This window comes from Thioclava sp. GXIMD4215, from assembly GCF_045291555.1.
GTDB lineage: Bacteria > Pseudomonadota > Alphaproteobacteria > Rhodobacterales > Rhodobacteraceae > Thioclava > Thioclava litoralis.
Genome location: NZ_CP149515.1, coordinates 1,022,847 through 1,136,385 on the forward strand (window position 1 = coordinate 1,022,847; position 113,539 = coordinate 1,136,385).

Consider the following 113,539-nt stretch of genomic DNA (forward strand, 5'->3'; position numbering starts at 1 on the left):
CTGCGCTTTGGTAAAGCCCAGATGACGCAGCATGTCGAAGCTCGGATCGTTCAGCTTTTCTGCCGGAATACCAAGGGTATCGCGGCAGAATTCCTCGCCCAGCGTCCACTGGTTGAAGACAAAGCGGATGTCGAAAGCCGTAGGCAAAGCCGTGTTGATCTTCTTGATCTCGGCCTCGCCAAAACCATGACCGATCAGCGAGGTCGTATTGATGCTCGGGCAATTGCCAAGGCTGGCATGGCCCACCGCATAGGACACGATCTCTTCGGCCTGCGCGGAACTATAGCCAAGCTTGGCCAAGGCCGCAGGCACCGAGCGGTTGATGATCTTGAAATAGCCGCCGCCTGCGAGCTTCTTGAATTTCACCAGCGCGAAATCGGGCTCGATGCCGGTGGTGTCGCAATCCATGACCAGACCGATGGTGCCCGTGGGCGCAATCACCGACACTTGGGCATTGCGGAACCCATGCGCCTCGCCCAAGGCGAGCGCCTGATCCCATGCGGCGGTCGCCAGTTCGACCAGCTTCGGGTCGGGGCAATTCGCGTGATCCAGCGCCACGGGCTGGACCTCAAGCGCCTCATAGGTGCCCGTGCCATGCGCGGCCGCACGATGGTTGCGGATGACCCGCAGCATATGGGCGGCGTTCTTGGCATAGCCCGGGAAGGCACCCAGTTCAGACGCCATCTGCGCCGAGGTGGCATAGGACACGCCCGTCATGATCGCGGTCAGCGCACCGGTCAGCGCGCGGCCCTCATCCGAGTCGTAGCCCAGACCCATATTCATCAACAGCCCGCCGATATTGGCATAGCCAAGACCCAGCGTTCGGAAATCATAGGACCTTTGCGCGATCTGCGGGCTTGGGAATTGCGCCATCATCACCGAGATTTCCAGCGTGATGGTCCAGATGCGGCAGGCATGAATATATGCATCCGCGTCAAAGCGACCGTCCTTATAGAAGGTCAGCAGGTTCATCGACGCAAGGTTACAGGCGGTGTCGTCAAGGAACATATATTCCGAGCACGGGTTCGAGCCGCGGATCGGCCCGTCCTCGGGGCAGGTATGCCATTCGTTGACGGTATCATGGAACTGGATGCCCGGATCGGCACAGGCCCATGCGGCATGGCCCACCTGCTCCCAGAGGTCACGTGCCTTGATGGTCTTGGCGACCTTGCCATCGGTGCGGCGCAGAAGCTCCCAATCGGCATCCTGCTTCACGGCCTTCAGGAAGGCGTTGGTCACCCGCACCGAATTGTTGGAATTCTGGCCCGAAACAGAGGCATAGGCGTCGCTGTCCCAATCCGTGTCATAGGTCGGGAATTCGATACTGCTATAACCCTGACGTGCATATTGCAGCACGCGGTTGATATAGGTCTCGGGGATCATCACGCCCTTGGCGGATTTGATCGCCGCCTTCAGCGCGGGGTTCTTGGCCGGATCAACCGCCCCCTCATCCGATCCGTCAAAGGCGCGGATCGCGGCGAAGATCTTGTTCAGCTCGCGCTCATGCAGCTTGGAACCGGCGACCAGAGAGGCAACCTTCTGCTCCTCGATGACCTTCCAGTTGATGAAATCCTCGATATCGGGGTGGTCCATATCGATGATAACCATCTTGGCCGCACGCCGCGTGGTGCCGCCCGATTTGATCGCCCCTGCCGCGCGGTCCCCGATCTTGAGAAACCCCATCAGCCCCGAAGACTTGCCGCCCCCCGAAAGGGCCTCCCCCGCGCCGCGCAGGCTGGAGAAATTGGTGCCCGTCCCCGAGCCGTATTTGAACAGGCGCGCCTCGCGCACCCAGAGGTCCATGATGCCGCCGTCATTGACCAGATCATCCGAAACCGACTGGATGAAGCAGGCATGGGGCTGCGGGTGCTCATAGGCCGAGGCCGATTTCACCAGCTTGCCGGTTTTCGGGTCGACATAATGGTGGCCCTGGCTCGGGCCGTCGATACCATAGGCCCAATGCAGACCGGTGTTGAACCATTGCGGGCTGTTCGGCGCGCCCATCTGGCGGGCCAGCGTATAGCGCATCTCGTCGTAATAGGCGCGGGCGTCGTCTTCGCTGGTGAAATAGCCACCCTTCCAGCCCCAATAGGCCCAAGCGCCTGCAAGGCGGTCAAACACCTGCTTGGCCGAGGTCTCGCCGCCGAACCGCTTGTCTTCAGGAAGATCGTTCAGCGCGGCCTCATCGGGAACCGAGCGCCACAGGAACTCCGGCACATCCTTTTCGCGCACGCGCTTCAGCGCCGCAGGAACCCCCGCCTTACGGAAATATTTCTGCGCCAGAACGTCAGAGGCGACCTGGCTCCAGCCCTCGGGAATCTCAACGCTATCGTTGCGAAAGACGATTTTCCCGTCCGGATTGCGAATTTCTGAGTCCGTCGTCGTGAAGGCAATCGCGCCATAAGCGCCGCTTTCCGAGGTTGTGAATTTCCGCTCGATCTTCATCTGCTCAATTCCCTGAACAATGGCAACATTCACCCACCAACATTGTCGGCGCACGCAGTCAAAGCCCTGCACCCCCATGCAAGACCGATTCCACACTGAATCTGCATATTTTGCCTGCGTAGCCCCAACACCACTACATCTGGTGGCTTCATCTGGGACTTTGCACAAATTGGCCTAGGGTTAGTGGCGCGTCAACTGATCTTTAATCACCGGAAGGGCGTTTTTGATGTTGACGGCAGAGTCCGGCAAAGGGCGGGCCGATTCCTCCACAGAGGCCCCATCCGTCCGGATGGCGAGCTGTCCGGAAGTTTTCCTTGAGTCACGGAGGCTTGGCTTCGCCCGAAGACGATTGGCGGGAATTATCCACAATCGCGCGCCCAAAAAGGACGCAAAATCACATTTTCACAAAAATAACACTTAACGGCGCCACCAAGGGGAAGGATGCCGAAAGCTCTTCCCTCCGCAGGAGAAAACGCCCGCCACCAACGGCTCAGCGATTCTCCCAAGCCTCTATTTATTAACGACTATCCGGAGGATACAGGCAGCTTGCTTACAAAAAGCCCCCCGCCCCCGTGGACGCCCGACAAGAACCCCGTGGCATGACGCGGACGATATGGCAGGCCCAATGTTGTATCATGCAACGCGCTTTCCAAAGATGAAGCCGAGACCATCGACCGTGCGATGTATGTGGCGCTGATACTTTGGCTAGCAAAGAACCGCCAGTCCAACAGACTGAGCCCCAAGACGGTCCTTCAAAAACAGACAGCGCCCCACCCCTTACAGCCGCCTATGTCGCGGTCTCGCCCTCTCCAGTATGGCGGTTCAACGCACATCCTTCACTGCCGCTTTAAGCGCCTGCGGCCCATCTGCGCCAAATGCAATCCGCGCAAGGTCATCAGTGGTCATCACACGAGGCGGCTCGAGTTCAGTGACCATTTGCAGATAGTCTGGGGCTGAAGTCACTTGCAGGCTCTCCAGCTCGAAATTCCCGCCAAGTGGAATGGCCAGCTTGGGCGCATAGATCTGGTCGATCGACAGCTCGCCAAGCACTGCTTTAGCAGCTTCAAAATCCTTTACTTTTTTACTATCTCCGTCGGGCATCCAAGAAAACAGCTCCACCTCGATCTCGAAGCACTGGCTCTTCATTGGGCGCGGCTCTGACGCGAAACGCTCGTCCAGCAACAATGCGTGAAAGATCGGCAGATACTTGAAAGCGCTCCCGACACCCCGCCGCCAGACCCAAACCTCGCCAAGACCCGAGAGACAATACGGGATCAATCCATGCCGGAACTCTTCGGGAAGCGACTGCGCCCAAAGATCCACCACATATTGATAGCGCTTCGGGTCAATGATCTGAAAACGACCTTTTTGCCAAGACGCCGCTCCGAAATTTTCATAAAGCCGCTGCAACGATGTCGGCAGTGTTTGATCTATCTTGGCGATCGGTTCCGACACACTATCAGGCGCTCCGAACTCATCTAGGAACTCATCCAAAAACTCTGCCATTTTATTTCCTACACGGTTCAAGTTTCACATTCATTCTAGCATTGGGGGAACTCTGCATTTTAGCGGCCGCTGAGTCGATCTGAGAGATTCTACTCGTTGGGCTCTGGTAGTCCCCCCAAGATCCGCCAATGGAAGAGTTTATGCCAGCATCCGCCACCCTGCTTATCTGGTCATAACCACCAGCGATCATATCTGGGTTATGCAACGCGGCAAGGTGGGACATAACAGCCTCCGAACGCACCCCTGCCTCTTTGATCACCTGTCTTGCTGATAACCCGCTCCCTTCCATAGAACGTGCAATACTTGTCCTTATTGATGACCGGAGATCCGCCCGCGCCGCCTCCTGTGCGGCACCGTCACTGATCCCCTTGCGCCCAAGAGCAATATAGTCATTGCGCGCTTGCTGGTATTGCGCGACCGTCAGAGCATTCAGCCCATCTTGCTGGTCCTGCAACTGCCGCGCATATTCCTTCATAAGCCGCTGCTGCGCCACCTCGTCACCGGGCGCGCGGCGTTTGGCATAACCGGCAACGTCGAAACATTTGACATCGACCTGCGCCATGCGTTTGCGCGTGATCCGGATATTGCCCCCATTCATACCCAGCGTGCTCGGGTCGATTTCGAGCTTATATTGCTTGAGCTCGTGGGAGATGCGGGCCACCTGATCGCTGGCATATTCCCCGCCCGCCCTGATCGCCTTGTGCAGCCCCTTGCCGATATTGCCCACGAATTGCACGACCTTCTGGAAGCCCTGCACGAACGAGGTCACAACACCCAGTGCGCGCACGGATCTGGACAGTTTGACAAGCTTTGCCATCAATGTCGCCATCCGGCCCGCCAGAAGGGCCGCAGCCGTTCCGCCCGACAGGGCCGCGATCAGTGCAAGGACCAGCTCGATCAGCACCTCAGGCAGCACGAAGCCCGCCCCCGTCCCCGCCATCTCGGCCAGAAAGTTCGGTGTCATATTCGTGGCAACCGCCATCAGGATATGGAACAGATACTCGAAGGCATTGGTCTCGCTGGCCACGAGGATCATCCGCTCGATCCAGTCCTGCCCCTTGGCCTTGAGCTCGGCGAACAATAGCCCGATCTCGCCCGGCAGTCGGGTCAGGCTATCAATCGCGCGCTCGATCACATCCACGGTGCCCGAGGCGAAGGCCCGCAGCGCATCGAAAATAATACTGAGATGGTCGGACAGATCATCGGCGCCCTCGAAGATCTTCTCGTAAAGATAGGCCGCGCCCCATGTTCCGGGGATATATCTGACAAAGGCGGGCTGACGGCTCCACCAAGATTTTGCCGCCTGAAACTGGCTGATCGCGATCGTGCTGGCACTGCCCCAGAAATCGGCCTCGCTCTCCCACCAGCTTTCCAGACCGGACATGACGCCATCGCGCAAACCTTCCGCGATGGACATCACCCCATCGGCATTCCACTTCACGACCCAAGGCTGGAGCGCGCCCAGCATGGTATCACGCCACGCGGTCAGCGCAGCCCCGAGCCCCTCCATAGCCTGATCGGCCTCGGCATCTCCGCCACTATCGCCGGGCAGATCGACGCTGACCCGCCCGCGCTCGACCTCGGGATATTCGAAAGTGCCAAGCCTGGTGATGGGCGCGGTCTCGGCATCGCCATCGGTCAGCCCGTGATGTGGCAGGGCATCCGTCTTGACTGTCTGGTCCACCAACACACCGCTGGCATCCGCAAGCCTGAGCGGCGCATTGGTCAGGGGCGTGGCCCAGGCATCGGTATATCGGGCAGACACCCCGATCCAGCCCTTGCATGGCATCGTGGTCTTATCGAGCGATCCGACAAAGCGATAGGCGCTGGATTGCGAACGTGCTGAAATATCTTCGGGCGAAATCGACATGAAACCGTCGCATGTAAAATGGATCTATAAGCCTGTCTTTTATGGCCGGTTCATAGGGTCATGAGAAGCCCATCCGGATCACGGGAAGCATGGATGCCGCATTATAAGCAGAATTTCGCCAGACCCGATTGGACAATCAGCCACAAAGCCATGAGATTACCTTTGGATGGTGGCGGAGCGATGTGATGGATGATGATTTCTGGCTGACCCTTGCCAATGGCCCCGAAGACACCAGCACGGCCATCGCAGTCCAGCACGAGGCGCAACAAGGGATTACCCCGCTCGACCGTCAGTTCGGGCATCATCCGCGCCGGATCGTGCCGGAGGGGCTGGAGATGCAGTTCGACCTCGTCACCGATCAGGGCCAGCTCTTCGCCATTCTCGATGGCGCAAAAATTCCCGATCTCCCCGAACTTCTGGAGGCCAGCGGCCTGAACCATCTATGCCTTTTCAAAGGCGATGCGCTTGACGACTATGGCGCGATCGCACCTTGGATCGTGCAGATGGATCGCGACAGTGACCTCCTCCGGCATCTCTTCACGAAAGACCAAGGGCCTCATCATCTTTGGGATCATGAGGCCGCCATCTACCTGCGGGCGCCCTGCAATCTGGACGCGCTGCAGCGCCATTTCCGCCGGCTCGTAAAACTGCGGCGTGAGGATCAAAGCTGGATCTTCTTCCGGTTCTGGGACCCCAAGATCCTGCGCCGCTTCCTGCTGCTGGCCGATAGCCGCTCTCCCCTGCTGCGTGCGCTTCTGTATCTCACCGAAGAACAGGGGCTCCGCGAGGTTATCACGGTTCTGAAAACCGGCGATCTGGACCGCTTCGCCTTCACCCTCCCCGCGCTGGAGGCCCGCGCCTCTGTGCCACGGCTCGAAGGGCAGGATTTCGCGATTCTGACTCAAGCGGTGTCCTTGGAGCGCCTTGACGAGATGGTGCGCGCGTTACAGGGCGACTTTCCCGAAGAACTGCAGGGACAGGATTACACGACCCTTCACCGCAAGGTCAGCGAGGCACTGATCCGGATGCAGAGCTACGGGTTCCGTTCGGGCCCGCTGCTTTACACCTTAACCGCATGGGAGCTGATCTATGACGCAGGGTTCGAACACCGCGATCCGACCGGCCGCCTGCTGCAGACCTTCCGCTCCCATCTCAGCGAACAACGAAAATTCCGCCGAATCGAGCAGAGGCTGACCAGCCTGTTCGAAGAGGGCGTTCTGTGACCGCTGCTGCATCAGACCTTCCACGTCCCAAGACAACGCACCACTCTCCACCCGACACGCAGTGCTGCAGCCGATAATTTCAGCCTATCGACAACAAGATGAGAGCTGAAACTATGGCCCCTTTCAAAGACAGCCCCGACACACTCTTCCTTCGCGAACACATCGAGGCGATGGCACACAGGAAGACGCAGAGCGAGATCGCCTCCGAGGCGGGCTTCACCAACGCCAATATGATCTCGGTCCTGAAGGCGGGAAAATCGAAGATCCCCCTCGACCGAATACCATCTCTGGCCAAGGCGCTAGAGACGGACCCCGCGTGGTTCCTCCGGCTCGCTTTGGAGCAAGCTGTGGGCAAGACCTCCGCTCAAGCCATCGAAGAAATCTACGGCAGCCCCGTCACCGAGAACGAACGTCGCTGGCTCTTGGAATTGCGTGAGGCCTCGGAGGATAAGTATCTTGCAGATAACAATATGTATATCAAAGAACTCCGACAGGATAATGCAACCTGGGTCACATATACTGCTCTGCAACACACGGGGAAGGCCTGCAATCGCATTGCCTTGAAGGGAACAATTTTCAGAAATGGTCGGGGCGGCGAGATTCGAACTCACGGCCTTCTGTACCCAAAACAGACGCGCTACCAGGCTGCGCTACGCCCCGACTGAAGGTCTGATAACGTCTCGCGACAGAAAGGGAAAGAGGCAAGTTGCCACTCCCGCCCGAACCTATCGGAGAAATACGCGTTTCGCGCGCCAAACCGGCCCCGCGCAGCCTATGGGGCGCAGGGAATGCGGGCCTTGCCGCTTTCGATCAGGGGATGGGACAGAATGCTGCCTGCCGCGATCTGGTGTGCGCGGGCCTGTCCCCCGTTCAATTCCAGCACAAAACGGGCCTTCCCTCCGGAAGCGATCGGCGTGTCGTCGCCCGGAATGGCATTTTCATGCACCGAGACGATCTGCCCCGCCGCATCGATAAACAGCATATCAAGCGGAATCAGCGTGTTGCGCATCCAGAAAGCGCGCGGGGCCTCATCGGGATAGACAAAAAGCATGCCCGCATCCTGCGGCAGGGTCTCGCGATACATCAGGCCACGGGCGCGTTGCTGCGCGGTTGTGGCCAATTCGATCCGGAACCGCGTGACCGCGGCCTTCGTGGCCCCCGTCAGGACGGCGGCATCCATCGCACAGGACACCGGTGCCGCCAGCACCGGAGCACCAACGGCAAGAAGGAGCGCGCAAAGCGCCGCCCCCAAAAAACCCGAAACACCCGGCCTGCGCCCCATATTCAGGACCGCAGCCCGCTTTCCCAAGACAGAACCTGCGCGGCCATGCGGCCCCGACGTCCCTCGATCACCTTCAGGCATACAGCCTCCCCCGGCGCCAGATCGGCAAAACCGGAACGGCGCAGCACTTCGATATGGATAAAGACATCCTCGGAGCGGCCGAACACATTGGCAAATCCGAAGCCCTTCACCTTATCGAACCACTTCACACGCACAGGCTCGAGCGGCAGATTTTCAAGATCGCTCGCTTCCGTCCCGTCGAGATCCTCGATCGGCGGAATATCATCGCTGTTCTCGGGCGGGTCGATCTGCAGGACCTCAACGGCCTGCCGCCCACGCGGGGTCTTCTGTACCCGAACAGAAATCAGGGCGTTATCCGCCACAGATCCCTGACCAAAGTTCCGCAGAACATTGGCATGGAGAAGGATATCGGGACCGCCCTCCCCATCAAGGATAAAACCGAACCCCTTGGCAGGGTCAAACCATTTGACCTTCCCTCGGAGTTCGCTCAATTCGTTCACACCGTCAATCATGTATAATAGATCCGTCGAATAACTAGACACGTTGTGCCACATGGCCCAATGCAGCACGTCTCCTCATATCAAAGAGGTAACGTAACTGATTTGGAAAAAAAACGATTATTTTACCTCGATTGCAGTTCACGAAGCGTGAAATTCAAGGGTTTAAGCGCGAAACCGACCAATTTGACGTTGCGTCAGCCCGCTCCCAACGGAACCGGTCATGCAAACGGAATGCGCCATCAGCCCAAAATTCAATCTCTACAGGAACGATACGGAACCCGCCCCAGAACGGGGGGCGCTTCGGGTTCGGCCCCTTGAGCGCCGTGATTTTTGCCACTTCGGCCATAAGATGGGCCCGGCTTTCGAGCGGCTGGCTCTGGTGGCTGGCCCATGCCCCGAGCCGCGACTTGAGCGAGCGGGAGGCGTAATAGTCATCGGCTTGCGGCCCGTCCTCACGGCTGACAAGCCCGCGCACGCGGATCTGACGACGCAGGGACTTCCAGTGCAGCACGAAGGCGGCCTTGCCCGCGCCATCAAGCTCTTGTGCCTTGCGCGATTCGTAATTGGTGTAAAAGACGAACGCCCCGCCCGAGGCGGCCTCGACCCCCTCGATCTCTTTCAGCAGCACCATGCGGACATTCGGCAGGCCCTGCGCATCCACCGTCGACAGCGCAATCGCGTTCGGGTCATTGAGTTCGGTCTTTTCGGCCTCTTCCAGCCACGTCTGCGCAATGGCAAACGGGTCGCGCCCCGCAAAAATCCCCTCGCGATCACTCATCGGCTCTGTCTCCGTCCTACATATTCAATTTTCCGCACGATCCGCGTTGCAAATCAGATGCGCCTCGCGCCACACCTTGCGCTTGCAGCAGCAGAATGCAAGCGCTGCACCTTGTTCTTTCGCTGCGTTTCTCTTAAGGCAATCCATCATAGCAGAGGGAAGCGGGGGAAACCTGACATGACCAATAATCTTATGGCAGGCAAACGCGGCCTGATCATGGGCCTGGCGAACGACAAATCCATCGCCTATGGCATTGCGAGACAACTTCGGGATGCGGGGGCGGAACTGGCCCTGTCCTATCATGGCGAGGCGCTGAAAAAACGCGTTGACCCGCTGGCGGTCGAGCTGGGATGCGACACCGTCATCGAATGCGATGCCTCGAATGGCGAGTCCATCGACGCGCTCTTCGCAGCGTTGAAAGAGAAATGGGGCAAGATCGACTTTCTCGTTCACGCCATCGGCTTCTCCGACAAGAACGAGCTGCGTGGCCGTTATGTCGACACCTCGCCGGAAAACTTCCGCCTGACGATGGATGTGTCGGTGTATTCCTTCACCGCCGTGTGTCGTCGCGCCGTCGAGATCATGCCCGAAGGCGGGTCGCTGCTGACGCTGACCTATTACGGTGCCGAGCAGGTGATGCCGCATTACAACGTGATGGGCGTCGCCAAAGCGGCGCTTGAGGCTTCGGTCAAATATATCGCGGAAGATGTGGGCAAGGACGGCATCCGCTGCAACGCGATTTCGGCCGGTCCGATCAAGACGCTGGCAGCCTCGGGGATCGGCGATTTCCGCTATATCCTGAAGTGGAACGAACTGAACTCGCCGCTGCGCCGCAATGTGACGCAGGACGAGGTCGGCAAGGCCGCACTGTTCCTGCTGTCGGATCTGGGCACCGCCACCACCGGCGAGACCCTGCATGTGGATGCAGGCTACCATGTCGTCGGCATGAAGGCCGTGGACGCGCCGGATATCGACGTCACCACCAAACGCAAGGACTGATCCTGTGCTGGGCGTTCTGGGCGCGATCTATCTGGTCCATCTGGCTGCAACGATCTCGCCCGGTCCGGCGGTCCTGTTATGCGCCCGGACCAGCCTGCGTGAAGGATTTGCCCGCGGCAGCTGGCTTGCCGTGGGCATCGGTCTTGGGGCCTGCATCTGGGCGATGGCGGCACTTTTCGGGCTGGCGCTGCTGTTCCAGATTGCCCCTGCCCTGCTGACCACCCTCAAATTCGCCGGTGCGGCCTATCTTCTGTATCTGGCGATCAAGATGTGGCGTCACGCGCCCGACCCGCTGGACGAGGCCCTGCCCGAAACCAAAGCTCCCCGCAGCCCGCTCGGGCTTATCTGGCTTGGTATCGCGACACAGCTGGCCAATCCGAAACCTGCGGTGTTTTTCGGCACGATTTTCCTGACATTCGTGCCGCCACATGCCCCCGCATGGCTCTATGCCGCGATTCTCGGCATTGTCTTTTTCAACGATGCCGGCTGGAATGTTATCGTTTCGCGCATTTTCTCGTTGGAACGGACCCGCCGCGCCTATCTGAACCTCAAATCCACGATAGACCGTGTCTTTGGCGGTCTGTTGGGCCTTCTGGGCCTGAAACTCGCGATCAGTTGATCTAAGGAACACGCCATGACCACCCGTCTGCCCCATGAAAAAGGCTTTCATATCAGCTGGGACCAGATTCACCGGGATGCCCGCGCGCTGGCGTGGCGTCTGGACGGGAAAGGCCCGATCGAGGGCAACTGGTCGGCGGTGGTCGGCATCACGCGCGGTGGCCTTGTGCCAGCGATGATCATGGCACGCGAACTCGATATCCGCACCGTCGATACGATTTCGGTGAAAAGCTACAACCACCAGTCGCGCACCGAACCGCATGTCATCAAGCCGCCGCAGGCCGATATCATGGGGGCGGATGGCGAAGGGGTGCTGATCGTGGATGATCTGGTCGATACGGGCCGGACGCTGGAGCTTGTGCGCTCGCTCTACCCCAAGGCGCATTTCGCCACCATCTACGCAAAACCGATGGGGGTGCCGATGGTTGACAGCTATGTGACCGAGGTTTCCCAGGACACATGGATCTTCTTCCCTTGGGATATGGCGCTGCAATATGTGCAGCCCTATCGCGGCACGGATGCCTGACCAAAGTCAGTCATTTCTCCGGTCTATGCCGATTGCCCGTCAAAGCTGGCAATAAGCTGGTCTGCGCCAAGCGGGCTGGTCTGGTTCAACCGGATCGCCCCGTTCCGCCCCATCACGATGATGCGGAACCCGCCCGTGCGGTCCAGCCCCCCGTTTGCCCCCCCGTCCCCGCTGTCTGACGCGGCGGTATCGGACAGCACCACGATATCACGCGCCGAAAGATCCTTGCTGGCAGAGCGAAGATTGGCCATCTGGACCTGATAGGCCGGATCGTCGGGTGTATCGGCCAGCACGATCACGGGCCGGAATGTCGTCGGACCAGCCTCCAGCGCCGCCCGTGCATCGCCTAGCGGCAAAAACACCCCCGTCGGCTGTGCTTCGGCATGCCCCACCACATCGATGATCGCCCATGTCGACACGGCAACAGCTCCCGCATAGGCGACGCAGCGCAAGCCCCCCGACAGATACGGCATGGGCAACTCCTTTCCGTTATGACCTTCCTCCACACAGGCCGGCACCGAAATCGCCGCAGAGCCGTCACCGTATGGACCATGCTCTTTCAACGTCGCGACCCCGTATTTTGTTCAGTACAAATCCGTGATCCGCGGCTGCGGGCGAGAATATCGCGGGGCTTGCGTAGAAATCGGGCGAATGGCCTTGCCCTTATGCGGCCAAGCTGATCCATTGGCGCCAAGTTTATGAGGATAAAATGACGCTCACGCCCCTTGCCCCGCCTATGGCTGCCACCTTTGCTCCGCCGGTGATGGAGGCGCGGCGCTGGCTTGAAGGGGTGGACTTCCCGCCGGAACGCCCGCTGATCAATGTCAGCCAGGCCGCCCCCGTGGCCGCTCCGCCCGAAGGGCTGCGCCGCGCGATTGCCGAGGCGGCGCTGACACAGGTCGAGGCGCATCTTTACGGCCCTGTTCTGGGGCTGCCCGAGCTGCGTGCCGAACTGGCCAGCCAGTGGTCGGCTGCCTATGGCGGTGCGTTACGCGCGGAGCATGTCGCCATTACCCAAGGCTGCAATCAGGCGTTTGCCGCCGCAATGGCAACCCTTGCCGCCCCCGGAGACGAGGTGATCCTGCCGACGCCGTGGTATTTCAACCACAAGATGTGGTGCGACATGGCCTCGGTCAAAGCCGTGCCGCTGGCCACGGGGCCCGATCTGCTGCCCGACCCCGAAAAGGCGCGCGCGCTAATCACCCCGCGCACCCGTGCCATCATCCTGATCACCCCCAATAATCCGGGGGGCGTGGAATATCCGCCAGCCCTTGTGCAAGCCTTCATGGATCTGGCGCGCGCGCATAAAATCGCGCTGATCCTCGATGAAACCTATCGCGATTTCGACAGCCGCGATACGCGCCCGCACGAGCTGTTCACCGATCCCGACTGGGGCGACACGCTGATCCATCTCTATTCCTTCTCGAAGGCCTACCGGCTGACGGGTCACCGCGTGGGCGCGATGGTCGCGTCTGAGGCGCGTCTGGCCCAAGTCGAGAAGTTCCTTGATACGGTCGCCATCTGCGCCGGACAGCTGGGCCAGATCGGCGCGCTCTGGGGCATGCGCAATCTGGGCGACTGGGTGGCAGGCGAACGCGCCGAAATCCTGTCGCGCCGTGCGGCGATGATCGAAGGCTTCGCGCGGCTGGGCGATTGGCGCCTGATGGGATGCGGGGCCTATTTCGCCTATGTCGAGCATCCTTTTGCGCTCTCCTCCCCCGAGGCGGCGAAAGAGCTGGTGCGGCAGGCGGGCGTTCTGCTTCTGCCCGGCACGATGTTCATGCCCGAGACCGATCCCGCAGGCCAGCGCCAGTTCCGCATCGCCTTCGCCAATATCGATCGCGGCGGGATTTCGATGCTGATGGACCGCCTTTCCGCCGTTTCCCTGTGAAACAATGCCCTGACATCCCCGCGAGCGGCGCTGCAACGCTTGCGGGCTGGCAGAGTTGCGCCTAAACACCCCCTAGAAAACTGACAGGCATGCCCCCGAGCGGAGGAACTGATGGCAAATAAGCTGCGTACGCATGGCAAGAACACCATTGTCTGGGTTCTGCTCGGACTCATCGTCATTGGCCTGATCGGCTTTTCGGCGCATAATTTCGGAAGTAGCACCGCCAGCATCGGCTCTGTCGGCGGCACCAAGATCAGCACCAATGACTATGCGCGCGCCTTGCAGCAGGAACAGAATGCCATGCAGGCGCAGGCGGGCAAACCGCTGAGCTTCCAGCAATTCCAGATGATGGGTCTGGACCGCCGCGTGCAGGGGCAGCTTTTCGGTGAGGCCGCTTTTGAAAATGCCGCCGCCACGCTGGGTATTTCGGTCAGCGATCAGGAACTGGCAGACCGGATCACACAGATTCAGGCTTTCCAGAATGCTGCAGGCGATTTCGACCGCACCGCCTACGAGATGGCCCTGCGCAATCAGGGCATGAAGCAACGCGAGTTCGAACAGAAGCTGCGCGCAGAAATGGCCCGCTCTATCGTGCAAAGCGCCATCGCGTCGAGGGTTCATGCGCCCGATGCCGAGGTCAATGCCTATGCGAATTACATGGCGCAGACCCGCACCGTCTCCTGGGCCGAAGTGACCCGTCAGGATCTGGCCGCCGCGCTGCCCACGCCCAGCGAGGACGAGCTGAAAGCATGGCATGACCAGCATTCCGACAAATTCATGTCGCCCGAGACGAAACAGATCACCTATGTCTGGATCTCGCCCGACATGATTGCGGATAAGGTGCAGGTCAATGAAGACGCGCTGAAAAAGGAATACGAGTCGCGTATCGACGAATTCCAGCAACCCGAGCGCCGCCTTGTCGAGCGCCTGGTCTATCCCGATATGGAGAGCGCCAAGGCCGCGCGCGCGGCACTGGATGCAGGCGATAAGGATTTCGCCGCACTGGCACAGGATCGTGGCCTCACCTTGCAGGACGCCGATATGGGTGATGTGACCGAAAGCGATCTTGGCAAGGCAGGCAAAGACGTGTTTGCCGCCGCCGAAAACAGCGTTGTGGGCCCCGTCGAGACCGATCTCGGCCCTGCCCTGTTCCGCGTGAACGGCATTCTGGCCGCCACGAACCGTAGCTTCGACGAAGTCCGCTCGGAGCTCGGGGACGAGGCCAGCCACGAAACGGCACGCCGCCAGATCGCCGCCGAGCGCAGCAAGCTGGAAGATGATCTGGCAGGCGGCGCGACCTTGGAAGACATGGCCAAAGACACCGATATGCAACTGGGCACGCTGGATTACGGCCCCCAGAGCGAAGGTGGTCTGGCAGGCTATGCCGCCTTCCGTCAGGCCGCAGAGGCGGTCCAAAGCGACGACTTCCCCGAGATTGTCGAACTGGAAGACGGTGGCCTCTTCGCGCTGCGTCTTGATGGCACGACGCCCGCCGCCGTGATCCCCTTCGATACATCGAAAGATCAGGTCAAAGCCGATTGGGAAGCCGCCAAGCTGCTTGAGGCCAAACAGGCCCGCGCCGACGAGGCTGTGAAAGCCGTCACCGGCAAGGCCGATACCCAGCTCAGCGCGACCGGCCTTCTAACGACCGACAGCCCCAATCTGAGCCGCGGCAGCTATCTGGAGGACCTCTCGCAGGTTGCGCTTGCAAAGGCCTTCACGCTCAAGCTGAACGAGGCCGCGAAGGTCACCGATGGCAGCAAGGTCTATGTGGTGCGTCCGGTGCTGATCTCGCAGCCCGACCTGTCCAGCGACAAGAATGCCAAGATGGTCGACAGCCTGCGCGATCAGGTCTCGCAATCTCTGGCCAATGACATGCTCGACCTCTATGCGCGCACCGTGCAGTCCGAAGCCGGCATGCAGATCAATTCGAACGCCATCAGTGGCGTGAATGCGCAGATGCGCTAACCCTTAACCCAGCCAATCCATCAGCTCAGGAGGTTCGACATGGTTGCTCTATCCCCGTCTTTCGAGGCGTTCGACTCCGGCTGGCAAGACGGAAAGAACCAACTGGTCTATGCGCGGCTCGCCGCCGATCTGGATACGCCCGTTTCGCTGATGCTCAAACTGACCGACGCCTCGAAAAACAGCTTCATGCTGGAATCGGTGACCGGTGGCGAGGTGCGCGGGCGCTATTCCTTCGTCGGGATGAAGCCCGATGTCATCTGGGAATGCCGTGGCGAGACGGCCCGCATCAACCGCTCGGCACGGTTCGAAGACACCTTCGAGGCGCTTGACGGCCATCCGCTGGACAGCCTGCGGGCGCTGATTGCCGAAAGCCGCATCGACATGCCCGAGGATCTGCCTCCAGGGGCTGCGGGTCTGTTCGGCTATCTGGGCTATGACATGATCCGTCTTGTCGAGCATCTGCCCGATGTGAACCCCGATCCGCTGGGCGTGCCCGATGCGGTTCTGATGCGGCCTTCGGTGATTGCCGTTCTGGACGGGGTGAAGGGCGAGGTCATTCTTTGTGCGCCAGCCTGGACCGGCTCGGGGCTGTCGGCGCGCGCCGCCTATGCGCAGGCCGCAGAACGGGTGATGGATGCGCTGCGCGACCTTGATCGCACCCCCAACCAGCCGCGCGAGATGGGCGAGAATTTCACCGTGGGCGAGCTGCGGTCCAATTTCACCCGCGAAAGCTATATGGCGGCGGTCGAAAAGGCCAAGGACTATATCCGCGCAGGCGATATCTTCCAATGTGTGCCCGCCCAGCGTTGGTCGGCAGATTTCCCACTGCCGCCCTTCTCGCTCTATCGGTCCCTGCGCCGCACCAACCCCTCGCCTTTCATGTTCTACCTCAATTTCGGTGGCTTCCAGATTGTCGGTGCCTCGCCGGAAATTCTGGTGCGCGTGCGCGATAGCGAGGTCACGATCCGTCCCATCGCAGGCACCCGTCCGCGCGGAGCCACCCCCGAGGAGGATCGCGCCTTGGAGGCCGATCTGCTTTCGGACAAGAAAGAGCTGGCGGAACATCTGATGCTTCTGGATCTGGGGCGCAACGATGTGGGCCGCGTCTCGAAGATCGGCACGGTACATCCGACCGAGAAATTCATCATCGAGCGTTACAGCCACGTGATGCACATCGTCTCCAACGTGGTCGGCGAGATCTCGGACGACCATGACGCGCTTTCCGCGCTTCTGGCCGGTCTGCCGGCGGGCACCGTCTCCGGTGCGCCCAAGGTGCGCGCGATGCAGATCATCGACGAGCTGGAACCCGAGAAACGCTGCATCTATGGCGGCGGGGTGGGCTATTTCGCGGCCAATGGCGAGATGGATATGTGCATCGCGCTGCGCACAGCGGTCGTCAAGGACCAGACGCTGTATATCCAAGCCGGTGGTGGCGTGGTCTATGACAGCGATCCGGCGGCGGAATACGAGGAAACGGTCAACAAATCCAAAGCGTTACGAAAAGCAGCCGAGGATGCGGGGCTGTTTGCGCATGGCCGCAACTAAGCCGCTCTTCTAGAACGTCAAGGCCCGCTATGCGGGCCTTTTTTATGTCCGAAATGTCGCTGGCCCCCTTGTGTCCGGCAGAGCGCGGCGCAATGATGCCTATGTTTTAAGCGTTATGATATTTTTCAGTTCTTTTCATAAGCATTTCTAGGAGCCTCCCATGCGACGCAGTCAAATCCTCGGTTTTTTGCTGGTACTTTCGGCCCTCAATCTGGCCGCTATGGTGCCCGGCGGTTTTGTCGAAACCCGCCACTTCCCCGATTATAGCGTGACCACCCTTGCCGCGTTCAACGTTTTTCTGACCCTGCTCGGGCTGGTCAGTCTTGCCATGGGGATCCGGTTCATGCGCCGGACCGAGGCCCTCTGGGCGCCGATCCTGCTCTCCTTGGGGTTTCTGGCCGTCTATGTCGCGGATCTGGCAAAGATCTTTCCCGTCGCGACAGAGCCCATGTCGATGGTCCTCAAGGCCCTCGAAGTCTTTGGCAGCCTTCTAGCGGGCGTTACCATCGTGCTTGGTCTGCCCCTGCTGGCCAGACCGCATGAAAGCCATAAGCGCCGCCTGTTCCTGCCGGTCTGGGCGCTATGGGCCTTGGGGCTTCTGGCGGTGATGATCGTGATTTTCGCCACGCTCTCGGCGATGTAGGCCGCGCTACGGCTCTGCAAACTGTGCCGTCACCGGCGAAAGCACCACACCATCATGCTGGCCATCCGCCCAGTCACGCAGACCGGCAATCGATTCCGGCCAAGCCGTCAGCATCACAACCGCCTTGCCGTCACGCTTGGCCTCGAACTCCGCGCGCACCAGTTCGCGCGCGATCCGGCTGGCCCGTTCGCGCCCGTCATCCAGCACGCGCCAGATTCTGGCCTCCGGCCAGTTCTGGCTTTGCGCAAGCTGGTCGGTTGCATTGCTGCCCTTGTCCTGCGTGACAAGCGCCAGCCCGTCGCGCTGCGCCAGCTCCATCAGATGCTGCGCAAGCTGGCGGTTGTTCTGCACCACAGGCTGCACAGGCTCCACAAGCGCCACGGCTTGCGGAACGGCCTGCCGCCATGCCTCCATTGCAACATCCAGATCCTGTGCGGTCGGGGCCTCGGGCAGCCCCGTCATCAGGATGGCCACCTCGACCCCTGCGGCATGATAGGCCTGCGCCGCCATGCGGGCATCCGCCCGCGACGGGTCCAGCACGATCGTCACCGGAAAGCCGAGAGTACGCAGGGTCGTCTCGTCCAGCCCGCCTTTCGCGATCCCGCGGTCGATCAGCATCACCGAAAACAGCGATGTATCGGCGGGGGCGCTGAAACCGGCCCTGAACCGTTGCCAGGCAGGCGTATCGGCGGATGTGTCGGCAGCCGTGTCAGCGGGCGTGTCACCTGCTCCGCCCGCGTCCGGACCGCCTGCCAAGGGGGCCTCGATATGCGCAAGCCGGTCCGTGGGAATGGCGGGGTCCGCGCTTGGGCGCGGCTGTTCGCCAGCGGCAAAGACCCGTGGTTTCTGCACGCGGCCATCAGGCAAGACCTGCGATCCGTCCGGCAGAAGCACGATCTCCTGCGCGGTAGAGGCAGCGGGCCGGGGCTCGGTTTGGCCCAAAGCGGCAGGGGGCACGACCTTTGGCTCTTCGACCGCTTCGGCCCCAGGAAGATCGGGCACCACCACCTCGCCCGGAGGCGGTACGGGGATCTGTTCGATGGCAGAGGGCGCCGTGGCCTGCGCATCCTCGGCGGTCTGTGCGGCCTTGGGGTCGGGCGCGGCCTGCCCTGCCGCCGGACGCGGGGCCGGATCGGACAAACGGGCAAATGCCGCATCTCCGCTCCCGTTTTGCACCGGAGCAGGCATGCGCGCATCATACCGGTCTCCGGCGGGGTCAGACAGCGTTTCGCCGAAGGCAGGAGGTGCATTGGTCGAATCATCGGGGGCCGGAAGCGCCTGCGGCAAACTCGGGCTCTGGTCCGGAACGGGTAACGGCTCGGGCGACAGCACCGATGGGGCAGAGAGGCCATGACCGGCACTCTGGCCCGACCCTGCCGCCTGAGGCGCGCCACCTGCCCGAGCGCCATCGGCAATCCGCTCCGTTTCGCCCGTCAGTCCTGCGCTGCTCTGGTTACCGGCAGGCAGGCTCTGTGGAAGCGGCGCTGCATCCTGCCTGCCCACGGGGGCCATCAACGAAACCGCACCCAATCCGAGCACGGAAACGATGGCTCCGGCTGCAACTCCGGATAACAGGCCTCGCACCATCAGGCAAACTCCCTCGTTCTTGCCATTCTCACCGCATAGAGACACGAATTCATGGGTCCCGCCCTTGACCATCGCGCCACGCTGCGGGCATCTATAGCGCGACATCCATCCCGGATCACCCCGGAAAACAGCCACGCAGCGCAAAGCCTGCATCCGCGTGGCCAAAACACTTCCCCGGTACCGGCCCGAAGGCGATAGGCGACCACATGCTACTTCTTATCGATAACTATGACAGCTTCACCTATAATCTGGTGCATTATTTCGGAGAAGTCGGTGCCGATGTAAAAGTTGTCCGCAATGACGCGCTGAACACCCAAGAGGCGATGGGCATGGGCGCCGAGGCCCTTGTGCTCTCGCCCGGTCCGGGCACGCCCGCGCAATCGGGGATCTGTGTACCGCTGACTCTGGCCGCCTTCGAGGCGGGGGTGCCGCTGTTCGGCGTGTGCTTGGGCCAGCAGACGATTGGCGAGGCCTTTGGCGGCGATGTCGTGCGCCACACGGAAATCGTGCATGGCAAGATGGGCACCATCCATCACAACGGTAAAGGCGTGTTCCGCGGGCTGCCCTCGCCGCTTCAGGCCACGCGCTACCATTCGCTGGTGGTGGACCGCGCCACCCTGCCCGATTGCCTTGAGGTCACCGCCTGGCTGGAAGATGGCACCATCATGGGGCTGCGCCACAAAGAGAAGCTGATCGAGGGGGTGCAATTCCACCCCGAATCCATTGCCTCGGAACATGGTCACCAGATGATCCGCAACTTCCTTGAGGATGCGGGCGTGACGCTGAAAGACATGAAGGGCCAAGAGGCATGAGCCATGCAATGAAACCGCTGATCTTTGCGGCCTCCGAGGGGCCGCTCAGCCGTGCACAGGCCGAACATGCCTTCACCCTGCTGTTTCAGGGCGAGGCTACGCCTGCCCAGATCGCAGGTCTTCTGATGGCGATGCGCGCGCGGGGCGAAAGCGTCAGCGAATATGCCGCCGCGGCGGCGGCCATGCGGGCCGCCTGCGTGCCGATTAACGCGCCCGAGGGGGCGATGGATATCGTGGGCACCGGTGGCGATGGCAAGCACACGCTGAATATCTCGACCGCGACGGCCTTTGTGGTGGCGGGGGCTGGCGTGCCTGTGGCCAAACATGGCAACCGCGCGGCCTCGTCCAAATCGGGCACGGCGGATGTGCAGGGCGAGCTGGGCATCAATGTGATGGCGGGCGTGGAAGCTGCACAGAAATCGCTGGCGGAGGCCGGTATCGGCTTTCTGATGGCGCAGGTCCATCACCCCGCCATGCGCCATGTGGGCCCTGTGCGGGCCGAATTGGGCTGCAAGACCATCTTCAACATCCTCGGGCCACTGACCAACCCCGCAGGCGTCAAGCGCCAGCTGACGGGTGTCTTTGCCCCCGATCTGATCTGGCCGATGGCCGAGACCCTGCAGCTTCTGGGCAGTGAAAAGGCGTGGCTCGTCTATGGCTCGGATGGCACCGACGAGATTACCATCACCGGTTCGACCACCGTGGCGGCACTCGAGAATAACCAGATCCGCGAATTCGAGATCCACCCCGAGGATGCAGGCCTTCCCGTGCATCCCTTCCGCGACATCGTGGGGGGAACGGCGGCCGAAAATGCCGCAGCCCTGCGCGCGATCTTCGGCGGTGAGACATGCGCCTATCGCGATGCGGTGCTACTGAATGCGGCCGCAGCCTTGGTTGTGGCCGATCGGGCCTCCAACCTGAAAGAGGGCGTCGAGATTGCCGCCCACTCCATCGACAGCGGGGCCGCGCTGCGCGCCCTCGAGACGCTTGCCAAGATCACGCAGGAGGCCACGGCATGAGCACCATTCTGGACAAGATCAAGGCCTATAAGCTGGAAGAAGTGGCCGCTGCGAAACAGGCCCGCCCGCTGGCAGGTCTAGAGGCCGAGGCCCGCGCGCAGGCATCCACCCGTGGCTTTGCCAAGGCGCTCTCTGCAAAAGCTGCCGAGGGGTACGGGCTGATCGCCGAGATCAAGAAGGCTTCGCCCTCCAAAGGCCTCATCCGCCCCGATTTCGACCCGCCGAGCCTTGCGAAAGCCTATGAGGAAGGCGGCGCGGCCTGTCTTTCGGTGTTGACCGATACGCCGTCCTTCCAAGGCGCGCCCGAGTTCCTGAGGCAGGCGCGCGCGGCCTGTTCCCTGCCCGCTTTGCGCAAGGACTTCATGTATGACACCTATCAGGTGACCGAAGCCCGTGCTTGGGGCGCCGATTGCATCCTGATCATTCTGGCCTCGGTCGAGGATGGGCAGGCCGCCGAGCTTGAAGCTGCGGCCTTTGACTATGGGATGGATGTGCTGCTTGAGGTGCATAACCGTGAAGAGCTGGACCGCGCATTGGCGCTGAAATCGGCCCTGATGGGGGTGAATAACCGTAACCTCAAGACCTTCGAGGTCACGCTAGATGTCACCCGCGAGCTGGCCCCCGTGATCCTTGCGGAAGGCCGCGATCTGGTCTGCGAAAGCGGCATTTTCACCACCGAAGACATGGCCGATATGGCGGGTGTGGGCGCGCGGCGCTTCCTGATCGGGGAAAGCCTGATGCGTCAGGATGATGTGGCGGCAGCCACCAAAGCCCTGCTGACCCTGCCATGAGCCTCTCGCATTTCGACGCAGCGGGTCAGGCCCATATGGTCGATGTCTCGGACAAACCCGTGACCGCCCGCGTGGCCGTGGCGCGCGGCCATGTGGTGATGACGCCCGAGACGCTGGCCTATGTGACACAGGGCACCGCCAAGAAGGGCGATGTGCTGGGGATTGCGCGGATTGCGGGCATTCAGGCCACCAAACGCACCGCCGATCTGATCCCGCTGTGCCACCCGCTGCCGATCACCAAGGTCTCGGTGGATCTGACCCCCGATGAGACCCTGCCCGGTGTGCGGGTCGAAGCCACGGTGAAGACCACCGGCCAGACCGGCGTTGAAATGGAGGCTCTGACCGCTGTGTCGGTCGCCTGCCTGACCGTCTATGACATGCTCAAGGCCGTGGAAAAATCCATGCGGATCGAGGGGATCGAAGTCGTGCTGAAGGATGGCGGCAAATCGGGCCGCTATGAGGTGGGCGCATGAGCCTGCTACCTGTCGAGGAGGCGCTGGAGCGGGTTCTGGCGCTGGTTGCGCCCCTACCGGCTGAAACTATGCCCCTGCGTGAGGGGGCTGGCCGCGTGATGACCGCGCCCGCCACGGCGGGGCTGACGCAGCCGCCGTTTTCAGGCTCGGCGATGGATGGCTACTGGCTGGATACGGCGGACCACAAGCCCTCGGCCAAGCTGCAGGTGGTGGGGGAATCCGCCGCGGGCCGCAGCTATCAGGGTGAGGTCACGCAGGGTCAGGCGATCCGCATCTTCACGGGCGCCCCCGTGCCCCGCGAGGGCGGCGTGGTGGTCTTGCAGGAAAACACCACCCGCGCGGGCGATTGGGTCACGCTGGCGGACAGCCTGTCGGGCAATGACAACATCCGCCCCAAGGGGCAGGATTTTGCCAAAGGCGCGCCCTTCCACCCTGACCGTCCGCTCAACGCGCGGGATCTGGGGCTGTTGGCTGCGATGAATGTCGCGCAGCTTGAGGTGCATCGCAAACCGGTGGTGGCAATCATTGCCACCGGCGACGAGCTGGTGATGCCCGGCGAGACCCCCGGCCCCGATCAGATCGTCTCCTCCAATAGTTTCATCGTGGCCGCTCAGGTCGAGGCGATGGGCGGCATCGCGCGGATGCTGCCGATTGCGCGCGATGACCGCGAGAGCCTGCGCATGGTCTTTGATCTGGCCAAAGGGGCGGATCTGATCGTGACCTCGGGCGGCGCCTCGGTGGGCGATCATGATCTGGTGGGCGAGGTCGCGGCAGAGCTGGGGCTTGAGCGCAGCTTCTGGAAAATCGCCATGCGTCCGGGCAAGCCGCTGATGGCGGGACGGATGGGGGAGGCGGTTCTGCTGGGGCTGCCGGGCAATCCGGTCTCGGCCACGGTCTGCGCCGAACTGTTCCTGAAGCCGATGCTGGCCAAGATGCAGGGGCGCGACCCGCAGATCACCCCGCGCCGCGCGGTGCTGGGCTGCGATCTGGGGCCAACGGGGCCGCGCACGCATTACATGCGCGCCTGTCTGAGCGCGACCGACGGGCTGCCGGTGATCATGCCCTTCGACAATCAGGACAGTGCGATCCTGTCGATCCTTGCCCAAGCCGATGCCCTGTTGATTTGCGAACGCGACAGCGGGCCGTACAAACAGGGAACGGAGATGTGCTATCTGCCTTTGATGTAAATGAAAATCCTGTTCCGCAATTGACACGGAACAGGAACACAGATAGAACTTTAAACGAACATGCCTTGACATGCGCGATTTTTTTGGCCGGAGACTCGGATGCTGACCCGCAAACAGTTGGAATTGCTTAATTTCATTAACCATCGTTTGCAGCAGGATGGGGTGCCGCCCTCGTTTGACGAAATGAAAGATGCGCTGGAGTTGCGGTCGAAGTCGGGCATCCACCGGCTGATCACCGCATTGGAAGAACGCGGCTTCATTCGGCGTCTGGCGCATCGCGCACGGGCGATCGAGATTTTGAAACTGCCGGAAACCCTGGAAAAGAACGAGGCTTCCAAATCCGGCTTCTCGCCCTCGGTGATTGAAGGCGGGCGGCCCGAACGCCCCTCACAGGCGATGGAAATCGAGGCGATCCACGCATTGGAACTGCCCGTTATGGGCCGGATCGCGGCGGGTGTGCCGATCGAGGCGATCTCGGAAGTCTCGCATCACGTGGCCGTTCCGGGCACGATGCTGGCGGGGGCGGGACGCCATTACGCGCTGGAAGTGCGCGGGGATTCCATGATCGAGGCGGGCATCAATGACGGCGATATCGTCGTGATCCGCGAACAATCCACCGCCGAGAATGGCGAGATTGTCGTGGCGCTGGTGGATGAAACCGAGGCGACGCTGAAGAAATTCTACCGCCGCAGCGGCATGATTGCGCTGGAGGCCGCCAATCCCGCCTATGAAACCCGCATGCTACGCGGCGATCAGGTGCGCGTGCAGGGCCGTCTGGTCGGTCTGATCCGCAGCTACTGAAACGCCTCGGGCGCGGTCCAGAGCCTGCGCCCGACCCTGTCGCTGACCGTGGTCAGCGATCCTGCCTGATCCCATGAGACCGCGCCGGTCTGTGCCAGACGCGTTCTGTCCCAGATCGTGCATGCCTCGGGCGCTGCCTGCCGCGTTTGTGGCAAAGCTGCCGCAATCACGATCAACGCACCGGCATGACAATAGGAGGCAAGATGGTCCGGCGCGGCCTTGCCTGTCAGATGCACCAGATCGCGCCCCTGCCAATGCGCCACACGCACGCCCCCCTCACCAGCCCAGGCCGGACGTGCCGCAGCCTCGGAAACCGGCGCGACATCCCCGTCAGCATCCAGCCAGACACCCGCCACAAATCCGGCCCCATCGCGCGAAAGGGCGCGCCCCTGCGGTGTCATCAGCCCGACCTGCTCGGCCTCGGGGGCCACGATCAGCGCCGGACGCGGACTGGCAGACCAGCGCAGCGCCGCCAGACATAGCAGCGCCAGCGCCAGCACCCTGCCCGTTCGACGCGACAGCACAAACAGCATCGCCCCGCCCCCCATCAGCGCCACCACCTGCTCGGGCGGGGCTTTGACGGCGGTCACCGATCCGGGCCATCCGGCCACCATATCCGCCACCCCCAACAGCCAGCCCGTGCCAAGGCCAAGCACCCAGAACGCGGGCGCCGCCAGCCCGAAAGGGGCCAGCGCCAATGCAATCAGCCCCGCCGGCATGATGATCAGCCCCATCGCGGGCACGGCCAGCAGATTGGCCACCAGCCCGTAATCAGCCACCCGATGGAACGTGGCTGCGGTCAGGGGCGCGGTCGCCAGCCCTGCAATCAACGAGCTGGCCGCAAACCCCAACGGCGCACGGATCAGCTTCGGCAGGCGTTTCGTGTGGCGCGTCCATGCCCCCAGCCCGACAATCAGCGCGGTCGTGGCCGCAAAGGACAGCTGGAAGCCGGGATTGAGCAGGGCCTCGGGGGTGACAAGCAAGATGACGATCGCCGCCAAAGCGACATTGCGCAGGCTCAGGGCGCGGCGGTCACAAAGCACCGCCCCCAGCATCACCGCTGCCATCACCCATGCCCGCTGGGTCGAGACCTGCCCCCCCGAAAGCCACAGATAGAAAGTAGCGGCCAGAAGCGCCACCACGGCGGCAATCTTGCGCGCGGGCCATAAAAGCGCAGGCCGGCCCAGTGCCGCCAGACAGAACCGCACGAAGCCAAAGACCAACCCCGTCACCAGACCGACATGCAGCCCCGAGATCGCCACCACATGATAGATATTGGCGTTGCGCATCACCTCGTTGGTCTCTTGCGACAGCGCAGAGCGATCCCCCGTCAGAATGGCGCTGGCAATGGCACCGGCCTGCCCCGGAACGCGGGCCCGGATCAGCTGTGACAGCCGGTCGCGCAAACGGTTGGCCAGCAGATCCGCAGCCTGTGGCGGAGCAATCAGCATCACCGGAACGCGGCTGTAGCCCACGGCACCAAGCCCCTGAAAAAAGGCGATACGGCGGAAATCGAACGCCTCCGGCGCAGCGGGTGGCGGGGGCGGCATCAGATGGGCCGTCAGCATGACACGCTGCCCCGGCCGGAGATCCAGATGACCCTGCGCGGCATGTAGCGACACCCGCACCCGTCCGGGCAGGGCCTCGCGGGCGACACGATCCAGCCGCACCTGATCGAGCAACAATCGGGGCTGGTCCGCCGCGCTGCGATCCAGCCCGAGCACCCGCCCCTCCACCGTGCCGTAATACCGGAAGGACAGCACCGGCGCTTGCACCAGATGCGCCCGCAACCCCGCCACACAAAACCCAAGCGCCATCAGCCCCAGAAAGGCCGCCGGAAACCATGCCACCATCGGCAGCCGCCTTCTGGCGGCCAGCGCGCAGACCATAAGCCCCGCCGCCAATACATAGGCAGATGGCCCCGGCTCCGACAGCAGCGCAAACCACGCCCCGATTCCCGACGCCAGCGCCAACGGTGCCCAAAGGAGGATCTCGGCATAGGCCTGCATCAGGCGCACAGCCCGTCCCGCAGCCCATATGCCAAGCCATGAGATACGGGCGGCAGCCATATGATCTTGCGGCAAAACCTCACTCATCGCGACCGTCCTCCCCCGAAAAACCAAGGCGCATCTCTGCGGATTGCGGAAGCGCCCGCCATGACCATTGTCCGTGCCTCTTGTCCGTGCCCCTTGTCCTTCCGGGCCATGCCTCTTATTCATCGACGCAAAGAAACCCGGGAAGCTATGGCGCACAGGCTCTGCGAACATGGTTTCCAAATGCTTAATGCGCGCCTCCGGCGCCTCGAAAGGCCCTCAAGATGTCCGACCAGATCGTCACCCGTTTTGCCCCCTCGCCGACCGGCTATCTGCATATCGGGGGCGCGCGCACGGCGCTTTTCAACTGGCTTTATGCGCGCCATATGGGCGGCAAGGTGCTTTTGCGGATCGAGGATACCGACAGGGAGCGCTCGACCGATGCGGCGACCGCTGCCATCATGAAGGGGCTGGACTGGCTGGGGCTCGATTTCGACAGCGACCCGATCAGCCAGTTCGAACGCGCCCCCCGTCATGCCGAGGTCGCCAACGAGATGCTGGCCCGCGGTGTCGCCTATAAGTGCTTCTCCAGCCAGGACGAGATCCAGGCCTTCCGCGATGCCGCCAAAGCCGAGGGCAAATCGACCCTGTTCCGCAGCCCGTGGCGCGATGCCGACCCTGCGACCCATCCCGACGCGCCCTTCGTGATCCGCGTGAAAGCGCCACTGGAAGGCAAAACGGTGATCCATGATGCCGTTCAGGGCGATGTGACGATCCGTAACGACCAGCTCGATGACATGATCTGTTTACGTTCGGATGGTACGCCCACCTATATGCTGGCGGTTGTGGTGGATGATCATGATATGGGCGTGACGCATGTCATCCGTGGCGATGACCACCTGACGAATACCGCCCGCCAGATGCTGGTCTATAACGCGATGGAATGGGCGGTTCCGACTTTCGCGCATATTCCGCTGATCCACGGCCCCGATGGCAAGAAACTGTCCAAGCGCCACGGCGCGGTCGGTCTGGAAGAGTATCAGGCGATGGGGTATCCGGCGGCAGGGATGCGCAACTATCTGACGCGGCTTGGCTGGAGCCACGGCGACGATGAGTTTTTCACGGATGCGCAAGCGTGTGAATGGTTCGATCTGGGCGGAATCGGCAAATCGCCGGCCCGCCTCGATTTCAAGAAGCTGGCTAATATCTGCGGCCAGCATATCGCCGTGATGGATGATGCCGATATTGTTGCTCAAATTGACGGCTATTTGGAGGCGGCAAAACAACCTCTGCTCAGCGACGCACAGAAAAACGATCTGACCCGCGCAATGTACTGCCTGAAAGATCGTGCGAAGACATTCCCGGAACTCATTGAAAAAGCGTCTTTTATCCTCAATCAACGGCCATTGGAGCTGGATGAGAAATCGCAAAAGGCGCTTGATCCGGTATACCGTGGTATTCTGAAAGAATTGACGCCGCAGTTGCAAAATGCTAGCTGGACGCGAGAGGAATTGGAGGCCATCGTACAATCTGTTGCAGAGGCGCATGAAATGGGGCTTGGCAAGCTCGCTTCCCCCTTGCGCGCGGCTCTGGCAGGGCGTTCAGTGAGCCCTAGTGTATTCGATATGATGCTGACCCTCGGTCGAGACGAGACCGTGGCGAGGCTTGAGGATCAGGTGGCCTGAGGCCGGGCCACCTTCCGGCTCGACCGGATAACAACGACCGGCGCGGCCCAGCCGGCATTACGAAAGGGAACCCAATGGCTGATAGAACGGCGACGCTCACCCTGGACGGGAAGTCTTACGACCTCCCCGTACTCTCCCCAGCAGCAGGCCCGGATGTTATTGATATCCGCAAGCTCTATGCGCAGGCTGACGTCTTTACCTATGACCCGGGCTTCACCTCGACCGCGTCTTGTGAATCCGCAATCACCTATATCGATGGGAATAAGGGCGAGCTTCTGTATCGCGGCTATCCCATCGAACAGCTTGCACAGAAATCGCATTATCTCGAAACCTGCTACCTGCTTCTCTACGGGGAACTGCCGAACAAGGCACAGATGGAAGATTTCGAATATCGCGTGACCCGTCACACGATGCTGCACGAGCAGATCAACAACTTCTTCCGTGGCTTCCGCCGCGATGCCCACCCGATGGCGACGATGGTCGGCGTTGTGGGCGGCCTGTCGGCTTTCTATCACGACAGCCTCGACATCACCGATCCGTGGCAACGTGAAGTGGCCGCGATCCGCATGATCGCCAAACTGCCGACCATCGCGGCGATGGCCTATAAATATTCGATCGGTCAACCGATCGTCTATCCGCGCAACGATCTCGATTACGCGTCGAACTTCCTGCATATGTGCTTCGCCGTTCCGGCAGAGCCCTATCACGTGGAACCGGCGCTGGCGAAGGCGATGGACCGCATCATGATGCTCCATGCCGATCACGAGCAGAACGCATCGACCTCGACCGTGCGTCTGGCGGGCTCTTCGGGGGCGAACCCCTTCGCCTGTATCGCAGCCGGCATCGCCTGCCTCTGGGGTCCGGCGCATGGTGGCGCAAACCAGGCCTGCCTGGAAATGCTGCGCGAAATCGGCACCGTGGACCGCATTCCGGAATTCATCGCCCGTGCGAAAGACAAGAACGATCCCTTCAAGCTGATGGGCTTCGGTCACCGCGTCTACAAGAATTTCGACCCGCGGGCGAAGGTCATGAAAGAATCGGCAGACGAGGTTCTGGGCCTTCTGGGCGTGGAAAACAATCCGCTGCTGCAAGTGGCCAAAGAGCTTGAGAAAATCGCGCTGGAAGACGAGTATTTCATCGAGAAAAAACTCTATCCCAACGTCGATTTCTACTCGGGGATCATCCTCGAGGCGATGGGCTTCCCGACCGCGATGTTCACCCCGATCTTCGCGCTGTCGCGGACCATCGGCTGGATTTCGCAATGGAAAGAGATGATCGAGGATCCGACCGGCAAGATCGGCCGTCCGCGCCAGCTCTATACCGGTGCGACCGCGCGCGACTATACCGATGTCGCAACCCGCTAAGCTTCAAAGCTGCATTTGATACAGATCATGGAAAGGCCGGGAATTTCCCGGCCTTTTCGCATGCATATCTTTCGGAAGCTGCGCCGGAGGGGGCGAAGACCCCGACCGGTTTCCTGCGGGCCTCGATGGCGCGCAGGAAACCGCCCCCCCTCCGGCACAGCGCCTCCGACACCACCCAAGACCGCCCCCCGTACTGCCCCCGTACTGCCACGGGGCCCAAAAGAAGGACCGCCCCATGACAGACCACAGCACGGGCAAGAAACTCGCCCTGATCACCGGTGCCTCACGCGGATTGGGGGCAGGCCTTGCCGAAGGTCTTGCCGCACGCGGCTATCACATCATGGCCGTGGCACGCACCGTTGGCGGGCTGGAAGATCTCGACGACCGCATTCAGGCGCAGGGCGGTCTGGCCACGCTTGCCCCCCTCGACCTGAAAGATCCGGCACAGGCCCAACATCTGGGCCAGTCGGTGGCTGACCGCTGGGGCGGGATCGACCTGTGGTGCCATACCGCGATCCACGGCACACCGCTCAGCCCCGCAGGCCATATCGCACAAAAAGACATGGAAGCCGCCATCGCGGTCAATCTGACCACCACGGCAATGCTGATCCCGATGCTGGAGCCGCTGCTGCGCGCCCGCAACGGACAGGCCGTCTTCTTCGACGATTGCCATGCCGGCGAGAAATTCTTCGGCACCTACGGGGCGACCAAAGCCGCTCAAATGGCGCTTGTGCGCTCTTGGGCCGCCGAGAATGACAGCATCGGCCCCAAGGTCACCATTCTGGCGCCGAAGCCGATGCCCACCGGACTGCGCGCCCGCTTCTTCCCCGGCGAGGACCGCGCCCCCCTCGCCCGTCCGCGCGACGAGGCCGCCCGCCTGCTGGATCTGCTGCTGCCCGAAACCGCGACCGCCTGAGACAGGCCGTCCCATGCGCCTGCCCCGCACAACAGGCCCAGAATGCGCCCCCCGTCAGGGCGGCACAAGCCGCATTGCGGCGATGTTGCAACGCCCCGCAAGCTTTCCGCCCGCCCCCTAGGGGGTGGGCGCTTTACCGCCTGAGATGCCCGCGTTATCACCGGAGGCACAGATAGAACCGGGGGACAGAGGCGATGCGCATTCTCATTACCAATGATGACGGGATAAATGCGGCAGGTCTTGCTGTCTTGCAGGAAATCGCGGAAAGCCTTGCCGGTCCCACCGGCGAGGTCTGGACCGTCGCTCCTGCCTTCGAACAATCGGGGGTCGGCCATTGCATCAGCTATTCGCGCCCCATGCTCACGGCCGAGCTGGGCCCCCGCCGCGTTGCCGTCGAAGGCAGCCCCGCCGACTGCGTGCTGGCCGGCCTCTATGATGTGCTCACCGATGGCCGTCCCGACCTGATCCTCTCGGGGGTCAATCGTGGCAATAACTCCGCTGAAAACGCGCTTTATTCCGGCACGCTGGGCGGGGCGATGGAGGGCGCGCTGCAAGGCATTCCCGCCATTGGCCTGAGCCAGTTCATGGGGCCGCGCACCAACTGCCTCGACGACCCCTTTGACGCCGCCCGCCAGCATGGCCCCGCCCTTGTGCGCAAGCTGTGGGAAAAGGGCATCTGGGATGACGGCCCCTATCGTGTGTTCTACAGCATCAACTTCCCGCCGGTCGCGGGGGCCGATGTGGCAGGGACCAGGGTCGCGCCTATGGGCTATCGCACCGACAGTTTCTTCACCACCGAGGCCACGCATTCGCCCTCGGGTAAAAAGTTCCTTTGGGTCAAGGGCGGCCCGCAGCATACCGCCACCGCCCCCGGCACCGATGCCGCGCTCAATCTCGAAGGGTATATCTCTGTCACCCCCATGCGCGCCGATCTGACCGCACATGACGTGCTCGACAGCCTGAAGACGGCCATCGAATGACCCCGTCCGAGGAAGAGGCCGAGCGCAAGATGCGCTTTCTGTTCCAGATCCGCTCGCGCGGGGTGACGGATGCGGCCGTGCTGAAGGTGATGGAACGGATCGACCGCGGGCGCTTCGTGCGGGGGATCTTTGCCGAGCGCGCCTATGAGGATATGCCGCTGCCGATCAGTTGCGGCCAGACCATCAGCCAGCCCTCGATCGTGGGGCTGATGACACAGGCGCTAGAGATCGGCCCGCGCGATACGGTGCTGGAGGTCGGCACGGGCTCGGGCTATCAGGCCGCAATCCTGTCGGGGCTGGCACGCCGCGTGTATACCGTCGACCGCTACAAGCAGCTTGTGCGCGATGCCGAAGACCTGTTCCGCGAGATGGATCTGTCAAATATCGTCGCCATTACCGGCGATGGCAGCTTTGGCCTGCCCGATCAGGCCCCCTTTGATCGTATCATCGTGACAGCCGCCGCCGAAGACCCGCCGGGGCCCCTCTTGTCGCAACTCAAGCCGGGCGGTATCATGGTGCTGCCTGTCGGCCAGTCCGACACGGTCCAAAGCCTGATCCGCGTCCGGCGGCTTGAAACCGGCTTCGACTACGAAGAGCTGCGTTCCGTGCGGTTCGTGCCCTTGGTCGAGGGGCTTGCAAACGAATAAGGCCCGCCGGGTTGCGGTTCCCGACCCAAAGGCTAAAACGACCCGAGAGGGAATAGGAACCAATGAGGAAGAAGCGCCGATGACATCTTACAGACGCCCCCGTCTTGCAACCTTTCTGATGCTGGGCGGTTCCGCAGTTGCGCTGGCCGCCTGTATGCCGTCCGGCAATTTCGATCCGGATCTGCGCAAATACTCCCAGATCGGCTTCGATACCAGCGATGCGGCCCAACGTGCCACCGCGCCGCGTCCGCAATCGGACACGCGCGGCATCATCTCCTATCCCAATTATCAGGTCGCGGTCGCCAGCCGTGGCGATACGGTGGCCAGCGTGGCCGCGCGCGTGGGCGTCAATGCCAATGATCTGGCGCGTTACAATGCCATCGGCACCGATACCGTGCTCAATCAGGGGGCCGTGCTTGTCCTGCCCAGCCGCGTGCAAGAGCCTGCCGGTTCGGGCAGCTATACCGGCGCGGGCGCAACCGCAAGCGGCGGGGCGGACACCATTGACATCACCTCGCTGGCCTCCAATGCCATCGACCGCTCGCAATCGGGCCAGACCGCCAGCGCGCCCCCCAAAGCCAGCGCGCCGGTTGCCGGCAAGCCCGCGGGGCCCGAGCCGGTACGCCATCGCGTGGCCCGTGGCGAGACCGCCTATTCCATTGCACGTTATTACAACGTCTCGGTCCGCTCGCTGGCCGACTGGAACGGGCTGCCGTCGGATATGAGCGTGCATGAGGGCCAGTATCTGCTGATCCCGACCGCTTTGCCCAGCCAATCGGGGCAAGCCACCACCAGCAAGCCCGGTCAGGGCAGCGCGACGCCCACCCCGCCCTCGGCCGCCGAACCGCTGCCGCAGCAAAAAACCACCCCCGGCTCGGCCCCTGTGGATACCTCTGCTGTGCCCAATCTCAGCAAGCAGGTCACCGCCTCCAGTTCGTCGCGCCTGCTGATGCCGGTCAACGGGTCGATCATCCGTCCCTATGTGAAAAAGAAAAACGACGGGGTGGATATCTCTGCCGCGCCCGGCACGCCCGTCAAGGCAGCAGCCGATGGCACGGTTGCCGCCATCACCAAAGATACCGAGCAGGTGCCGATCCTTGTTCTGCGCCATGCCGATGGCCTGCTGACGGTCTATGCCAATATCGACAATATCGCGGTGTCGAAAGATGCCACCGTCAAGCGCGGCCAGACCATTGCCAAAGTGCGTCAGAACGATCCGGGCTTTGTGCATTTCGAGGTGCGCCAAGGCTACGAGAGCGTCGACCCGATGCCCTATCTGCAATAACGGCGCGCTCCACCCAGAAATATCCACACAGCAAAAAGGGGCCGTCGCGGCCCCTTTTCTTTGCCCGCTTAGCGCCTGCCACGCGCCGCAAAGGCCAGCCGCTCGAACAGATGCACGTCCTGTTCGTTTTTCAAAAGCGCGCCATGCAGCTTCGGCAACAGGCTGCCCCCGTCCGCTTTCAGATCCTCGGGGGCGAGATCCTCGATCAGCAGAAGCTTGATCCAGTCAAGCACTTCCGAGGTCGAGGGTTTCTTCTTCAAACCCGGCGTCTCGCGGATCTCGTAAAACCGCGTCAGCGCCTCGGCCAGCAGCTTGGGTTTGATCTGCGGGAAATGCACCTCGACAATCTTGGCCAGCGTCTCGGGGTCGGGGAAGCGGATATAATGGAAGAAACAGCGCCGCAGGAAGGCGTCGGGCAGCTCTTTCTCGTTATTCGAGGTGATGATGACCACGGGGCGATGGCGTGCGCGAATGGTCTCGCCCGTCTCGTAGACATGGAATTCCATCCGGTCGAGTTCCTGCAACAGATCATTGGGGAACTCGATATCGGCCTTGTCGATCTCGTCAATCAGCAGCACCACCCGCTCGGGGGCCGCAAAGGCCTGCCAGATCTTGCCATGACGGATGTAATGGCCGATTTCGCTGACTTTCGGATCGCCAAGCTGGCTATCGCGCAGCCGCGACACGGCATCATATTCGTAAAGCCCCTGCTGCGCGCGCGTGCTGGATTTGATCCCCCATTCGATCATATCCATCCCCAGCGCCTGTGCCACCTGACGCGCAAGCTCCGTTTTGCCGGTGCCGGGTTCGCCCTTGACCAGCAGCGGGCGCTCCAGCGCCACGGCCGCATTGACGGCCACGGTCAGATCCGCAGGCGCGATATAGCTTTCGGTGGATTGGAATTGCATGATTATTTCCCTGATGGCGGCCTTGACCACCCTATTCTGCCGCCGTTTTGGCCGCAAGAAAAAGACTTTTTTGCACAAAAAATAAGCATCGCTTTTAAAATAAGCAGGCAGATACGCAGAGACGTGACAAACAGTCTTTGGTCAGGTATTCGGGCGGCAAGGAATCGTGCCACGCTCAGGGGCATGTTTCCCGAACTAACAAAGGGTCAGGCACCATAGAAAGGCCAGTCATGAAACCCGAGATCTTTCTTCCGGATGATTATCGCCCGGCTGAAGACGAGCCGTTCATGAACGATCGTCAACTGGAATATTTCCGTCGCAAGCTGATGAATTGGAAACACGAGCTTCTCGCACAATCCGCAGAGACCCTCGAAGGTCTGGCAGATTCCGCAAGATCCGTGCCCGATGTGGCAGACCGTGCGTCGGAAGAAACCGATCGCGCACTGGAACTGCGCACCCGTGACCGCCAGCGCAAACTGGTTGTCAAGATTGATGCCGCACTGCGCCGCATCGATGAAGGCGAGTTCGGCTATTGTGAAAAGACCGGCGAGCCGATCTCGCTGAAACGTCTTGATGCCCGCCCCATCGCAACGATGACGCTGGAAGCCCAAGAGCGCCACGAGCGCCGTGAGCGGGTTCATCGCGACGACTAACGGGCGTGGGCTTTGCCTGCGTTTTTTTGTCTTTTCGGCCTGCTTGCATCTGCCAATGGCTTTTCTGCATTGCGGGTATCTGGTTAATGTTGTCTGAGTATCCGCACCCCGGCATGGATCATCCGTGCCGGTGGTTGCATATATGAGGGCGAGGTTCACATGCTGGTCGGCAGAGAGTTCACCATCCTTGGGGCGGGCATCTCGGGTTTGGCGCTTGCACGCGCCTTGGCGATGCATGGCGCGCGGGTCACGGTGCTTGAACAGGCCCCCGAACTGGCAGAGGTCGGCGCGGGCTTGCAGATCTCGCCCAATGGCATGCGGGTGATCGAGGCACTGGGGCTAGGCGCAGGCCTGTGCAGGACAAGCCCCCGCCTGCAGGCGGTCGAGCTGTTCAACGGCGAAACCGGCCAGCGCGTGACACGGCTTGATATGGCTGCCCGCCGCCCCGAAGCCCCCTACCATTTCCTCCGCCGCCCCGATCTGGTCGATGTACTGGCCCAAGGCGCCATTGATGCAGGGGTCGAGATCCGGCTGGGCGAGAAAATCGAACGCGTCGAGATTTCCCCCGACGGGCCGACGCTGCATTTCGCCGACGGGCATATGGCCCGCCCCGGCACCGTTCTTGGTGCGGACGGGCTGCACTCGAAACTGCGCATGGCCCTGAATGGCGAGGCGAAACCCTTTTTCACCAATCAGGTGGCCTGGCGGGCGATGGTGCCGATGACGGGCGACACCACGCCCATCGCCCGCGTCTTCATGGGGGCGAAAAAGCATCTGGTCAGCTATCCGCTGTCAAACGGCATGCGCAATATCGTTGCCGTGGAAGAACGTAGACGCTGGGCCGAGGAAAGCTGGCATATCCGCGATGACGCCATGACATTACGGGTGGCCTTCGAGGACTTCTGCCCCGAGGTGCGGGGCTGGCTTGAACAGGTCGAAGAGCCTTATCTTTGGGGCCTGTTCCGCCACCCTGTCGCCGCGCGCTGGTTTGGTCCGGGCTGTGCGATTCTGGGTGACGCGGCGCATCCCACCCTCCCCTTTCTTGCACAGGGCGCGAATATGGGGCTGGAGGATGCATGGATTCTGGCACAGGCCCTTGCCCTGCATAACGAGGACGAGGTGGCTTTTGCCGCCTATCAGACCGCACGGATCGAGCGTTGCCGCGCCATTGTCGAGGCCGCCAACAAGAATGCGCGCAATTACCACCTGTCGGGGATCAGCCGCGTGATCGGCCATCTGGGGATTCGCGCGGTCTCGAAATTCGCGCCGGATCTTCTGATCGGCAAATATGACTGGATCTATGAATACGATCCAACGCAGGTTTTGCGGGCAAACTGAGCCCCGCATGCCGCGAACAGCACGGCTTGGTCCTGCCAGCTCTTCCCAAAGCCCCTAGGCGGGTCTAAAGACACTGTGACTGCGGGAAACGTCCCGTGCAACCAGACCCAGCGGGATGAGCCCGCACAATCAGACAAGGCCTGCTATGGATATCATCACGACCACCGAAGCGCTTGCAGAGATCTGCGAAGCCGCAAAGGCGGAACCCTATGTCACGCTGGATACCGAGTTTCTGCGCGAACGCACCTATTGGTCGAAGCTCTGCCTTGTCCAGATGGCGCTGCCCAACCATGACGGGGTCGAGGGGCGCGCGGCGCTGATCGACCCGCTGGCCAAGGGTATCTCGCTCGAGCCGCTTTACGACCTTTTCCGCCACAAGGCGACGGTGAAGGTGTTCCATGCCGCGCGGCAGGATCTGGAAATCTTCTTTACCGATGCCAAGGTCTTCCCCGACCCGCTCTTTGACACGCAGGTGGCCGCGATGGTCTGCGGCTTTGGCGAACAGGTGGGCTACGAGACGCTGGTGCGCAAGATCGCCAAGCAGTCTCTCGACAAGACCTCGCGCTTCACCGACTGGTCGCGCCGTCCGCTGAGTGCGGCACAACAGAATTACGCCATCGCCGATGTGACCCATCTGCGGGTGATCTACGAGTTTCTGGCCAAGCAGCTCAAGAAATCCGGTCGTGCGCCTTGGGTTGAAGAAGAGGTGGGCATTCTGCTCAACCCCGAAACCTATATCACCCGGCCCGAGGATGCGTGGCTGCGCGTGAAGACCCGCACCCATTCGGGCAAGTTCCTGTCGGTCGTGCGCGAGCTGGCGCGTTTCCGCGAAGGGTTTGCGCAAAACCGCAATATCCCGCGCTCGCGGATCTTCAAGGATGACGCGCTGCTGGAACTGGCCTCGACCAAGCCCGTGAGCCTTGATGATCTTGGAAAATCGCGGCTCCTGTTGCGCGAGGCCCGCAAGGGCGAGATTGCCGAAGGGATCATCACCGCGGTCAAGGAAGGGCTTGCCGTTCCTGCCGACAAGATGCCCAAGGTGCAGAGCGACAACGACCATCTGCAAGTGGATTCCGCTCTGGCCGATCTCTTGCGGGTGCTGTTGAAGGCGAAATCGAACCAGACGGGGGTGGCGCCGAAGCTGATCGCCTCGTCCTCCGATCTGGACCATATCGCCGCAGGCAAGCGCGATGTGCCCGCGCTTTCGGGATGGCGGCGCGAGGTTTTCGGCGAAGATGCCTTGCGTCTTGCCCAAGGCAAAATCGCGCTTTCGGCTGAAAATGGCGATGTGAAGCTGGTCACGCTGTAAGACCGGCCTCAGGGCACCATTACAGGACCACATACGGGGCGCGCTGTCCGGCGGCGCCCCGTTTCCATTTGGCGCAGCTTTGTGCAATGGTGACAAAGGCTGCCCCTCTGATCTTGCGGCAGCAAGCGTTCCCCCATCCGGACACACGACGACGGGGACTTGTGCGCCAGCTTACCGCAAGAACAGCAGCCGTAGCCCCGCAGCGGCGAACACGGCCGCCATCGCGCCTTCAATCCAACACCTGGCCCGTTGATAGCGCGCGACCACGAGGCTTGCGGAAAACCCCAGCGCATAACCGAAATTCACGCAGCCCCCCAGCCCCGCGCAGCCCGCAAACAGCAAGGCCATATCGCCTGCCCCCGCCCCTTCCGGCACTCCAAGCGTAAAGATTGCAGCCCAGCCGAGGATCGCCTTGGGATTGGTCAGATGCAGGAGAAGCCCGCGCCGGTAGGCCTGCCCAGAGCTCTGCGGGCGGAGACTGGCAACCGCGCCCTGCCCGCCCGCCGCCCGCAGGGTTTTCCATGCCAGATACAGCAGATACAGCCCGCCCAGAATCTTCAGCCCCCAAAGAAGCCGGGCAGCCCCCATCAACAGCGCCCCCACCCCGAGCGCCGTAAGACCGGCCCAGACCAGACTGCCGCTGACCACCCCCGCAGCAAGGGCCAGCGCCGTCCGCCGCCCCGACCCCATCGCGGCCCCCATGATCGCCAATGTGCTCGGGCCGGGGCTGGCGACCGCCAGAAAATAGGCGATATAGGCCAAGAGAAGATGCGACATGAAAAAACCTCCTGCGATCCACAGGAGGCTATCCATCCGTCAGGAACTGGCAAGCCTCAACGGCCCGCCTCCGGACCCTAGCGGCTTGCGCTGCGCGAATTCGAGGCACCGGTGACGGTCACCCGACGCACATCGGCCAGTTTGAAATTGTCGATATAGGCCGCAGCGGTGATCTGGCGCGACCCGACCGTGCCGGCACGGTGGGCCTCGGCGCTCTCGGCGGAAGGCGGATAGCCGACCATCGTATAATGGATCTCGCCATTGACCGGACGCCCGTCATTTTCCGCAATCAGCGCGACATCCCACCAGCCTTGTGTCGGCGGCAGGCCCGTCACCTCGACGATTGCCCCTGCCGAGGTCTTGCGGATTTCCAGCGATGTGATCTGCGCGATAACGCTGCGGTTATCGGCCAGCGCCGCCGCATATCCGCCTTTCGGCGCAAGGCTCGGCGTGGACGTCTTTTCGGTCGAAGAACCGAACCAGTTCCACGGATTCATACGGCTTTCGCGGATGCTGCCACAGGCGGAAAGGGCCAGCACGATGGCAAGCGAAGCAAGGAACGGTTTTCTCATGGTCTCTCCGGCACTTGATCTTCTTTTCCCTAGCCTATCGCGCGGGCTTTGAAAAGGCGGCACTGGACCCTTGCGCGGACTGGGTCTAGGTAGAAGCCAATAAACAGGCTGCGGAGTGGGAAGATGGCCAGCGAAGCTTTTGAAGAAATCGCCGATACATTCGAATTTCTGGACGATTGGGAAGACCGCTATCGCCATGTGATCGAGTTGGGCAAGGAGATGCCCCATCTTGACGATGCCGTGAAAGTGCCTGCAACCAAGGTCGAGGGCTGCGCCAGTCAGGTCTGGCTGCTGCCGCGGATCGAGGGCACCGGCCCCAAGGCCCGTTTCAATTTCCAAGGTGAGTCGGATGCGATGATCGTTCAGGGGCTGATCGCCATTCTGCACGCGCTCTATTCCGGCCTGACCGTGTCCGAGGTCACCGCCACCAATGCCGAGGCCGAACTGGCCCGTCTGGGGCTGAATGACCATCTCTCCGCCCAGCGCTCGAACGGGCTGCGCGCGATGATCGAGCGGATCCGGCTTCTGGCAGCAGAGGCCGCGACCGCCTGAAACACCACCTGCAACCATCCCCGCCCTGGCCCGGACCAAGGATCCGGGCCCTGGGTCTTGGATGCCGCGCTTATTTTACCGCAGCCACCACGATCACCTCGACCAGATAGTCCGGCGCGGCCAGTTTCGATTCGCCAGTCGCCCGAGCGGGGGCGTGGCCTGCCGCGACCCATGCATCCCATACGGCATTCATTTCGGCAAAATCGGCCATATCGGCCAGCCAGATCTGCGCGCTCAGGATATGCTCCTTGTCCGAACCGGCTTCGGCCAGCAGACGGTCAACCTCGGCCAGCGCGTCGCGGGTCTGATCCGCAACCGATTTACCGGGCGTCCCCACCTGACCGGCCAGATAGACGGTGCCATTATGGACGACGGCGGCGCTCATACGCGCACCACATTCGATACGTTTGATCGTCATTGATCTGTCCCTTCCACTGTTGTGACAAGACAGGCCGATAGCCTGTTCCCCCCGCCATTTCCAGCGGCAATAACGCCAGCGCCCCGCGCCCTGTCGCTGTAAGAAGAGGACGCCCTGTCCAAGCCGCCAATCCGCAGCGGTACGGCCGTTTCCATAGATCAGCCGCCTTGCGCACAGCCTATGGACAAACCCCGAGACCCGCGCCAGAATCGGAACAGACGGGCCAAAGCGGCTCTTTTGCCAGACGCTGTGAAGCCCTTCCATATCCGGAAGAACCGCAACCGATAGCATCTGGCCCTGTCAATGCTGGCACAGCGGAGCACCTCGATCCCAGATCCGGTCAATCCGGCTGTGCCTTCCGGCATCTCTCCCCCTCGAAAGCGCATCGCACGTATCAAGAGACAAGCGCGGGTTGGTAACCGGCGCTTTGCCCCCCCCTCTCATCCAAGGCATCCGCCCTGAACGCCGGCAAAACGCAAACCTCCGAGACAGCACAGCATCAATCGTATAGCGGCGCAGCTTCAGCCGAAGCTGTTCAGCTAGCGCCCTATGAGACGCGTTGCGGCCAGCAAGGGTCACTCTCCGCGCTCATTTGCGTTCGGGACAGGGACCAGGTATCGATATCTTGAGACATTGCGTCGATCGCGACACTTCACGCGGTTGGGTTGCCCATAGTGTCTACAGTTTGGTCGCTTATCGCTCCAAATCCGCATTCTTATGATCCAAAGATAGTCAAGCTGGTAGGCCCGGAGGGATTTGAACCCCCAACCAAGGCGTTATGAGCGCCCTGCTCTAACCGTTGAGCTACAGGCCCACCATTGCGGCATTCATTATCACAGTCGCGGGCGGGGTCAAGAAATCTTGGTCCGATCATGCAGGCTGTGATTGCCGCGCGGGCTTGCATGCGCTAATGGCAGGGCAAAGAAATTTCCCAAGGAGCGCGGGGGCCCATGAGCGAAAAAACGAACGGTCTGACCTATGCCGATGCTGGCGTCGATATCGATGCGGGCAACGAACTGGTCGAACGCATCAAACCGGCGGCAAAGCGGACCGCGCGTTCGGGCACCGTCTCGGGCTTGGGCGGCTTTGGCGCTTTGTTCGACCTGAAGGCTGCAGGCTATAACGATCCGGTGCTAGTGGCCGCGACCGATGGCGTGGGCACCAAGCTGCGCATCGCGATTGACACCGGCAATGTCGATACGATCGGCATCGACCTTGTGGCCATGTGCGTGAACGACCTCGTGTGCCAAGGCGCCGAGCCTTTGTTCTTCTTGGATTATTTTGCAACCGGCAAGCTTGAGCTGGATCCTGCGACCCGCATCATCAACGGCATTGCCGAGGGCTGTGCGCAATCGGGTTGTGCGCTGATCGGCGGCGAGACCGCCGAGATGCCGGGCATGTATCACAAGGGTGATTTCGACCTTGCGGGCTTTGCCGTGGGCGCGATGGAGCGTGGCACCCTGCTGCCCGAGGGCGTTGAGGAAGGCGATATCCTGCTGGGTCTTGGCTCGAATGGGGTGCATTCCAACGGCTATTCCTTCGTGCGGAAGGTCGTCGAGATGTCCGGCCTTGGCTGGGATGCCGATTGCCCTTGGGCGGAAGGCACTCTGGGCGAGGCTCTGCTGGCGCCGACTCGCCTTTATGTGACCCAGTGCCTCAAGGCCTTCCGCGCAGGTGGCGTGCATGCGCTGGCCCATATCACCGGCGGTGGCCTGACCGAAAACCTGCCGCGTGTTCTGCCCGAGGGGCTGGGGGCCGAGATCGATCTGGACGCTTGGGAGCTTCCGGGCGTGTTCCGCTGGCTGGCCGAGACCGCCAAGATGGATGAACCCGAGCTGCTGAAGACCTTCAACTCGGGCATCGGCATGATCGTCGTGGTGGCCAAAGACCGCGCAGAGGCGCTGACCGAACTGCTGCGCGCCGAGGGCGAGACCGTGACGCAGATCGGCACGATCACCTCTGGCAAGGGGGTTGCCTATAAGGGCAAGCTTCTGTGAAACGCGTCGCGATCCTGATTTCGGGGGGCGGGTCCAATATGGTCCGCCTTGTCGAGGCCATGCAGGCCGAAGGCTTTGCCGAGCCGGTGCTTGTGGCATCCAATGATGCGCAGGCGGGCGGTCTGCTGAAGGCGGCGGCTATGGGCGTGCCGACAGCGGCCATTGATCACCGTCCCTTCGGGCGGGACAGGGCTGCCTTTGAGGCCGAGCTTCTCAAGCCTATTCTGGCGTCCAAGCCCGATATCCTGTGTCTTGCAGGCTTCATGCGTGTGCTGACGCCCGAGTTTGTCGAGCATTTTGCGGGGCGGATGCTGAATATCCACCCCTCGCTTTTGCCGAAATATCCGGGGCTGCATACCCATCAGCGCGCGATCGAGGCGGGCGATACCGAAGCCGGTTGCACCGTGCACGAGGTAACGCCAGTTCTGGATGACGGCCCGATTTTGGGACAGGCCCGTGTGCCGGTGATCGCAGGCGATACCGCCGAGACACTGGCCGCGCGGGTGCTGGTGCAGGAGCACAAGCTATATCCTGCGGTGCTCAAGCGTTATGTCGCAGGTGACCGCAGCCTTCTGGAACTTTAATCGAAACCCGGCCTCTGGTCGGGTTTCTTCATAAAATCTTGCTATGACATTTAAGACAGATTTTCCCAGAAAGCGTGCCATTCCCCCCGATATCAGACGGGGCGTACAACGACATAGGACGCAGCACATTTCAGGCCCCATTTCAGGCCCCGTGTCCGGCATCTGGCGGGCGCTTCGCTCGCTGCTGACAACGGTGATGATGGGGCTCGGGGTGATTTCGGCCCTGCTCATGCTTGCGTTTCTCACCGTTGATGATCCAGAAATCCCGCGTTTCAGCGTAATGGCAGCCCTCGCGGTTATGTCTGCGGTGTTTCTGACCTCGGCCACGATCATGGCGCGGTCGGCAGCTTGGCGTGGCCATGCGATGCCGGTATCGCATAGACGGAACCGTTGGCTTCACTTTGGTGGTTTGGGTGCGGGGACGATCCTCAATGGTCTTGGGATTCCGATCATCGTGGGGGCCAAAGAGCTTGGTCCGTTCTGGGCCCCTCCGGTAACCGGCTTTGGCGTTTGTCTGCTTGTGGCGGATGTCGCGATCCTGTTCAGCTCTATCCTGCTATCGCTCTATTTCCTCAGGTTTGGTGTGTGGCGCGGGGCAACCGCCTTTCTCTTCGGCTCGGTCATCGGCTGGGTCGGCGGAGCGATACAGGCGGAGCTATTCTTCCGCTAGGTTTTCCCTCGGGGCCACTTTGCACGTGCAGCATCGCGCAGGGACGCCGCGATATGTGCAGCCGCACAATCTTGTCTGCCAGTGCTTCGTTCATATCTGCCCAACAGACCGCAGCAAACGGCCTGATACGCGCCGACCGAGGAGTGACCCAATGACCAGTACCGACGTTCTTTTCCGCCCTTTCTCCATCAAGGGGCTCACGCTGAAAAACCGCATCGTGATGGCTCCGATGACACGGAATATGGCCCCCGCTGGCGTGCCCAATGCCGATAACGCGGCCTATTACGCGCGCCGCGCCGCCCATGATGTCGGGCTGATCCTGACCGAAGGCACGGTGATCGACCGTCCCGCATCGCGCAATCTCCCCGATATCCCGTTCTTTCACGGCAAGGAGGCCCTTGCAGGCTGGAAAGCGGTGGCCGATGTTGTGCATGAAAACGGCGGCAGGATCGCACCGCAGATCTGGCATACCGGCTCGACCCGCAGCGGCGATTGGGCACCGGAGGCCAAGGTCGAAAGCCCTTCGGCGCTGGTGGGTCCCGATGATCCGCGCGGGGTGGCAATGTCCGAGGCCGATATTCGGGCCACCATCGACGCCTTCGGCAAGGCTGCAGGGGATGCCAAGGCCAACGGGTTCGACACCGTCGAGATCCACGGCGCGCATGGCTACCTGATCGACCAGTTCTTCTGGGCCGCAACGAATAAGCGGACCGATGCTTGGGGGGGCGCGACCCTGCCGGAACGGTCCCGCTTTGCGGTCGAGGTGGTCAAGGCTGTCCGTGCCGCGGTCGGCCCCGATTTTCCGGTGATCTTGCGCCTGAGCCAGTGGAAACAACAGGATTACGCCGCCAAACTGGCCAAAACGCCCGCCGAGATGGAGGCATGGCTAATGCCACTCAAGGAGGCGGGCGTCGATATCTTCCACTGCTCGCAGCGCCGTTTCTGGGAACCGGAATTCCCCGAAATCGATGGCGCGCAGGGCCTGAACTTTGCCGGTTGGGCCAAGAAAATCACCGGTGCCCCGACGATCTCTGTCGGTTCGGTCGGGCTGTCGGGCGAATTTCTTGCCGCCTTCGGGGGCGAGGGATCGCATGTCACGTCACTCGACAATCTGCTGGAGCGCATGTCCAAAGACGAGTTCGACCTGATTGCGGTGGGCCGCGCCCTGTTGTCGGACCCGCAATGGGTCACCAAGGTCAAGCAAGGCCGCATGGACGATCTAAAGGGCTTTGATGCGAAAGACCTCGCGACGCTGTCGTAACGAAAATCGGTGCGTCAGGTGCTTTGTGCGCTTGACGCGCCAGACCGGAGCAAGTAACTGTGCGCCCACATCTTCGCGGGTGTAGTTCAATGGTAGAACGGCAGCTTCCCAAGCTGCATACGAGGGTTCGATTCCCTTCACCCGCTCCAATCCCCTCTTCCCTTCCTGTGATCCATCGGCTCCGGCATGGCTGGCCTGTTGCGACGTCTCGGACGTGATGCGGTGCACGCAGCCGAAGTCTCGGCCCTTGCTTACCGGACCCTGGCGCGCGATATCCAGCGGTCCAGCGACAGATATCCCCCACCCGAGAGCACAAGCCCCGCCAGAAGCCCCACCCAGAGGGCGCGCTGATCAAGCACCCCATCCGAAAAACGGTCGAACCATGTGCCGAGCGTATCGGCCGTGACACCGTGGCCGAAGATATCGGTCAGCGTCATCACCAGAATGAAGCCGATCATGGCCAGCGCCGAAAGGCGTGTGGCCAGCCCCGCCACCAGCAGCGCGGGAAGCACAAGCTCTGCCACGCTTCCCGCAAGCACCACTGGCAGGGCATAGAATGGCAGGGCCGCACTATCATAGCCCACAGCCTCCATCTGGCGGGGGAAGATCTGCACGAAAGCCCCCGCAGACACACCCAGCCCGTCGAATTTGGTCAGGGCGGAAGACCAGAAATATCCTGCCAGCACGGCGGCAAAGACCACCCGGCCCGAAAGGCCGGATAGGGCCAGAAGACGTTCGGACGTATTCGGTTTCGTCATCGCACAGCTTCCTTTCCGGACCAAAGCAGCGCCCCCATTTCCAATAGTCCCGAGAGCACCTCCTGCGGTGCGGAAAGGGCCGCCAAAGCCTGCTCCGGTGTCGCCCCTGCCCGCAAAGCCGCCACACATTGCGCGGTGCCTTCGGCTGCGGCACAGATCCGCACGGCTTCGCTGGGCCGCGTGACAAGCACCTCTCCGGCAGGCGCATGGGCCAGATCGGGCCTGTCGCTGTTCTGGGCCCAGATCGCAAGGGCCGGAAACCGCGTCTTGACCAGCGCGACCGCCGGATGCAGGCCCAGCCCTGCCAAAGCGGCCTCGGGGCGACGCCGGAGTTCTGCCAGATCCAGCGGCGACGCATCTGCGGCATGGGCCACGTGACGCAAGGCCAGTTCGATACGCGCCACCTCGGGCAGATAGGGCAGATGGGCAACCGGCCCGAACCCTGCAAGCCAATCGGGAAAGGCCAGCCCATACCCTGCAAGAACCGGCGTATCCGGCGGATGCAGAACGACAAATTCCCGCGCCATCGCCAGAAAGAACCGCGTGCCCAATAACCGGTCTATCACTGGAAACCCCGCACGCAGGGCCTCTGTCAACGCAACGGTGACGTTATTGCGATATACGGCCATACGGCGCAGCGCCTCTTGCGGTGTGTGACGGCTGTTCGGCCCTGCGGCCAGTACATCCCCTGCGGCCAGTGCCCCCCCTGCGGACAGTGCCGCATGCGCGAAATCCGCCTGAAAGCTCATGCCAGCACCTGCGGCATGTCCAAAATCGCTGCCGCCCGTGCCGCCTCGGCCTCGAGGGTCGGGAAATCGGGCACATGATTGTCCCATTCGATCAGGGTCGGGCATGGCCCGATACGTGCGATCACCCGCTCATACAAAGCCCAGACCGGCTCTGCGACCGGCCTGCCATGCGTGTCGATCAATAGCGGCGCGCCCTCCGAGGGATCGGCCTCATGACCGGCCAGATGGATTTCCCCCACGCATTCCAGCGGATAGCTATCGATATAGGCGTCAATCGACAGCCCCAGATTCACGCAGGAAACAAACACGTTATTCACATCCAGAAGCATGCCGCAGCCGGTACGCTCGGCAATCGCCCGCAAGAAATCCGTCTCGCGCATGCGGCTTTCGGCGAGGCTCAGATAGCTGGACGGATTTTCCAGCAGCATCCGCCGACCAAGGCTTTGCTGGACCTGATCGATATGGGCACAGATCCGCTCAAGGCTGGCCTCCGTATAGGGCAAGGGCAGCAGATCGCTCAGATAGGCCCCCTGATGTGTGGACCACGCAAGATGCTCGGAAAACTGTGCAGGCCGCACCCAGTCGATCAATGCGCGCAACCGCGCCAGATGGGTCCGGTCCAGCGGGTCTTCCCCACCGATCGACAAGCCGACCCCATGCAGGGAAAGCGGAAACCGCGTTGCCAGATCCGCCAGCATCGCACGGCGCGGACCGCCCTCGACCATATAGTTCTCGGCATGCACCTCAAGCCAGCGCACGGCCCCCGGCCTGTCAAGTGCAGCGTAATGTTGCGATTTGAAACCGATCCCTGCTGCTGCGGGAAGCGTTGAAACTCCGGAAACCGTCATAGGACACCTCTGCCAGTCAGAAAAACCGGCGCGCGACCGGTGATCGCGCGCCAGAGGGCCGTTACATCTTGGGCAGATCGCGCTCGAGCGGGGTCAGCGAGCCCATACGCGCGGTGCCATCTGCCATAGCGGGCAAATCGACCTTCATGCAGGTTCCTGCGGGCACCAGCGACCACGCATTGCCCTGATAATCCACCTTCGAGGTGCCGGCACAGGTGGTGCCCGGCCCTGCGGCACAGCCATTTTCACCGGCCATTGCCACGCCGTAGCATTTCTCCTGCCCTGCGGCATGGGCCGGAAGCGCAAGGCTGGCAAGGCTTGCGGTCAGAATAGAGGCCAGAGCAAAGGCGGGTTTGGATTGCGACATCTGAAAACTCCTGAATGGGTTGGGCAGATCACGGTGTCTGCATCAGGGTCTTCGTGCGCCGGAGGCAGAATGTTACACGGATCCCGCAGGCTCGCGTTTCTGTGATCGGGTTGCCGGAAACATCCCCACATGGTCCGGCAGCGTGATCCCCAACCGAAAACCGAAAAGATGTTTTTTTACGGATCTGCCTGTAACATCGCGTCTGGAGTGCCCGTATACAGATCATGACCAACGCGGATTTCGAAATCGAGACATTGATGCGGCAGGGGCTTGCAGGAGATCGCAAGGCCTATTCTGCCTGCCTGTCAAAACTTGTTCCGCGCATGCGGGCCATGGCACATACGGATCTTCCCCCTGCCCTACGTCATATGGCGGAAGATGTCGTTCAGGAAGCGCTGCTGGCGATCCATCTCAAACGCGGCAGCTGGGACCAGACACGCGCGCTGCTCCCTTGGGTGCGCATCATCGTCAAACGCAAGGCAATCGATATGTTGCGCAGCCGGCCAAGGGCCAGCCACGAACCGATCGAAGACCACGAGAACCTGCATGGCCAGACCGCCGATCCGCTGGAAGCGCTGCATCTGGAACAGGCGCTGGAACGGCTGCCCCATCGCGACGCCTCGCTCTTGCGCGATCACGCGTTCGGTTCGGAAGAGCCCGAAAGCATCGCGCAGAAATTCGGCCTGAGCCCCGGTGCCATGCGTGTGGCCCTGCATCGGGCCTTGCAACGGCTGGCCGAGGCCGCAAGAAAGGAAGAGGAATGGAAACCGAGAACCTGATCAAAGCTCTGGCCGCCGATGCGACCGCGCCAGTGACCCCGCATCTCTGGCGACGCCTGTTTCTCGGGGTGATGGCCTCGGGGCTTTTGATGGCGATATTCTGGGGGCCGCGTTCGGGCTGGTCCGAGGCGATCCTTGCACCGGAGGTCGCGCTGAAACAACTGCTGCCACTGGGATTGTCGGGGGTGCTGCTCTGGTCTTTGACCAAACCACTGGAAGCGCGCCGTCGCCCGCTTGCCGGTGCTGTGCTTTTGCTGAGCCTCTGCGCAGGCCTGTGGGGCATCGCGCTCTATGAAGGAGGCAATCTCTGGGGGCGCACATGGTGGCAATGCCTGTTGTCGATCCCTGCTCTGGCACTGCCGATCGGCGGGGTCCTTTTTGCGGGGCTCCGGCACCGGATCGAATATGACAGCACCCGCAGCGGCTTTGTCGCAGGGCTGCTGGCGGGCGCTTTGGCGGCATCGGTCTACGCGATCCATTGCGATGATGACGGGCCCGCATTCTACCTTCTCTGGTATACCGCTGCCATCCTTGCCTGCGGCCTCGCCGGTCGCCTTGCAGGCCGACGCCTGCTCTATCCCTGACGCTCTCCGATACCGCGCGTTCATTGGTCGCAAGAGGACCGTCCTTCCGCCCCCCCTCCCTTAACAGCGCCCTGCTGACAGACCGCCAACCGTCTGCCCCGCGCGCCTCCCCTGTGGCAAAGCGTGGGGCAGACAGAGCCGGATTTCGGGCTCTGTGAATATCGGGACGCCGGACTGTCCGGTCGCGAGCAACAGTGTCCCAAATGAAAGGCGCATTTTTTTCGTGTTTGCGCTGATTGGCACCCACAAATCCGCCGCCCTGCAAAAATTTCATATTAAAATTATGATATAATTGGGAAAAATCACACACCACCCCAAACCGGCACATTGAAACCCTTCTGTTTATTCAAACTTCGCCCACCACACAGGCGCAATTTTTCGTATGTTGCGGCGAAAGCAGGCAGCGTGTTTAATTGTTGTATCATGAGGAAACTTTTGTTTGAAAAGGTGCGGTTTTATTAAACCCGTTCCCTCTCTAGTTCATGGTCCTGTCAAGGCCGCTTCGTGCGTATGCCGCTCCCCTTGGACATGATTAGGAGATCGCAATGACCTACAAACTCAACCGCCGTAAGCTCTTGCTTGCCGGTGCCGGTATTGCCACGACGCTTGCCGCACCCGCCATCGTGCGTGCGGCAGGGAGCCAGAATTTCACCGGCAAGACGCTCAATCTGCTGACATGGTCTGACAATACCGGACTGGCCGTGCTCGACCTGATTGCGAAACCGTTCGAAGAGATGACGGGCGCCAAGGTCATCGCGGACCGGACGGGCAGCACCTCGGAAATGGTGGCTAAACTGCGCGCCACCGGATCAAAACCGGTCTATGACGTCATTACACTGGCCGGGGTCGGCGCGATCACGCTGGCCGATGACGGGCTGCTGGCAAAGCCGGACCTCAACAAGCTGCCCAACCTGCTGGATGTCGATCCGCGCTTCCGCACCGGCGCCGATGGTCACGGGATCGGCTATCTGCTGTGGACCGGCGGGCTGATCTATAACACCAAGACCTTCAAGTCCCCCCCGAAGAGCTATGCCGAGATGTGGGAAGCATCCCACGCCGGACGTGTTTTCCTGCCGCCATCGACCTGGACCGACGCGCTCGACACGATCGTCGCGACCGAAAAGATGCTCGGAGCCAAGATCGCCGATGTCGCCCATGCCGATGCGGCCTTCAAGAAGCTCTCGGATCTGCGCCCCAATCTGCTGACCTTCGGCGAGAACCCGACGCAAATCTCGGAACTGTTCTATGCCGATGCGCTGGATCTTGGCGGTGTCTACGCCCCTGCCTTCTTCGCGAATGAACTGAAAGACCCCGCCAGTTCCAATATGGGCGCGACCTATGACCTGGACGAAGGGTTCTATGCCGATCTGATGTACACGATCATGCCCAAGGTGAAACCGGGCGATGACGAGGTCGTGCACGCCTTCCTCAACTTCACGCTGGACCCCAATGTGCAGGGCCAACTGGCCGAAGCCGTCCTGAACGGTCCGGTCAACACCAAGGCCGTGATGTCGGAAGCGGCCAAGGCCAGCCCCTTCATCATCAAGCCCGAACAGCTGGGCCAGAACGCCGTGGTCGAGGACAAGAACTTCATGGCGCAAGTGCGTGAGGACTGGATCAAGAACTACACACGGGCGTTGGCGTGACGCTTCGGGACAGGTGACGGCACTATGACTTCACGACTGGACTACAAGCCTGCGGTGCTGCTGAGCACACCTGCCTTGGTGGCGATCATGCCGTTTCTGGCGGCCTGCCTCTACGTCCTGCGCTTCTCGTTCTCGGCCGACGAATCGTCCATCGCCGGGTTTTCGGTCAGCTCCTATCAGGGGCTGGCCGATACGTATTTCCTGTCGGCGCTGGGGCTGACCCTGAAGCTGGCCGTGTTCAGCACCGTTCTGGTTCTGGTTCTTGCCGTGCCGCTGGCATTTCTGCTGGCGACCACCCGCAGCCCCTTTCTGCGCCGGATGCTGACAGTGGCGATCCTGCTGCCGATGATCCTGAACCTGCTGATCCAGGCCTATGGGTGGATCATCCTGCTGGGGCCTACCGGTGTTCTCAATACCGTGCTCCGGTCCACGGGGCTCATCACACGTCCGCTTTTCCTGCTGTTCAATGAAACAGGTGTGCTGATCGGGCTGGTGCAAACGGCCCTGCCCTTGGCGGTCTTTCCGATCCTGAGCGCGACCCGTGCGGTTTCGCGCGAATGTCTGGAAGCGGCCGCATCACTTGGGGCCGGACATTGGCGGACATTGTTCGATATCACCCTGCCGGTGCTACGCCCCGGCCTTATCGGTGCCGCCTCCATCGTATTCGCCTTCAACGCGTCGGCCTTTGCGATCCCGCTGCTGCTGGGCGGTCGTCGGGTGCAGATGCTTGGCGTTGTGATCCGCGACATGATCTCGCCGATGTTCAACTGGTCCTCGGCGGCGGCGGCGGGCGTTGTCCTGATCGCGATCACCACTCTGGCGCTGGTTCTGGCAAGCTGGGCGACCAACCGATCCGCCAAAAAGGAGGTGCGATGATGCGCGTGGGGCTGATTCCGAATGAAAAGGGCGGCACCTACCGTCTGGCGATGCTGGCGCTGTCCTGTCTGGGCCTGCTGATCGCGGCCCTGCCTGTGGTGATTGTGGTCATCATGTCTTTTGCCGGATCCAACCGGCCAAGCTTCCCCCCCAGCTCTTACTCGCTGCGCTGGTATGGCGACGTGCTGCACATGCTGACGACAGCGGATGCGAATGGCGGACAATCGGTCGCCCGGGCATTGCAAACCAGCCTGATCGTCGCCTTCGCGGTGATGGTCATTTCGGCCGCCGTCTGCGTGCCTCTTTCGTATGCGATGGCCCGTGGTCCGGCGCGTCTGCGTCAAACGCTCGAAATCCTGTTCACGCTGCCGCTGGTGTTTCCGCTGGTGATGCTGGGGATCGCATTTTTGCTCATGGCCGAAGGCATGAAGCTGGATCTGGGTCTGTGGCGGCTGATCATTCCGCATGTGACGCTGGTTCTGCCCTTCGTGATGCGCAACTGTCAAAGCGCAATGGCGGGCATCGACCCAGAGGTCGAAGAAGCGGCACGTTCGCTTGGGGCCCCCCCCTGGCGCGGATTTCTCGATGTGGTCGTGCCGATGATGCGCCCCGGCATCCTCGCCGGACTGATCTTTGCGCTGATCATCTCGTTCAACGAGTTCACCATCACCTTCTTCATGTACACGATCGACGTCAATACGCTGCCGATCTGGATGTACAGCCGCACCGTGTCGTCGCTTGACCCGTCGGTGCTGGCACTTTCCGTCTTTATTATCCTTGCCGATAGCGCGCTGATCATCCTGACCGACAAGATCGTGGCCGGCAAGGCCAGCCTGTTCTGAAAGGAACCCTGATGTCCGATACCCATCTTCATATCAACGGGATCAACAAGTTCTTTGGCCAGACACAGGCATTGACCGATATCGACCTGAAAGTCGCGCGGGGCGAATTTGTCTGTCTGCTTGGCCCCTCGGGCTGTGGCAAGACGACACTGTTGCGCATCATCGCCGGGTTCGAGGGCGCGTCATCCGGCAGCCTGCAGCTGGACGGAACCGACATCTCGGCACTCAGCCCCGACAAGCGCGGCTTCGGCATGGTCTTCCAGTCGCTGGCACTATTCCCGCATATGAGCGTGGCCGACAACATCGCCTATGGCCTGAAGCTGCGCAAAGCGAGCCGGGCCGAACGCCGGTCACGGGTGGAGGAATTGCTGAACGTGATCCAGCTGCCCCATATCGCCGACCGTCCCGTCTCGGCGCTTTCGGGCGGGCAGCGCCAGCGTGTCGCCATCGCGCGGGCGCTGGCCGTGCGGCCCAAACTGTTCCTGCTCGACGAGCCGCTTTCCGCGCTTGATGCCAAGCTGCGCGATGCGATGCAGGTGGAGCTGCGCCAACTCCAGCGTCAGTTCGGGGTCACCACGATCCTTGTGACACATGATCAGACCGAGGCCATGATGCTGGCGGACAACTTGGTGGTGATGAAAGATGGCGTCATCCGCCAATCCGGAAATCCGAGCAACGTCTATCGGCGACCGGCTGATCCGTTCGTCGCGGATTTTCTGGGCTCGGCCAATATTCTCGACGGTCAGGTCCTCGGAGACGGCGTCTTGCGCCTGATGGGGCATGATCTGGCCGTTCCCGCGCCCTTCCTGCGTGGCAGCAAGGTGCGGGTTGCACTGAGATCCGAAGACATCACTCTACGTCCGGAAACCGGCGGCGTCCTGACCGGCACCGTCGAATTCGCCCGGGATCTCGGACCGCAGACGGAATGGATCATCGCGTCCGGCGGCGACACCCTGCGCGTCAGAACCGGCCGCGAGATTGGTGCGGTTCCCATAGGACAAAAAATCGGCCTCGACTTCTCTGCCGACGCCTTGTCGGTGTTTCCTGCCTGAAAGAGAGAAGACTTCACCTATTCGCGGTGAAGTTTTATGACGGTTTCCTGACCGATCCACCCGCCGCCAAGGCGGTCGGGTTCTATGACTAGCTCCTCGATTGCGAAGGCCCACTCACAGCACAAACGCAAAGCAGGTTACGCGGATCGGCAAGACGGATGGGTCGTGGTACCAGTCTTTGATGACGTCGCAATTAGCGGTGCCATCAAGGACCGCCCCGGCTTTGATGCACTGGTAGAGTTCGTGGCACGCGGGGAATGTGATGTCGTGCTCATCGAGCACCTTGCCCGACGGGATCGGGGTGACGTTCCACACTTCCCCGAGCCCCCCAGTTCCCGGTGGGCCGCTCCGCGCTCGCCTCCGAACCTCCCCCGCTCCCGGGAAGAGCGTAGCGCCTCTACCACTCACAACTGGCGAGGCTGGAGAGCTTGCTGACGGGCTCGGATCAGCGTAAGCGTTGCATCTGAACCCTCCTAAAGGGCTTTATTCCCTTTAGGGGGGACTTTTCTCTATTGTCCTGAGGGGCTATCTTGGCGCTACGCGCCAAGATGAAATGCTGAAAGATGGGAAACTTTCGGCCCAAACCGGCCGTTCACAGCGAAGCGGCCATTCATCGCTTTTGCAGTATTTTATACAAAGCCAGAGCAACGACACGGACCGAGATGCGATAGAACGGCTTCTGAGTTCTATGGATTTTCTCTGTCTGACGAAGTTTCACACCGCGGCGCACCAGCTTGCTGACGCTCGCAAACGAATACGTCAAATGCACTTTGCATGCGATCTGTGCTGATAAGATATATGCCTTCCAACACTGCTAAAAATGCAAGGGTAGAGGCAAAACCATTCCGGTACGCGGAAAGTCGGCTCAATGCGGTGATTAGTGGCACCAATAGACCTAGCAGCGCGATGAAGAATATAAAACTGAATGGCGGCGCGCTTATGGCAAGAATTGCCATCAAAAACACCTCAAAAAACCCATGATGGCACGGGTCCAAAAGGCCAAATTTTGGGCTATCCCTTGATGCTGCCTCCACTCGGCCTTCAAAATGCTTAGCGCCCATGCTGGACCGATAGCTCCCCCGATAATGGTCGTGTTGACGATCTCTGCAGGAATTTTGGGGAGACCAAATAGATAACTTAGCGAATACCCAAGGCTAGCCGCGATTTCATTCCATCCAATGATGGCGGCGTGGACGCCGGAGACGACATCCAACGGGCTGTATGTAGGCAAAGCATAATCAACCGCCGCGAGTAGCCCGATAGCCGCGAGTGCCCCTCTGGAAAAGAGGGATAGCTTAAGCCAAGACAATGCGTTCACCAAATTATCAGAGGGGACCTACGCCGTCCTCCTATGGTGACACAGTCTATCAAGGGCTGGCAAGAGGATGCCGGGGTTCGAAATGGAACTGCCACGGTCCATATCAATGGGTCTGTCCTAATGCCTCGCTTATTGCCGTCGGCCCTTTGCGGAAAATCGAATCTAGCGACGGGCGTGACAGGTCCCGAGCCATAGTTGACTTCTGCACTTGGCACAGTGAACTGCCTCCACCCGTTGCGACAGCTGGTAAGAGTTGATGGGTTTTAACGGTGGTCGCGCACGACGCGACAACGTAAGCACAATATTACTGGTCGGTGTAATGTATAATAGGTAAGGTCTATCGGGTTTGATGATCGCGATGCTGGCGTCGGAGTATCGATGGACAACTGGGCCAAACTTTTAACTGCCGTTGCTGCAGTCCTCAGCGCAGTTGCGTGGCCTTTAGCGCTATTCTTGACAGCTTTACTGTTTAGGGACGCATTACGTTCCGCCATTGAACGCATTCCCTCTATGCTTGATCGTGTAAAAACGGCTTCGATCGCGGGCGTGCAAGTTGAGCTTGAGCGCGTGGCAGATGCGGAAAAGAAAGATAAGGCTGGTAAGGTTACACCAAATCAGAAGGAAGTCGCCGCTCGGATCATGGTTGAGAAAAATGATTTGGGCTCGCAACCGCTTTTGAAAGAATTAGACCGACTGTGTTTGGAGTTTGACCGTCTTCGACGCAATCTCCCCTCGGGTGACATCCGTACGCGCGCAATGACGCGTATCGTGGTTCAGATGCGCTCGCTCTCCCCGAGTCTCTTGGAATTTTTAGATACTTATAAGGGATCTGGCTCACAAGGTAGTCGTCTAGCCGCGGTAGCAATGATGCAAATGGTGCCGGCGTCAGCCGATCCAGAATGGCTTGAACGCAGGTTCACGTCTGACCCACCGTTCATATTCTATCACGCGGCTTTAGCCCTCCAAAACGCTGTGGATAGCACTGATGTTAGTGAAAAGAAGAAGAGAGGGATACGGGAAGCTGTCAGACGCGCACTAGAAATAGTTAAAAGCTTTAATGATACGCCTGACTATTCGACAATCGAAGTACTAGAATCAATAATTTCTTGACCGATATCAACAGCGAATTGTGTGATTAATCTTAACATTTGCAATATCGTAGCTCGCCAAACTTGACCTGCCCGCCAGCAACTCGAGCGGCATAGAAGTGACGACCAAGACCCTCTTCGGACATTCGCGCTGCACGCAGCGAAGGTCAGCTTTCCGCCGATGCTGTTGAAAAAGTCTTTGTTGCGCTGCCGGAAGTCTTTCGTTTCACTCGACTATGAGAGGACGGGAGGATTTCGGCGTTATGGGCAGGCAAGAAGCACCGGCGCAGCTGTTTTACGATTTCGATCTGGAGCGCCAGGTCCCTGCCAATCACATGCTGACCGGCGGTCTTCAACCGCGGCTTCATTGGTGCCAAAAATTTTTCATCCGTGAATTTGGCGGCCGAGCGACAGCCTGAAGCCGTCGCTATTCATCTTCCTTGTCAGGACGATAACGCAATCAAAGTCTATGGGTTAGCAGCATCCTCACCCGCTCCGGCGCTTTCGCCTGGAAAAACGTGCTACATTTTCGACAGCAGTATTTGGGGTAAACCTCTTCAATGACATACACTTCTGCAGGCTTATAGGCGAGCCTCTCGACCCTTTGTTCCCCAGCCAACGAAGCGCCCCAGTTGCACCCGCACTGCGGCCCGTCTTTAGGCTCAATGACGATCGTCTCCCGCCGAAGATGCGCAGGTATTAATACCTGCTGACGCCCGCGCTTGCCACGAGCTTTTTTGAGTTCCGAGTTTTCTTGGGGAGCGTCATTATTCGCACTATCCTCGGCGTCGTCCTCCGGTCCCGCAGCACCGGCATCCTGAACAACGAACTCTACATCGGCCATCAGGTCTGGAACCGGCTCAGCTATCACAAGCATCCGGAGACAGGTCGGCGTGTGATCGCTATATGGCCCACCGAGCTGCCCCGTCCGGAGCGCAACAGCTGGCAGCGCAGCTATCAGGACGGCCGGCGTAAATCGCAGGGCGATGCGGGACCTGTCCGCTATCGCCGCAAGCTGTCGCGCAGCACGCAGCTGGTGACCCTGCCCTCTCCTTAAGTACGTCATTTCAGAAAATCGTTTGCTGCAATTATCCGTGTCCCAGACTGAAAAAGTCCGTGTCGCGCTACAGCTAAGGATCTCAAAACGCTACGCACCGCGCGCGACAGCCTTGTACCCGTACCGGTAACACTGCCACCGGACCTCCCTGCCCACTATCGGCGTTATGTCGACAACCTGTCTTCGATCCTGATGGATGATACAGTTTCGGGGCCTGCGGCGGATGAACTGCATGGCTTGATCGACCGCGTTGTTGTCACTTGTGTAGCGCGACACGGACTTTTTCAGTCTGGGACACGGAGAATTGCAGCAAACGATTTTTTTGATAGGGGGTGTTTAACGCTCCTGATTAGAGCCGTGCATGGGATATGAAAGCGCACATTTAGTTGGTGTTTGCTCGCGCTTATGATGTACGACACCGCTCCGTATTGCGCTGGACACTCCTCTTAAGTTCCGACCGACGGATATCGCGCTTGGCTATAGCGCTCGACGAGATCCCGCAGGTCGGTCCTGAGATGCAGTGCCACCGACCAGACCATCACGTCAGCAATATCACCGCCATTGATCCGTCCAGTAAGGGTGCCCTCTGGCTGGCCCGCAGCGCCGACTACCAGCGTGCTATCGAACGTATTCCGCGTGGCACTGCCAGCGGTGCCGAGCGTGTCAAGCTGGCCGTAGTTTGCGCGCAATCCGTTCTGCTGCGCCACGTCATCATGAGAGGCGATCAGCACGTTGGGCCCCGCCGTCGGCGGTCGCGAATATGACGACGTGTTACCTGCCGTTACACCGCCGATCACGGCATTCAGGATACCGCCAACAGTATGCTGGATCAGCGTCCGGCTTTCGCTGCTGGTGGAGGGATCATCGCCACTGCCGATCACATAGGCGTTCGATGTACCTCCCCTGCCGATCAACACCCACGAGAACGGGCCGGAGGTCGGCTGCGCCCCAACAGCGGCAATTGCGCCTGCAACATTGAATCGTGCGACTGTGCGCCCGTCATATTCCGGCATATCCTGCGGTGTGGGAACTGTGCCGCTGGCGACGGTGAACGCAAGCCCGGTCTTCCTACACTTCCATTGCGTATCGGTGAGGCCGCTATCGCCGCGCAGCCAGTAGAGAAGCTCGGGCTTCGCCATGATGTCCAGCTCGTCTTGCGTCGGAATGATCGACGGCAGCCCCACCGAACCGGGATTGAGATATGGCAGTCTGCGTAGAATCGTGACCATTATGTGATCCTCATTTCAAGTCGAAGGTTTGCGTGCAGGCCCAGTGATAAAGGGCCTGATTGTCGGATGGGTCCGTGGTGAACGGAGCGGCGGACCGGATGCCGGAGCGTCCGCCTGTCAAACGACCGGGGCCGGTCCCTGTCTGTCGAGATGCGACCTGCACCCGAGCACGAGGCCCTGCGGGCGCGGCAGCCAACGTCACCTCAAGGGTGTCACCGCCAGCCACGACGGCGCTGATTGACGTCACCTCCACGGGGCCAGTGCCATCATAAAAATCGATGCCCTTACCCGCCCCCAGATCGGAGACATTCACCAGATCATCGGTATCCTCGACAGCCAGTGGCCGCGTGAACTTCAAGCGGAACACCGTGTCGGAGACCCACCACCCATCCACGACATAAAGGGCCGTCCAATAGGCCCCCCATAGATCGGCCAGCAGTGCATCGCCGATCATCTGTCCCATCTGGCGATAGGTGCGCGGTGCGGGATGGCTGTTATCGCCGGACTGATCCCCGAAATAGATCGGCCCCACCATACGCAGGTCAGGCGTGAGAGCCTGAGCATCCAGCTGGGCGTTTGCGATGCGGGAGACCACGCCTTGCGTTTCGGCATCATCATCCCAGCGGCTTACCTGCGTGAGATACCCCTTGACCCTGTCCGGCTGGCCGGTGATCAGCCGGATATCGTCAGACAGGTCACCGATCCAATTGGCGAGCGCCCGCGCGTAATTCTCGCGCGTCGTGTCCTCGCTGTGATCCTGTTCGCCGTGTATGATTACAACGGCTACGACCGCCAGCTGCCTACCCTCCGCCGTACTGACGGCTTTTGACTGCCGTAGCACCCGCAAAACTTCTGAATAACCTTCCGATCCACGCTTCAGACCGCCCGTTGCGCTGGTCTGCGAACCATAATAAGCCTGCCCGCCCCGCGCGACTGTTTTGAAGATCAAGCGCGGCTTATACCCGAACTGGCTTTCGAATTCGCGCATCATCCGGTCAGCCATCCCGCTGCACACCGTCTCCTTTGCTGCCCCGTCGCCTTGGCGCACCTCGCGCAGGTCCTGAAACTCGGTGACCGCATCAGAGCTATTCCACGGCTGGGCACCTGCCATAAGGGCATATCCGGGATGCTCTGCTACCGTTGTGATGGGCTGATCCGAGGCGACCGACGTCGAGCCGTTCGCAAGGCTCTGGCCGACGACGAGGATCATTCTGTCAGTCGCAGACCCATCCGCGGGAGAATGCAGACCCGTCACCGGATTATAGGATAGATCACGATCCCAGTCGGATGGAGCGCCGCCCGCATCCGACACGCGAACGATCTGACCATTGAGCGCCATGTACTGTTCGCCAGAAAAGGTGCGCCCGAAAACAAAGCGGCCGTCGGCGTCATGATCGACAGTTTGGAAATCGCCGATATCCGGAACTGGATATGGCACACCATCCAGCACCACTTCGCCTGACAGAGGATCGCGATAGACCTCGACCAATTCCGTGACAGTGCCATTCAAGGCCCGCCACCGCCTCCCGTCATTACCAACCCCTTCAACGAAGCGATCATCTGCATCGACACTGTAGTCAATCCAGTAATCGTCGTCAGATGTCACCTGCTGGATATCTGAGATCGAACCTTCCAAGCCAGTCAGTGCGCCCTCCAGACCGGAGATGGTACTGATCGCCTGCGTACCAGAATGATTGGCGCGGTCCTTCGCGGCTGCAATAGCGGCAGCCTGAGCAGCAGTCATCGGAAGATCACCGATACGGGTCCAATCCCCAGCATCAGCAGCCCCATCCTTGCGGTAGATCCCGTTGACGCCATCGGCGTCGCCCCAAACGGATGCCAACGTCCCATCCTTGGGGCTTAGATCAGCCTGAAGCTCCGCCAATGTCTCAAATGCCACGCCACCGAGCTTCTGCCAGATCGTAGCGGCGATCACATCGAACGGCACGCGGGTCGTGGAGCCTGCGCGGTTGCCGAGCACTTCATCCAGCACCGCGCCAACCGGCACACCCGTCGTTTGAACCCCACTTGCCACTGCACATCTCCATCTAGCCGGACAAGCTGATGTTGCATGCAGGGATACGAAAATGCCCCCTGAACTGATTAAGTCCAGATCCTTCGGCGATCCACCGACCGAAGGGAGGGAGACACGGACCGCCATCACAGCACCTCAAGGGCGTGGAACAGGGCGATCCAGATAAGAATGGCCACAAGGCAGCCCAGAAGGATGATGCAGTCCGTCATCAGGCTGCGTCCTTCTTACGGGCAACTCGCGTAGCGCGCGTCGGGCGCTTGATGTCATCGGGCCAATCGAGATCTTCGGGCCAGTTATCCGAAAACCACAAAAGAAGATTATTGGCCCGTTTCAGGGTGCAGGTTTTTCCGTTTTCAAGCTTATCGAAAAACTTCCCATCGTCCGCCGCATAAAGCCCTACCGTCTTCAGAGAGACAGCACGGTGATTGCTGTATTGGCCGGCGATTTTCAAAAGATCGCTCTCTGTCATTGCTCTGCTCCGGTTAACTTACCAAGTAATGTATTGGTTATTTAACCACTTGTCAATCCCGTTGGGTTTGGTTAGTTTACCAGCATGGATGTAGGTGAAGCTTTCCAAAGCGCATTGCGCTCTCGACTAGACGAGCTGAAGCTAAAGCCTTCAGCCGCTGAACTTGCGTATGGCTTGAAGCCAGACACGATCAGAAATGTGCTGAGAGAAAACCAAGGTAAGACTGTTCGACGCCCACGCATCGATACTGCTTATGAGATATGCCAAGCATTGAAGCTCGATTTCTACATAGGCCCAAAGCAAGATGCTCAACCCACCTACATTTCCAATCACGCCGCGATCGAGTTTGCTCATGTTCCAGCCTATGAAGCATCGCTTGCGGCTGGGGATGGCTATGTAAACGCCGATACTGCAAGCGCATCGATGATGGCCTTTCGACGTGATTGGTTGCGAAAAATTGGCGTATCACCTGATCACGCGGTTCTCGCCCGAATAGCCAACGGCGAAACGGGCGAAAGTATGCTCCCATCAATCTGCCCGGGCGACATGGTGCTGATTGATACGGCTCGAAAAGAGATCCCTGCACGCCCGCGCGATTATAAGTCTCGTAAAAGCCCCATCTTTGCCTTCGCAACTGAAGACGGTGCTCGAGTGAAGCGTCTGGCAACCATGGGCGAGATGGTGATTTTAGTCTCCGACAATCCGGATTATCCGCCAGAATTTCTCACGCGAGAAGCCTGGGCGAACGTCAACGTGATTGGGAAGGTCGTCTGGTGGGGCCACACGGCCGAAGAGTAGGCCATCGCAAGATCAAGCGACGACCAAAGAGATTGGAAATTAAAGTGGATGACTGAATCTGTCTTCTAAGAAAACAGATTTCCTTATACTTTTTGCTCAATCAATTCTCATTCGAATACGGTGTTCAATTGTCGCAGCCAGTCAATCTACAGAAAGCCTATGACAACGCAGAAGCTCTGCGCGAGCTCGAAATTCCAGCAAGTTCACAGCTACCGTTTGACTTGGTACTTGGGAGGCACAAGCAGACGACTAAGCTACTGGCGAACTCCGGCTCAGATATCACCACTAGTGGTGCCAACAAATGGTACGAATATTCGTTTTCTGAACCAGTCTTTTTAAATGAAATATCCATCTCAGAAGAAAACTACGCGAGCTATAACGAGTTCGAATTTCGCTGGCGGCTAGCAACAGGTGAAGAGGTAAGTACGAAACTTTCTAAGGATAGCGGTAAGAACTACCGAGCGCCTATAAACCAACTAGTTAGCCAAGTGTCATTTCGACCACCTAAAAAATGGTGGGCCGAGGTCAAAATTAATCGCGTTACGCTTATCGGGTTTCCGCAACACGAGTTACACAACTTTATCGAGCTGGTTTCGAATCTTGAGGACTACCAAACGAAAATTATTGCCGATGTAGACGCGGCGATCAAAAATGCAGAGCAAGCAAATAAACGGCTGACAGCGGTAGAGAGTGAGCGCGATGCCCGCTTGGCCGAAATAACTTCTGCGGATCAGAGTATTAAAGATCTCACAGCCAAGATCGGGGGACTGACCGAGCAACGGCAGAACTTGCTAGACGAGATTACTAAGCGAGAGGAGCTGATTTCTACGCTAGATAAAAGGCGGAGCGAAGTTCATGAGCAGATCACAGAGCGAGAGGTCGTACGAGAAGGGCTTGTAAAAAAGATTGCGGAATTGAAGCAAGAGCTCCGCGATCTGCAAGATGATGTGAACATGTTCCCTACCGAAATTAGTGCCTTTGTCACTCAAGGCGGAAAAAGCGTAACAACATACGGAAAGCTAGCAGCGGTCCCTATTCTGCTTATGGTAGTGGTAACATCTTTACTCGTATTCAATGCTGCGAATTTGACAACTGTATTTGACGAAGACGATAAAGCAAAAATCTGGTCCATTTTGGTCACCAGACTCCCTTACGTTTTCATCGCAACCGCGATCATTACTGCGAGCTATAAGCTTGTTCGCCTGTTCGTTGGCGAAATTATGCGGATTAACCAGCAACGTTTGAACCTGTCGAAAATTAGCATCATAGCGACGGATACCTCAAACGCCTCGCAAAAAGGTCTAACCGGTCTTTCAGATCGCGATATCTATGAGTTGCGCACCGATCTGAAAATGCAGCTTTTGCGTGATCACCTGAAAGAATACATATCCAAAGATTTCAAGTATCAGCAGAAGTCAAAATTCGAGATGCCTAACTTTTCCAGGAAGCAAAAAGACGTGGAAGACGAAATTAAAGCAGGAGATAATCCCGGAGAAGAGTAGCACATGAGGCTTCTCTACAGATTGCGGGGTTGCTTCTAATAAGCCAAGACTATCATCTAAACTTGCGTTTAGTGCCTCTGCTTAAGCTGCTCCCAAGTTTAAAAATTCGAGAAACTTTACTAAGTTCCCCCCCAATATTGTTGTGCTCAAGTAAAGTCTCTTGGGGCTAAGCCATCTGATATGCGAGGTGATGTGCATTTCTCATGAAGATATTGAATATGCCAAACTGGTTGAAGCTTACGCTCGCGTTCCTCGCAGGAAACTTCTTTCAGCCGATTATAGAAGAATTTGGGCGCCAAACCTTTGTCGCCACAAAATATGACGCAGTTCCAAAGATTGAACACTGCATTCCAGTGGCTTCGGCTAAGGTAGTCGTTCGTGGGGAGGATGGACAAGTCCTAGAAGTTAATCCCACAACTTTCTTTAATGAAACAACGGTCTTGATCGACAATACCACCGAAGAAGCGATCTCTGATTTTCGCGTGACAATCATTCCCTTTGGAAGCATCAATCAGAATCCCATACCGATGTACTCGTCTGTTGTGACGTCATCGATTGCCTATGCAGACTCCATACAAGCAACGTTTGATGATTCAGTTATTACGCTAGAAATGCCGATCTTCCCAAAAAACACCCAAATTGCTGTTAGGAACATTCTGAACGAGCCCGTTAGCTATTACGTCGAAATGTCGTCTTCAGAAGAGCGGTACCAACTGGAGCTCAATCCAAGTTGTGATAGTGAAGAATATATGACTTTTCTACCAGTGCCAGTGCAGGAGAAGTTCTCGGACTTCTGCTCGCCGAGCGACAAAGACGCTTCGTTTGCTTGCAAATCCCCAACCGCACAAATCGAAATATCAGATGAGATGCGGGAGAATGACAATATTACTTTGGAACTAGTAGTGAACAGAACGGACGGTCGCGAAGCAGAATATGAAAGCATGCGTCAAGACACCCTGTCGCGTGATCTCAATGGCGCTATAGCGCTCATAAACGCCTTATTTTACTGACCCTTCCGGCTTCTTCCGGGTTGTTCTGGCCTCTTCCGGTATCACTGAAGATATCTGTGTCCCTCTACAACTTGGGACGAAGAACAGCAGCATCATGAGCTGGATGTATCGGGCAAGCTGTTGGAGATGCTTATAAAAGCAAAGCCCGCCGGAGAGGCGGGCTATGTGTCGAACTCTCGTTCGCTAAATTTGGTTGCGGGAGTAGGATTTGAACCTACGACCTTCAGGTTATGAGCCTGACGAGCTACCGGGCTGCTCCATCCCGCGTTATTTGTGTCTGATTTGGGGGGTGTTATCGTTATAGAGATGAATGACGCTCTTTATTAGGTTTGGCGGTGACCTACTCTCCCACGTCTTGAGACGCAGTACCATTGGCGTGTTGGCCCTTAACGGCCGGGTTCGGAATGGGACCGGGTGTATAGCCAGCGCTATGACCACCAAACCGAATAAAGAGCGTCCAAGTCAAGTTGTGTTGTATGCATGATTTTGATCTGCAGGAGTGTCTGTCTACTACTGGATCAAATCAAGCCAATCGGGCAATTAGTACTGGTCAACTGAATGCATTGCTGCACTTACATCTCCAGCCTATCGACGTGGTGGTCTTCCACGGCCCTCAAGGGATACCTAGTTTTGAAGGGGGCTTCCCGCTTAGATGCTTTCAGCGGTTATCCTGTCCGGACATAGCTACCCAGCACTACCGTTGGCACGATAACTGGTCCACCAGTGGTCCGTTCACCCCGGTCCTCTCGTACTAGGGGCAACTCTTCTCAAGTATCCTACACCCACGGCAGATAGGGACCGAACTGTCTCACGACGTTCTAAACCCAGCTCACGTACCTCTTTAAACGGCGAACAGCCGTACCCTTGGGACCTGCTCCAGCCCCAGGATGAGATGAGCCGACATCGAGGTGCCAAACGGTGCCGTCGATATGGACTCTTGGGCACCATCAGCCTGTTATCCCCAGAGTACCTTTTATCCGTTGAGCGATGGCCCTCCCACTTGGGACCACCGGATCACTATGGCCGACTTTCGTCTCTGCTCGACTTGTCAGTCTCGCAGTCAGGCAGGCTTTTGCCATTGCACTCAACGACCGATTTCCGACCGGTCTGAGCCCACCTTCGCGCGCCTCCGTTACTCTTTGGGAGGCGACCGCCCCAGTCAAACTACCCGCCACACAGGGTCCCGGATCCGGATAACGGACCGCGGTTAGACATCAAGAGTGCGAAGGGTGGTATCTCAAGGATGCCTCCACCGGAACTGGCGTTCTGGTTTCAAAGGCTACCACCTATCCTGCACATCACAATCCTGATGCCAGTGTGAAGCTGTAGTAAAGGTTCATGGGGTCTTTCCGTCTAACCGCGGGTAGTGTGCATCTTGACACACAGTTCAATTTCGCTGAGTCCACGTTTGAGACAGCGGGGAGATCGTTACGCCATTCGTGCAGGTCGGAACTTACCCGACAAGGAATTTCGCTACCTTAGGACCGTTATAGTTACGGCCGCCGTTTACCGGGGCTTCAATTCAGAGCTTGCACCCCTCCTTTTAACCTTCCGGCACCGGGCAGGCGTCAGACTGTATACGTCGCCTTACGGCTTCGCACAGCCCTGTGTTTTAAGTAAACAGTCGCCACCCCCTAGTTTGTGCCCCCCACCACTAGTTGCCTAGCGATGGGGCCTCCTTCTCGCGAACTTACGGAGGCATTTTGCCGAGTTCCTTAAACGTGGTTCTCTCAAGCGCCTTGGTATTCTCTACCAGTCCACCTGTGTCGGTTTCGGGTACGGTCTTATAGAGAGGCTATTTCCAGGGACCTGTAGGCTGCCCACACAATCCGATAAGTGTGAACAACGGTTCAGATCCGTCACCATCTCACGGCCCAGGAATATTAACCTGGTTCCCATCGACTACGCCTTTCGGCCTCGCCTTAGGGGCCGGCTTACCCTGCTCAGATTAGCTTTAAGCAGGAACCCTTGGACTTTCGGCGACAGGGTCTCTCACCCTGTTTGTCGCTACTCATGTCAACATTCTCACTTCTGATCACTCCACCGGATGCCTTACAGCCCGGCTTCACAGTCAGAACATTGCCTCCAATCTTCCCTAAGGAAGTAAGGAGGCAGCGTTCTATATCACAGAACGCTCCGCTACCACGCACTTCACAGTGCATCCAAAGCTTCGGCTCGTGGCTTGAGCCCCGTTACATCTTCGCCGCAGGACCTCTTGACTAGACCAGTGAGCTGTTACGCTATCTTTAAAGGATGGCTGCTTCTAAGCCAACCTCCTGGTTGTTTTGGAAGTCCCACATGCTTTCCCACTTAGCCACGAATTGGGGGCCTTAGCTGTTGGTCAGGGTTGTTTCCCTCTCCACGACGGACGTTAGCACCCGCCGTGTGTCTGCCGATCAGTTCTTCCCGGTATTCGGAGTTTGCTTAGACTCAGTAAGGCTGTGGGCCCCCATCATCCATGCAGTGCTCTACCCCCGGGAGAATACAATCGACGCGCTACCTAAATAGCTTTCGCGGAGAACCAGCTATCTCCGAGTTTGATTGGCCTTTCACCCCTAGCCACACGTCATCCGGACCCTTTTCAACGGGTGTCGGTTCGGACCTCCAGTTGGTGTTACCCAACCTTCATCCTGCACATGGCTAGATCACTCGGTTTCGGGTCTGATCCCACGAACTCGTCGCCCTTTTAAGACTCGCTTTCGCTGCGCCTACACCTATCGGCTTAAGCTTGCTCGTAAGACCAAGTCGTTGACCCATTATACAAAAGGTACGCCGTCAGAGCTCGAGGCTCCTCCGACTGCTTGTAGGCGTCCGGTTTCAGAAACTGTTTCACTCCCCTCGTCGGGGTGCTTTTCACCTTTCCCTCACGGTACTGGTTCGCTATCGGTCAGTAAGGAGTACTTAGCCTTCGAAGGTGGTCCTCCGATCTTCAGACAGGATTTCACGTGTCCCGCCCTACTTAATACGTCCCGTTGAGCTTCGTATACGGGGCTATCACCCATATTGCTGGACATTCCAGACCATTCTACTCACTCTCAAGGCTCGGCTGGTCCGCGTTCGCTCGCCACTACTAGCGGAGTATCATATTGATTTCCTTTCCTCCGGGTACTTAGATGTTTCAGTTCCCCGGGTTCGCTCTTAAAACCCTATGTATTCAGGTAATAAGTCCCTGGTTATGTCGGTTGTAAATTACCAAGGTAATTACAACAAACATTCAGGTGGGTTTCCCCATTCGGAGATCCATGGATCAAAGCTTATTCTCAGCTCCCCATAGCTTATCGCAGAGTATCACGTCCTTCATCGCCTCTTACTGCCAAGGCATCCACCAAACGCCCTTCTCGCGCTTGATTTGATCCAGAAGAAGATAGACTTCTTCCTGTATCAAAAGCATGCATACTATTCCCGCTGATGATCTATGATCATCAACATTGGTTAGTGTACTTGACTTGAACAACATCGCTGCTTGCAGATCGAACTGCTGTCACCCGTACTTGGGCAACCCGCGATGCTGATGTTTAATTTCATCTCTATATACGATATCAAACCGTCCAATCGGACGAGCAAACCGTTCATCACTTGAACGCCTTGCTGATCTGATTGGATCAATTTCATCTTTGGTTTTGTCATCGGAAGTTATGGTGGAGCCTAGGAGGATCGAACTCCTGACCTCCTGAATGCAAATCAGGCGCTCTCCCAGCTGAGCTAAGGCCCCATAAACTGTGGAAAGTGGTGGGTCGAGGAGGACTTGAACCTCCGACCTCACGCTTATCAGGCGTGCGCTCTAACCACCTGAGCTACCGACCCATTCCTGGACCGAAGCCCTTGGCATTTTTCCGATTACTGAAGAGATATGAGGACGGCCTGGCCGTATATGTTTGAGGCTCTGACTGAGCCTCATGCTAAGTGTTTCACGAGCAAGGCAAGCCAAGCTACTAGAAACATCCTTAGAAAGGAGGTGATCCAGCCGCAGGTTCCCCTACGGCTACCTTGTTACGACTTCACCCCAGTCGCTGAGCCTACCGTGGTCCGCTGCCTCCATTGCTGGTTGGCGCACGGCCGTCGGGTAGACCCAACTCCCATGGTGTGACGGGCGGTGTGTACAAGGCCCGGGAACGTATTCACCGCGTCATGCTGTTACGCGATTACTAGCGATTCCGACTTCATGGGGTCGAGTTGCAGACCCCAATCCGAACTGAGACGACTTTTTGGGATTAGCCCATTGTCATCGCCATTGTAGCACGTGTGTAGCCCAACCCGTAAGGGCCATGAGGACTTGACGTCATCCACACCTTCCTCCGACTTATCATCGGCAGTTTCCCTAGAGTGCCCAGCCGAACTGCTGGCAACTAAGGACGTGGGTTGCGCTCGTTGCCGGACTTAACCGAACATCTCACGACACGAGCTGACGACAGCCATGCAGCACCTGTCACTGATCCAGCCGAACTGAAGGAAAGTGTCTCCACTAACCGCGATCAGGATGTCAAGGGTTGGTAAGGTTCTGCGCGTTGCTTCGAATTAAACCACATGCTCCACCGCTTGTGCGGGCCCCCGTCAATTCCTTTGAGTTTTAATCTTGCGACCGTACTCCCCAGGCGGAATGCTTAATCCGTTAGGTGTGTCACCGACAAGCATGCTTGCCGACGACTGGCATTCATCGTTTACAGTGTGGACTACCAGGGTATCTAATCCTGTTTGCTCCCCACACTTTCGCACCTCAGCGTCAGTATCGAGCCAGTGAGCCGCCTTCGCCACTGGTGTTCCTCCGAATATCTACGAATTTCACCTCTACACTCGGAATTCCACTCACCTCTCTCGAACTCAAGACTAGCAGTATTAAAGGCAGTTCCAAGGTTGAGCCCTGGGATTTCACCTCTAACTTACTAATCCGCCTACGTGCGCTTTACGCCCAGTAATTCCGAACAACGCTAGCCCCCTCCGTATTACCGCGGCTGCTGGCACGGAGTTAGCCGGGGCTTCTTCTGCTGGTACCGTCATTATCTTCCCAGCTGAAAGAGCTTTACAACCCTAAGGCCTTCATCGCTCACGCGGCATGGCTAGATCAGGCTTGCGCCCATTGTCTAAGATTCCCCACTGCTGCCTCCCGTAGGAGTCTGGGCCGTGTCTCAGTCCCAGTGTTGCTGATCATCCTCTCAAACCAGCTATGGATCGTAGGCTTGGTAGGCCATTACCCCACCAACTACCTAATCCAACGCGGGCCGATCCTTTGCCGATAAATCTTTCCCCCGAAGGGCACATACGGTATTAAACCCAGTTTCCCGGGACTATTCCGTAGCAAAGGGTACGTTCCCACGCGTTACTAACCCGTCCGCCGCTAGATCCGAAGATCTCGCTCGACTTGCATGTGTTAGGCCTGCCGCCAGCGTTCGTTCTGAGCCAGGATCAAACTCTCAAGTTGAAAGCGATTTACATCGCTAACCTTGACGCATGAACCTTCGCACATCGTCTATCCAATTGGATAAACGCTTTCTGCTTACCGTTCTCACTTGCGTGAAACCGACAAACAGTGAAGCTGACACTCACATCATCGAGCCGAAACCCTAGTGAGCCGATATGCAAACGATCATTTAGTCGATCATCGACCAAACCGCCCGCATATCTCTTCAGTAAAACCATCAATGTCAAAGAGCCGAAGACAAAAATTACCAGCAGCACCCAATCCTCAGGTGCTAACCGCCAACCTAATCTTCCGAATTTCTATCGCTTCAACCGCTTCAAACCGTCTCTTTCGATCCCGTCTGCCGCGGCTTCCGCGCCCCGCTGCGTCGTCTGCCGCTGCGGTGAAGCGGTATTTACGGAGAACACCCACAACCCGCAACCCCTTTTTTCACAAAAACATGCCAAAAACCAAAAAAATCAACTAACCAACTGAAATTAAAGTATATATTTCGAACAGTTTTATGCCCGTTTTTTAGCCCGACATCGCCAGCCCTACCATTTTCCGAAGAACAGGCCTGAAATCCGCCGAATCCTGGCCGAGTCAGGTGTGCTCCCTTCCCTTTCTGCCCCTCCAAAACACGACAGGCCCGCCAATATATGGCGGGCCTGTCTTTTGCATGGGGCATGGAAAGGACGGTTCTAGAACAGACGTCCCTTTTCGCGGAAGATCGGCGGCACCAGAAGCGCCACATAAATACAGCCGCAAATAACCATCAGCAGCCAGAAGCGTGTGAAAATCATCCCCATCATCACAACCATCGCCATGAAGAGGAAGATCGTCAGCCCTTTAGGGATGCGCATCGCCTTCGGAGAAATCGTCTTGATCCGCGAGATCATCAACAAGCCGACGATGCCGACCCAGATTGCTACCATGATCGGGGCCTGACGCGCATCCGCGATACCGGAAAGCGTAATAAAGACCGGCATAAGGCAGAGCCCCGCCCCCGCCGGCGCAGGTACGCCGGTGAAATGGCGCATGGAATCCGGCTCCGAGCGCATGACATTGAACCGTGCAAGGCGCAGACACCCTGCCCCCGCAAAGGCCAGCACGAAGACCCAGCCCAGCGAATTGGTCTCGCCCAGAGCGAATTGATAGACCAGCAGCGCAGGCGCCACGCCAAAGCACAGGAAATCGGACAGGCTGTCGAGCTCGGCCCCGAATTCGGACGTGGCGCGCAGCCGGCGTGCCAGCAGACCATCCATTCCGTCGATCACGGCCGAAAGCACGATCAGGATCACGGCCGTCTCGAACTTGCCCGTCATGGTAAACCGGATCGAGGTCAGCCCGAGGCACATCCCCGAAATCGTCACCAGATTGGGGATCAGCTGCAGAAAGGGCAACCTGTCTTCACGTTCGGCCATCAGTCTCTCCTTAACGCTGGCCGCCCAGACGCGGCTCTTCTGCGGATGCCAGATCAGCTAGCACGGTTTCGCCCGCAATCATCGTCTGACCGATCACAACCTGCGGCGAGACACCTTCGGGCAGGTAGATATCGAGGCGCGACCCGAACCGGATCAGGCCGAAGCGCTCGCCGGTCAGCAACGCCTGCCCTTCCTTGACTTCACACAGGATACGGCGCGCCACGAGACCCGCGATCTGCACCACACCGTAGGACCGACCGTCGGGCATCTGCACCGCCAGGCCGTTGCGCTCGTTCTCCGAACTCGCCTTGTCAAGAGAGGCATTCAGGAACTTGCCCGGGTGATAGGCGATACGGGTAATCTTGCCCTCGTGCGGCAAGCGGTTCACATGGCAGTTGAAGACACTCATGAAGACGGAAATCCGCGTGAGCGGCAGATCACCAAGCCCCAGCTCGACCGGCGGCACAGCCGGCTCCAGCAGAGAAACGATCCCGTCGGCGGGCGATACCATCAGCCCGTCGCGCACCGGCGTCACACGCTCGGGGTCGCGGAAGAAATAGTAGCACCAGACCGTCAGCCCAACCCCGATCCAGCCCAGAGGCTCGCAGATCAGGAAAAGGACCACAGTCACAGCCGCGAAGATCGCAACGAATTTGCGCCCCTCGCGGTGCATCGGCTTGATAAAGGTAGAAAGCATGGAGACGGACATGATGGCCCTTTCTTGTGTTTTTCCGACAGCTAGGAAAATCCGGGCGAATTTGCAAACCGTATCATGCAACCTATCACACGGGGACCGGATCGCCCAGTCTCCGATCCGGCGAACGAGCGGGGCGCATGGACGGCCCAGAACAGCGCCACCGCGTCGTTGCGCGCCCTACACCGCTTTCGGTCGCGGCGACGGGGCATCCGGAGGCACAGTTACAGACATAGGGCGCGCATATCCGTTTCCTGCTGCGGAGATGTATCGGCACGACGCTGCGCCTGCACGATCAGGCCTTCGATAGGTGCCCCCCGATCCATCCGCAACCAGTCCGTGGTGATCGCCGCCTCGAAACCTGCCAGATCCAGCAACTCCGCCAGATGATGGCGCGAATGTGCGTAGCGGCGCGACGGGCGCAGGATATAGGCCTCGGGGCCGTCATGCAGCTCAACCGTAAAGGCAAACCGCCCGCCCGGACGAATCGCGGCCGACACCCAGCCGATAATCTGTTCCAGCGCCCCGATATAGGCAAAGACATCGGCGGCGGTGATCAGATCCCAGCGGCTCTCTTCGGGCATAAGGGCGGAAAGGTCGCGCTTTTCGAGCGCGTGGTAACAGGCCTTGGCCCCGGCCTCGCGCAGCATTTCGGAGGAGATATCCCAGCCTTCGAGCCAGCCGCTTTTCGCAGCCAGTTCACGCCCCATCAGCCCTGTGCCACATCCCAGATCCAGCACCCGCTCGTACTGGCCTTGCAGGTCGCGGGCCAAAAGGGCGGGCGCGCGATAGTCGAGCTTGCTCAGCAGCGACTCCTCGAAGCCGGAGGCATATTGATCGAACAATGCCTCGACAAAGGCTGTCGGCATGGCATCGGAAAGCGAACGCGGATGCAGCAGATCCAGCCTGAGGCTTGCCCCAAGACGGTCTTCCGGATCCAGCTCCAGCACCTTCTCGAAAGCGGCCTCGGCCAGATCAAGGCCCGCATCGGCGCGGATTTCCCCCAGACGGAACCAGCCTGCAGCCCAGCGGGGCGCCCGTTCCAGCGCCTGCTGGTAAAGCTCTGCGGCAGCGGCCGGATCGGACGGCAGGTAGGATTCGGCATAATCTGCGCGGCGATCGGCCAGAAGATCGCCCGACGTCATTACAAGCGGTATCATGTCGGAAAAATCGCTCTATAGACGGAGTCACGGCTCCGCAATCGCGCTTTATGCCAGCCAGGATATAAGTCAATATGGTTCGGCAAACCACAGATCATATCCGCGCGAGAGCGGTTATTTGCGCCGCACCAGATAGGCCAGAACCCCGTCGCGCTCTTCCGCCGAGATCATCTCGTGACCGGTCTGTGCGCAGAAATGCGGCACATCGACCCAAGAGGCACGATCAGTCGCCTCCAACAGCGCCACCGCCCCCGAAGGCAACCCTTCAAGCACCTTGCGCAAGCGCAGAACCGGCAAGGGGCACAACAAGCCCTTGGCATCTATCCATGTGGTATCGTCTTTCATGGGCGGCACAATGCGCAAGCTTGGCCCCCTTGTCCACTCGGAAGAGAACAGGCGAGGACAAAACATCATCCGCGCCGCATACCGCGCGAAAACGGGAAGTGACCCGCGCCGATTTCTATAGTATGGCCAAACCATGTTAGATGCACAGCTTGTCCTCGATGCCGCCTTCCTCCCTGCCCTGCTGATTGCGGTGCTCGCCGGAATATTGTCTTTCCTCAGCCCCTGCGTATTGCCGATCGTCCCCCCCTATCTGGCCTTCATGGGCGGGGTCTCGGTGTCGGACATGCAGGGCGGCACCTCGAAAGCACGTGGCAAGGTGGTGCTGGCGGCGGTCTTCTTCGTGCTCGGGCTGTCTACTGTGTTCTTGCTGATGGGGATTTCCGCCTCGGCGCTCGGACGCGCGCTTGGCCCCTATCAGGACTGGCTCACAAAAGCGGCTGCGGTGATCATCATGATCTTCGGCGCCCATTTCATCGGTATCTTCCGGATCGGCTTCATGGACCGCGAGGCGCGCTTCAATACCGGCGATACCGGCGGATCGGCTTTGGGGGCCTATGTGCTGGGGCTGGCCTTCGCCTTCGGCTGGACCCCCTGCCTCGGCCCGATCCTCGGAGCCATCCTCAGCGTTGCCGCCTCGGGCAATGATATCGGGCGCGGCGTCGGACTTCTGGCAGCCTATGCCATAGGCCTTGGCATTCCCTTCCTGCTGGTGGCCGCCTTTTTCCCGAGCCTGCAAGGCGTCATGCGCTGGATGAAGCGCCACATGGGCCGGATCGAAAAAATCTCGGGCCTGTTGCTATGGACGGTCGGGCTGATGATGCTGACCGGACAGTTCACCGATTTCAGCTACTGGCTTCTGGACACTTTCCCCGGCCTCGCGGCGATCGGCTGAAAGAACAAGGCGCGGCCCCCCGCGCCTTTTTTGATGGCCCGGCCCTTTTCTGCGCCACGGATTCTGCCCCAGACCACCAAAAGCCTTCGAATTCATGGGGTATTTAAATACCTAAATTGCAAGCCATTGTAATGTATGTATTTCATCAAGATAAAGAGGCTTGATTTTGATTTGAAGATCGTGGAAAAGCCCCCAATCTGAATTCACAACCCGTCAAGGGACGATCTTATGAACACCTATACCGCAAAACCGGCGGAGATCGAAAAGAAGTGGATCCTGATCGACGCTGAAGGCGTCGTTCTGGGCCGCCTTGCTTCGATCGTCGCAATGCGTCTGCGTGGCAAGCACAAAGCCACCTTCACGCCGCACATGGACATGGGCGACAATGTCATCATCATCAACGCCGACAAGGTGCAGATGACTGGCAAGAAGCGCGATGACAAAACCTACTACTGGCACACGAACCACCCGGGCGGGATCAAATCGCGCACCGCGCGTCAGATCCTCGAGGGCAACCACCCCGAGCGCGTCGTGATCAAAGCCGTAGAGCGTATGATCTCGCGTAACCGTCTGGGCCGCGCCCAGATGTCGAACCTGCGCGTCTATGCCGGTGCTGAGCACCCGCATGAAGCACAGTCGCCCGAAGTTCTCGACGTCAAGTCGCTGAACAAAAAGAACACCCGGAGCTAATCATGGCTGAAGAACTCAAATCCCTCGACGATCTGAAGTCGGCCGTATCGGGCGTTGAAGCTGCTGGCGAAACCACCGTTTCGATCAACCGCGAGCCCGTCCGTGACGCACAAGGCCGCTCCTACGCGACCGGCAAGCGTAAAGACGCAGTTGCCCGCGTGTGGGTCAAGCCGGGCACCGGCAAGATCACCGTGAACGGCAAAGAGATGAAGGCTTACTTCGCTCGCCCCGTTCTGCAGCTGATCGTGAACCAGCCCTTCGGTGTTGCTGGCGTTGAAGGCGAATTCGACGTTTACGCGACTGTTGTTGGCGGTGGTCTGTCGGGCCAAGCAGGTGCCGTGAAGCACGGTATCTCGAAAGCTCTGCAAGTCTACGAACCGGCACTGCGTCCGGCTCTGAAAGCTGCCGGCTTCCTGACCCGCGACTCGCGTGTTGTTGAACGTAAGAAATTCGGTAAGCGCAAAGCACGCCGTTCGTTCCAGTTCTCGAAGCGCTAATCTTCGCGAATATCCAATTCCGGAAAGGGCCTGCCATCGTGCGGGCCCTTTTCTATTGCGACACTCCCACCGCGAGAAACTGCCCGATTTATCGCCTTTAGCGGCATTGCCGATACTTTCTCACAACCGGGTAAGCCCTTGTTAACCATTCGTTGACGAAAAACAGATTGTGTTTTCCACAAGGCACCGTCTATTGTTGTTTTTATGTTGGTGTTCTGTCACGTCACGTGATCCCACCCACGGATTTCGCTGAATTCCGGCCGGTAAGGTCCGCGCGTCACTCGCGCGACCCCGTCCAGGATCAACCGATTGGCCGCAAGGCCGCACGCCACGCCGGGCAACCCCCTTAGGGAAGAACGGCATCAGTTTGGGCGCGGACCACAAGTCCTACCCCGCCTTTAGGATGAAACGCGATGACGCGACCGGATGGACCAAGGAAGATGTCGGGCAGGCTCTACGCCGCCGCCTTCCCTCTGGCGACGTGCGCTCTCGCCACAGAAACAGACCACAAAGCACAGTCGCCTGGCCTTGCCACGGCGCGCCGTTCTTTGCGGGAAAGCAGGATAAATGGCAAAGAAAATGCTCATCGATGCCACACACGCGGAAGAAACCCGCGTGGTGGTTGTGGACGGGAATAAAGTCGAAGAGTTCGATTTTGAGACGATAAACAAGCGCCAGCTTGCCGGAAATATCTATCTGGCAAAAGTGACGCGGGTCGAGCCTTCGCTACAGGCCGCCTTTGTGGATTACGGTGGAAACCGTCACGGGTTCTTGGCTTTCGCCGAGATCCACCCTGATTATTACCAGATCCCCACGGCAGATCGCGAAGCGCTTCTGGCGGAAGAGCGCGCCCTTGCGCAATCCGACGAGGACGAAGAAGAAAAACCGGCGCGCACGCGTCGTCGTCGCCGTTCGTCGCGCAGCGATGCTGCTGAAACGCAGCCTGCACAGGCCGAGGCGACCGCAGCAGACGAGACCCTGCGTTCGGAAGATATTCCCGGCATGGGCGTGGCCGATCCGTCAGAGGACAACCTCCATATCGAGGATCACGACACCCCCCAATCCGACGACGCCCCCCATGATGCGGCCGACGAGCAGGAAGACGACCACGGCTCGGAAAGCGATCATGACGATGACGACATCGAATCCGTCGCCGAAGAGGATGTGAGCGAAGAGATCCGCCGCCCGCGCAAGCCCCGCGCGCGCCGCTTCAAGATCCAAGAGGTCATCAAGGTCCGCCAGATCATGCTGGTGCAGGTGGTGAAGGAAGAGCGCGGCAACAAGGGGGCGGCACTGACCACCTATCTGTCGCTTGCTGGCCGCTACTGCGTGCTGATGCCCAATACCGCCCGCGGTGGTGGCATCTCGCGCAAGATCACCAATGCCGCCGACCGCAAGAAGCTGAAGGATATCGCCTCGGAACTCTCCGTTCCGCAGGGCGCGGGTCTGATCATCCGCACGGCAGGCTCGCAACGCACCAAGACCGAGATCCGCCGCGATTACGAATATCTTATCCGTATGTGGCAGCAGATCCGCGAACTCACGATGAAGTCGGTCGCCCCCGCCCCGATCTATGAGGAAGGCGATCTGATCAAGCGCTCGATCCGCGACCTTTACTCGAAGGATATCGACGAGGTGCTGGTTGAAGGCGAGCGCGGCTATCGTGCGGCCAAAGACTTCATGCGGATGATCATGCCGTCCCATGCAAAGAACGTGCAGCATTATGCCGAGGCGCTGCCGCTTTTCGCGCGCTATCAGGTCGAGGGCTATCTGGCCTCGATGTTCAACCCCGTGGTGCAGCTGAAATCCGGAGGCTATCTGGTGATCGGCGTGACCGAGGCACTGGTGGCAATCGACGTGAACTCGGGCCGTGCGACCAAAGAGGGCTCCATCGAGGAGACCGCGCTGAAAACCAACCTCGAGGCCGCCGACGAGGTGGCCCGTCAGGTACGCCTGCGCGACCTTGCTGGCCTCATCGTCATCGACTTCATCGATATGGACGAGCGCAAGAACAACACCGCCGTTGAGAAACGGATGAAGGACAAGCTCAAGACCGACCGTGCCCGCATTCAGGTCGGCCGCATCTCGGGCTTCGGTCTGATGGAAATGTCGCGCCAGCGTCTGCGTCCGGGGATGATCGAATCCACCACGCAGCCCTGCCCGCATTGCCACGGCACCGGCCTCATCCGCTCGGATGACAGCATGGCGCTGCAGGTCCTGCGTGCGATCGAGGAAGAAGCCACCCGCAAGCGCGCCCGCGAGGTTCTGGTGCGCGTGCCTGTTGCCGTGGCCAACTTCCTGATCAACCAGAAGCGCGAACATATCGCCCTGATCGAGTCGCGCTACGGGCTTTCTGTCCGTATCGAGGCCGATCCGACGCTGGTCTCGCCCGATTACGTGATCGAGAAATTCAAAACCGCAACCCGTGTGGTGCCCGAAGCGGTGTCCAATGTGGTTCATGCCAGTGCAGAGTTCATGAGCGAGCTTGAAGAGCTGGATGCGGCCTTGGATGCGGAGATCGTCGAGGAAGACGAAGACGAGGCGCCCGAGGCTGCCACGGAAACGTCGACCGATGAAGGCCCGAAGAAGAAGAAGCGCCGCCGTCGTCGCCGTCGGAAATCGGGTGCGGATCAGCTCAATGATGAGGCTGAGACCGAATCTGACGAAGAGGACAGCGCCCCTGCGGCTGAGGCAGAGCCGGACGTCGCCGCAGAAGACGCCGAAGGCGAGGCCACGGCACCGGAAGCTGCAGAAGAGGCCCCCAAGCCCAAACGCAGCCGGTCACGGTCGCGCCGCAAGCCCAAAGCCGAGGCTGAGGCTGAGGCTGAGGCTGAGGCTGAGGCTGAGACCAACGCCGAAGCGGGTGACAATGCGGCAGACACCACTGCCGAAGCCGAAACTGCGCCCGAGGCCACCGCGGAAGCAGAAGATACGCCCAAGCCCAAGCGCAGCCGGTCCCGCGCGCGTCGTTCGAAAAAGGACGAGACGCTCGCTGTCGAGGCTGAGGTTGAGGCTGTTGCAGCTCCGGCTTCCGGGACTGTTGCAGATACGGCCCCCGCAGCGGATGCGGTAGCCTCTGCTCCGGAAGCCGATGCAGGTCTGGCAGAAATCGCCTCCCCTGCGGCACCGGTTGCCGAAGCCCCCGCCGCAGAGGCACCGGTTGCAGAGGCACCGGTTGCCGAGGCAGCGGTTGGCGAGGTCATCACGGCACAGGCGCCGGTCGCAGAACGCGCGAAGGAAAGCACAGCCGAACCCGAAGCCGCGCAGGCGGAAGAGGATAACGCGCCCAAACGCCGGGGCTGGTGGAACGTCGGCAACTAAGCCCCCAAAGACTGCCAAAGGGCCTGAAGCATCCCTGCTTCAGGCCCTTTTTCAATGGCAGCCAAGTGCGCCATGCCGGCCAGCAACGGTCCAGAATGCGGGGCTGCGACAGCCCCCTCGGCGGCATTGCAGACCGCCGTCGCAAAAACCTATTTGACGGCCCCGAGCCCGCGATCCTCTGCCGCCCCATCAAGCATATGCGTCATCTCTTCCACGCGCTCGAACCGTCCTTCGGGATCGCGCGTTGCAAACAGATAGACCTCCTGCACCACCTGATGCCCGTCGCGCTTGGTGGCGGAGACGATATGGCGGTCGGCATAGTTCAGGCCATCACTCACCTCGTCCAAAACCTCGATTTCCGCCGAGGCGACAAGCTCGCGAAGCTTCTGGACATGGAGACGGAACCCCTCCCGGTCGTCCCAGACCCCATTGGTGCGCTGGCGATAGTTAGGGCTGAAATGACGGTCCAGCACTGCGTCAAGCGGCAGGTCCTGACGGTTCAGAAGATCGTCCAAAGCCGTTTTGATATCTGTCATTTTTCCTCGCACGATAAACCCCTTCAGAGGTTTGCGGGCAAACCGCCCCCCCCCCTCAAGATGGGGAGGCGGAGGCGGAAAAACAACGCGGCAGGGCACGGCACGGATTGGCCGCCCCGCCAAAGGCCTGCGCTCAGAGATAATCCTGACGGGCCAGACCGTATTTGGCCATTTTCTCGTTCAGGGTCCGGCGCGGCAGACAGAGTTCTTCCATCACGCTGGCAATCGAGCCTTTATGGCGGCGCATGGTATTGTCGATCAGCATCTTCTCGAAATTCTCGACATATTCCTTGAGCGGCTTGCCCTCGGTGGTGATCGCCGGAATAGTGCTGTCATTGTCATCCGTCATCAACAGCGAGGCAATCGAACCCGAGCCGCGACGCGCCTGCAAAACGGCCCGCTCGGCAACATTGATCAACTGGCGCACATTGCCCGGCCAAGGGGCCTGGAGCAGCTGTGCGGCCTCTTGCGCGGTCAATTCGGGGGTGTCACAGCCATATTCATCCGCAAACTGCTCGGCCATCCGCGCGAAGATCGTCAGCACATCCTCGCCACGGTTGCGCAGGGGCGGCAGGGTGATTTTCAGGGCCGCCAGCCGGAAATAGAGATCGGGGCGCAGCACATCTTCCAGCGTCGTTCCCTCACCATGCTGGTTGCAGATCGCCACGATCCGCGTCTCCGCAGGCACGCCCTGCTCGGAGATGAAGGTCAGCAGACGGGCCTGCAAGGATTGCGAGAGCGCCTCGATATCCTCAAGGCAGAGCGTGCCGCCCCGCGCTTTCTCCACCAGCGGCAGACCGCTTTCGACAGGGCCGAACAGCTTGGTCGCCAGATCCTCCTCGGAATAGGCCGCGCAAGAAACGGTCACCATCGCCTTGCCCGCCCGCGAGCCCGTCGCATGCAGCGCATGGGCCACCAGCGTCTTGCCGGTGCCGGTCTCGCCATCGATCAGCACATGGCCATCGGCCTGACTGAGGTCGAGAATATCCTCGCGCAACCGCTCCATCGGTTCGGACGTGCCGATCAACTTGCCCATCATCTGTTCGCCATTGGCCAGATCCTTGCGGATCGCACGGTTTTCCAATGTCTGACGGCGGGCTTGGGTCGCGCGTTTGGCCAGTTCGTTCATCCGGTCGGGATCGAAGGGCTTTTCAAGGAAATCCATCGCCCCCAGACGCATCGCTTCCACCGCCATCGGCACATCGCCATGACCGGTGATCATGATAACCGGCAAGCCACTATCAATGCCCATCAGCCGTTTGAGAAATTCCATCCCGTCCATGCCGGGCATGCGGATATCGGAAATCACGACACCGGGCCAATCGGCACCGATCTCTTTCAGCGCCGCCTCGGCACAATCGTAAGTTTCCGTGTCAAAGCCCGACAGGGCAAGCCATTGGCTGACGGATTGACGCATGTCTTCTTCATCATCGACAATTGCAATCTTCATCATTCGCGACATTTCGTTCTCCGTGGCGCGTTACGTCAAGCACGCTCTTCATCTGTTTTTGTTTCGTCCGATAGCAAGGGCAGACGCAGTTCGAACACCGCCCCGCCTGCTTCGGCATTTCGGGCCGTCAACCGGCCCCCGAGGTCACTGGCGATCGAGGAAGAAATCGCCAAACCCAATCCGGTTCCCTCTCCGGGCTTTTTTGTTGTCCAGAAGGGTTCGAATAGTTTTTCAAGATCCGCGATGCCCGGCCCGTTATCACGCACCGAAAGCACCGCCTGCGCCCCGTCCGAGAGCAGGATGTCGATCTGCGGCTCGGTCGTGGCTTTGGTGGCATCAAGCGCATTGCGCAAAAGGTTGATAATCACCTGTTCCAGCCGGATGCGATCGGCCATCACCATGACCGGATTACGCGGCAGGCTCCGCACGATCTGCACCGTGCGCGATTTCAACTGCGGCTCCATCATCGACAGCGCCGAAGACACCGCATCGCGCAGGTCCACAGGCTCGAAGGCGGTGCCCCCCTTACGCGCATAGGATTTCAGCTGGCGGGTGATCGCGCCCATCCGGTCGATCAGATCGTCGATCCGCTGGAAGCTCGTCAGGGCCTCGTCGCCGCGCTTGCGTTGCAGCAACAGACGCGCACCAGCCAGATAGGTCTTCATCGCGGCCAGAGGCTGGTTCAATTCATGGCTGACCGAGGCCGACATCTCGCCCAAAGCCGCCAGTTTCGAACTTTGCGCCAGCGTCTGCTCGGCCACGGCCAGCTCTTTCTGCGCCTTCTCGCGCTCGGCAATCTCACGGGTCAGGCGGGTGTTCAATGCGCGCAGCTCTTTTGATTCCTGCCGCAATGCCACCGATTGCATCCGCGCCCTGCGCGACAGCCAGTAGAAGGCCAGCGCAAGAAAAATCGCAAAGCCCATAATCTCCAGTGCCAAGACGGCATTCACCCGCTCGCGCACGGAATCATAGGAGGTGAAGGCGGTCATCTTCCAGCCACGGAAAGGAATGCGGGTTTCGGTCTGCATCACACCGGCACCGCCGAGATAGGCGTCGGGCGGCTCGTTGGCCAGATCGGCCGTCGCCTGAAGGGCGCGCTGGATCGCGGTCGGCGCATCCCGTGCGGCCAGCGCCTCGGCCATTGTCAGCCCGCGCCAGCGCGGCTCGGTGGTCAGGATGATCTTGCCTTCGCTATTGGTCACCGCCACGGCATCGGAAATCCCCGCCCAGGCCCGTTCGAATTTCGCCAGATCGGCCTCGACCACGATCACCCCCAAGGGGGTGCCGCCACTGCTGAGCAGCCGTGAATAGTTGAACTCTGTGCCCGGCCCTTCCATCGCATCGGTGGTGAAGACCGTATCACGCGACCGCTGGGCCTCCACGAAAAACGGCGCGGAGGCATAGCTGGTGCCGATCAGGTTGCGATTGGTCGCCGCGACCACGCGGCCCGACAGGTCCAGCAAACGGATCGACGCTGCGGACACATCATCGCGGGCCGAAATAAGCGCGGCCGATGTCTCGGAGAAATCACCGCTGGACAGAGATCGCGTCAGGGCCGGATCGCGGGCCAGCAGGAGCGGCACGATCGACATCCGCTGCAATTCCGAAATCAGGTTGCCCGTGTACAGCGCCAGACGCAATTCCGTGCGCACACGGGTGGTTTCGGTAAATCGCTGGGTCAGCCACGCATTGGTAAACCACATCGCGCCAGCGGCAAGGCACAGGATGCCAAAAACCGCCAGACGCACAAGAATGCGCCCGCGTCGGGTCCGATCGCGGGGCACAGTCTTTGTCTCGATGGTCAAGGTATGCGACATGCGCCAAATCTAGGCGAAGGCCTCAGGCGCAACAAGTCTCAAAGCTTCAGGCCGAGACAAGCCCGTCCAGCAAGGAGCGGAAAAGCGCCGCCCCGTCCGTACCGCCATGATTTGCATCCACCGCGCGCTCGGGGTGGGGCATCATGCCCAGAACCCGACGGTTTTCCGACAGGACACCGGCGATATCATCCACCGAACCATTGGGGTTGTCGCCGTAGCGGAAGGCCACACGGTCCTCGCCCTGCAGCGCCTTCAACCCTTCGGCATCAATCTGGTAATTGCCATCGTGGTGGGCAATCGGGATCAGGATCTCTTGGCCTTTGGAATAGCCTGCGGTGAACACGCTGTCTTGGGTGGCAACGGTCAGCGGCACCGGCTTCGAGATATATTTCAGCCCGCCATTGCGCATCAGCGCCCCCGGCAGAAGGCGCATCTCGGTCAGCACCTGAAAGCCGTTGCAGACCCCGATCACGTAACCGCCCTTATGCGCGAATTCGACCAGCGCGCGCCCGATGGGCGACTGGGCCGCAATCGCTCCACAGCGCAGGTAATCGCCATAGGAGAAGCCGCCGGGCACGCCCACGACATCCACCCCTGCCGGCAATTCGGTTTCTTTGTGCCAAACACGAACAACCTCGGCTCCGGCTTTCTCGAAACCGACGATCAGATCGCGGTCACAATTCGATCCGGGAAAGGTGATGACGGCTGCCTTCATGGCGACGCTCCTGTCTTACAGCTGCGCTAGAGTTGCAAAGGGGGGACGCGCCGCGCCCTCCCCGACTGTCTTCTCAGACGATTTTGACCGTGTATTTCTCGATCACGGTATTGGCCAGAAGCTTCTCGCACATGGATTGCACTTCGGCTTCTGCGGCAGCCTTGTCGGCGGCCTTCAGGTCAAGCTCGATCACTTTGCCTTGGCGCACGCCTTCCACGCCGGCAAAACCAAGCGCACCAAGCGCGTGGCGAACGGCCTCACCCTGCGGGTCCAGAACCCCATCCTTCAGCATCACGTGAACGCGGGCTTTCATCGGTGTCATCCTCTGCAAGTCTTAGGGCAGCGTGCTGCCTTTGGTCATCGGAGACCGGCATGCCGGTCCCCATTCAGTCTGTGTCGGTCCCACCAATCAGATGCAGACCGCGGTGTGGTCAATTAATCAGCGTGGGCTTGGAGCCATTGCCCTGCTCGGGCAGCACGCCCAGACGACGGGCGACTTCGCTATAGGCATCGGTCAGGCTGCCCAGATCGCGGCGGAACACATCCTTATCAAGATGCGCGCCGGTTTTGACATCCCACAGGCGGCAGCTGTCGGGGCTGATCTCGTCGGCCACGATCAGACGCATGAAATCGCCTTCCCAGATACGACCGATCTCGATCTTGAAGTCGATCAGCTTGATGCCGACCCCAAAGAAGATGCCCGACAGGAAGTCATTCACCCGCAGCGCCAGCGCCACGATATCGTCGAGATCCTGCTGATTGGCCCAGCCGAACGCCACGATATATTCTTCCGGCACCAGCGGGTCGCCAAGTGCGTCGTTCTTGTAGCTATATTCCACGATCGGGCGCGGCAGCGGCGTGCCTTCTTCCAGACCCAGACGCTTGGCAATCGAACCGGCGGCAAAATTGCGCACGATCACTTCCAGCGGCACGACCTCGACCTGACGGATCAGTTGCTCGCGCATATTGAGGCGGCGGATGAAGTGGTTCGGGATGCCGACATTGGTCAGACCGTTCATGAAGAACTCCGACAGGCGGTTGTTCAGAACCCCTTTCCCGTCGATCACGTCCTTCTTCTGAGCGTTAAAGGCCGTCGCATCATCCTTGAAATACTGGACCAGTGTTCCCGGTTCCGGGCCTTCGAACAGGATCTTCGCTTTGCCTTCGTAAATCTTTTTGCGCCGGGGTGCCATGTGCTCTCCACTCGGATAATGACCCGGACGCGCCCCATGCGCGCCAATCGGACATGCGGGCAAACCTATGCCCTTTCTCGCCCCTATAGGCCAAGCCCTCTTTCGCCGCAAGCCTGCAACGCAAACCAAAGGTTCCGCACTTGGCATTTCCGGCGCTTTGTGACGCGCGACGCGCAAAAACAGCACAACCCGTAGCAGTGTGTTATGAACGTTAAGCTCGTGTAAGGGCCTTCGCCCTAGTCTCGCTCTCGCGAAACGGAGGACGAGTGATGCGTCATTACGGAAAAATTGCCGGACAACAGGCATCAGAAGCAAAAGCATGGCTGGACAGGACCGTTTTGGATGCCCGAAGCCATGACATCGCGCTGCCCGCCCCCGATCTCTCCGATCCGTCCTATGCCGAACGCCATCCGGAGGCGATGATCATGGCCGAAACCGCACGTCTTCTAGAGGCGGATGGCCCCGCCGAGGCACTGGCGGATCCGGCAGAGATTCCGGCCAAGACGCAGTCTCTGGCATGGGGCAAAGCGGTGCGGCGGCAACTGGCCGCGATTGTGATGCTGGCGGCTTTTGCATGGGTTCTGCGCGACCGTGTAACCGGGCTCGATTATACGGCGATTCTCTCGTCGCTCACGCAGGTCTCCGCCTTGCAATGGATGGGCGCGATGCTTGCGACATGTCTCTCCTTTGCGGCACTGGCCAATTATGACGCGCTGATCCACAAGATCATGGAGACCGGCCAGCACGACCAGCAGGCCAGACGCGCAGGCTGGGTATCGATCGCGATCTCGCAGACCGTGGGCTTCGGTCTGATTTCCGGCGCGCTTGTGCGCTGGCGGATGCTGCCCGGCTTCTCGATGATCGAAGCCTCTAAGATGACGGCCATGGTCGCTGCGACCTTTCTGGCAGGCTGGGCGGTCGTCACGGCGATCGTGGTCATCATCACGCCCGTGCAGCTGCCGGGCCTGCCCGTTTTTGCCCTACAGGGTTTTGCCCTTCTGGGGCTGTTTCTGGGTGGCGGTGTGGCCGCACTTGCGCTGTGGAACCCTGTCGTCAAGATCGGAAAATGGCAGCCGCGCCTGCCCAGCCTGCCGATCATGGGGCGGATTCTGTGGCTGACCGTCCTCGACACCGCTTTTGCCGCGCTTGCGCTCTGGGTTTTGTTGCCCGCTGAAACCGTGCACCCGCTGGTGGCGCTATATCCGGCCTTTCTGCTGGCATTGGGTGCGGGCTTCATTTCCGGCACGCCGGGCGGGGTCGGGCCGTTCGAGGTGACGCTTCTGATGCTGCTGCCCGGAGCCGAGCAGGCCCCGCTTCTGGCCGCGATCGTGGCGTGGCGCGTTGTATATTACGGTGCGCCCGCAGCCTTGGCCCTCGGCATGCTGGCACTTGGCGCGCCGGTAAGGCATCTGCCGCCGCGCGGGCGCCTGGTGCCTGCCGCCCGTGAATTCACCCCCCGCATCGCCGCTCTGGCAGCGCAAAGCCCCCATGCCGAATTCGGCATTCTCCGTCAGGGCGAACATTTCGTTCTGCTGGGCGAGAACATGCGCTCGGGCTGGATGATCGGCCAGACACAGCAGGCCTTGGTGGGGCTGCGCGATCCGGTCGGGGCGCACTCCCTGCCGGAAATGTTGCGCAGCCTCAGGATCGAGGCCCGCGATCAGGGACGATTGGCCTGCCTTTACAAGATCAATGCGCGCACGGCACTAGAGGCCCGCAGGGCGGGCTGGGCGGTGACGCCTGTCGCGCAGGAATGCTGGCTGCGTCCGGACCGGTTTTCCCTTGATGGTCCCGCCCTATCGGGCCTGAGGCGCAAGTTGCGCAAAGCCAAAAAAGCGGGGGTGGAATGCCTTCACTGCCTTGACGAGATGCCGCTCGCGCAGATGACGGAGGTCGCGGCAGAATGGGCCCTCGCCCGCGGCGGCGAAAGGGGCTTTTCCATGGGGCGCTTTGACGCCGGATATGTCAGCGGCCATGAGGTCATTCTGGCCTGGCATGCAGGGAGATTGGTGGGGTTTGCCAGTTTCCATAGCAACAGCCACGAATGGGCTCTGGACCTGATGCGCACGACCGATGACGCGCCGGATGGCACCATGCACCAACTGATCGTCACAGCGATAGAGGCGGCACGGGCGGAAAACTGCCCGCGGCTGTCTCTCGCCGCGCTCCCTCCCCGCCCGGATCAGATCGAAGGACCTGCGGCGATGATCTGGCGGCGCGCGGAAAAAGGACGGGGAGCCGTCGGGTTGCGCCAGTTCAAAATGGGGTTTGCCCCCCAGTTGAGTACACTTTATATTGCCGCCCCCTCGCGATCGGCCCTTGCCCTTGCGGCGGCCGATATCGCTCGGATCATCCGCAAGCCACCGCCCCTGCCGCAGACATCTATCCACAGGGAGTGAATTGAACTCGGCGCCCTTGCGTGGCAAGTGGAGCACGCAGCGCGGGTCCCTGATGGCTTCCGGCTGCCCTGCGCATCTGACGGACGAGTGGTACCATGACCAAGCGATTACAGCAGCTCCTTGCAGAGAACGATACTCTGCTCGCGGATGCCGCAACCGGCACGACCCTGTTCAATATGGGGCTGCCCGCCGGCCATCCCGCCGAGCTATGGTCTGTGGAACATCCGGAGCATGTCACGGCCCTTCATCGGGAGGCGCTGGAAAATGGCGCGCAGATCCTGTGCACCAACAGCTATGGCGGCAATCGCTGCCAGCTTGAACGTTTCGGACGTGGCGCACAGGCCCCGCTGCTGGCCACCGCAGCGGCCCGACTGGCGCGCAAGATTGCCGATCAGGCCCCCGACCCTGTGATCGTGGCAGGGTCCATCGGACCGACGGGCGAGATTTTTGCCCCGATGGGGACGATGACCCGCCAACGCGCCGTCGAGATCTATACGGAGCAGGCGCGCGCCTTGCGCGAAGGTGGGGTCGATCTGCTGTGGTTTGAAACGCTTTCCTCCCTCGAGGAGGTCCATGTTGCAGAAATCGTCGCACGCGACTGCGCGATGGAGTGGTGCATCAGCATGAATTTCGACACTGCCGGACGCAGCATGATGGGGGTCAGCCCCACCGAGTTCACCCGCAAGCTGGACAAGCTGGCATATAAACCCGTGGCCGCTGGAGCGAATTGCGGCATGGGGGCATCGGATCTTTTGCGCAGCATTCTGGAAATGGCCGCCAGCGGAACGGATATCCCGCTGATTGCGAAGTCGAATGCCGGCGTCCCCCATTTCCATCATGGGGAGCTGCACTATACCGGCACGCCAGAGTTAATGGCCGAATATGCCTTGATGGCGCGGGATTGCGGCGCACGGATCATCGGCGGTTGCTGCGGCACTCAGGGCGCACATCTGGCAGCCATGCGCGACGCCCTTGCCCGCACGCCGAAATCCTCACGTCCAACGCTGGATCAGATCGCGCAGGCTCTGGGCCGGTTTTCGAACGGCGCATAACGGCGCCGCGATCTGCGGGCCTGAGGCTGACCGCTTCCGGCAGAGGCCCGCAGCATACGGCTCCCCAAGCCCCCAGAGCCCCAACTCACCGTCAGGCCGATTCTGTCACACTTTTGAAACGCCGCCGGACTGCACAAGCACTAGGCGTTTCACGGGCCAAATCACTGCATATTGCAATTTTGTGATATTTTTAGAGCTTATCATGGCGCGACCCATCTTTTCCTTAACCTTTTGCCGTCCCATATTGGAAAGGTAAGGAGAAACCGATGCCGTTACCAACCTTCCTCTTGCTCATCCTGGCCGTGCTTGTCGCAGCCGGAGCAACCTTGTGGTTCGCCATTTCGGCAGGGATCCCCGCCCCCGCCGTCGCATTGGTTTTGCTGGGCTGCGTCGGAGTGGCGCGGCTGATGGAGCGGATCGAGTAATCCGCTCCTCCCCCCTTTGATCACAGGGCAACGCCCTGACGACCTGCGAGATCGGTCACGAACTGCCATGCCACGCGCCCCGAACGTGACCCGCGTGTGGCCTGCCACTCGATTGCTTCCGCCCAAAGCGCCTCATCCGAAATCGTAAGACCGTAACGGTCGCAATAGGCGCGGATCATCTTGAGATAATCGTCCTGCGAACAGGGATGGAAGCCCAGCCACAGACCGAAACGGTCGGACAGGGACACTTTCTCTTCCACCGCCTCGCCCGGATTGATCGCGGTAGAGCGCTCGTTCTCAATCATATCGCGCGGCATCAGATGGCGGCGGTTCGAGGTTGCGTAAAGAATGACATTTGACGGGCGCCCTTCGATCCCGCCATCCAGAATGGCCTTCAGCGATTTGTAATGCCGGTCATCGTGATCGAAGGACAGATCATCACAAAACAGGATGAAGCGGATTTCGGAAGCCGCGCGCAGATGCGCCAGCAGACGCCCGACAGATGGCAGATCGTCGCGCGACAGCTCCACCAGTTTAAGCGGCAAGCCCTGTTTGACGGCCTGCGCATGGGCCGCCTTCACTAGGGACGACTTGCCCATACCGCGCGAGCCCCAAAGCAGGGCGTTATTGGCCGCCGCCCCGCGCGCGAATTGCAACGTGTTCGTCAGCAGGATATCGCGGGACCGGTCGATGCCCTGCAGCAGATCGAAATCCACCCCATTGACCTCGGCCACCGGATCCAGCCGGTCAGGAGACGTGCGCCACGCGAAAGCGGTCGCGGCGGCAAAGTCGGGGGCAGGCATCGGCGCAGGCGACATGCGTTCAAGCGCCTCCGCGATGCGGGTCAGGGCGTCTTGCCCGCCTTGCGGGGTCACGCTTGACAGATAGTCCAGAATGCGCCCCTCCTCGGCATCTTGCAGCGGGCGCTGGCCATCAAGAAACTGGACCAGAATATCCTCGCGCAGCCCCGTCGCCGTGCCCAGATCCTGATTGGTCAGGTTACGGCGCGCCAATTCGTATTTCAGGTCATTGCGGTGCATGGGATCGTCCTTCGAAAATGAACCCCGGACATGGCAAGCATCTCCGGGGCGATAAATCTGTCAGTGCAAAGTTCAGGAGGATTTGTCCTCGTCGTCCTCGTCGTCCTCATCATCCTCTTCGACCCATGTCCCCTCCGCCCGCATCCGCGCTTCGCGGTTGCGCTCGATCCGGCGCACAAGGAAGATCGACACCTCGTAAAGACCGTAGACGACCGTGAACAGGATCACCTGCGAGATGACATCAGGCGGGGTCGCGATAGCTGCCACGATCAGGATGGCCACAACCGCATATTTGCGCACGCTGCCCAGACCAGCCGCAGAGACCAGCCCCGCCTTGCCCATCAGCGACAGCAACACCGGCAACTGGAAACAGATCCCGAAGGCCATCACGAATTTCACGGTCAGCGACAGGTATTCCTGCACCGAGCCCTGAAAACCGATAGCGGCCATATCATTGGCCGCGGCCCCGTCGGGAGTAAATCCGCCCTGCTGGAAGCCGAGAAAGAAATTGAACGCAAGCGGCAGGATCACGTAATAGGCAAAAGCCGCGCCGGCAAAGAACATGATCGGCGAGGCGATCAGGAACGGCAGAAACGCGTTTTTCTCCGAGCGATAGAGCCCCGGTGCCACGAAACGCCACATCTGGTAGGCGATAATCGGGAAAGACAGGGCAAACCCGCCCATGAACGAGATCGTCACCGCGACGAAGAAGCCTTCCTGCAGCTTGATCAGATAGAGCCCGCAATGCTGGCCGCGATCCGCCAGAGCATGGCAGATCGGATGGGTCAGGAAGTTGAAGATCGGGTTCCAGACGGCATAGCAGGCCACCATCGCCACAATGAAAGCGGCCAGCGAATACAGGATACGCGTGCGCAATTCGGCAAGGTGTTCGATCAGCGGCGCTGCGCTGTCTTCAATATCGTTCTCGGCGCTCATGGCGTCTCTTTTCTTTCCGCGCCCCGATCCTGCGCCGCAACCGGCGCATCGGTGGCCGGTACCTCGGCAGGGTGGCTCGGCGCTGCGATCTCGGGCTCGTCCGCAAGCTCGGACGGGTCGATTTGCGCCGCCAGATTGGGATCAGGCTCGGCTACGGGGGCCGTGGCCTGCTCTGCCGCTTGCGGGCTGGTGGCCGCTTTGGGCAGGCCGGGCTGCCATTTCTCGAACTTCTCGGTCGCGCGTTCCAGCGCATCCAAGCCCAGAGCCTTCTTGGACGTCAGCCCTTTCAGCTCTTTGGAGGTTTCGGCAAGACCGGCCTGATCTGCCGCATCCTCCATCGCCCGCGAGAACTCGCGGGCCATCGCCTTGGCCTTCCCTGTCAGACGCCCGAGGGTCCGGAACATGACAGGAAGATCCTTCGGCCCGACGACGATCAAGGCGACCACGCCGATAACCAGAAGTTCGCTCCAACCGATATCAAACATTCAGGGCCTCCAGCCGCTGTCTCGCAGCTCAGACCTTGTCTTTCTTGTCCTCGGGGGTCACATCACGCGCCTCGGTGCGTGAGGGGTCGTTGCTGGCATCCTCGATCTCGTTCGAGCTGTCCTTCACCCCTTTTTTGAAGGCCGTAATGCCCTTGCCGACTTCGCCCATCAAAGACGAGATCTTGCCGCGTCCAAACAGGACAAGAACCACAACAGCGATCAGAAGAAGGCCCGGAAGGCCGATATTGTTCAGCATAGTCTACTCCACACGCAGGGCCAGCCACCACAGGTCGGGGACAGGCCAATCGGACACCACGTTTATGGCCTCCGGTTCCTCAATCAAAGCCCCAATCGTTCCCGTTGACGTGAATTTTAAGCAACATGTGGAAATTCGCACGATTTATAAGCAGTGCCCGTGACATATCTTTGCCGGCATGCTACCGGCAAGGCAGTCTTCATGCCATAATTCTGGCATCCATCTTTTCCGGGGGTCTTATGGCTGTCGCCGACTATCTTACCGCTTTTGTCACGCTGTTTGTGGTTATTGACCCTATCGGCCTTGCACCGGTCTTTATGGCCCTTACCAGCGGCGTGCCCACCCAGAAGCGGCGCGGGATCGGTTTTCGCGCCGTGGCCATCGGGGCCGTGCTGCTGACGCTGTTCGGGCTGTTCGGGCAGAATATCCTTGACGGGATCGGCATCTCGATGCCCGCCTTCCGCATTGCGGGTGGGGTACTGCTGTTCCTGACCGCGCTCGACATGCTCTTCGAGCGGCGCACCAAGCGGCGGCAGGATCAGGGCGAGGAACATGCGCAAGACCCCGATCACGACGATCCGTCGGTCTTCCCGCTGGCAACCCCGCTGATTGCCGGACCGGGGGCGATGGCCTCGATGATCCTGCTGACAGGGCAAGGCGATGGCACGGCGCTGCATACGATCGCCATTCTGGGCGTCATGCTGGCGGTGCTGCTGTGCGTGATGGCCTCTTTCGCCATTGCCGCCCCTGTCGAGCGCCTGCTGGGGCGCACCGGCGTGATGGTGGTGACACGGCTGCTGGGGATGCTGCTGGCCGCGCTTGCGATCCAGTTCATGCTGGACGGGCTGCACAAAGCTGGCCTCAGCGGCATTCTCTAAGCGATTACAGGCACAAGCCCCCGAGCAAAAGACCGGCGCCAGACAGAAGAAGGCACTGGCATTTCCGCCCTGTGCCCGCCATATATATCCGATGACCGGAGATGATATTGGCCAGCTTGTCTATCTTGTTCTGCTGCTGACAGTGGTTGGCGGCTATGTCATGTTCGATTTCAGGCGCAATCTCTCGCGCAGGCTGCAGCAGCTTGCGATCTGGGCGCTGATCTTTCTGGGCGTCCTCGCCGCTGTCGGGCTTTGGGCCGACATCCGCAGCACCGTCCTGCCCAGCCAGAAAGTTGTCGCCGAAAACCGCATCGAGGTCCCCAAAGCGCCGGACGGGCATTTCTATCTGACCGCGAAGGTCAATGGCAAACCGATCCGCTTTATCGTCGATACCGGCGCCACGACCATCGCCCTCAGCCGCGAGGATGCCCGAAAGGCGGGCATCAACACCAGCGATATGGCCTTTATCGGGCGGGCGAGCACGGCCAATGGCATGATTCGCACCGCCCCCGTCCGGCTTGCCACAATGGATCTGGGCCCGATCCACGACACCAACGTGCCCGCAAGTGTCAACGCCGCCGAGATGGACGGCTCGCTGCTGGGGATGACCTATCTCAGCAAATTCGCCCGTATCGAACTGAGTGCGGACAAACTTATTCTTGAGCGCTGAACTAAGGATTTGCGATCAAACGAATTTGACGTTAATTTGCATCGTATTATCTAATTAAAAAGTTTCTGGTAACGAACGCGGTATGCGATTGCGTTTATGATACCTATGAAAGAAGGATCGCGCCTTATGGTCTCGGTTTTAGATACAGAAAAAGTAGAGAATGGCGCCAAACTGTCCCCCGAGGAAATGACCGGAAGGGCACAAGAGGCAGCGGGGCTGCTGAAAGCCCTGTCCCATGAGGGACGGCTGATGATCCTGTGCCACCTGACCGAGGGCGAACGCTCGGTGAGCGATCTGGAAAACCTGCTGGGCGCGCGTCAGGCTGCGGTAAGCCAGCAACTGGCGCGGCTGCGTCAGGATGGCCTTGTCGAAACCCGTCGCGACGGGAAAACCATCTTTTATTCGATCCGTGACGAACGTGTGAAACGCCTTCTGACCACGATGTACGAGCTCTTCTGCGCCTGAAGTTGCGCCCTACGCGCCACGTTTGTGCAATTCGCTGTTTTGCCGACCTTTCCCCGAGACTCAAATCGGGATAAAGCCAGAGGCGCAATCACAGCGAGTTAGAGGACCGTCATGCACGACATTCGCGCGATCCGTGAAAATCCCGAAACCTTCGATGCTGCTCTGGCACGCCGCGGGCTGGAGCCGATGTCGGCGCAGATCCTCTCGATCGACGAGGCCCGCCGCAAGGCCATCCAGACCGCCGAGGAAGCCAAGGCCGAACAGAATGCCGCCTCCAAGCAGGTCGGCGCGGCCAAGGCCGCAGGCAATGACGCCGAATTCGAGCGTCTGCGCGCGCTGGTTGCGGACAAGAAAGCCGAAGTGGCGGCCATGCAGACCGAGGCTGGCGCCAAGGATGCGGAGCTGCGCGATCTGCTGATGACCATTCCCAATATCGTGCTCGACGAGGTGCCGCAGGGCGCGGACGAGGACGACAATGTGGAAATCCGCAAATGGGGCGACGTTCCGAGCTATAGCTTTGCGCCGAAAGAACATTACGAGCTGTCCGGCGTGGGCGCGAATATGGATTTCGAAGTGGCGGCCAAGCTGTCCGGCTCGCGCTTTGTGGCGCTGCGTGGCGGTGTGGCCCGTGTCCACCGTGCATTGGCGCAATACATGCTGGATCTGCATGTCGATACGCATGGGCTGGTCGAGAATATCACGCCCGTTCTGGTGCGTGACGAAGCGATGCTGGGCACCGGCCAGCTGCCGAAATTCTCGGAAGACAGCTATCAGACGACCAATGGCTGGTGGCTGATCCCCACCGCCGAGGTGACGCTTACCAATTTCGCCAGCGGCGAAGTCTGGGACGAAGCCACCCTGCCCCGCCGCTATGTCGCCCATACCAACTGCTTCCGTTCGGAGGCAGGCTCTGCGGGTAAGGACACCTCGGGCATGCTGCGCCAGCACCAGTTCGAGAAGGTCGAGATGGTCACCATCTGCCATCCCGAAAAAGCCATCGAAGAGCATGAGCGCATGGTGACCTGCGCCGAAGCCGTGCTGGAAGGTCTGGGCCTGCCCTATCGCCGGATCATCCTATGCACCGGCGATATCGGCTTTGGCGCGCAGAAAACCTATGATCTCGAAGTCTGGCTACCGGGGCAGAACACCTATCGCGAGATCTCTTCCGTCTCCACCTGTGGCCAGTTTCAGGCCCGCCGCATGAACGGGCGCTTCAAGCCCGCCGATGGTGGCAAGCCCGAATTCCTTGCCACGCTGAACGGTTCGGGTCTGGCCGTGGGGCGCTGCCTGATCGCCGTTCTGGAAAACGGCCAGCAGGAAGATGGCTCGGTGGTTCTGCCCGAGGCTCTGCACCCCTATCTGGGCGGCAAGACCAAACTGGTAGAGGGCGCCCTCGTCTGAGGCATTCCGCCAAGGCTGCCTTTTAAGGATGGCCGCTATAGGACGCTCCTATGACCTGTGTCATGGGAGCGTTTTTCATTATATATTAAGGTTACGCCACCCGATGGAACGGAGAACCGATCATGACCCGTCTTCTGCAAGATCCGGAACACCTCGCCCGCGAGATCTGTGACATGGATGACGTCTCGATTGCGGCCTATGTCTCGCAGCTCTGCTACGAGCGCAAGCTGACCAAGATCGTGCATGCCCTCAACGAGGCCGAAAGCGCGCCCTCCGGCACAGCCAAGGCGGCGCTGGATCATCTGGGATTTATTTGACCCCGAAGGGAACTTTCGGAACTCTGGCGCGTTCCTGCTGGAAACAACTGCAGGACAGTCCGCAATGTTCCGCCAAACCTTCCGCATGAAAGCCATTCTGCTTTTCGTCGCGACACTGGCTTTCGTTCTCTCGCCGCTCTGGTCTCCCTCGTTCAAAGGGTATGATCCCAGCATGTTCCCCAACCCCGTGGACAAACCCGCCGTGCAACCGGCGGGATGGGCATTCTCGATCTGGTCGCTGATCTATCTGTGGCTGGTGATCCACGCGGCGTGGGGGCTGTTCAAACGCGCCGAGGTCTCTGGCTGGGACCAACCGCGCTGGCCGCTTTTTCTGTCGCTGGCCCTTGGCGCAAGCTGGCTTGTGGTTGCCACATCGCAGCCTTGGCTTGCCACGCTGCAAATCTGGATCATGTGGGCAGCCGCTGTCTGGGCAATGGCGCGCGCGCCTCGCACGCTTGAGTCCGCGCTGCTGTCCTGGCCGATCTCGCTTTACGCAGGCTGGCTGACCGCTGCCTCTGCCGTAGGGACGGGCGTGGTGCTGATCGGCTATAATATCGGCTCCGAAACGGTGGTCACCCTTCTGATGCTGTCACTGGTGGCGGCGATCAGCCTGACACTGATTTTATGGCTGCGCCCGCCACGTGGTTATGCCCTTGGCGTGATCTGGGCCTTGATCGGGGTGATCGCGGCAAACTGGGGCCATGACGTTATCATGCTGCCAGCCTGCATCTACGCGCTGGCCCTGCTGGTCCTGACCTTCTGGCAGCCGCGCAGCCCGCGACATGGCTATTCCCATTAACCGCCCTATCGGCGAGAGGTCAAAAAGAAACCCCGGCACACAGGCCGGGGTTTTTCTTAGTCGTCTTTGCTTTTGTCTTTGGTCTTGCGACGTTCGGCAGCAGCGGATTTGAACGCGGCCTGTTTCTTGGCATCCACGTGTTTTTTAAGACGCGAAGGGATGGATTTCTTCTTATCCTTATAGGGGTTGGCCTTACCCTGATCGCGGAAATAGATCCGGATCGGCGTGCCCCCCATATCAAAGCTCTCACGCAGCCCGTTCACCAGATAGCGGCCATAGGCTTCGGGGATCTTGTCGGTATGGGTGGCCTTCACCACAAATCCTGGCGGGCGCGTCTTGGCCTGCGTCATATAGCGCAGCTTGATCCGGCGGCCACCGGGAGCGGGCGGCGGGTGCGCCTCGGTCATGGCCGACAGCCAGTTGTTCAGTTTCGCGGTGGGCACACGGCGGTTCCAGACCTCATGCGCCTTCAGGATCGCGGCATGAAGGCGGTCAAGCCCCTTGCCGGTTTTCGCTGAAACGGTCACCAGCGGCGCGCCTTTGAGCTGCGGCAGAAGGCGCTCGAAGGCCTCGCGCAGTTCCAGAAGCTTCGCGGGCTTATCGTCTTCGAGGTCCCATTTATTGGCCGCCACAACAACGGCACGGCCCTCGGTTTCCGCGAAATCGGCAATCCGTAGATCCTGCGTTTCAAACGGGATATTCACATCCAAGAGAACCACCACGACCTCGGCAAAGCGTACGGCGCGCAGACCATCGGCCACGGAAAGCTTTTCCAGCTTTTCGTTCACGCGGGCCTTCTTGCGCATACCGGCAGTGTCCCAGATGCGCATCGGCGTGCCCATATAGTCGGTCTTCACCGAGATCGCATCGCGGGTGATGCCTGCCTCGGGGCCGGTCAGCAGGCGGTCCTCATTGAGGATCTTGTTGATCAGCGTCGACTTCCCCGCATTCGGACGACCGATCACGGCAAGCTGCAGCGGTTTGGCCGCCGAGGGCGGGATATAGGCGGGGATGTCATCTTCGGACAGCTCATCCTCGATCACCACATCGGTCTCGGGGATCGCGGCCACATTCTTGGCGGCGAAGTCATCGGCCAGCGGGCGCAGCACATGGTAAAGGTCATCCATGCCCTCGCCATGCTCTGCCGAAATCCGCAGCGGCTCGCCCAGACCGAGGCTCCAGGCCTCCAGGGCGCCTGCCTCACCGGCATTGCCTTCGGCCTTATTGGCGGCCAGAATCACATTGGCATTCTTGCGGCGCAGGATATCGGCGAAGATCTCGTCGGCAGGGGTCACACCGACACGGGCATCCACCACGAAGAGACAGATATCGGCCTCTTCCACCGCGCGCTCGGTCAGGCGGCGCATACGGCCTTGAAGGCTGTCATCCTCGGCCAGCTCCAGACCGGCGCTATCGATCACGATAAAGCGCAGATCGCCAAGGCGCGCGTCGCCCTCGCGCAGGTCGCGGGTCACACCGGGCGTGTCATCGACAAGCGCCAGACGCTTGCCGACCAGACGGTTGAACAGGGTCGACTTGCCGACATTAGGGCGACCAACGATCGCGAGGGTAAAGCTCATAAGGCCCTCCTTGGGCGGCGCAGCCCCGTACGGGATGCGCGGATTCGAACGCGTCTCCTACACGGGACGCGGGCGCGGGTCAAACACTGTTAAAAGAAAACCGGGCAAAAGCCCGGCTTCCTTCGATCAAACCCCTCAGCGATAGGCCAGAAGCTTGCCATCGCGCGAAACGACATAAAGCGTACCGCCTGCCACCACAGGGGCCGAAGCCGCACCGCCGGGCAGATCGACCGCTGCCAGAAGCTTGCCCGAGGCCGGATCGAACACCCGCAGACGGTTGTCGGACGAGGCGACAAACAGCTTGTTGCCGGCCAGAACCGGCCCGTAATGCGCATAGATCGCCTGTTGTTTCTTCGGCTTTTCCTTAACGTAATAGGGCATATCCACGGCATAGATCTCGGCACCGGTGGCGGCATCAAGACGGGTCAGCTTGGCTTCATCCGAAATCAGGAAGACCGAACCGCCCGCCACGACCAGCGGCGAGGTCGCCCCTGTTTTGGCCACCCATTTCTGCTTGCCCGATGCCAGATCGAAGGCGGCAGACCGGCCTGCCGAGGTGCCTGCATAGACGACATCGCCCACGATGACGGGATCGCCCGTCAGATCAACGATGCTCCCGAAGGCACGGCCCAGACGGCGGCCCGGAACGCGGGCCTGCCACATGTCGAAACCGCCTTTGGGCAGCGTGGCCATCAGATCCCCCGAGGGGAAGGGGAAGACAGCCGTATTGCCCCCCACCGCAGGGGCCGAGACCCCCGTCATGGCCGAGGGCGAGGCCCCGCCCTGCATCTGCCATTCCACTTTGCCATCTGCCGGACGGATCGCCCATGCCGAACCGTCACGCGCAACGACATAGACCAGACCATCCGCCACGGTCGGCGCGCCACCGATCGAGACGCCGAAATCCTGACGCCAGCGCACATTGCCGGACGCTGTATCCACCGCCACCAGCTCGCCATAGCCCGTGGTCACAAACAGCGTATTGCCCGAAGCGGCCAGACCACCGCCCGAAGCCGAGCCGGGGGTTTCATTGGCCGGCACCAGATTGGCGCGCCACAATGTCTGCCCCGAGGTCGAGGTGGCGGTGACATCGGTATGGCTGTCGAGCGTAAAGATCCGCCCTCCCAACACGACCGGATCCGAGGTAATGCGGTATTTGCGGGCATCCCCCTGCCCGATCCCTGCCTGCCAGACCAGCGTCGTTCCCTGCCCGATGGCCGCATTCGGCGCGTGGTGGGTCGGACCGCCGGCACGTTGGGGCCAGTCGGCATTGGCGGTCACAGCGGGCAGGCTGAGCGCCGTCGAGGTGACAGGAGCCACCTCGGTTGCGGTATCGGAGAGCACATCGCGCGGATCAAGCCGATCGCCCTGAAGGACAACTTCCTTTTCGCAGGCGGAAACCGCCAGCATCATGCCAAGGGCCGCCATTTTGTGAACAAGCTTCACCGCGCTACTCCTGCCGTCAATGTTACTTCGGAAATACGCGGGCAGCCTGCCCGCGCAAGGGCTCAGCCCTGTTTCATCTCGCCACCAAGGGCCACAATAAGCTGCGTCAGGCGTTGCTGCACCCCCGAGGTCAGATCAGCCTCCTGCAGCATGGATTGCGCCTGGCTGATGGCCTCATCGGTTTTGCCATCTGCCACCAGCACCAGAATCTGCTGTTCCTGTGCCAGTTCGGAATAGGGCGCTCCGGGCTTGGCCAGATCGGCCAGCATGGCATCGCGTTCGGACGCGGGCATCTGCGCCCCTTGCGCAAGGATCAGTTTCAGACGCGCCAGATCGTGCAAGCTGGGCGGCAGGGCCTGATTATCGGCGGCGGCTTGAAAATGGGTCACGGCCTGATCGGTCTTGCCGTCCTCCAATGCGGTGGCCCCTGCCACCAGATCCAGCACACCGGCCCGCGCCCCTTCGGCCGGAACATCTTTCAGCGCCGCCAGCGGATCTTCGGCTTTCATCGCCGCCATCACCCCGTCACCAAAGCTTTGCGCCGCAGCATCACGCTGCTGGGTCTGGTATTCGTTCCATGCCGCCCCGCCCACAATGGCAAGCACCGCCAGAACGCCCACCCATCCCCAGCGTTTGAACACGCGGTAAAGACGGTCGCGACGCACCTCTTCGGTGACTTCGTCGATGAAACTGTCGGTCTCGCTCACGGGCCGCACTCCTTCGTCTTGCCAGCGGGTCGCAGAAGAATCCCGCCTGTCGGGCGAAGCTTGCCCGACCTGTTCCGGCCTTTCTTATACGCAAGCCTCCCCCTCCGGCAAGGGCAGGCGGGCACAGGCTAGCTTTGAGCCCCGTCTTCACGTTCAATTTCTGCCGATTGGCGCGCCCACATACGGGCATAGCGCCCGCCCTTGGCCAAAAGCGCCTCGTGGCGCCCCCGTTCGACGATCTCGCCCGCCTCCATCACGACAATCTGATCCGCATCGACAATGGTCGAGAGGCGGTGCGCGATGGTGATCACCGTGCGCCCCTGCCCCGCCTCGGCCAGCGAGGCCTGAATATCGCGCTCGGTCTGGGTATCCAGCGCCGAGGTCGCCTCGTCCAGCAGCAGGATTGGCGGGTTTTTCAGAATGGTGCGGGCAATCCCCACGCGCTGTTTCTCGCCGCCCGAAAGCTTCAGCCCGCGCTCGCCCACCTGCGTGTCATAGCCCTCGGGGAGGCTTTCGATGAAGTCGTGGATACGGGCGGCTTTCGCGGCGGCAATCACCTCGTCGCGCGTGGCCTGCGGGCGGGCATAGGCGATATTATAGCCCACACTGTCGTTAAACAGCACCGTATCCTGCGGCACGACACCGATCGCCGCATGCAGCGAGGATTGCGTCACATCGCGCAGATCCTGCCCGTCAATCTCGACCCCGCCCCCCGTCACATCATAAAAACGGAACATCAACCGGCCGATGGTCGATTTCCCCGACCCCGAGGGCCCGACCAAAGCCACCGTCTGGCCCGGCGCCACATCAAGGCTGATGCCCTTCAGGATCGGGCGTTCGGGCATATAGTGGAACCGCACATCGCGGAAGGTCACATGCCCGCCCGTCACCTGCAAGGGCGTCGCATCGGGCTTGTCCTGCACCTCGGGCAGTTGTTCCAGCAGGTCATGCATCTCGCCCATATCGGTCAGACCCTGCCGGATATTGCGATAGACCGAGCCAAGGAAATTCAGCGGCGTGGTGATCTGGATCATATAGGCCTGCACCATGACAAAATCGCCCACGCTCAGCGCCCCGCGCATGGTCTCCATTGCCGCCATCACCATCACCGCACACAGTCCGGACGAGATGATCAGCGCCTGCCCTGCATTCAGAAAGGCCAGCGAGCGATCGGTGCGGATCGCGGCCTTCGCATAATCCGCCATAGAGGCATCGTATCGCGACATCTCCCACGCATCGGCATTGAAATATTTGACCGTCTCGTAATTGAGCAGACTGTCGATCGCCTTCTGGTTGGCCTCCTGATCGGCCTTATTCATCCGCTGGCGCACCCGCACCCGCCATTCGGTCACTTTCAGCGTGAAGACCACATAGGCCATGATCGTCACCAGCAGCACCAGCGCATAGCGCCAGTCGAAAGCGACGGCAAAAATCACCAGCACGAAGAGCATCTCGATGACCATCGGCAGAATGTTGAACAGCAGGAATGACAGGAAGACCTCGCTGGCCTTCACCCCCCGTTCGATAATCCGCGTGATCGCGCCGGTCTTGCGCCCGATGTGGTATCGCAGTGACAACATATGCATATGCCGGAAAGTCTTGAGCGCGATATCCTTGGTCGCGCGCATCTGCACCGGCGCGAAAATCGCATTGCGCAATTCACTCACGCCCGAAGACAGAAACCGTGCCACCCCATAGGCCACGGTCAGCGCGACCGCCCCGAGCGGCAGCAGAAGCGCCGGATCGCGGGCATCGCCCGACAGCGTATCGACGGCGAGCTTGTAAAGATAGGGCGTCAGCAGCGTGATGACCTTGGCCGTCACCAGCAGCAGCATCGCCCACACCACCCTGCGCCGGACCCAAGCGGCCTCGGCAGGCCACAGATAGGGCAGGATAAAGCGGATCAGCGTCCAGCCGCGCTTGCGGTCGGCCTTGGCGTCATCGGGGGGCAAAGAGGTATCGGGCGGCATATCTGGCATCTTTCGGCTGGGCTGCCCGCCGCAACCTAATCAAACAGGACGTCTCTGCCAACCCGCGGTTATTGCGGCAGATTGAAGACCTGTCCGGGATAGATCAGATCGGGATTGCGGATCTGGTCGCGATTGGCCTCGAATACGCGGACATAGAGAAACCCGTCGCCATAGGCCGCATGCGCAATGGCCCAAAGCGTATTGCCCGGCTGCACGGTCAGGATCTTGGCCTCTGTCGCAGCGCCATTGCTTTCGGCCACCGCATCGGCAAGGACCTGCGGCGTCTCGCGCAAGAAGGGCGTTTCGGCCCGCGACACCACCTGACCATCCGCCGCCACCGCATCGACCCGCAGCTGGTAGGTGCCCGGCGCGATCTCGGGCAGATCAAGCTGCCACCCCGCCTCGTTGCGGCGCGCAGGCGCGGATAGGGCCACCTGACGGTTGTCCAGATAGACCACCAGCCGAGCGCCATCGGCCAAGCCCCGTCCGGCAATCACCACATCGCCTTTCGCGTCATAGGAAAGGGTGTCTATCGCCAGACGGTCCAGCGCCGGCCCGAGCACACGCGCGCCCTGCGCATCGGTGATGAGCGGACGCGGGACAGCGGCGGGCGGGGTATCGGGCGCGGTGGCCGCATCCGCCACCGCTTCCGAGGCGACCGGCACCGCCAGAAGCGGCGCAATCTGCAATGTCTCGGGGCTTTCGACAGCCGCCTGCCCTGCCCGCACCACCCGCAAACGGACAGATTGCGGCACATCCGACGGCGTGACCTCGAACTGTGTGGCGAAACTGCCGGCGGCATCGGCCACCACTTCGGCCATAACGGCGCCATCCACCAGCACCGTCACATGCGCGTCGGGCGCGGCACGACCGGCCAGCGTCACGGCCCCGTCAGGCGTGACATGCAGATTGTCGAAGCGCCCGCGGTCGGGATCGGCCTCTGGCGCGGGCGCTTGTGCGACAGAAAGACCGGCCCCGGCCCGCCCGGTGGCCGTTACAGCACTAGGGGCCGTCGCATCAGGGGCCGTCGCAGACGCGGGCGGCGCGGCATCCGGTGCCGTGTCTGGCGCGGGCGACGGATCGGGCAGATGGCGCATCCACCAAAGCCCCGCCCCCCCGACAAGGGCTGCCATTGCGACCCCGAGGATCAGGTGTTTTCGTGATACCGTGCTCATTGCGTGCGAACTCCTTGGGACCCGCACCCCGCGCTCTTCCCTTGCGGGAGCCTAGCGGCGGGCGTATGACCATACAACAAGTTTATGCAAGGCAGGCCCCTGCAAACCCGCTGATATTCCGAGCAAAAAAGAAAGAGATTCCCATGACCCAGCCCCGCCCCTCCGTCTGCGTCTTCTGCGGTTCCCGTCTTGGTGCGCAACCAAGCTACGAACAGGCCGCGACCGAGACGGGCCGGATGCTGGCGCATCGTGGCTGGCGGCTGGTTTATGGCGCAGGCGATGTGGGACTGATGGGGGCGGTTGCCCGCGCCACACAACAGGCACAGGGAGAGACCTTCGGCGTTATCCCCGAACACCTGTTCTCGCGCGAGGTCGGCAAGCGTGACCTGACCAGCTATATCGTCACCGAAACCATGCATGAGCGCAAAAAGGTGATGTTCATGAATTCGGATGCCATCGTCTTGCTACCGGGCGGGGCCGGTTCGCTTGACGAGATTTTCGAAGTTCTCACATGGCGTCAGATCGGCCTGCACAAAAAGCCGATTTTCATCCTGAATACCGATGGATACTGGGAGCCTCTGCGCCGCCTGATCGAGCAGGTGATCATCGAGGGCTTTGCCGATCCCAGCCTTGGCACTTTCCTGACATGGGCCGACACGGTGCCCGCGCTTGAAGCCGCACTGGACGCCGCCTTCACCGCCTGACCCCCTGCCTGCCAAATCACGCGGAGGGCTGGGCCTTCCGCGCAGCGCCCCGAAACCCCGACAGCGAATAAAGCGCCAAGGCCAGCCAGATCACCGGCAGGACCATCATCTGCACCGGTTGCAAGGGGTCGGCCAGCAGCAGCACCGCCACGGTCAGCTGTAGCGTCGGGTTGAGATATTGTATCAACCCCAGCGTCGCCAGACGCAGGCGTTGGGCCGCGTAGGAAAACAGCATCAGCGGCACCGCTGTCAGGCAGGCCGAGAGCACCAGAAACAGCGTCTCTGTCGTATCGCGCCCGAAATGTCCGGCATGGGCAGGGCCGAACCAGCCCAGTTCCAGCCCGATCAGATACACCGCCGAGATCGGAGCCAGCACCAGAACCTCGACAGTCACCGTGACCAGCGGTTCGGTTTTCAGCTGTTTCTTGATCAGCCCGTACATCCCAAACGTCACCGCCAGAATCAGCGGAATAACCGGCGCATGGCCCTGTGCGATGCCCATATAGATCACCGCCACAGCGACCAGCCCAATGGCCACCACCTGCAGGCTGCCCAGCTTTTCACGCAGGACGACCACCCCCAGCATGACCGAAAGCAGCGGCGAGATATAATATCCGAAGCTCGCCTCCACCGGATGCCCGTTATGGATCGCCCAGACATAGGTGAACCAGTTCGCCGTCACGCAAAGCGACGCCAGAGTGATGATGCCAAGCGACTTCGGCCGCAGCGCCACACGCAGCGCCGGCAGCTTGCCCTTTAGTGCCAGAATGACCATGAACAGCACCGCCGACCAGAGCGTCCTGTGGGCAAGCACCTCGATCACCGGCACATGGCGCAAGACCGCGAAGAACAGCCCCGACAATCCCCAGATCGTGCAGCAACTGATGATTGCAACAACACCCTTGCCTGCTTCGGTCATATCATTCCCGCCCTGTCAGATCACCTGACCCGAAAGCGGCCAGACAGGCGGTGTGCGCCTCGACCGGCAGAAAAGCAAGCCTCTGCCGATGCCAGTGCCCCCTGCCCCAATGCACAATGCCGCCCCCGAAGGTGCGGCATCGGCAGAGACGCCCCCGCAGAGCGACAAAACGTCGGAGATAGCGGCCCGAGGTGCCGAGGCACGCGCCTTATCCGCCACCGCGCCTTGGCACCAAACGCAAAGCCTAGGCGGCCAGATCGGCGCAGAGCCAGCGTTCGATCTGGTCGCGCGGCGCATTGGTATAGGTTTTCGGAATTTCCGCCACCAGCTTATCGGTGACCTCCTTATGCAGCGCAGGCCGAAGCACCCCCAGCACCTTCGGGCTGGCCGCAATCACGAGACGCTTATAGGCGCCCTTATGGGCCAGCTTATAAAGCTGCTCGGCCAGATCCTCGGCAAAACGGTCCTTGGCCAGCTGGTGCCAGTCGGTCTCGTCAAAGGCCGATTTCTGCCCCGGCCCGTTATCGGCCATCCGGCCCGGACGGTCGGTGCCCTGCGCGCGGTCGGGCGGGTTCTCCTGCATGGCGACATGGCGCACTGTCAGATTGGGGTCTTTCGCATCGGTGATATTTTCCAGAAATAGCGCCTTCTCGCCATCCGCGATCACCACCCATGTGCCGGTATCCAGTTTCTTGGTATCGAGCTTGGCCATAGCTGCCTCCTTCTTTCCGTGAACAGTGGAAAGAAAACGCCCGCCCCGCAGGCCCGTTCCGACACGGGCGTTCACAGCCCGGTGGGGTAAACAAAAAAGGCGCCCCTTGGGGCGCCTTTCGTCAGGGATATTGCTCGGGTCACAGACGCGAGGCAACATTTTCCCAGTTGACCAGCTTGTCGAGGAAGTTCGACAGGTAGGCCGGACGCTTGTTGCGGAAGTCGATGTAGTAGGAGTGTTCCCACACGTCGCAGCCCAGCAGAGCGGTCTGACCAAAGCACAGCGGGTTCACGCCGTTTTCGGTTTTGGTGACTTTCAGCGCGCCATCGGTGTCTTTCACCAGCCACGCCCAGCCCGAACCGAACTGGCCCGCGCCTGCTGCGGCGAAATCTTCCTTGAACTTGTCGACCGAACCGAAGGACTCGGTGATCGCTTTTTCCAGCTCGGTCGGCATGGTTTTGCCCGCCGGACCCATCATTTCCCAGAACTGGGTGTGGTTCCAGTGCTGCGAGGCATTGTTGAAGATGCCGTTTTGCGCCACTGCCGAAGCATTATAGGTGCCTTTGATGATCTCTTCGACCGATTTGCCTTCCCATTCGGTGCCAGCAATCAGCTTGTTGCCGGTGGTGACATAGGCGTTGTGGTGAAGGTCGTGGTGATATTCCAGCGTTTCCTTCGACATGCCCAGATCGGCAAGTGCGTCATGTGCATAAGGAAGATCGGGAAGTTCGAAAGCCATGGGTAAACCCCTTCTTGACGGATAGTGAATGTCTTCGCGCTCAATAGAAGCCCGCTAACGGCCGAGGTCAAGGGGCTGTTCTGTGCCCGCAACAGAAAATATGGTATTTCCCTCAACTATTTCAGCACCTTGCCCCAAGACCCACAGCCCCTGACAAAGCTGGTGCAGGGCTGCACAGGTTCTGTCCTTATTTGAGGCATTGCGACAGCCGCGCGCCGGATCTACCTTTCCGTCAAACGGGTGGTTGACCCGTGAATTGGAGATGAAAATGTCTAAGAAAATTGCCATTCTTGTGGGATCGCTGCGCAAAGGGTCCTTCAACCGTATGATCGCACAGACGCTTGTAGACGAAGCCCCCGAGGGCTACGAATTCGCCTTTGTCGAACTGGGCGATCTGCCGCTTTACAACCCCGATCTCGACGAGGGCGACGTTCCCAGCCAGTGGACCCGCCTGCGCGCCGATATCAAATCCGCCGATGCCGTGATGTTTGTCACCCCCGAATATAACCGCTCGGTGCCCGCCTCGATCAAGAACGCGCTCGATATCGGGTCGCGCCCCTATGGCCAGAGTGTCTGGGCCGGCAAACCGGCGCTTGTCGTTTCGGGCTCGATGGGCGGCATTGCGGGCTTTGGGGCCAACCACCATCTGCGCCAGTCGCTTGTCTTCCTTGATATGCCGGTGGTGCAGCAACCCGAGGCCTATATCGGGGCCATCCACACCCTGTTCGACGAAAACGGCAAGATGTCCAATGAGGGCACCCGCGAATTCATGGGCAAGATCATGGCAGCCTTCGACGCATGGATCAAAAAGCTGGCCTAAGCGCCGGTTCGAGATCATAGCAGACAGGAAAAGGGCACCCGTTCGGGTGCCCTTTGGCTATCGGGCGATCTAACGCTCCGGTTTCATCATCCGCACAAGCAGGCCGTCTTTCAGCACATATTGGTGGAAAATGCCCATTGCGGCATGAATTCCCGCAAGGATCAGCAAGGCATTGGCCAGCAGCGCATGGATATCCCCCGCCGCATCAAGGCCCAAAAACCACACAGCCATTCCCAGCAAGGGCACGACAAGCAACAGAAGATAGAGCAGGCGATGCCCCCAAAGCCCCGCCATCTTGAAAAGCCCCTCGCCCGGCACATCGGGTGCCCCGCGGGTCTTGCGCAAAACGGCGCGCAGTAGGGTCAGCACCAGCACCGCCACCCCGACCCAGACATGGATCTGCGGGTTCAGCGGCAGCGGGCCGGTTGTGCCCTCAAGATGCTGATGGGCCGCCTTCCCCATGCCTTCGCTATAGAAATAGTTGAACACGACCAGAATGGCGACAGACCAGTGCAATAAAATCTGTAATGACGAATATCCCGATTTCTCTGACATAGACGTTCTATCCTTAGGTTGAAGTGCGGGTAAAACCCGATTGAAAATGCTCTATTCCCGTTCGCTTACACCTACCTGACAACATGATAGCCCAAAGACAGAAAAACGCGCCGAAAATTTTCCGACGCGTTTTCGTGTCTTACAGGCGGGGCAGATTAGAACAGCTCGCCCCCCGGCCGGGCGCTGACCTCCAGCAAGCCCATCACATAGGTCGCATAAGAGCGGAAGCAGACCAGCGACAGCTGCTCGTCACCCGACCACCAGACCGCCGCCGCCGTTTGGGCGGTGCGGGTGCGGCGGACCTCGTCGCGGGCCATCGTGCCGAAATCGATGGGCGAGATCTTCATCACCACCTCGGCGGCACGCGCCCCCGTCACGGTGAACATCGCCCGCGCCTCGGAGACATTGGCCACGAGGAAATGCTCGCCCTTCAGCGAAGTCTCCATCGCATGGGCCACCGAGACAGCATCCGCATAGGGCACAAGGATCAACAGCTCGTCGGGGCTCATCCATAGCACCGATTTCGCGCCCTTGGTCACCACCTTACGCGGCTCGGGCAGCGACAGCCCCAGCCATTCCAACGCATCGGCCAAAGCTTTGGACCCGAAATCGGCGCGCAGGGTGATCATCCCCTGCAGGCCGCCTTCCGCCACGGTGCAGAAACCGGACACCGTCTTGCCATTCAGCGCACTTACAGCGGTCATTGCCTCAGACATCCTGTTTTGCTCCTTCTTTGTCGTAGAAGACCGGATCGACGATCCGGCATTTCACGAAACCGGTTTCATTCTGGAACTCGATCTCTTCGCCCATCCGTTCCGGCCCGCGATGGACAAGTGCCATGGCGATGCCCTTCTTGAGGGTTGGCGAGTAATAGGTCGAGGTCACGCGGCCTTGGGTATTGCGCTGGCCCATATCGTTATTGCCGGGCGCGGGCGCATAGACGCCATCGGGTAGAACCGAGCCATCCAGCGTTTCCAGACCGACCAGACGCCAGCGGTCGGGGCTGGCCATGGCCTTACGGGCATGGGCACGCTTGCCAAGGAAGTCTTCCTTCTTCTTGGAGATCGCCCAATGCAGACCCAGGTCCTGCGGGATGACGGTGCCATCGGTCTCGTCGCCGATCATGATAAAGCCCTTTTCGGCCCGCATCACATGCAGCGCCTCGGTGCCATAGGGCATCACGCCGAATTCCTGACCGGCTTCATAGAGCTTCTCCCAAAGCGCCAGCCCCATATTGGCAGGGGCCGCGATCTCGTAGGACAGCTCGCCCGAGAAGGAGATCCGGAAGATGCGCACCGGAATACCGCCCAGATCGCCCTCTTTCCATTCCATGAAGGGCAGAGTTTCCTTGGACACATCCATGCCGCCGAGTTTCTCCAGAAGCTTGCGGGCTTTGGGGCCGACGACTGCGATCTGGGCGTAATTCTCGGTGACATTGGCGGTATAGACCTTCCAGTCCCACCACTCGCATTGCAGCCAGTCTTCCATCCAGTCGTGGATATGCGCGACACCGCCCGAGGTGGTATGCACAAGGAAGGTGTCCTCGCTCAGACGCGCGACCACACCGTCATCCATCAGGAAGCCGTTTTCATTACACATCAGGCCATAGCGGCATTTGCCGACCTTCAGCGTGGACATCATATTGGTATAGAGCATGTCGAGGAATTTCCCCGCATCCGGCCCTTTGACCAAGATCTTGCCCAGCGTCGAGGCATCCAGCATCCCCACATTCTCGCGGGTGTTCAGGATTTCACGATTGACCGACTGGCGATGCGTTTCGCCCGCTTTGGCATAGGTATAGGGGCGGCGCCACTGGCCGACGGGTTCCCAATGGGCGCCCATCTTCTCGTGCCAGTCCTGAATGGGCGTGCGACGCAGGGGCTGGAACAGATCACCACGCGCCTCAGCCGTGACAACACCGAAAGAGATCGGCGTATAGGGCGGGCGGAAGGTTGTGGTGCCAGTGGCGGGGATCGCCTGACCCAGCGCATCCGACAGAACGGCGAGGCCGTTGATATTGGAGAGTTTCCCCTGATCGGTGGCCATGCCGAGCGTGGTATAGCGCTTGGTATGCTCGACCGACTCGTAACCCTCGCGCGCGGCCAGCTGCACGTCCGACACCTTCACATCGTTCTGGAAATCGAGGAAGGATTTGAAGCGCAGCGCATCCGGCGCCCCTGCGGGCATCTGCCAGACGGCCATCATCGGGTCTTCGGGTTCGCATTGCATATCGACGCCCGCCTCGGTGCCGATATCGGCCAGCGACAGCTTGCCATTGGCCGCCCCCACCGGAACACAGAGTGCTGCACCATCATGCGACAGCGGCGGCGCCTCAAGGTTCGGCACGAACATCGCATTCGCCTCGTCCCAGTTCAGCTTGCCGCCGACATGCGACCACAGGTGCACGACCGGAGACCAGCCGCCCGACATGGCGACACAGTCACAGGCGATGGTCTCGATCACCCCGCCCTCGCCGTTCTGGGCGCAGATCTCGACGCCCGTCACGGATTTCGAGCCCAGCACCTTGGTGATGCCACGGCCTTCCAGCACGCGCACGCCACGCGCCTTCATCTCGGCGGCCAGCGCGCCCGTGGCGGCGGGGCGGGCGTCGATGATCGCGGGCACCGTCAGGCCCGCATCCAGCAGCACTTTGGCGGTGCGGTAAGCATCGTCATTATTGGTGACAATCACGGTGCGGTCGCCGGGGCTGACGGCCCAATTCACCACATAGTCGCGCACAGCCGAGGCCAGCATCACGCCCGGCACATCATTGCAGGCGAAAGACAGCGGACGTTCAATCGCGCCGGTCGCGGTGACCACGGTCCCCACACGCATGCGCCACAGACGGTGGCGCGGCTTGCCCGAACCGGGTTCGCTGTCGCCTGCGGTGTCATAGCCCAGCACATAGCCGTGGTTATAGAGACCCGAAATCATGAAGCGGGTGCGCAGAGTGACGTTTTCCATCGCCTCCAGCTTGGCGATCGAGGCATCGACCCAAGCCTGCGGCTCCATGCCCTCGATCAAGCCGCCATCCACAGGCGCACGACCGCCCCAAGCGGCGGTCTGCTCGACCAGCCAGACGCGCTTGCCCTCGCCCGCCGCTTTCAGCGCGGCTGCGATACCGGCCACGCCACCACCTGCAACCAGCACGTCGCAATAGGCGTATATCTGTTCGTAACGGTCGACATCGGCCTCTTTCGGCGCATCGCCCAGACCCGCGGCTCGGCGGATGATGGGTTCGTAAAGATGCTTCCATGCGGCTTTCGGCCCCATGAAGGTCTTATAGTAGAACCCTGCGGGAAAGAACTTGTAGAGCTTGTCGTTGATGATCCCGACGTCATTCTCAAGGCTCGGCCAGTGGTTCTGGGTCTTCACCTCGGCCTGATCGAACAGCAGGGTCGTGGTGGTGCGCTGGTCGGGTTCGAACCGCGCATTGCGGCCAAGGCCCACAAGCGCGTTGGGCTCTTCCGCGCCCGAGCCAACAAGGCCGCGCGGGCGGTGATATTTGAACGAACGGCCCAGCAACGTCTGGCCATTGCCGAGGATTGCCGAGGCCAGCGTATCGCCTGCAAAGCCGCGCATGGGCTTGCCGTTGAAGATGAAGGTCAGGGATTTCGCGCGGTCGATCAGGCGACCGCCTTTGGACAGACGGGTGCTCATTTGCTGTAACCTTCGAAGTCGGGGCGTTTGGCGCGGATGGCGTCGATCACATCTTGCGGCGGCTCTTTGGTCTGGGCCGAATAGGTGGCGAAGACTTCCAGAGTCACGGTGCAGCGCGCGGCCAGAAACCACTTGCCGCAGCCTGCGGAATGGCGCCAGCGCTCGAAATGCACGCCCTTGGGGTTTTTACGCGTGAAGAGGTAAGTCTCGAACTCGGCATCGCTGGAACCCGGCCCGAAGCGGGTCAGATGCGCCTCGCCGCCATAATGCAGTTCGGTTTCTTCGGCTTTGATGCCACAGCAGGGGCATTGAAGGATCAGCATAGGCGCGCTCCCTGAAGACGGGGGCGCGCTTGGGGGCTGCGCCCGTTAGTTGTTATTGTCACCCGGCAGATCGATCTGGATCTCGGGCTCATCCTTTTGCGGGACATCGCCGCCCGACCAGATATACCAGCCAAGACCCGCGACGATGACGATGAGCGCCCCGATGAGGAAGCTCTTGGTGTTGCCGCTACCGTTACCTTCGGACATGTGTCGTATTCCTTCTGAAGCATGTTCAGAGGCGTAACAGAGCCGTGAGCGGAAAGGTTCCGCCCGAATATGTGTTTTTCTGCCGTGGCGGGCAGATGCCCCGCCCTGACCGAAACCGCGCCCATCAGTGTGCCACCCCTGCGGCCACGGATTCATCGACGAACCGGCCTTCGGTGAAACGGTCAAGGCCGAAGCCCTTGGCCAACGGCCCCGGCTCGCCCTTGGCGATCAGCTCGGCCATCGCCCAGCCCGACCCCGGAATGGCCTTGAAGCCACCGGTGCCCCAGCCGCAGTTGACGAAGATATTCTTGACCGGCGTTTTCGACAGGATCGGCGAGTGGTCGCCCGTGATATCCACGATCCCGCCCCACTGGCGCAGCATCTTCAGGCGCGAGATGATCGGATAGGTCTCGACGAGCGAACGCACGGTTTCCTCGATCGTGTACCACGACCCGCGCTGGGAATAGTTGTTGGGGTGGTCGATACCGCCGCCCAGCACCAGCTCGCCCTTATCGGACTGGCTGATATAGCAGTGCACGAGGTTCGCCATCACGACAACATCGATACAGGGTTTGACGGGTTCGGACACCCAAGCCTGAAGCGCCACCGATTCCAGCGGCAGACGGAAGCCCGCCATATTGGCAACGGTGCCCGCATGCCCTGCGGTGACGATGGACAGCTTCTCGCAATCAATCGCGCCCTTGGTGGTGTCGATGCCACGCACCTCACCGTTCTCGGTGCGGATGCCGGTGACTTCGCATTTCTGGATGATGTCCATGCCCATATTGGAACATGCGCGGGCCAGACCCCATGCCACCGCATCGTGACGCGCGGTGCCACCGCGTTCTTGGTACAGCGCGCCCAGAACCGGATAGCGCGGCCCGTCGATATTGAGAATCGGCACGAGGCTCTTGACCTCTTCGCGGCCGATCCATTTGGTCTCGATGCCTTGCAGCTGGTTGGCATAGACGGTGCGCTTATAGCCGCGCATCTCATGCTCGGATTGCGCCAGCATCAGAAGGCCGCGGGGAGAGAACATGATGTTGTAGTTCAGGTCCTGGCTCAGGCCTTCGTAAAGCTGGAGCGCCTTGTCGAAAATACCCGCCGAAGGGTCCTGTAAGTAGTTCGAGCGGATGATCGTGGTGTTCCGGCCCGTATTGCCGCCGCCGAGCCAGCCTTTCTCGATGATCGCGACATCCTTGATGCCATGAACCTTGCCCAAGTAATAGGCGGTTGCCAGACCATGCCCGCCCGCGCCGATCACGATGACCTTGTATTTGCGCTTGGGCTCTGGGCTGCGCCAGGCTTTTTCCCATCCGGCGTGATAACGCATCGCCTCGCGCGCAACGGCAAAGATGGAATATTTCCGCATGCCCCGGCTCTCCTGTCCTGAAATCGTTCAACACGGGTCACCGCCCGCCTTCCCCTTTTTGATGGACCCGCAGGCCCGAGGAAAGCCTCCCAGTCGCGGCATTTTTCGTCTAAATGCGACACGCGTTTAAAATGACGCGTTTTCAGGGGGCATCTGTGCCATTCGCCGCGCGACTAGGACGTTATTGGGGGTCACTTTCGTGCCAAATTCAGGATAAAGCTTCCGTAGAGCACCGGTTTTGCCTAAGGGAAGACGGGCAAGGGGAAGTATAGATGCTGTTCTGGATTCTAATCGCCGTCATTTTGGTGCTTGTCGCGCTGATCTTTCTGCTCCCGCTGTGGCGTCAGCGCGACGAAGCGGATGAAAGCGACACCACCGAGCGCCATGATATGCAGGTCTATCGGGACCAGTTGGCCGAGGTCGACCGCGATCTGGCCCGCGGCATCCTTTCTCCTGACGAGGCCGAACGGGCACGGATCGAAATCTCGCGCAAGCTGCTAGAGGCCGACCGTGCCGCACGGGCCGCATCAGCCCCGCCCCGCGCGCCCAAAGCGGCGCGACTGGCGATCAGCGTGGTGATTCTGGCCTGCCTTGGCGGCGCAGCGGGGCTGTATCTGGATCTGGGCGCGGATGGCTATGCGGACCAGCCGATCAATGCGCGGCTGGCCTTGGCGGATCAAAGCTATCTGGGCCGCCCGCATCAGGATCAGGCAGAGGCCGATTTCGCCAAAAAATACCGCAAGCCTCAGGTCGATGCGCAATTTTCCGCATTGATGGACAGGCTCCGCGATGCCGTGGCAGCCCGTCCCAATGATCCGGCAGGGCTGCGGCTTCTGGCGCGCAACGAAATCAATGTCGGCAATCTGCATGCCGGAGTGGCGGCACAGGAAAAACTGATTGCCGTTCTGGGGGACAAGGCGACCGCAGAGGATGCGGCCAGTCTGGGCGAATACCGGGTGATCGCGGCTGGCGGTCTGGTCACGCCCGAAGCCGAAGCCGCCTTTAGCAAGGCCGTAACGCTTGACAAATCCAACGGGCGCGCACGCTATTACATCGGCCTGATGATGGCCCAGAATGGCCGTCCCGACCGGACCTTCCGCATCTGGGATGCCCTTTTGCGCGACAGCACACGGCAGGATGACTGGGTGCAGCCGGTGCTGGACAATATGCCGACCGTTGCATGGCTTGCAGGCCAGCCCGATTACCAACCTCCGGAACTGGGCACGCTCGGTCCGAGCCTTGCGGACCTGATCGCAGCCGAGAAGCTGCCACAGGACCAGCGCGCCACCGCCCTGTCCGACAAGGTGAACGCCCTGCAGACCCAACTGGCCAATCGCGGCGGCAGCGCGGAAGACTGGGCCACGCTTCTGGCAGGCCTGCGGCTTCTGGACCAGTCCGAACAGGTGACGGCCATCCTCTCGGAGGCGCGCGGCGTCTTTGCCAAGGCCCCCGAGGCCCTGACCCTGCTGGATCAGGCTGCCGAGGGCAAATGGCCCTTTGATGTGGCGGCTGCGGGCCAGACGGGCCCCAGCGCGGAAGACGTCAGGAATGCACAGGATATGACGCCGGAAGACCGGCAGAAGATGATTCAGGGCATGGTCGACGGGCTGGTGGAACGGCTTGAGACCGAAGGCGGAGACGCGTCCGAATGGGACCGTGGCCTGCGGGCCCTGATGACCCTGAACCAGACCGACCGCGCGGCAGATCTTTACGCCAAGGCGCAGACCGCGCTGGCCGATGATCCCGCCGCACTTGCCCATATCACCGCCACCGCAAAACAGATCGGGCTTGCGCAATGATTTTTGAAGACATCACCGAATTTGCCGCCGCCCTGCCTCGTATGGGCTCGATCCTCGGGCTGGATCTGGGCACCAAAACCATCGGGGTGGCGGGGTCGGATATGCTGCGCTCGGTGGCCAGCCCGATCCTGACCATCAAGCGCACCAAATTCACCGCC

The 113,539-nt window shown here is 60.4% G+C and carries 107 protein-coding genes, 6 tRNA genes and 3 rRNA genes (2 of these 116 only partly in view); 59 read left to right on the top strand and 57 right to left on the bottom strand.

Translation table 11 applies throughout. The annotated features are described in order from the left end of the window. The 3 genes from WDB86_RS04935 to WDB86_RS04945 all read right to left on the bottom strand — a co-directional run. Positions 1-2,445: the 5' portion of a vitamin B12-dependent ribonucleotide reductase gene (locus tag WDB86_RS04935; RefSeq protein ID WP_406736783.1), read on the bottom strand. It extends 1,185 nt beyond the left edge of the window; only the first 2,445 of its 3,630 coding nucleotides appear in the window; its start codon is at positions 2,443-2,445; its stop codon lies beyond the left edge, outside the window. 822 nt (positions 2,446-3,267) lie between these two features. Continuing rightward, on the bottom strand, positions 3,268-3,951 hold the full coding sequence (locus tag WDB86_RS04940; protein ID WP_406736784.1) for a GAD-like domain-containing protein: 684 nt from the start codon (positions 3,949-3,951) through the stop codon (positions 3,268-3,270). A gap of 1 nt (position 3,952) precedes the next feature. Further along, positions 3,953-5,821, bottom strand: coding sequence for a polymorphic toxin type 15 domain-containing protein (locus tag WDB86_RS04945; protein ID WP_406736785.1), 1,869 nt, complete (start codon positions 5,819-5,821; stop codon positions 3,953-3,955). Between the two features lie 185 nt (positions 5,822-6,006). Between WDB86_RS04945 and WDB86_RS04950 the strand changes: the two genes are divergently transcribed. After that, positions 6,007-7,044 carry a DUF4123 domain-containing protein gene (locus tag WDB86_RS04950; RefSeq protein ID WP_406736786.1) on the top strand — a complete coding sequence of 346 codons (1,038 nt, stop codon included), beginning with the start codon at positions 6,007-6,009 and terminating at the stop codon, positions 7,042-7,044. Between the two features lie 583 nt (positions 7,045-7,627). Here WDB86_RS04950 and WDB86_RS04955 read toward each other — a convergent pair. The 4 genes from WDB86_RS04955 to pdxH all read right to left on the bottom strand — a co-directional run bounded on the left by WDB86_RS04955 (position 7,628) and on the right by pdxH (position 9,625). Continuing rightward, positions 7,628-7,704, bottom strand: a tRNA-Pro gene (locus WDB86_RS04955). A gap of 112 nt (positions 7,705-7,816) precedes the next feature. Beyond that, entirely contained in the window at positions 7,817-8,353 is a 537-nt protein-coding gene (locus WDB86_RS04960; RefSeq protein WP_406736787.1) for a DUF192 domain-containing protein, read from the bottom strand. Then, positions 8,329-8,859 carry a cold shock domain-containing protein gene (locus WDB86_RS04965; protein ID WP_339107027.1) on the bottom strand — a complete coding sequence of 177 codons (531 nt, stop codon included), beginning with the start codon at positions 8,857-8,859 and terminating at the stop codon, positions 8,329-8,331. Before WDB86_RS04965 ends, WDB86_RS04960 begins: the two co-directional genes overlap by 25 nt. Before the next feature lie 142 nt (positions 8,860-9,001). Continuing rightward, positions 9,002-9,625 (bottom strand): pyridoxamine 5'-phosphate oxidase, encoded by a 624-nt coding sequence (pdxH, locus tag WDB86_RS04970; RefSeq protein ID WP_406720583.1) that lies wholly within the window; start codon positions 9,623-9,625, stop codon positions 9,002-9,004. A gap of 177 nt (positions 9,626-9,802) precedes the next feature. Here pdxH and fabI point away from each other — a divergent pair, with 177 nt between their 5' ends. Genes fabI through gpt form a run of 3 tightly spaced genes read left to right on the top strand, consistent with a single transcriptional unit; the run spans position 9,803 to position 11,768 of the window. Further along, complete coding sequence (gene fabI, locus WDB86_RS04975; RefSeq protein ID WP_339107025.1) at positions 9,803-10,624, top strand: enoyl-ACP reductase FabI; 822 nt, start codon at positions 9,803-9,805, stop codon at positions 10,622-10,624. Positions 10,625-10,628: 4 nt separating this feature from the next. Continuing rightward, entirely contained in the window at positions 10,629-11,243 is a 615-nt protein-coding gene (locus tag WDB86_RS04980; RefSeq protein WP_406736788.1) for a LysE family translocator, read from the top strand. A 15-nt stretch (positions 11,244-11,258) separates the two neighbouring features. After that, positions 11,259-11,768, top strand: coding sequence for a xanthine phosphoribosyltransferase (gene gpt, locus WDB86_RS04985; RefSeq protein ID WP_339107023.1), 510 nt, complete (start codon positions 11,259-11,261; stop codon positions 11,766-11,768). Between the two features lie 23 nt (positions 11,769-11,791). On the opposite strand, the gene WDB86_RS04990 is transcribed toward gpt, so the two are convergent. Continuing rightward, on the bottom strand, positions 11,792-12,241 hold the full coding sequence (locus tag WDB86_RS04990) for a hypothetical protein (RefSeq protein ID WP_406736789.1): 450 nt from the start codon (positions 12,239-12,241) through the stop codon (positions 11,792-11,794). 236 nt (positions 12,242-12,477) lie between these two features. On the opposite strand from WDB86_RS04990, the gene WDB86_RS04995 reads away from it, so the two are divergent. From WDB86_RS04995 to WDB86_RS05010, 4 genes are all read left to right on the top strand, one after another. Beyond that, on the top strand, positions 12,478-13,659 hold the full coding sequence (locus WDB86_RS04995) for an aminotransferase (RefSeq protein WP_339107021.1): 1,182 nt from the start codon (positions 12,478-12,480) through the stop codon (positions 13,657-13,659). A 111-nt stretch (positions 13,660-13,770) separates the two neighbouring features. Then, positions 13,771-15,627, top strand: coding sequence for a SurA N-terminal domain-containing protein (locus WDB86_RS05000; protein WP_406736790.1), 1,857 nt, complete (start codon positions 13,771-13,773; stop codon positions 15,625-15,627). A gap of 39 nt (positions 15,628-15,666) precedes the next feature. Beyond that, positions 15,667-17,172 carry an anthranilate synthase component I gene (gene trpE / locus WDB86_RS05005; RefSeq protein WP_339107019.1) on the top strand — a complete coding sequence of 502 codons (1,506 nt, stop codon included), beginning with the start codon at positions 15,667-15,669 and terminating at the stop codon, positions 17,170-17,172. A gap of 160 nt (positions 17,173-17,332) precedes the next feature. Beyond that, entirely contained in the window at positions 17,333-17,815 is a 483-nt protein-coding gene (locus WDB86_RS05010) for a hypothetical protein (RefSeq protein WP_339107018.1), read from the top strand. 6 nt (positions 17,816-17,821) lie between these two features. On the opposite strand, the gene WDB86_RS05015 is transcribed toward WDB86_RS05010, so the two are convergent. Beyond that, on the bottom strand, positions 17,822-19,537 hold the full coding sequence (locus WDB86_RS05015; protein WP_406736791.1) for a divergent polysaccharide deacetylase family protein: 1,716 nt from the start codon (positions 19,535-19,537) through the stop codon (positions 17,822-17,824). Between the two features lie 71 nt (positions 19,538-19,608). On the opposite strand from WDB86_RS05015, the gene WDB86_RS05020 reads away from it, so the two are divergent. The 6 genes from WDB86_RS05020 (at position 19,609) to lexA (ending at position 24,485) form a co-directional block, all read left to right on the top strand. Further along, complete coding sequence (locus WDB86_RS05020; protein ID WP_406720579.1) at positions 19,609-20,214, top strand: anthranilate synthase component II; 606 nt, start codon at positions 19,609-19,611, stop codon at positions 20,212-20,214. Beyond that, the gene (gene trpD / locus WDB86_RS05025) at positions 20,211-21,233 is read left to right on the top strand and encodes an anthranilate phosphoribosyltransferase (RefSeq protein ID WP_406736792.1); all 1,023 of its coding nucleotides are present in this window, start codon (positions 20,211-20,213) and stop codon (positions 21,231-21,233) included. The genes WDB86_RS05020 and trpD overlap by 4 nt, the downstream gene beginning before the upstream one ends. Beyond that, positions 21,230-22,024 carry an indole-3-glycerol phosphate synthase TrpC gene (gene trpC / locus WDB86_RS05030; RefSeq protein WP_406736793.1) on the top strand — a complete coding sequence of 265 codons (795 nt, stop codon included), beginning with the start codon at positions 21,230-21,232 and terminating at the stop codon, positions 22,022-22,024. The genes trpD and trpC overlap by 4 nt, the downstream gene beginning before the upstream one ends. Next, positions 22,021-22,497, top strand: coding sequence for a cyclic pyranopterin monophosphate synthase MoaC (gene moaC, locus WDB86_RS05035; RefSeq protein WP_406736794.1), 477 nt, complete (start codon positions 22,021-22,023; stop codon positions 22,495-22,497). The genes trpC and moaC overlap by 4 nt, the downstream gene beginning before the upstream one ends. Positions 22,498-22,499: 2 nt before the next feature. After that, entirely contained in the window at positions 22,500-23,684 is a 1,185-nt protein-coding gene (gene glp / locus WDB86_RS05040; protein WP_406737020.1) for a gephyrin-like molybdotransferase Glp, read from the top strand. Positions 23,685-23,783: 99 nt separating this feature from the next. Then, on the top strand, positions 23,784-24,485 hold the full coding sequence (lexA, locus tag WDB86_RS05045; protein WP_339107011.1) for a transcriptional repressor LexA: 702 nt from the start codon (positions 23,784-23,786) through the stop codon (positions 24,483-24,485). Here lexA and WDB86_RS05050 read toward each other — a convergent pair. Then, positions 24,479-26,581 (bottom strand): ComEC/Rec2 family competence protein, encoded by a 2,103-nt coding sequence (locus WDB86_RS05050; protein WP_406736795.1) that lies wholly within the window; start codon positions 26,579-26,581, stop codon positions 24,479-24,481. The two genes, lexA and WDB86_RS05050, sit on opposite strands and share 7 nt — an antisense overlap. Before the next feature lie 221 nt (positions 26,582-26,802). Between WDB86_RS05050 and gltX the strand changes: the two genes are divergently transcribed. From gltX to WDB86_RS05080, 6 genes are all read left to right on the top strand, one after another. Next, positions 26,803-28,203 carry a glutamate--tRNA ligase gene (gene gltX, locus WDB86_RS05055; RefSeq protein WP_406736796.1) on the top strand — a complete coding sequence of 467 codons (1,401 nt, stop codon included), beginning with the start codon at positions 26,803-26,805 and terminating at the stop codon, positions 28,201-28,203. 74 nt (positions 28,204-28,277) lie between these two features. Next, positions 28,278-29,567, top strand: coding sequence for a citrate synthase (locus tag WDB86_RS05060; protein WP_339107008.1), 1,290 nt, complete (start codon positions 28,278-28,280; stop codon positions 29,565-29,567). Between the two features lie 235 nt (positions 29,568-29,802). Then, positions 29,803-30,483 (top strand): SDR family NAD(P)-dependent oxidoreductase, encoded by a 681-nt coding sequence (locus tag WDB86_RS05065; RefSeq protein ID WP_406736797.1) that lies wholly within the window; start codon positions 29,803-29,805, stop codon positions 30,481-30,483. 194 nt (positions 30,484-30,677) lie between these two features. After that, positions 30,678-31,463, top strand: coding sequence for a 5'/3'-nucleotidase SurE (surE, locus tag WDB86_RS05070; protein ID WP_406736798.1), 786 nt, complete (start codon positions 30,678-30,680; stop codon positions 31,461-31,463). Then, the gene (locus WDB86_RS05075; RefSeq protein ID WP_339107005.1) at positions 31,460-32,110 is read left to right on the top strand and encodes a protein-L-isoaspartate(D-aspartate) O-methyltransferase; all 651 of its coding nucleotides are present in this window, start codon (positions 31,460-31,462) and stop codon (positions 32,108-32,110) included. Before surE ends, WDB86_RS05075 begins: the two co-directional genes overlap by 4 nt. Before the next feature lie 79 nt (positions 32,111-32,189). After that, on the top strand, positions 32,190-33,395 hold the full coding sequence (locus WDB86_RS05080) for a peptidoglycan DD-metalloendopeptidase family protein (RefSeq protein WP_406736799.1): 1,206 nt from the start codon (positions 32,190-32,192) through the stop codon (positions 33,393-33,395). A gap of 68 nt (positions 33,396-33,463) precedes the next feature. On the opposite strand, the gene WDB86_RS05085 is transcribed toward WDB86_RS05080, so the two are convergent. Beyond that, positions 33,464-34,303 (bottom strand): AAA family ATPase, encoded by an 840-nt coding sequence (locus WDB86_RS05085; RefSeq protein WP_406736800.1) that lies wholly within the window; start codon positions 34,301-34,303, stop codon positions 33,464-33,466. 230 nt (positions 34,304-34,533) lie between these two features. On the opposite strand from WDB86_RS05085, the gene dksA reads away from it, so the two are divergent. The 3 genes from dksA to rnd all read left to right on the top strand — a co-directional run bounded on the left by dksA (position 34,534) and on the right by rnd (position 37,603). Then, positions 34,534-34,956: an RNA polymerase-binding protein DksA gene (gene dksA / locus WDB86_RS05090; protein ID WP_339107003.1), complete on the top strand. Its 423-nt coding sequence runs from the start codon at positions 34,534-34,536 to the stop codon at positions 34,954-34,956. A 159-nt stretch (positions 34,957-35,115) separates the two neighbouring features. Further along, positions 35,116-36,294 (top strand): FAD-dependent monooxygenase, encoded by a 1,179-nt coding sequence (locus tag WDB86_RS05095; RefSeq protein WP_339107002.1) that lies wholly within the window; start codon positions 35,116-35,118, stop codon positions 36,292-36,294. Positions 36,295-36,439: 145 nt separating this feature from the next. Further along, on the top strand, positions 36,440-37,603 hold the full coding sequence (rnd, locus tag WDB86_RS05100) for a ribonuclease D (RefSeq protein ID WP_339107001.1): 1,164 nt from the start codon (positions 36,440-36,442) through the stop codon (positions 37,601-37,603). Between the two features lie 171 nt (positions 37,604-37,774). Here the strand turns inward: rnd and WDB86_RS05105 are convergent, their stop codons facing one another. Next, on the bottom strand, positions 37,775-38,380 hold the full coding sequence (locus WDB86_RS05105) for a LysE family translocator (RefSeq protein ID WP_406736801.1): 606 nt from the start codon (positions 38,378-38,380) through the stop codon (positions 37,775-37,777). A gap of 77 nt (positions 38,381-38,457) precedes the next feature. Beyond that, positions 38,458-38,952, bottom strand: coding sequence for a hypothetical protein (locus WDB86_RS05110; RefSeq protein WP_339106999.1), 495 nt, complete (start codon positions 38,950-38,952; stop codon positions 38,458-38,460). A gap of 123 nt (positions 38,953-39,075) precedes the next feature. Here WDB86_RS05110 and WDB86_RS05115 point away from each other — a divergent pair, with 123 nt between their 5' ends. After that, positions 39,076-39,504, top strand: coding sequence for a SufE family protein (locus tag WDB86_RS05115; protein WP_406736802.1), 429 nt, complete (start codon positions 39,076-39,078; stop codon positions 39,502-39,504). A gap of 70 nt (positions 39,505-39,574) precedes the next feature. Here WDB86_RS05115 and WDB86_RS05120 read toward each other — a convergent pair whose 3' ends face one another. Together WDB86_RS05120 and WDB86_RS05125 are read right to left on the bottom strand one after the other, a co-directional pair. Further along, positions 39,575-39,922: a RidA family protein gene (locus WDB86_RS05120; protein ID WP_339106997.1), complete on the bottom strand. Its 348-nt coding sequence runs from the start codon at positions 39,920-39,922 to the stop codon at positions 39,575-39,577. Between the two features lie 738 nt (positions 39,923-40,660). Then, positions 40,661-40,736: transfer RNA gene (locus WDB86_RS05125), tRNA-Ile, on the bottom strand. Between the two features lie 136 nt (positions 40,737-40,872). On the opposite strand from WDB86_RS05125, the gene purM reads away from it, so the two are divergent. The 5 genes from purM (at position 40,873) to WDB86_RS05150 (ending at position 44,583) form a co-directional block, all read left to right on the top strand. Then, positions 40,873-41,919, top strand: coding sequence for a phosphoribosylformylglycinamidine cyclo-ligase (gene purM, locus WDB86_RS05130; protein WP_406720558.1), 1,047 nt, complete (start codon positions 40,873-40,875; stop codon positions 41,917-41,919). After that, on the top strand, positions 41,916-42,503 hold the full coding sequence (gene purN / locus WDB86_RS05135) for a phosphoribosylglycinamide formyltransferase (protein ID WP_339106995.1): 588 nt from the start codon (positions 41,916-41,918) through the stop codon (positions 42,501-42,503). Before purM ends, purN begins: the two co-directional genes overlap by 4 nt. A gap of 151 nt (positions 42,504-42,654) precedes the next feature. Continuing rightward, entirely contained in the window at positions 42,655-43,173 is a 519-nt protein-coding gene (locus tag WDB86_RS05140; protein ID WP_406736803.1) for a hypothetical protein, read from the top strand. Between the two features lie 151 nt (positions 43,174-43,324). Then, complete coding sequence (locus WDB86_RS05145; RefSeq protein ID WP_406736804.1) at positions 43,325-44,434, top strand: NADH:flavin oxidoreductase; 1,110 nt, start codon at positions 43,325-43,327, stop codon at positions 44,432-44,434. A gap of 75 nt (positions 44,435-44,509) precedes the next feature. Then, positions 44,510-44,583 (top strand) — tRNA-Gly (locus WDB86_RS05150). A 102-nt stretch (positions 44,584-44,685) separates the two neighbouring features. On the opposite strand, the gene WDB86_RS05155 is transcribed toward WDB86_RS05150, so the two are convergent. The 4 genes from WDB86_RS05155 to WDB86_RS05170 form a co-directional block, all read right to left on the bottom strand. Continuing rightward, positions 44,686-45,192: a DoxX family protein gene (locus tag WDB86_RS05155; protein WP_406736805.1), complete on the bottom strand. Its 507-nt coding sequence runs from the start codon at positions 45,190-45,192 to the stop codon at positions 44,686-44,688. Then, a complete protein-coding gene (locus WDB86_RS05160) occupies positions 45,189-45,941 on the bottom strand; it encodes a putative DNA-binding domain-containing protein (protein WP_406736806.1) in 753 nt (250 codons plus the stop codon). Before WDB86_RS05160 ends, WDB86_RS05155 begins: the two co-directional genes overlap by 4 nt. Then, positions 45,938-46,789 (bottom strand): DUF692 domain-containing protein, encoded by an 852-nt coding sequence (locus WDB86_RS05165; RefSeq protein WP_406720552.1) that lies wholly within the window; start codon positions 46,787-46,789, stop codon positions 45,938-45,940. Before WDB86_RS05165 ends, WDB86_RS05160 begins: the two co-directional genes overlap by 4 nt. 61 nt (positions 46,790-46,850) lie before the next feature. After that, positions 46,851-47,156 carry a DUF2282 domain-containing protein gene (locus tag WDB86_RS05170; RefSeq protein WP_339106989.1) on the bottom strand — a complete coding sequence of 102 codons (306 nt, stop codon included), beginning with the start codon at positions 47,154-47,156 and terminating at the stop codon, positions 46,851-46,853. Positions 47,157-47,380: 224 nt separating this feature from the next. Here WDB86_RS05170 and WDB86_RS05175 point away from each other — a divergent pair, with 224 nt between their 5' ends. The 8 genes from WDB86_RS05175 to WDB86_RS05210 all read left to right on the top strand — a co-directional run bounded on the left by WDB86_RS05175 (position 47,381) and on the right by WDB86_RS05210 (position 55,363). Then, on the top strand, positions 47,381-47,935 hold the full coding sequence (locus WDB86_RS05175; protein WP_406736807.1) for a sigma-70 family RNA polymerase sigma factor: 555 nt from the start codon (positions 47,381-47,383) through the stop codon (positions 47,933-47,935). Next, positions 47,917-48,519, top strand: coding sequence for a DUF1109 domain-containing protein (locus WDB86_RS05180; protein ID WP_339106987.1), 603 nt, complete (start codon positions 47,917-47,919; stop codon positions 48,517-48,519). The genes WDB86_RS05175 and WDB86_RS05180 overlap by 19 nt, the downstream gene beginning before the upstream one ends. A gap of 545 nt (positions 48,520-49,064) precedes the next feature. Next, positions 49,065-50,165 carry a PotD/PotF family extracellular solute-binding protein gene (locus WDB86_RS05185; RefSeq protein WP_406736808.1) on the top strand — a complete coding sequence of 367 codons (1,101 nt, stop codon included), beginning with the start codon at positions 49,065-49,067 and terminating at the stop codon, positions 50,163-50,165. A gap of 24 nt (positions 50,166-50,189) precedes the next feature. Continuing rightward, the gene (locus WDB86_RS05190) at positions 50,190-51,041 is read left to right on the top strand and encodes an ABC transporter permease (protein ID WP_406736809.1); all 852 of its coding nucleotides are present in this window, start codon (positions 50,190-50,192) and stop codon (positions 51,039-51,041) included. After that, the gene (locus tag WDB86_RS05195) at positions 51,038-51,883 is read left to right on the top strand and encodes an ABC transporter permease (protein ID WP_406736810.1); all 846 of its coding nucleotides are present in this window, start codon (positions 51,038-51,040) and stop codon (positions 51,881-51,883) included. The genes WDB86_RS05190 and WDB86_RS05195 overlap by 4 nt, the downstream gene beginning before the upstream one ends. Positions 51,884-51,894: 11 nt before the next feature. Continuing rightward, positions 51,895-52,935, top strand: coding sequence for an ABC transporter ATP-binding protein (locus WDB86_RS05200; RefSeq protein WP_406736811.1), 1,041 nt, complete (start codon positions 51,895-51,897; stop codon positions 52,933-52,935). Between the two features lie 84 nt (positions 52,936-53,019). Further along, entirely contained in the window at positions 53,020-53,370 is a 351-nt protein-coding gene (locus WDB86_RS05205; protein WP_406736812.1) for a recombinase family protein, read from the top strand. Positions 53,371-54,631: 1,261 nt separating this feature from the next. After that, positions 54,632-55,363 carry a hypothetical protein gene (locus WDB86_RS05210; RefSeq protein ID WP_406736813.1) on the top strand — a complete coding sequence of 244 codons (732 nt, stop codon included), beginning with the start codon at positions 54,632-54,634 and terminating at the stop codon, positions 55,361-55,363. Positions 55,364-55,801: 438 nt separating this feature from the next. Here the strand turns inward: WDB86_RS05210 and WDB86_RS05215 are convergent, their stop codons facing one another. Further along, complete coding sequence (locus WDB86_RS05215) at positions 55,802-56,185, bottom strand: IS66 family transposase zinc-finger binding domain-containing protein (RefSeq protein ID WP_406736814.1); 384 nt, start codon at positions 56,183-56,185, stop codon at positions 55,802-55,804. Here WDB86_RS05215 and WDB86_RS05220 point away from each other — a divergent pair. After that, positions 56,096-56,398, top strand: coding sequence for a hypothetical protein (locus WDB86_RS05220; protein WP_406737072.1), 303 nt, complete (start codon positions 56,096-56,098; stop codon positions 56,396-56,398). The two genes, WDB86_RS05215 and WDB86_RS05220, sit on opposite strands and share 90 nt — an antisense overlap. A gap of 446 nt (positions 56,399-56,844) precedes the next feature. Here WDB86_RS05220 and WDB86_RS05225 read toward each other — a convergent pair whose 3' ends face one another. The 3 genes from WDB86_RS05225 to WDB86_RS05235 form a co-directional block, all read right to left on the bottom strand. Further along, positions 56,845-57,627 carry a hypothetical protein gene (locus WDB86_RS05225; RefSeq protein WP_406736815.1) on the bottom strand — a complete coding sequence of 261 codons (783 nt, stop codon included), beginning with the start codon at positions 57,625-57,627 and terminating at the stop codon, positions 56,845-56,847. Between the two features lie 10 nt (positions 57,628-57,637). Then, the gene (locus tag WDB86_RS05230) at positions 57,638-59,662 is read right to left on the bottom strand and encodes a hypothetical protein (RefSeq protein WP_406736816.1); all 2,025 of its coding nucleotides are present in this window, start codon (positions 59,660-59,662) and stop codon (positions 57,638-57,640) included. A gap of 208 nt (positions 59,663-59,870) precedes the next feature. Continuing rightward, positions 59,871-60,131 carry a hypothetical protein gene (locus WDB86_RS05235; protein WP_406736817.1) on the bottom strand — a complete coding sequence of 87 codons (261 nt, stop codon included), beginning with the start codon at positions 60,129-60,131 and terminating at the stop codon, positions 59,871-59,873. A gap of 84 nt (positions 60,132-60,215) precedes the next feature. Between WDB86_RS05235 and WDB86_RS05240 the strand changes: the two genes are divergently transcribed. From WDB86_RS05240 to WDB86_RS05250, 3 genes are all read left to right on the top strand, one after another. Then, positions 60,216-60,929: a helix-turn-helix transcriptional regulator gene (locus tag WDB86_RS05240; RefSeq protein WP_406736818.1), complete on the top strand. Its 714-nt coding sequence runs from the start codon at positions 60,216-60,218 to the stop codon at positions 60,927-60,929. Positions 60,930-61,057: 128 nt separating this feature from the next. Continuing rightward, positions 61,058-62,431, top strand: coding sequence for a hypothetical protein (locus tag WDB86_RS05245; RefSeq protein ID WP_406736819.1), 1,374 nt, complete (start codon positions 61,058-61,060; stop codon positions 62,429-62,431). A 203-nt stretch (positions 62,432-62,634) separates the two neighbouring features. After that, the gene (locus tag WDB86_RS05250; RefSeq protein ID WP_406736820.1) at positions 62,635-63,441 is read left to right on the top strand and encodes a hypothetical protein; all 807 of its coding nucleotides are present in this window, start codon (positions 62,635-62,637) and stop codon (positions 63,439-63,441) included. A gap of 190 nt (positions 63,442-63,631) precedes the next feature. On the opposite strand, the gene WDB86_RS05255 is transcribed toward WDB86_RS05250, so the two are convergent. The 6 genes from WDB86_RS05255 to WDB86_RS05280 all read right to left on the bottom strand — a co-directional run bounded on the left by WDB86_RS05255 (position 63,632) and on the right by WDB86_RS05280 (position 68,857). Continuing rightward, positions 63,632-63,708: transfer RNA gene (locus WDB86_RS05255), tRNA-Met, on the bottom strand. 60 nt (positions 63,709-63,768) lie between these two features. After that, a 5S ribosomal RNA gene (gene rrf, locus WDB86_RS05260) occupies positions 63,769-63,883 on the bottom strand. A gap of 77 nt (positions 63,884-63,960) precedes the next feature. Further along, a 23S ribosomal RNA gene (locus WDB86_RS05265) occupies positions 63,961-66,791 on the bottom strand. 286 nt (positions 66,792-67,077) lie between these two features. Further along, a tRNA-Ala gene (locus WDB86_RS05270) sits at positions 67,078-67,153 on the bottom strand. A gap of 15 nt (positions 67,154-67,168) precedes the next feature. Then, a tRNA-Ile gene (locus WDB86_RS05275) sits at positions 67,169-67,245 on the bottom strand. Positions 67,246-67,389: 144 nt separating this feature from the next. Further along, positions 67,390-68,857, bottom strand: a 16S ribosomal RNA gene (locus WDB86_RS05280). Together the 16S, 23S and 5S rRNA genes with 3 tRNA genes alongside form the textbook arrangement of a ribosomal RNA operon. Before the next feature lie 108 nt (positions 68,858-68,965). Here WDB86_RS05280 and WDB86_RS05285 point away from each other — a divergent pair. Then, on the top strand, positions 68,966-69,331 hold the full coding sequence (locus tag WDB86_RS05285) for a hypothetical protein (protein ID WP_341485891.1): 366 nt from the start codon (positions 68,966-68,968) through the stop codon (positions 69,329-69,331). A gap of 206 nt (positions 69,332-69,537) precedes the next feature. Here the strand turns inward: WDB86_RS05285 and pssA are convergent, their stop codons facing one another. The 4 genes from pssA to WDB86_RS05305 all read right to left on the bottom strand — a co-directional run bounded on the left by pssA (position 69,538) and on the right by WDB86_RS05305 (position 72,459). After that, the gene (gene pssA / locus WDB86_RS05290) at positions 69,538-70,260 is read right to left on the bottom strand and encodes a CDP-diacylglycerol--serine O-phosphatidyltransferase (RefSeq protein ID WP_339106980.1); all 723 of its coding nucleotides are present in this window, start codon (positions 70,258-70,260) and stop codon (positions 69,538-69,540) included. A 10-nt stretch (positions 70,261-70,270) separates the two neighbouring features. After that, the gene (locus WDB86_RS05295) at positions 70,271-70,969 is read right to left on the bottom strand and encodes a phosphatidylserine decarboxylase (RefSeq protein WP_339106979.1); all 699 of its coding nucleotides are present in this window, start codon (positions 70,967-70,969) and stop codon (positions 70,271-70,273) included. Between the two features lie 209 nt (positions 70,970-71,178). Then, positions 71,179-72,114: a methyltransferase domain-containing protein gene (locus WDB86_RS05300; RefSeq protein ID WP_339106978.1), complete on the bottom strand. Its 936-nt coding sequence runs from the start codon at positions 72,112-72,114 to the stop codon at positions 71,179-71,181. Between the two features lie 114 nt (positions 72,115-72,228). Then, on the bottom strand, positions 72,229-72,459 hold the full coding sequence (locus WDB86_RS05305; RefSeq protein ID WP_406720540.1) for a sulfurtransferase TusA family protein: 231 nt from the start codon (positions 72,457-72,459) through the stop codon (positions 72,229-72,231). 133 nt (positions 72,460-72,592) lie between these two features. Here WDB86_RS05305 and WDB86_RS05310 point away from each other — a divergent pair, with 133 nt between their 5' ends. The 4 genes from WDB86_RS05310 to WDB86_RS05325 all read left to right on the top strand — a co-directional run bounded on the left by WDB86_RS05310 (position 72,593) and on the right by WDB86_RS05325 (position 77,859). Next, complete coding sequence (locus WDB86_RS05310; RefSeq protein ID WP_339106976.1) at positions 72,593-73,351, top strand: cytochrome c biogenesis protein CcdA; 759 nt, start codon at positions 72,593-72,595, stop codon at positions 73,349-73,351. Between the two features lie 228 nt (positions 73,352-73,579). After that, complete coding sequence (gene rplM / locus WDB86_RS05315) at positions 73,580-74,041, top strand: 50S ribosomal protein L13 (RefSeq protein WP_339106975.1); 462 nt, start codon at positions 73,580-73,582, stop codon at positions 74,039-74,041. Between the two features lie 2 nt (positions 74,042-74,043). After that, positions 74,044-74,538, top strand: a complete 495-nt coding sequence (gene rpsI, locus WDB86_RS05320; protein WP_339106974.1) for a 30S ribosomal protein S9 — start codon at positions 74,044-74,046, stop codon at positions 74,536-74,538. Positions 74,539-75,105: 567 nt separating this feature from the next. Continuing rightward, a complete protein-coding gene (locus WDB86_RS05325) occupies positions 75,106-77,859 on the top strand; it encodes an Rne/Rng family ribonuclease (protein ID WP_406736821.1) in 2,754 nt (917 codons plus the stop codon). Between the two features lie 149 nt (positions 77,860-78,008). Here the strand turns inward: WDB86_RS05325 and WDB86_RS05330 are convergent, their stop codons facing one another. The 6 genes from WDB86_RS05330 to purC all read right to left on the bottom strand — a co-directional run bounded on the left by WDB86_RS05330 (position 78,009) and on the right by purC (position 83,570). Further along, complete coding sequence (locus WDB86_RS05330; RefSeq protein ID WP_339106972.1) at positions 78,009-78,395, bottom strand: hypothetical protein; 387 nt, start codon at positions 78,393-78,395, stop codon at positions 78,009-78,011. Positions 78,396-78,528: 133 nt separating this feature from the next. After that, complete coding sequence (locus tag WDB86_RS05335) at positions 78,529-79,857, bottom strand: sigma-54 dependent transcriptional regulator (RefSeq protein ID WP_339106971.1); 1,329 nt, start codon at positions 79,855-79,857, stop codon at positions 78,529-78,531. Positions 79,858-79,880: 23 nt separating this feature from the next. Then, positions 79,881-81,548: an ATP-binding protein gene (locus WDB86_RS05340; protein WP_339109493.1), complete on the bottom strand. Its 1,668-nt coding sequence runs from the start codon at positions 81,546-81,548 to the stop codon at positions 79,881-79,883. Positions 81,549-81,708: 160 nt separating this feature from the next. Beyond that, the gene (gene purQ, locus WDB86_RS05345) at positions 81,709-82,377 is read right to left on the bottom strand and encodes a phosphoribosylformylglycinamidine synthase subunit PurQ (RefSeq protein WP_339106970.1); all 669 of its coding nucleotides are present in this window, start codon (positions 82,375-82,377) and stop codon (positions 81,709-81,711) included. Between the two features lie 73 nt (positions 82,378-82,450). After that, entirely contained in the window at positions 82,451-82,690 is a 240-nt protein-coding gene (purS, locus tag WDB86_RS05350) for a phosphoribosylformylglycinamidine synthase subunit PurS (RefSeq protein ID WP_406736822.1), read from the bottom strand. Positions 82,691-82,808: 118 nt separating this feature from the next. Then, positions 82,809-83,570: a phosphoribosylaminoimidazolesuccinocarboxamide synthase gene (purC, locus tag WDB86_RS05355; protein ID WP_339106968.1), complete on the bottom strand. Its 762-nt coding sequence runs from the start codon at positions 83,568-83,570 to the stop codon at positions 82,809-82,811. Between the two features lie 269 nt (positions 83,571-83,839). On the opposite strand from purC, the gene WDB86_RS05360 reads away from it, so the two are divergent. From WDB86_RS05360 to WDB86_RS05370, 3 genes are all read left to right on the top strand, one after another. After that, a complete protein-coding gene (locus WDB86_RS05360; protein WP_406736823.1) occupies positions 83,840-85,969 on the top strand; it encodes a phosphatidylglycerol lysyltransferase domain-containing protein in 2,130 nt (709 codons plus the stop codon). Positions 85,970-86,064: 95 nt separating this feature from the next. Further along, positions 86,065-87,021, top strand: coding sequence for a betaine--homocysteine S-methyltransferase (bmt, locus tag WDB86_RS05365; protein WP_406736824.1), 957 nt, complete (start codon positions 86,065-86,067; stop codon positions 87,019-87,021). A 266-nt stretch (positions 87,022-87,287) separates the two neighbouring features. Next, positions 87,288-87,446, top strand: a complete 159-nt coding sequence (locus tag WDB86_RS05370; RefSeq protein ID WP_339106965.1) for a hypothetical protein — start codon at positions 87,288-87,290, stop codon at positions 87,444-87,446. 20 nt (positions 87,447-87,466) lie between these two features. Here the strand turns inward: WDB86_RS05370 and WDB86_RS05375 are convergent, their stop codons facing one another. The 4 genes from WDB86_RS05375 to tatA all read right to left on the bottom strand — a co-directional run bounded on the left by WDB86_RS05375 (position 87,467) and on the right by tatA (position 90,163). Continuing rightward, entirely contained in the window at positions 87,467-88,264 is a 798-nt protein-coding gene (locus tag WDB86_RS05375) for an ATP-binding protein (RefSeq protein ID WP_406737021.1), read from the bottom strand. A gap of 294 nt (positions 88,265-88,558) precedes the next feature. Continuing rightward, entirely contained in the window at positions 88,559-89,422 is an 864-nt protein-coding gene (tatC, locus tag WDB86_RS05380; protein WP_406736825.1) for a twin-arginine translocase subunit TatC, read from the bottom strand. Next, positions 89,419-89,907, bottom strand: a complete 489-nt coding sequence (gene tatB, locus WDB86_RS05385) for a Sec-independent protein translocase protein TatB (RefSeq protein ID WP_406720535.1) — start codon at positions 89,905-89,907, stop codon at positions 89,419-89,421. Before tatB ends, tatC begins: the two co-directional genes overlap by 4 nt. Positions 89,908-89,935: 28 nt before the next feature. Next, a complete protein-coding gene (tatA, locus tag WDB86_RS05390; protein WP_339106962.1) occupies positions 89,936-90,163 on the bottom strand; it encodes a twin-arginine translocase TatA/TatE family subunit in 228 nt (75 codons plus the stop codon). A gap of 239 nt (positions 90,164-90,402) precedes the next feature. On the opposite strand from tatA, the gene WDB86_RS05395 reads away from it, so the two are divergent. From WDB86_RS05395 to WDB86_RS05420, 6 genes are all read left to right on the top strand, one after another. Beyond that, the gene (locus tag WDB86_RS05395; RefSeq protein WP_339106961.1) at positions 90,403-91,041 is read left to right on the top strand and encodes a MarC family protein; all 639 of its coding nucleotides are present in this window, start codon (positions 90,403-90,405) and stop codon (positions 91,039-91,041) included. 91 nt (positions 91,042-91,132) lie between these two features. Then, entirely contained in the window at positions 91,133-91,711 is a 579-nt protein-coding gene (locus WDB86_RS05400; protein WP_339106960.1) for a TIGR02281 family clan AA aspartic protease, read from the top strand. A gap of 126 nt (positions 91,712-91,837) precedes the next feature. Then, the gene (locus tag WDB86_RS05405; RefSeq protein ID WP_339106959.1) at positions 91,838-92,176 is read left to right on the top strand and encodes a metalloregulator ArsR/SmtB family transcription factor; all 339 of its coding nucleotides are present in this window, start codon (positions 91,838-91,840) and stop codon (positions 92,174-92,176) included. A 111-nt stretch (positions 92,177-92,287) separates the two neighbouring features. After that, complete coding sequence (serS, locus tag WDB86_RS05410) at positions 92,288-93,577, top strand: serine--tRNA ligase (RefSeq protein ID WP_406736826.1); 1,290 nt, start codon at positions 92,288-92,290, stop codon at positions 93,575-93,577. Between the two features lie 122 nt (positions 93,578-93,699). Continuing rightward, positions 93,700-93,894: a hypothetical protein gene (locus WDB86_RS05415; protein ID WP_406736827.1), complete on the top strand. Its 195-nt coding sequence runs from the start codon at positions 93,700-93,702 to the stop codon at positions 93,892-93,894. Between the two features lie 64 nt (positions 93,895-93,958). After that, positions 93,959-94,693 (top strand): hypothetical protein, encoded by a 735-nt coding sequence (locus tag WDB86_RS05420; protein WP_406736828.1) that lies wholly within the window; start codon positions 93,959-93,961, stop codon positions 94,691-94,693. Between the two features lie 56 nt (positions 94,694-94,749). On the opposite strand, the gene der is transcribed toward WDB86_RS05420, so the two are convergent. The 5 genes from der to WDB86_RS05445 form a co-directional block, all read right to left on the bottom strand. Then, positions 94,750-96,273, bottom strand: a complete 1,524-nt coding sequence (gene der, locus WDB86_RS05425) for a ribosome biogenesis GTPase Der (protein WP_339106955.1) — start codon at positions 96,271-96,273, stop codon at positions 94,750-94,752. 135 nt (positions 96,274-96,408) lie between these two features. After that, positions 96,409-97,719, bottom strand: a complete 1,311-nt coding sequence (locus WDB86_RS05430) for a PQQ-binding-like beta-propeller repeat protein (protein WP_339106954.1) — start codon at positions 97,717-97,719, stop codon at positions 96,409-96,411. 62 nt (positions 97,720-97,781) lie between these two features. Next, a complete protein-coding gene (locus WDB86_RS05435; protein ID WP_339106953.1) occupies positions 97,782-98,426 on the bottom strand; it encodes a tetratricopeptide repeat protein in 645 nt (214 codons plus the stop codon). Positions 98,427-98,554: 128 nt separating this feature from the next. Next, positions 98,555-100,396 (bottom strand): ABCB family ABC transporter ATP-binding protein/permease, encoded by a 1,842-nt coding sequence (locus WDB86_RS05440; RefSeq protein ID WP_406736829.1) that lies wholly within the window; start codon positions 100,394-100,396, stop codon positions 98,555-98,557. Positions 100,397-100,464: 68 nt separating this feature from the next. Continuing rightward, positions 100,465-101,571, bottom strand: coding sequence for a LysM peptidoglycan-binding domain-containing protein (locus WDB86_RS05445; protein WP_406736830.1), 1,107 nt, complete (start codon positions 101,569-101,571; stop codon positions 100,465-100,467). Between the two features lie 143 nt (positions 101,572-101,714). Here WDB86_RS05445 and WDB86_RS05450 point away from each other — a divergent pair, with 143 nt between their 5' ends. Beyond that, positions 101,715-102,275: a TIGR00730 family Rossman fold protein gene (locus tag WDB86_RS05450; protein WP_339106950.1), complete on the top strand. Its 561-nt coding sequence runs from the start codon at positions 101,715-101,717 to the stop codon at positions 102,273-102,275. A gap of 16 nt (positions 102,276-102,291) precedes the next feature. Here the strand turns inward: WDB86_RS05450 and rarD are convergent, their stop codons facing one another. From rarD to WDB86_RS05465, 3 genes are all read right to left on the bottom strand, one after another. Continuing rightward, a complete protein-coding gene (gene rarD / locus WDB86_RS05455; RefSeq protein ID WP_406736831.1) occupies positions 102,292-103,194 on the bottom strand; it encodes an EamA family transporter RarD in 903 nt (300 codons plus the stop codon). Positions 103,195-103,438: 244 nt separating this feature from the next. Next, positions 103,439-103,906, bottom strand: coding sequence for a host attachment family protein (locus WDB86_RS05460; protein ID WP_406736832.1), 468 nt, complete (start codon positions 103,904-103,906; stop codon positions 103,439-103,441). A gap of 139 nt (positions 103,907-104,045) precedes the next feature. Next, positions 104,046-104,645 (bottom strand): superoxide dismutase, encoded by a 600-nt coding sequence (locus WDB86_RS05465; protein ID WP_339106947.1) that lies wholly within the window; start codon positions 104,643-104,645, stop codon positions 104,046-104,048. A 262-nt stretch (positions 104,646-104,907) separates the two neighbouring features. On the opposite strand from WDB86_RS05465, the gene WDB86_RS05470 reads away from it, so the two are divergent. Beyond that, complete coding sequence (locus WDB86_RS05470) at positions 104,908-105,465, top strand: NADPH-dependent FMN reductase (protein WP_406720525.1); 558 nt, start codon at positions 104,908-104,910, stop codon at positions 105,463-105,465. A 69-nt stretch (positions 105,466-105,534) separates the two neighbouring features. Here WDB86_RS05470 and WDB86_RS05475 read toward each other — a convergent pair whose 3' ends face one another. From WDB86_RS05475 to WDB86_RS05500, 6 genes are all read right to left on the bottom strand, one after another. Further along, positions 105,535-106,020, bottom strand: coding sequence for a cytochrome b (locus tag WDB86_RS05475; RefSeq protein WP_406736833.1), 486 nt, complete (start codon positions 106,018-106,020; stop codon positions 105,535-105,537). 155 nt (positions 106,021-106,175) lie between these two features. Then, complete coding sequence (locus WDB86_RS05480) at positions 106,176-106,736, bottom strand: sarcosine oxidase subunit gamma (protein WP_406736834.1); 561 nt, start codon at positions 106,734-106,736, stop codon at positions 106,176-106,178. Further along, complete coding sequence (locus WDB86_RS05485; RefSeq protein ID WP_406736835.1) at positions 106,729-109,680, bottom strand: sarcosine oxidase subunit alpha family protein; 2,952 nt, start codon at positions 109,678-109,680, stop codon at positions 106,729-106,731. Before WDB86_RS05485 ends, WDB86_RS05480 begins: the two co-directional genes overlap by 8 nt. After that, complete coding sequence (locus WDB86_RS05490; RefSeq protein WP_339106942.1) at positions 109,677-110,003, bottom strand: sarcosine oxidase subunit delta; 327 nt, start codon at positions 110,001-110,003, stop codon at positions 109,677-109,679. Before WDB86_RS05490 ends, WDB86_RS05485 begins: the two co-directional genes overlap by 4 nt. 45 nt (positions 110,004-110,048) lie before the next feature. Further along, positions 110,049-110,210, bottom strand: coding sequence for a DUF1071 domain-containing protein (locus WDB86_RS05495; protein ID WP_339106941.1), 162 nt, complete (start codon positions 110,208-110,210; stop codon positions 110,049-110,051). Between the two features lie 124 nt (positions 110,211-110,334). After that, positions 110,335-111,582: a sarcosine oxidase subunit beta family protein gene (locus tag WDB86_RS05500; RefSeq protein ID WP_339109441.1), complete on the bottom strand. Its 1,248-nt coding sequence runs from the start codon at positions 111,580-111,582 to the stop codon at positions 110,335-110,337. A 272-nt stretch (positions 111,583-111,854) separates the two neighbouring features. Between WDB86_RS05500 and ccmI the strand changes: the two genes are divergently transcribed. Beyond that, the gene (ccmI, locus tag WDB86_RS05505) at positions 111,855-113,381 is read left to right on the top strand and encodes a c-type cytochrome biogenesis protein CcmI (RefSeq protein WP_406736836.1); all 1,527 of its coding nucleotides are present in this window, start codon (positions 111,855-111,857) and stop codon (positions 113,379-113,381) included. Then, on the top strand, positions 113,378-113,539 hold the 5' portion of the coding sequence (gene ruvX / locus WDB86_RS05510) for a Holliday junction resolvase RuvX (protein WP_339109439.1). Its footprint extends 315 nt past the window's final position; 162 of the gene's 477 nt are visible here — the first part of the coding sequence; its start codon is at positions 113,378-113,380; its stop codon lies beyond the right edge, outside the window. Before ccmI ends, ruvX begins: the two co-directional genes overlap by 4 nt.

Coding starts and splice junctions, on each gene's coding strand:
- rnd (WP_339107001.1), top strand. CDS start 36,440: ATGGATATCATCACGACCACCGAAGCGCTTGCAGAGATCTGCGAAGCC.
- rplM (WP_339106975.1), top strand. CDS start 73,580: ATGAACACCTATACCGCAAAACCGGCGGAGATCGAAAAGAAGTGGATC.
- WDB86_RS05375 (WP_406737021.1), bottom strand. CDS start 88,264: ATGTCGCCTGCGCCGATGCCTGCCCCCGACTTTGCCGCCGCGACCGCT.
- surE (WP_406736798.1), top strand. CDS start 30,678: ATGCGCATTCTCATTACCAATGATGACGGGATAAATGCGGCAGGTCTT.
- WDB86_RS05335 (WP_339106971.1), bottom strand. CDS start 79,857: ATGTCGCGAATGATGAAGATTGCAATTGTCGATGATGAAGAAGACATG.
- gltX (WP_406736796.1), top strand. CDS start 26,803: ATGTCCGACCAGATCGTCACCCGTTTTGCCCCCTCGCCGACCGGCTAT.
- WDB86_RS05180 (WP_339106987.1), top strand. CDS start 47,917: ATGGAAACCGAGAACCTGATCAAAGCTCTGGCCGCCGATGCGACCGCG.
- trpD (WP_406736792.1), top strand. CDS start 20,211: ATGAGCCATGCAATGAAACCGCTGATCTTTGCGGCCTCCGAGGGGCCG.
- WDB86_RS05310 (WP_339106976.1), top strand. CDS start 72,593: ATGTTAGATGCACAGCTTGTCCTCGATGCCGCCTTCCTCCCTGCCCTG.
- WDB86_RS05075 (WP_339107005.1), top strand. CDS start 31,460: ATGACCCCGTCCGAGGAAGAGGCCGAGCGCAAGATGCGCTTTCTGTTC.
- WDB86_RS05160 (WP_406736806.1), bottom strand. CDS start 45,941: ATGAGCTTTCAGGCGGATTTCGCGCATGCGGCACTGTCCGCAGGGGGG.
- WDB86_RS05305 (WP_406720540.1), bottom strand. CDS start 72,459: ATGAAAGACGATACCACATGGATAGATGCCAAGGGCTTGTTGTGCCCC.
- tatA (WP_339106962.1), bottom strand. CDS start 90,163: ATGCTGAACAATATCGGCCTTCCGGGCCTTCTTCTGATCGCTGTTGTG.
- WDB86_RS04950 (WP_406736786.1), top strand. CDS start 6,007: ATGGATGATGATTTCTGGCTGACCCTTGCCAATGGCCCCGAAGACACC.
- fabI (WP_339107025.1), top strand. CDS start 9,803: ATGACCAATAATCTTATGGCAGGCAAACGCGGCCTGATCATGGGCCTG.
- WDB86_RS05190 (WP_406736809.1), top strand. CDS start 50,190: ATGACTTCACGACTGGACTACAAGCCTGCGGTGCTGCTGAGCACACCT.
- WDB86_RS05325 (WP_406736821.1), top strand. CDS start 75,106: ATGGCAAAGAAAATGCTCATCGATGCCACACACGCGGAAGAAACCCGC.
- WDB86_RS05170 (WP_339106989.1), bottom strand. CDS start 47,156: ATGTCGCAATCCAAACCCGCCTTTGCTCTGGCCTCTATTCTGACCGCA.
- WDB86_RS05440 (WP_406736829.1), bottom strand. CDS start 100,396: ATGCCGCCCGATACCTCTTTGCCCCCCGATGACGCCAAGGCCGACCGC.
- WDB86_RS05185 (WP_406736808.1), top strand. CDS start 49,065: ATGACCTACAAACTCAACCGCCGTAAGCTCTTGCTTGCCGGTGCCGGT.
- trpE (WP_339107019.1), top strand. CDS start 15,667: ATGGTTGCTCTATCCCCGTCTTTCGAGGCGTTCGACTCCGGCTGGCAA.
- ccmI (WP_406736836.1), top strand. CDS start 111,855: ATGCTGTTCTGGATTCTAATCGCCGTCATTTTGGTGCTTGTCGCGCTG.
- WDB86_RS05115 (WP_406736802.1), top strand. CDS start 39,076: ATGGCCAGCGAAGCTTTTGAAGAAATCGCCGATACATTCGAATTTCTG.
- WDB86_RS05215 (WP_406736814.1), bottom strand. CDS start 56,185: ATGGCCGATGTAGAGTTCGTTGTTCAGGATGCCGGTGCTGCGGGACCG.
- WDB86_RS05000 (WP_406736790.1), top strand. CDS start 13,771: ATGGCAAATAAGCTGCGTACGCATGGCAAGAACACCATTGTCTGGGTT.
- serS (WP_406736826.1), top strand. CDS start 92,288: ATGCACGACATTCGCGCGATCCGTGAAAATCCCGAAACCTTCGATGCT.
- moaC (WP_406736794.1), top strand. CDS start 22,021: ATGAGCCTCTCGCATTTCGACGCAGCGGGTCAGGCCCATATGGTCGAT.
- WDB86_RS05165 (WP_406720552.1), bottom strand. CDS start 46,789: ATGACGGTTTCCGGAGTTTCAACGCTTCCCGCAGCAGCAGGGATCGGT.
- WDB86_RS05475 (WP_406736833.1), bottom strand. CDS start 106,020: ATGTCAGAGAAATCGGGATATTCGTCATTACAGATTTTATTGCACTGG.
- WDB86_RS05495 (WP_339106941.1), bottom strand. CDS start 110,210: ATGTCCGAAGGTAACGGTAGCGGCAACACCAAGAGCTTCCTCATCGGG.
- WDB86_RS05370 (WP_339106965.1), top strand. CDS start 87,288: ATGCCGTTACCAACCTTCCTCTTGCTCATCCTGGCCGTGCTTGTCGCA.
- WDB86_RS05195 (WP_406736810.1), top strand. CDS start 51,038: ATGATGCGCGTGGGGCTGATTCCGAATGAAAAGGGCGGCACCTACCGT.
- WDB86_RS05065 (WP_406736797.1), top strand. CDS start 29,803: ATGACAGACCACAGCACGGGCAAGAAACTCGCCCTGATCACCGGTGCC.
- WDB86_RS05250 (WP_406736820.1), top strand. CDS start 62,635: ATGAAGATATTGAATATGCCAAACTGGTTGAAGCTTACGCTCGCGTTC.
- WDB86_RS05490 (WP_339106942.1), bottom strand. CDS start 110,003: ATGCTGATCCTTCAATGCCCCTGCTGTGGCATCAAAGCCGAAGAAACC.
- lexA (WP_339107011.1), top strand. CDS start 23,784: ATGCTGACCCGCAAACAGTTGGAATTGCTTAATTTCATTAACCATCGT.
- WDB86_RS05300 (WP_339106978.1), bottom strand. CDS start 72,114: ATGATACCGCTTGTAATGACGTCGGGCGATCTTCTGGCCGATCGCCGC.
- WDB86_RS05470 (WP_406720525.1), top strand. CDS start 104,908: ATGAAAATGTCTAAGAAAATTGCCATTCTTGTGGGATCGCTGCGCAAA.
- WDB86_RS04995 (WP_339107021.1), top strand. CDS start 12,478: ATGACGCTCACGCCCCTTGCCCCGCCTATGGCTGCCACCTTTGCTCCG.
- tatB (WP_406720535.1), bottom strand. CDS start 89,907: ATGTTTGATATCGGTTGGAGCGAACTTCTGGTTATCGGCGTGGTCGCC.
- trpC (WP_406736793.1), top strand. CDS start 21,230: ATGAGCACCATTCTGGACAAGATCAAGGCCTATAAGCTGGAAGAAGTG.
- WDB86_RS05110 (WP_339106999.1), bottom strand. CDS start 38,952: ATGAGAAAACCGTTCCTTGCTTCGCTTGCCATCGTGCTGGCCCTTTCC.
- pssA (WP_339106980.1), bottom strand. CDS start 70,260: ATGGCCGAACGTGAAGACAGGTTGCCCTTTCTGCAGCTGATCCCCAAT.
- WDB86_RS05240 (WP_406736818.1), top strand. CDS start 60,216: ATGGATGTAGGTGAAGCTTTCCAAAGCGCATTGCGCTCTCGACTAGAC.
- purM (WP_406720558.1), top strand. CDS start 40,873: ATGAGCGAAAAAACGAACGGTCTGACCTATGCCGATGCTGGCGTCGAT.
- tatC (WP_406736825.1), bottom strand. CDS start 89,422: ATGAGCGCCGAGAACGATATTGAAGACAGCGCAGCGCCGCTGATCGAA.
- WDB86_RS05120 (WP_339106997.1), bottom strand. CDS start 39,922: ATGACGATCAAACGTATCGAATGTGGTGCGCGTATGAGCGCCGCCGTC.
- WDB86_RS05360 (WP_406736823.1), top strand. CDS start 83,840: ATGCGTCATTACGGAAAAATTGCCGGACAACAGGCATCAGAAGCAAAA.
- WDB86_RS05460 (WP_406736832.1), bottom strand. CDS start 103,906: ATGGCCAAGCTCGATACCAAGAAACTGGATACCGGCACATGGGTGGTG.
- pdxH (WP_406720583.1), bottom strand. CDS start 9,625: ATGAGTGATCGCGAGGGGATTTTTGCGGGGCGCGACCCGTTTGCCATT.
- WDB86_RS04990 (WP_406736789.1), bottom strand. CDS start 12,241: ATGCCGTATCTGTCGGGGGGCTTGCGCTGCGTCGCCTATGCGGGAGCT.
- WDB86_RS05225 (WP_406736815.1), bottom strand. CDS start 57,627: ATGGTCACGATTCTACGCAGACTGCCATATCTCAATCCCGGTTCGGTG.
- WDB86_RS05155 (WP_406736805.1), bottom strand. CDS start 45,192: ATGACGAAACCGAATACGTCCGAACGTCTTCTGGCCCTATCCGGCCTT.
- purC (WP_339106968.1), bottom strand. CDS start 83,570: ATGGCACCCCGGCGCAAAAAGATTTACGAAGGCAAAGCGAAGATCCTG.
- WDB86_RS05085 (WP_406736800.1), bottom strand. CDS start 34,303: ATGCAATTCCAATCCACCGAAAGCTATATCGCGCCTGCGGATCTGACC.
- WDB86_RS04945 (WP_406736785.1), bottom strand. CDS start 5,821: ATGTCGATTTCGCCCGAAGATATTTCAGCACGTTCGCAATCCAGCGCC.
- WDB86_RS05415 (WP_406736827.1), top strand. CDS start 93,700: ATGACCCGTCTTCTGCAAGATCCGGAACACCTCGCCCGCGAGATCTGT.
- WDB86_RS05340 (WP_339109493.1), bottom strand. CDS start 81,548: ATGTGGTTTACCAATGCGTGGCTGACCCAGCGATTTACCGAAACCACC.
- WDB86_RS05020 (WP_406720579.1), top strand. CDS start 19,609: ATGCTACTTCTTATCGATAACTATGACAGCTTCACCTATAATCTGGTG.
- bmt (WP_406736824.1), top strand. CDS start 86,065: ATGACCAAGCGATTACAGCAGCTCCTTGCAGAGAACGATACTCTGCTC.
- WDB86_RS05210 (WP_406736813.1), top strand. CDS start 54,632: ATGGACAACTGGGCCAAACTTTTAACTGCCGTTGCTGCAGTCCTCAGC.
- rarD (WP_406736831.1), bottom strand. CDS start 103,194: ATGACCGAAGCAGGCAAGGGTGTTGTTGCAATCATCAGTTGCTGCACG.
- WDB86_RS05205 (WP_406736812.1), top strand. CDS start 53,020: ATGACTAGCTCCTCGATTGCGAAGGCCCACTCACAGCACAAACGCAAA.
- der (WP_339106955.1), bottom strand. CDS start 96,273: ATGAGCTTTACCCTCGCGATCGTTGGTCGCCCTAATGTCGGCAAGTCG.
- WDB86_RS05445 (WP_406736830.1), bottom strand. CDS start 101,571: ATGAGCACGGTATCACGAAAACACCTGATCCTCGGGGTCGCAATGGCA.
- purS (WP_406736822.1), bottom strand. CDS start 82,690: ATGAAAGCCCGCGTTCACGTGATGCTGAAGGATGGGGTTCTGGACCCG.
- purQ (WP_339106970.1), bottom strand. CDS start 82,377: ATGAAGGCAGCCGTCATCACCTTTCCCGGATCGAATTGTGACCGCGAT.
- WDB86_RS04965 (WP_339107027.1), bottom strand. CDS start 8,859: ATGATTGACGGTGTGAACGAATTGAGCGAACTCCGAGGGAAGGTCAAA.
- WDB86_RS05485 (WP_406736835.1), bottom strand. CDS start 109,680: ATGAGCACCCGTCTGTCCAAAGGCGGTCGCCTGATCGACCGCGCGAAA.
- WDB86_RS05400 (WP_339106960.1), top strand. CDS start 91,133: ATGACCGGAGATGATATTGGCCAGCTTGTCTATCTTGTTCTGCTGCTG.
- WDB86_RS05480 (WP_406736834.1), bottom strand. CDS start 106,736: ATGTCTGAGGCAATGACCGCTGTAAGTGCGCTGAATGGCAAGACGGTG.
- WDB86_RS05405 (WP_339106959.1), top strand. CDS start 91,838: ATGGTCTCGGTTTTAGATACAGAAAAAGTAGAGAATGGCGCCAAACTG.
- WDB86_RS05080 (WP_406736799.1), top strand. CDS start 32,190: ATGACATCTTACAGACGCCCCCGTCTTGCAACCTTTCTGATGCTGGGC.
- WDB86_RS05050 (WP_406736795.1), bottom strand. CDS start 26,581: ATGAGTGAGGTTTTGCCGCAAGATCATATGGCTGCCGCCCGTATCTCA.
- WDB86_RS05330 (WP_339106972.1), bottom strand. CDS start 78,395: ATGACAGATATCAAAACGGCTTTGGACGATCTTCTGAACCGTCAGGAC.
- WDB86_RS05235 (WP_406736817.1), bottom strand. CDS start 60,131: ATGACAGAGAGCGATCTTTTGAAAATCGCCGGCCAATACAGCAATCAC.
- WDB86_RS05095 (WP_339107002.1), top strand. CDS start 35,116: ATGCTGGTCGGCAGAGAGTTCACCATCCTTGGGGCGGGCATCTCGGGT.
- WDB86_RS05145 (WP_406736804.1), top strand. CDS start 43,325: ATGACCAGTACCGACGTTCTTTTCCGCCCTTTCTCCATCAAGGGGCTC.
- WDB86_RS05295 (WP_339106979.1), bottom strand. CDS start 70,969: ATGTCCGTCTCCATGCTTTCTACCTTTATCAAGCCGATGCACCGCGAG.
- WDB86_RS05395 (WP_339106961.1), top strand. CDS start 90,403: ATGGCTGTCGCCGACTATCTTACCGCTTTTGTCACGCTGTTTGTGGTT.
- WDB86_RS05200 (WP_406736811.1), top strand. CDS start 51,895: ATGTCCGATACCCATCTTCATATCAACGGGATCAACAAGTTCTTTGGC.
- WDB86_RS04940 (WP_406736784.1), bottom strand. CDS start 3,951: ATGGCAGAGTTTTTGGATGAGTTCCTAGATGAGTTCGGAGCGCCTGAT.
- rpsI (WP_339106974.1), top strand. CDS start 74,044: ATGGCTGAAGAACTCAAATCCCTCGACGATCTGAAGTCGGCCGTATCG.
- WDB86_RS05175 (WP_406736807.1), top strand. CDS start 47,381: ATGACCAACGCGGATTTCGAAATCGAGACATTGATGCGGCAGGGGCTT.
- WDB86_RS05450 (WP_339106950.1), top strand. CDS start 101,715: ATGACCCAGCCCCGCCCCTCCGTCTGCGTCTTCTGCGGTTCCCGTCTT.
- WDB86_RS05500 (WP_339109441.1), bottom strand. CDS start 111,582: ATGCGGAAATATTCCATCTTTGCCGTTGCGCGCGAGGCGATGCGTTAT.
- WDB86_RS05465 (WP_339106947.1), bottom strand. CDS start 104,645: ATGGCTTTCGAACTTCCCGATCTTCCTTATGCACATGACGCACTTGCC.
- gpt (WP_339107023.1), top strand. CDS start 11,259: ATGACCACCCGTCTGCCCCATGAAAAAGGCTTTCATATCAGCTGGGAC.
- WDB86_RS05105 (WP_406736801.1), bottom strand. CDS start 38,380: ATGTCGCATCTTCTCTTGGCCTATATCGCCTATTTTCTGGCGGTCGCC.
- WDB86_RS05010 (WP_339107018.1), top strand. CDS start 17,333: ATGCGACGCAGTCAAATCCTCGGTTTTTTGCTGGTACTTTCGGCCCTC.
- dksA (WP_339107003.1), top strand. CDS start 34,534: ATGAAACCCGAGATCTTTCTTCCGGATGATTATCGCCCGGCTGAAGAC.
- WDB86_RS05060 (WP_339107008.1), top strand. CDS start 28,278: ATGGCTGATAGAACGGCGACGCTCACCCTGGACGGGAAGTCTTACGAC.
- WDB86_RS05420 (WP_406736828.1), top strand. CDS start 93,959: ATGTTCCGCCAAACCTTCCGCATGAAAGCCATTCTGCTTTTCGTCGCG.